This window comes from Epibacterium ulvae, assembly GCF_900102795.1.
Classification (GTDB): domain Bacteria; phylum Pseudomonadota; class Alphaproteobacteria; order Rhodobacterales; family Rhodobacteraceae; genus Epibacterium; species Epibacterium ulvae.
On record NZ_FMWG01000003.1, the window covers coordinates 115,344 to 230,686 of the forward strand.

A 115,343-nucleotide genomic window follows, 5' to 3' on the forward strand; every position below is an offset into this window, starting at 1 on the left:
CTTGCAACACGTGGCGTTTTGTCAAACAGCTCCCAGCGTTTGAAATCTTCTTCGATGTAATCGGCGATTTCGCGCAAAATCTGTTCAATTCCAACGTGATGTACAAGGCGCATCATGTTGTCGACACTTACAAAAGGCACAAGCGCCTTATCAGAGGGTTGGGTCATTGGTCTAACTCTCAAAATGGGATCTTCAACGTGCGCTCAGGTGAACGCCCGCAATCATACAGCGGACAGAACCGCCGGCGGTTTCGATGGTGGGAACGCTCAATGGCAATAGGCTTGCGGATTGCTCAATGATCGCGATTTGCGCAGCTGTAAGTGCTGCAAGCGCGCGCGCCGAAAGTGCTAGAACGCGTGTTTTACCGGTCAATTCAATGGCGTTTCCTGCAAATTCAGTGATCTGATCCATCGTCAGATCAATCACCCTGCGTCCTGTTTCTTCAAGGCGCTGTTTGACCTCAGCGCGACGTGCCGTATCGGTGATCATATCCAGGCAGATCAGTGCGTAATCCGTGCCAATCCCCATCAGAACATTGGTGTGATAGATATCACGCCCGGCACTGTCCTTGGCATCAAAGGCCATCGGTTCAAAATTGAAATGCGTACAGAACCGTTCCAACAGAACCGGATCTGCCCGATTGGATTTCGCCACGTAGGCAATGCGACCAATATGATCAAGCACCATCGCGCCGGTGCCTTCTAGGGAGAGGTTGTCTTGTTCAAGACCGGAGTAATCGATGACGTCCTGAACCCGATAACTGTGTTTTAGTGTTTCGATCACATCCCAGCGGCGTTCCTTGCGGCGGTTGGGCGCATACATGGGATATAGTGCAATATGGCCACCCGCATGCGTGGAAAACCAGTTATTGGGAAAAACACTGTCAGGCGTTTCTGTTCCTGTATCATCAAAGACATGCACCGTCACACCAGCCTCGCGCAATTGCGCAACAGCGGCGTCAAATTCCGCGAGCGCACTTTCGGCGGTCGCGTTTTCACTGCTTCGGCTCAGCGTTTGGAACGCGTTGTCATCTCGGGTTTCGGGGTTGGAATGGAAATGGTGAGGACGGATCATCACCACAGCCCTGGGGGCTTGCATCGTATTCATGAAAAGCTCCGGGTTACACGATCAAAGACCCGGCGCCCCAGCGTAGAGGCGCACAGATCAACCATAAGATGCGCGGTACGTCCGCGTTCATCCAAAAACGGATTTAGTTCAACAAGATCCATAGACGTCACCAAGCCGCTGTCATGCAGGATTTCCCCCACCAGATGCGCCTCACGCACGGTTGCACCACCAGGAACCGTGGTTCCGACCGCCGGAGCCGCCGCTGGATCTAGAAAATCAACGTCCCAGGACACATGCAACATGCCGTTGGCTGCATTGACAGCTTCCAGAAATCGATTGAGCGGCGCACTGATACCGTTTTCATCGATGTCGCGCATATCGTAACGCTGGATTTCGGTATGCTGCATCGCGGTGCGCTCGGCCGTATCCACCGATCGCAATCCCATCATACAGATCTGGTGATAGGGCACCGGATTCTGAACCGTTGGAAAGCCCTCAAAATCGGTGCCGCCTGTAAAGTAATTCACGGGCGTGCCGTGGAGATTGCCGCTGTCCGTTGTCACCGGGGTGTGGAAGTCAGAATGCGCATCAAGCCACAGCACGAATTGTGGGCGACCTTGGGATGCTGCGTAATTTGCCACACCTGTCACAGACCCCATAGCAAGCGCATGATCGCCCCCTAGGAAAATAGGTAAGCCGCGCGCCATTGCTGTTTCTGCGATCTCTGCCAGACTTTTTGTCCAACCGATGGTTTCATTCAATGCATGTAGTTTTGCATCAGGCTGGTCTGGAACAAAGGGGCAGGGGGCCTGATTGCCAAGATCTTCGACGTGATGCCCCAAATCTGCTAAAGCATCGATCAAACCAGCAGTACGATACGCATCTGGTCCCATCAAACATCCGTTGCGACGTTTCCCGCTATCGACCGGGGCCCCAATCAGGATACAGTTCTGTTTATCCATCGCCTTAAAACTCCGGCTTTCATCTTTGAACTCTCTTAGAAATTCATCCATTTCGTGCTGGATACTAGGGATCATTTTGTGCAAAACGGACCCTGTATGATCAATATGGAGATCAGTATGGACAAAATGGACGAAAAATTGATCGCAGCCTTGCGACATGACGCGCGCGCGTCTCTTTCTGATCTTGCATTGCAGCTAAACCTGTCGCGCACAACAGTGCGGACACGTATCGAACGTCTGCAAGCCAAGGGTGAAATTCTTGGCTTTACCGTTGTGATGAAAGAAGATGTCCTAAAAGATCCGGTGCGCGGATTGATGATGGTTGGCATTGAAGGCCGCGGTGCCAATCGGATCGTTCGTCAACTGCAAGGCCTGTCAGAGGTTCGCGCCATCAACACAACCAATGGCCGCTGGGATTTAATCCTGGAACTCGGGACAGAAACTCTGGAAGATCTGGATGCCGCTTTGTCGAAAATACGTCAAATCGAAGGGGTTATGACCAGCGAAACCAATCTGTTGCTGGCCACAAAGAAAAGCGTCTGACCCGCAGACCAAACCAATAGCGCCCGTCGGCGAGGTGCGCATTTAATGCCCGGCACGCGTTCGTTTTAATTGATGTTGCGCGACGCGTGAATGGCGGTTTTTGATCCGCTGGACGGTTCAGCCCCAATGCCATAGCGCTGTCTTCCTTTTGCGCTGACTAAATCTCTGGGCGAACGCGCATCGGCGCAACGGGAGAGAGTTTCTTGTTTATTGGGTTATGCCTGATCTCGGGCAGCGAACCACCATACGACCAACGCTGCGACGACCATCTCACCCCATGCCTTCGGCAAACTAAAGTCAAAACCGTGAAAATCGGTCAGCACATGAATGATCCGGCCCGTCTTGAGCGCCACAAAGCAAATGTAAAGATTTCCAAGATTTCTTTGAAGTTCACCAATACATCGAAAGAACTTTGCAATGATACACTAGCCGTTTTGGGGTGCATCTGGCTGCAAGCCTCCCATGCGCGTGTGGGGGCGGGGCTGTTGAAAGGCAGTCCTCTAGGTGCACCGCCAAATCCGGCGCAAAATTCAGAAATTACCATCAAAAGAACAAAAGGTAGACAGAACATGAAGTGGGAGTGAGGTGTGGGAGTAACTTAACCCCACGGGCGGGCATGAGGCGCGACTATCCTCATAAACCCTTAAAAATATTGGTACCCAAGGCCGGACTCGAACCGGCACGCTGTCACCAGCGGGGGATTTTGAATCCCCTGCGTCTACCATTCCGCCACTTGGGCCGCGTGAGACACCTCTTAGACAAGTCTTTGACAAAGGACAAGAGCTGAACAGCTACTTTTTTCCGATTATTTCCAAGGTTATAGTCAGCGCTGAAATTGAACCGGAATTACACCCATCAGTATATCATTGCGCGACCAGCACCGCTCCATGTGGTTGTGGACTGGGACTGGTCGTCAGCACATAGATTTGCTAGGCGAGGGGCGGGGGAGTGACATTTTGGTGAGCGTAAGGAATTTACACAATGACAGCGACAACATCCCAGGGCCTGGCTATATCCGAGCGCCTCGTCAGGCTGGGTGAAGAGGCTGAGACCGAGCAGGTCTCGTTGAATTGGATCCTGTCGCAATTGCACGAACGCGCCTTTGGTCTGTTCCTTCTGATCTTAGCTTTGCCATGCTGCATTCCATTTCTTTATGGCGTACCTCAAATTGTCTCTTTGCCGTTAATGTTCATATCGGCTCAGATCTTGATAGGACGACGGATGCCATGGCTGCCCGGCTCTCTTGGAGGGCGTACCGTTTCGGCGGAAGGCCTGCGGCGTCTTTCCGATCGTGCCGGGCCTTGGTTGCGGCGCATCGAAGGCCTGAGCAAACCAAGGCTCAGCGCTTTGACAACCTCTCCACTGGATCGTGCGGTCGGCGCTGCACTTGTGCTGTTTAGCGCCTCCATTCTTGTGCCATTGCCTGGTACCAACACAGTGCCTGGTTTTGCGGTCGTGGTTGTTGCAATGGGGTTGTTGCAACGGGACGGCATTATGGTCGTGATTGGGTCGCTTCTTGGCACAGCATGGATCGCATCGTTGATTTTCGCTGGAGCGAGTCTGATTAGTTTGATCAAAACTTGGCTGGGGCTTTGACGCTTTTGTCGCATGGGCATTTTCATGTAGCAGCGCGAATATTCGCGCAAACGCAACACGATATAGGTTGCAAATTTATGAGGACGACATGAGCCGATTTTTAATATTCATCGCAGCGCTGGGTTCTGCTGCGCTTCTTGTGGGCGCCTTCGGGTTTCAGCACCTGGGCGGGTTTGCCCCCTGTAAAATGTGTATTTGGCAACGCTATCCCCATGCAATTGCCATCGGAATTGGTGTGCTTGCGACAGTCATTCCGAGTGCCATCTTACCCTATCTTGGCGCCTTAGCTGCGCTGTCAACTGCTGGCATTGGCGCTTTCCACTTTGGTGTAGAACAAGAATGGTGGGAGGGGCCATCAACCTGTACGTCTGGACCTATTGGCAATTTAACCCCAGAACAGCTGATGGAGCAGATCATGACCGCACCTTTGGTGCGTTGTGATGAAATTGCCTGGTCGTTTATGAACATCTCGATGGCAGGTTGGAACGCAATTGCCTCATTTGCACTGGCCATTCTTTGGATTTCTGCTGCGCGACACATTCAAAAAGCTATTTAAACTCGACACTAAGGAGCGAGCTCATGTCATGGATTGAAACAATCCCATTTGAAAAGGCAACCGGGAAGCTGAAAATGCTCTATGAGCGCGTGACCGGCCCTAATCAAAATGTCGATAATATCATGATGGCGCACTCGCTACGGCCGCATACGATGGAAGGCCATATGGCCATCTATAAATATGTGCTGCACCACAGTGGCAACACCGTGCCTAAATGGTTTCTTGAAGTATTGGGTGTCTGGGTCAGCCAGCTCAACACATGCGCCTATTGTGTTGATCATCACTTTGCTGGAATGAAACGGCTTCTTGGGGATGATGCACGTGCAGAGGCAATTGGCGAAGCCATTGTAAATCTTGATATTGATGCCGTGCCCGTTGATGCGGCCCAACGGCAAGCCATGCGATATGCTCAAAAGCTGACGCAGACCCCTGGCCAGATGGTCGAGGCTGATATACAGGCGTTGCGCGATTGCGGTTTTGACGATGGGCAAATTCTAGAGATCAATCAGGTCACAGCTTATTTTTCCTATGCAAACCGGACCGTTCTGGGGCTTGGGTGTTCCACACAGGGTGATATTCTTGGCCTAAGCCCAAACAACTCTGAGAACCCCGAAGACTGGGGCCACTCCTAAAAGCGCTTTACACAGGAACACTCATGTTTGGCGTCTCTTTGTTCTTCATAAGAGGTGCCACATACGCGCCCGATTTCACGGCGCACATTTTTTCGATCACAACAGAGCCCGTCTTCATTTATCTCTTTCCCTTGCGCGCAGCTTGTGGAACAAAACGAGAATACACAGGGAGACAGAATGATGGCGCGTCTAAAAATAGACAATAAAACAGCACGGGCCTTATGGCTGACCTCACATAGGCTTGCCCAAACTCCGACCGGACCCTTGGACGTATTGGACCTGATCAAGGATCTTGGGTTTGTACAACTGGACACCATCCAAGTGATCTCACGTGCCCATCATCATATCTTGTGGAGCCGCAATCAAAACTACCGCGAGCCGATGCTCAATCAATTGCTGCAGGACAAGCGCGCTGTGTTTGAACATTTCACGCATGATGCTTCCGTCTTGCCTATGCAATTTTTGCCGATGTGGGCACGGCAATTTCAACGCAAGAAAGATCAGGTGGGGCGTTCAAACTGGTTTGGAAAACACTTAGACCCTGATCTCATCGCGGAGGTCTTACACAAAGTGACACAAGACGGACCAGTTTCAACGCAGGATTTCACAACAAAAGTCAACGGTGAAAAGAAAATGTGGCAACGGCCGCCACATAAGATGGTTCTTGATTACTTGTGGTATGCCGGTGAATTAGCGACCTCACACCGGGAGGGGTTCACAAAATTCTATGATCTGGCAGATCGCGTTTTCCCATCGGATCAGGATATCTTATCTGATGAAGAGCAAGTTGATCATCTGTGCCATAGCGCGCTTGATCGTATTGGTTTTGGAACCTTAACAGAAATCCGTAAATTCTGGGACGCCAGCGATGCCGCTGAGGTCAAAGCCTGGGCAGAGCGCGCCCGCTCTAAATTGGTTGACGTAGAGATCCAGAGCGCTGATGGCAGCTGGAGCGAGGCCTGGGCCTGCAGCGACATCACCGCGCGTATCGCAGCCCTTACAAAACCCACTGCACGCCTGCGCATCTTGAACCCATTTGACCCGGCAATCCGAGACCGAAACCGTTTGTCGCGCCTGTTTGGCTTTGATTACACCGTCGAAATGTTTGTCCCAGCCGCCAAACGCAAATGGGGGTATTATGTCTATCCTTTGTTGGAAGGTGATCGCTTTGTTGGCCGTATCGAAGCCAAGGGAGATCGTGGGCGAAAGACCTTGACCCTTACCAACTTTTGGGTCGAACACCCCAGACTGGAAACCCCAGCACGTACAGCAAAGCTTGAGGCGGAACTAAACCGGCTTGCAAAACTTGCTGGCTTAGAACAGGTGGTTTGGAGCGTTTGACTTTTGGTTCTCGCTCAATCGCCACGAAATAAGAAAAATTAATAGTCGCTTCTCTTCATGTCACACTAACCTATGGGAATAATTTTATAGATTTGAGGTCTTGAAATGGGTATATTTGGGCTTGGCCGGGCGGCGAAACAGCAAAACATTGCTCCAAGTAATGTCGAACAACCCAGCAAGAAAAAGTTTAAACTCAAGCTTAAATCACACGCACAACAAGCTGCCCCTGCAGAGCAGAAGACGCGCAAAGCCAAACATTCAAACCCCTTTGCAGAAGCTGGTCGCAATCTCAAAGCTAAAATGCATCGCAGCAGCAAGCCGAAAGAACCCCAAAGTGCCTTTGAAATGGCAGACAATATGTCTGGAAAAAAGAAACGTGTGGCAGAATGGGTTGCAATGAATCCGATTGAAGCCATCGATCTGATTGAGGCCAAAAAGCTTTCAAAAAGTGATGCCAAGGTCGCTGAAAAAATCCTCAGCGCCATGGGCCTTGGACAAGCGGATCGTGCGCAAAGCGCTAAAGACGCGGTCGCGGATACTGCTCGGTCAAATCCACTGCTCGCGATAAAGGTGCTGGAGTCCGGTACGAATGTCTCAGCAGAAGACCGGGAAATCATGGAAACCGCGCTATCTGAGATGGGCCTGGGCAAAAGTGATCGCGAACAAAGCGCAAAAGATGCGGTCGCTGACGCGGCAAAATCAAACCCGTTGCTCGCGATAAATGTGCTGGAATCTGGTGCAAATGTCTCGGCGGAAGATCGGGAAACGATGGAGGCTGCACTATCTGAAATGGGTCTGGGTAAAAATGACCGTGAACAACAGGCGAAAGCCAGTCTGAAAGAGGCCGCTCAATCTAATCCATCCTTGTCTGCGAGCATACTGGACGCCGAGTCCAGTTCATTTTCTGAGGAACAACTCTCCATCATGGAGGAAGGTTTGTCCGAGATGGGCCTCGGAAAAGATGATCGTCAACAAAGCGCGAGAAATGCCCTGAAGGAAGCGGCCCAATCCAATCCACTGTTGGCGCAAAGCATCATCGAGAGCGATACAAGTTCATTTTCAGATGATGAACTTTCACTCATCGATGAAGGGCTGTCAGAGGCAGGTTTCGGGCAAAGCAATCCTTCCCTCGCAGCGGCCAATACTGCGAATACCTCTGCAACCTCTAACCCAGCTGTTTCGACCAGTACGATAGATTCTGATCTGGAATCTTTGTCTGAACTCGAACTTTCAGATGTGCTTTCTGAGCCCACACCAACAAAGCCTGCAATCTCCAATCGCCAATCGCAAATTTTTGGCGAAGCCACCGGGACTGGACCGAAGTTGGCACGACAATTCCCCAACCTGCCAAGCCCGCCAAAAGATCTTCCCACATCGCCTTTTGCCAGCGCCTCCTCGCTTCCTGACCTTGCAGAAGAAGAGCCCGTACCCGCACGCTCAAACCCGATCCCCAGCTAGATCGTATTTCTCTTTTACTCAGTCAGAAGTTTTGGGTCCCGTCTGCGGGCTTCGATGCTCGACACATAGGGCTTAGCTAGGGCAGGATCAGGTGTTTGATCACTAGCTGTTCAAAAAATTGACGGCGTGTCGCAACCGCTGTTCAAAAGTCTTTTTCACAGCGATCGCGTTCATCACAACTTCTCAGCCTAAGCGATGGTACACTGCTCGGCGAGCTGAGACATATAACCCTGTTGCTGGTCAAGTTCTTCAAGATCAGCCTCGGTTTGCATCAGGAAAGTCAGACTTGTCGTATCTAAAACAACACCTGATATTTTCCATTCTTTCTCTGTTATAACAGACATGTCTTGCGCAAAATAGCCGGCTGACTTGCCAAGAGGGGAATCCTTCATAAGTTTGTCTAAAACGCGTTCTGATGCTTCGTCTTCACCATCGAAGCGAATTGTCAGAGGCGCCGCAGGGTTACTTTCATCGCCGTATTCGCTTTTGATCTGTTTAATAACGTCACGCGTTTCTGGGTTCCCGACAACATCAAAAACCAAAGCGTCTAGGCGATCAATGTCTTCTGGTGCCTTTTCCATAAAATGGCTAAGTTGAGCGATGTAGGCATCTGAAGCGTTGAAATGGGGTTCTGCCCTACGGTCTGCAATCTCGACTATGAGCTTGGTGCTTTGCTCATTGGAGTCGATTCTTGAAATGAAAGACGCCCTGCCTTCAGCAGTTTCATGTCCCACAATTGCGCACATTTCTTCAGGATACCCTCTAGGATTGTTGATGGCTTCCTTTGCGGCTGTCACCTTAGTGAGTACCGCATCTTTGGTATTCGTCTTACGGGTTTCTGCTGATGACGTTGCGCCAGGCGCATCATTTCCTGATGGTAAAACACGCGTACTCTGATGGCTTCTGGACGATCCAGCAGCTTCGGATTGCTGCACGCCACCTTTCAGCCCCAGCCGAACAGCTAGCTTGTTTTTGTTATTCAGCAGATATTCGTGATTACTTGCATCTTTGAAATGCGCTCGATCTCCTTCACGATTAACAACCTTATCAACAATGACAGAGCGATTTTTGCCATTGGTCGAAACCGTCACTTCATCACCTGGATATAATTTCCCAGAAATCTCGGAAAATGGATTTTTTGATTGTGCTGTTTCGACTTTGACCGTTGTTTGACTTGAAGCCTCGGCGCGTTTGGCTGCCACCGGTATTTTGCCGGAGGCCTCGGAGAAAATCTGCGCTTGTGTGTTATGCTTTGTTGGCACTTCTTTTGGCGGGGCGGCCAAGGCGGGCGCATGTTTTGTGTTCCGTCTAGAGACCGGGGCACCAATACTGTCATGTGAGGCCAGTTTAGGAGCAGATTGATTTGAATCGATTTTAGACACGAAAACACCTTTTGTTCAGTGTGTTCGAACGTGTTGCCAATGTTGAATATAGAAAAATAGAAAAAACTTATTCATTTATAGTCAATAGAACTTCCGCTTCAAATCAACAGATGTACCTCGGATCAACGCTAAGGCCCCAAGTTCACTAAAAGCTATTGTTTTGTGACGCGTAGCAGAAGCTAAGCAATTCAGCTGACTATTGGGTTATTGTTTTCTATGGCGCACCCATCAGGTTGCAGGCCTCCCATGCGTGCGTGGGGGCGGGGCTGCTGGAAGGCAGTCCTCTAGGTGCACCGCCAAAGCGGCTAGTTCATCATTCAAAAATAACCGAGCAGATACCTTAGAAGATGCCTTAAATCAATGTCGTGGTGCTATCGCGGATCTGCCTGTTCCCCCTCAAACACCAGTCCTATTTTCCGGAGCCACTTCTACCCTGCATGGCGATATAAGAGGACGAGGATGCTGAATTATATTCTGGGTCTTAGGCTCAATTCTATAGTCGCGATTGTCTTACGAAGAATGGTTCGATTTTCGTGCATTTGTCGTGTGCTGTGGGTCTTTGAATCCCCTTTATCGCCCATATGACGCAAGAAACGGGCATAAGCCTCTTTCCCAACGTAGTTTTTCAAGCTTGGGTCATTTTTAAAGTGCGCTAAAAAAGTCTCTCGATCCATTTTCTTTGCGCCCTTGTCCAGTTTTTCCGCCATAGACAATGTGCTTTTTAGCTTATTGATATGGGAGCGACCTGTTTTAGTTTTCTCATCATGTTCTTTGGACACAAAGCCAAAAGTTTCCACAGAGGTATTTTTCTCACCGCGCGATGTTTCGTGTGACTGTCCTGAAGGAGTTACGGGAATAGCTATCATACCAGAAACATTGTTGTTTTCGGTAGTCCGGCGGATCGCAATTTTGGCTTCATCAAAGGAATTTTTGATACGCAAACCGTGCTCAGGATCTAAGTAAAGCCACTTATCTTCATGCGAGATAAGAGTTGTTGAGTGCATAGCCCCAAATTCGTTTTCCAGACTTAAAACAATTGCTTGTCCTTTGTGTGCCTGTGCAAAGTCAGATACTGCTTCAAAGCTTTTTTCATGGTTCAGACCGTTCAGATCTTTGCCCGCGTTGGCCTCTATACCGGCAACCGCTTTTGTCCGGTGCATCGCGTTTTCTAAATTAAAATTTGAATCTCCCTGTTTGTGAGGAACCACTTCTTCATGCATCAAATAGCGGGCATGCAAAAAGTTCGCAGCACTCACAGCTGGGAAATCTTGCGGTGCGGCTGGACGTGCTTCTGAGAAAACTGACGTATTGGTTTCGGTTTTCGGGTATGTCTTAGCAGCATTTTTTGTGACCATAAGTTCAAATGAATTGTCTGGCTGCATTGATGTACGCTCCATGTTGTCCAAAGGATTTGTTTGGGCCAACATATCGAGATCAGAAAGATCAAGATTTTCAATAGATCTTAGGTTCAGAATGAACTGCATAGATTGCCCAAAACAAATCCCATCCCTGAGTGATGCATCAGGATTTGAGGTATCATAAATGCCTATCCGTGTTTGATAGTTGTTTGTCGTTTCGAAAACAAAATCATCAGCCTCAAGCGTATCATATATGTAGTCAACCTCAGTGGCAGAAAGGTCGTCAAACCACATTGAATGGGGCGCATCTTCATCAGAGCTGTGCTGAGAATTACCCTCTCTGACATGAGATCCGCCTATGTTATCTACATAGATATTATCTTCAGAAGATGAGACATCGAGAGAGGAGGAGGCAATAGGTGGTGCGATCGCTGCGCTGGCTGGCGCGTTATAGGATTCACCATTAGCCTCTTGAAATACAAGTCTTTGTCTCTGTCCGGTATCTTGAGCCGCTGGAGCGGTTTGGGTTTGTTTGTTTCGCTGCACCGTTTGGGTTCGAGTTTCAGCCTGTTGAGGCTGCGCTTGTGAAAGTTCACCTGGAGCTCTTATACGCATATCTCAATTCACCCTTTTCGTGTTCCTAAATAGAGAAGAAACCCGGGGTGAATACTGAATTTAAAATAATTGATACTATAAGCGGTTGGCCTTCGAAATTCGGCACAGGGTGCATCTGGCTGCAATCCTCCCATGCGTTCGTGGGGGCGGGGCTGCTGGAAGGCAGTCCTCTAGGTGCACCGCCAAAGCGGCTAGATCGTCATTCCAGAGCGGGCGGCAGGCGCCGGAGTGACGCATATCTACGCAGCGCTGCGTCGGCTGTGGACTTGGCCGCAGAGGTGGAAAGCGTGAAGCAAGGCCAACTGCATCCAAGTCAAAGTATGCGATCAAACGCCAATCGCCTCGGTTTCTGTTCCTAGTAACAGAAATGACCCAAGCTGATAAGTCGTTAAGTGTTTGATTTGTATGGCGCACCCATCAGGATTCGAACCTGAGGCCTCTGCCTTCGGAGGGCAGCGCTCTATCCAGCTGAGCTATGGGTGCCTGTTTTTGGGGTATAACGAGGCGCTCGCGACACTGCAACGACAAAAACAACAGATTTCAAAGTCATAGTGCCTTCTATTCTGTCAAACCCACAAAAATAAAAAACCCTGCACAGAAGGCAGGGCTTAAACAGGACGAAAAGGGTAGGGAGGTTTTATCCACGCCAGCTGCGCACGATCCCGCAGTCCATATGAACGAAGTTTGATCCGTAGTATTTCCCAACACCGCCAGCACGGCAAGAAAGCGCAGCATCCGCCATTTGCGAAACACTGCGTGTTTTCAGCCGTAGATCTGCAGCTTGCCCCTTCATGTGAAGAGATTTCTTTGCCACACCACGTGATCTGCTGCGTAACATCGCATTTGTTTGCGGGCTACGGTAGCCAGACAGCAAAAGATAAGGTTCATCGACATCCATCAAATGATGGGCTGCAGCCATCACATCTACGGTCCGCAGATCAATTGATTTCACCTCGTTAGAACGCCAATCCCGCATGAAATGACTGATTTCGCCAACGGCATCTTTAATATACTGGCCATCAATCCAGTAAATCATATCGATACGTTCGCCTGTGCGGCCTGAATACATACGAAGGCGACGAATATCACCCGCTCCACGTATGAATCCTGCTGCATTTGAAAAAGTGGGGGCTGCTGTCACAGCAGTTGCTGCAAATGCGCCCAACAGTGCACGCCGGGTTAAACCGGTGTTCAAGGTTTCTACCATAGTCACTGCGCCGTCCCGTATACGCTTGTTTCGTTTGTCCTGCCTATGACGCGATGTTACACGTCGGTCGGTTCCCACTTAACCACTGTCATTTCTATCGCACAGCAAGAATCGTCTGCCAAGAATGGAATGAATTTGGTTTCAATTTGGTGGACATTTCGGCAGTTTTTTGCGCAAAGGGGGACCTCAGATACTCTTTTCCCCATAGAACAACGCATTTCCAGACACAAACCGCGACCCAATTACACCACCTGCTTTGGATGCAGGGCAAAATTACCAAACGTGATTGGACACCACCTTGGAATCTTTAAGAAACTCATCTAACGACCGCACTTTCACTAACGTTACAGTTTGCCAAGCAAGGATTGTTGTCCATGACCACTGTTTTACCCCGCAAGACGCGTCACACGATCAAAGCAGGGCTTTTTGCTTTTGCACTGGCCGGGTTTGCATGGGGAATATCAGGCTCCACAGCAACCGCACAGGTCACAGCTTTTAAGCAGGCCGTGGCTGAAGCGGCTTCGGATAATACCGATGTCTCTGCATTTTATCGTGCAAACGGGTATGATGCGATTTGGACAGGATCTGACAAAGCCTCACTCAAACGCCGTCAAGCGCTCTTACAGGCTTTGTTGGATGCACCAGCGCATGGTCTTCCCGATCAAACGTCTATGGTGGCAAAACTTACCGACGCGCTGAAATCCGTTCAGACCACCCGTGACCTAGGTCGTGTCGAAGCCGCCTTAAGCAAGGCCTTCGTCACCTATGCAGAAGACCTGAAAACCGGGATGCTGGTGCCTTCAAAAATTGATGACGGCATGGTGCGCAAAAAAGCGGACCTAGATGCTGAAGCGCTGTTTACAGGGCTTATGGCAGAGCAACCCACCGCATACATGCGCAATCTTGCACCAGATTCACCTCAGTATCGCGCATTGATGCGTGAAAAACAGCGCCTGGAACGGCTTGTGCAAACCGGAGGGTGGGGCCCAACGGTTCCTGCAGGAAAAAAACAGCCTGGTCAAAAAGGCGCGGGCGTTATTGCCTTGCGCAATCGTTTGATCGCCATGGGATATCTGGAGCGCAGCGCCTCTGGAAGTTATGATAGCGCGCTGGAACAAGCTGTTCAGGCCTTTCAGACCGCACATGGACTTGCAGCAGATGGCGTTGCAGGTGACAGCACGTTGAAAGAGATCAATATCTCGCCAAACGCACGCCTGAAATCCGTTATCATCGCAATGGAGCGGGAACGCTGGTTGACCCCTGAACGTGGGGATCGTCATGTTTTGGTGAACCTGACAGATTTCTCTGCGCGGATCATGGATCATGGCGAAATCACATTCCAGACCCGTTCCGTGATTGGCAAAAACACCCATGATCGCCGCACACCTGAATTTTCAGACGTCATGGATCATATGGTGATCAATCCCAGCTGGTATGTGCCGCGTTCTATCGTCACCAAAGAGTATCTGCCAAAGCTGAAAGCCAACCCAAATGCGGTCAGCCATATCCATGTGACAGATAACAAAGGGCGCACTGTCAGCCGTGGTGCCATCGACTTTTCTAAATATACAGCACGCAGCTTCCCGTTCTCGATGCGCCAACCGCCCAGCAAAACAAACGCGCTGGGTTTGGTAAAGTTCATGTTCCCCAACAAATATAACATTTACCTGCATGACTCACCGCAAAAGCATCTTTATCCCCGCGAAGTCCGCGCCTATTCACACGGATGCATTCGCCTAGCAGAACCATTTGAATTTGCTTATGCTTTGCTGGCCAAACAATCAGAAGAGCCCAAGGCATTTTTTGATCGCATCCTGAAATCGGGCAATGAAACACGTGTAAACCTTGAAACACATGTTCCGGTACACCTGATTTACCGCACCGCGTTTGTCCCAAACAAAGGCCCTGTTGAATTCCGCCGCGACGTTTATGGACGAGACGCAAAGGTTTGGGCCGCACTGGAACGGGCAGGGGTGGTCTTGCCCGGCGTTCAAGGGTAAAGATCGGGGCCAGATCATCTATTGAACAAAGGCCCCGCTCATGACTGCTACGCGTTTTACGGTCCGAGACATTGCACAATCGCTAGGGGCTGAGGCTGCTGGCGACCTTGATCTAACGATTGGTCAGGCGGCAGAACCGCAAGATGCCCAAGCCGGTGATCTGGCAATGGCCACCAATCCCAAATACGCAGATAAGCTAAAAGAAGGCGCCGCTGAGGTTGCGCTGGTATGGGAAGGGGCCGATTGGCAAAGTTTCGGCCTTAAGGCCGCAATTTTCACACCGCGCCCGCGTATGGCCATGGCTGGTGTGACCGCGCAGCTTGATCCCGGACAGCATTTCAACAGCGGTATCCACCCCTCAGCAGTGATCGACGAAACCGCTGAGCTTTCTGAAGGTGTCAGTGTTGGCCCGCTTACAGTAATTGGCCCGCGCGCTAAAATCGGAGCAGGCTCTGTCATCGGGCCACAAAGCTTTATCGGTGCCGATGTAGCGATCGGAGAGGATGCCATCATTCGCGAATGCGTATCGATCGGCGCGCGGGTGCAGATCGGCAATCGCTTTCGCGCCCAACCCGGCGCACGTATCGGCGGCGACGGGTTTTCTTATGTAACTCCCGAAGTATCTGGCGTTGAAAATGCCCGCAAATCCTTGGGCGATCAGGGGGAGGCGCGCGCGCAAAGCTGGGAACGTATTCACTCTCTCGGCTCCGTCACAATCGGGGATGATGTTGAACTTGGCATGAACGCAACCGTTGACAATGGCACGATCCGGGACACCGAGATTGGCCATGGCACCAAATTAGACAATCAGGTTCACCTTGGACATAACACCCGTGTCGGAAACGATTGCCTTTTGTGCGGTCAATGCGGGATTTCAGGATCAGTGGATATTGGCAATAACGTTGTGCTGGGCGGCAAGACAGGCGTTGGCGACAATCTCTTTATCGGTGATGGCGTCATTTCCGCCGGAGGCACCAATATCTTGGCGAATGTGCCTGCGGGTCGTGTGGTTATGGGGTATCCCGCAATCAAAATGGATACCCATATGGAGATTTATAAAGCGCAGCGCCGACTGCCGCGTCTGATGCGCGACATCGATGCGTTAAAAAAGGCGGTTTTCAAATAGGCTTGCAGCCATTACATCATCAGCGACACTAAAGAATTGAGGTCTGCCAATGAGCATCCACGATAAAGTCGTCGAGATTATCGCTGAACAAGCGGTGCTTGAACCCTCTGATGTCACACCGGAAAGCACGTTGGACAGCCTGGGCATTGATAGCCTAGGCTTGGTTGAATGTATTTTCGCAATTGAAGAAGAATTCGATATTTCAATCCCCTTTAACGCAAACGAACCCGAACAAAGCGACTTTGATATCACTAATGTCGCGGCGATCATTGCGGGCATCGAAAAGCTTATCAGTGAAAAGTAGCGGTTACATCAAAATATGAAACGCGTTGTCATCACCGGAGCAGGCACCATAAACCCGCTGGGCCACTCCGTTCCCGAAACGCTTGTTGCGATGCAAGAAGGACGATGTGGCATCGGGCCACTAGATTTTCGTGACGTTGACCGCTTGGCGATCAAAATTGGTGGACAAGTTCACAACTTTGAAGCGGAAGGCCGCTTCAACCGTCAGCAAATGGCGCTTTATGATCGCTTTACTCAGTTCACTTTGGTGGCTGCCCGTGAAGCAATCACCCAGTCTGGTCTAACATTTTCTGGTGAGCTGTCAGCCAAGGCGGGCGTCGTGTTGGGCACCTCTGGTGGGGGGATGCAGACGCTGGATGACAACTACCGCTCTGTTTATGAGGATGGGAAAAATCGCGTACATCCGTTTGTTGTCCCCAAGTTGATGAACAATGCGGCTGCAAGCCATGTCTCGATGGAGCACAATCTAAAAGGGCCAAGCTTCACCGTTTCAACGGCCTGTGCCTCATCAAACCATGCCATGGCACAAGCGTTTCAGTTGGTTCGCTCTGGCATAGCACCCGTTATGGTGACCGGCGGATCAGAATCCATGCTGTGCTTTGGCGGCGTAAAGGCCTGGGAAGGGCTGCGCGTGATGTCAAAAGACGCCTGCCGCCCATTCAGTGCCAATCGAAATGGTATGGTCCAAGGCGAGGGAGCCGGTGTTTTCGTCTTTGAAGACTATGATCACGCCAAGGCGCGCGGCGCTGAAATTTTATGTGAAATCAGTGGCTTTGCCATGTCTTCTGATGCTTCTGACATTGTTATGCCCAGCAAACAGGGCGCTGCGCGGGCAATTGCAGGCGCGTTGCAAGATGCTAAAATCAACCCGGATGAGGTTGGCTATATCAACGCACATGGCACCGGCACCGCGGCCAATGACAAAACGGAATGTGCTGCGGTTGCGGATGTCTTTGGCCCACATGCTGATAATCTGATGATATCCTCAACGAAATCGATGCACGGTCACCTGATTGGCGGCACTGGTGCTGTGGAACTGTTGGCCTGCATCATGGCATTGCGCGACGGCATTATCGCCCCCACCATTGGCTATGAAGAGCCAGACCCGGAATGCGCGTTAGATGTGGTTCCAAATGAAGCGCGACAGGCAGAGGTGAATGTCGCCCTTTCCAACGCTTTTGCTTTTGGCGGGCTAAACGCAGTTCTGGCGCTGCGCCGTATCTAATCAAACCATTCAGCCTAATAGAAATCCGCGCAAGAGCTGATCTTACGCGGATTTTTTTCTTTTGAATTACTGCTTTACAACATCAACCACGTTGAAACCGGCCGTGAAGCCTTTCAGCGACAAAGCCATATTGATCACTTGATCCGGCGCAGGCGCAGGGCGCAAAGACAAGGTTGCTTCTGCGCCTTTCTTCATTGCGTCGATATCTCCTTGAACAAGGCCGATCTGCGCGACACAGCCCAATGAGTTACAAAAAGAATACCCGTATCGTTTCGCTGGCGCACCGTCCACCGACAGGGTCAGACCTTCGGACAACAACGTCTCAAGAGGAACAATAACTGTAGCACCCGCGACTGCTGGGCTGCCTTGCTGTTCAATCCGAAACAGTGAAAATTCAGCCATAGGTGCACCTTGGCTGTCCAAAATAATTTGCAGCAAAGAGCAGGGATCAACTTCCTCTTCGGTCTTTACGCACGCCAGATCCCAGTCTCCGTGCTTTTCTTTAGAATAACGCTCTCCAAGGCGCGGTCCTTCTTGAACCGGCTGCCCCAGATCCAAAGACGGATCAGAAACGGGAGCTTCAGTAGCCGCGCTCTCGTCAGGGGTTGCAGTATCTTGCGCGATCACAGGTGCCGTGCAGGCAAGCAATGCCGCAACAGACAGCGACGTAAGGGACTTCAACATGAATGCCTCTTGTTTTTTAAGCTCTATGACGTTGAGGTAGCACACCCTTAACCAAGTGTCAGTCGCATTCTGACACGGATGTGGTTCACATCTGATCGCAATCACCTTTGGAAAAATGGACGGTGCAACACCAGCGCAACCATAGAAAACAAAAAAGGAAACCCTAAGGTTTCCTTTAATGTATTTCTCCCCATCGGACTGGCCGACTTTTTATATCTTATGTGAAGGAAGTTACGTAAGGGGGGCACACGGGTCAACAAAGAATGACAGAAAAAAGGCGATTTTCGACCAATAAAAGTGGTTTTCTGGCGTTTCTCAACTCCACACCGTCGATAAATCGCGGTCTGTGATAGGTTTTTGATAAAAAAAGGCCGTGCGCAAGGCACGGCCAGTCTGACAGGGAGGAAATGACCGGAAAGAACACCCGCATGTGTCTATCTGGTCTATGATCAGATTAGATATAAATAGTTAAATTGGCGTTTACTTACGCAAGCGCGTTACAACAGAAGAGGCGATATGCAGAACGGTATTTTTCTTGGCGGTGGCGGCGAAAATTACGCGCAAAAGCAAAACCTTATGCTGAAGTATGCAAATCGGCACGGATTGATTGCAGGTGCAACAGGCACAGGAAAAACTGTCACATTGCAAATTCTTGCAGAAGGGTTTTCCAACGCGGGCGTGCCGGTGATTCTCTCTGATATAAAAGGCGACCTGTCTGGAATGGCGCTTGCCGGGCGATCTGAGTTCAAGCTTCATGACGCTTTCACCAAACGCGCCACCAAAATTGGGTTTGAGAACTATAGCTATCAAGCCTGTCCCGTCACCTTTTGGGATCTATTCGGCGAACAGGGTCATCCGATCCGCACAACAGTGGCGGAAATGGGACCATTGCTGCTCGCACGTCTTTTGCAGCTCACCGAAGCACAGGAAGGCATTTTAAACATCGCGTTCCGCCTGTCAGATGAAGAAGGTCTGCCATTGCTGGACCTCAAAGATCTGCAGGCTCTCCTTGTCTGGGTTGGCGAAAATCGCAAACAGCTTTCATTGCGATATGGCAATGTTTCTCCTGCCTCAATCGGAGCCATACAAAGACGTTTGTTGGTTCTGGAAAATCAGGGGGGTGCAAAGTTCTTTGGTGAACCCGCTTTGGCGCTGTCTGATTTGATGCGTCACGACGCCGAAGGGCGTGGACGGGTCAATATTCTAGCTGCGGACAAGCTGATGGCCTCACCTGCGCTTTATTCGACATTTTTGCTGTGGTTGCTCAGCGAATTGTTTGAAGAACTGCCAGAGGTGGGCGATCCAGAAAAGCCCCGACTTGTTTTCTTTTTTGACGAAGCCCATCTGTTGTTTGAAGATGCGCCCAAAGCGCTGATTGACAAGGTTGAACAGGTTGCGCGCCTGATCCGGTCAAAAGGCGTAGGTGTTTATTTTATCACGCAAAATCCAGCGGACGTGCCCGAAGATATATTGGGCCAGCTTGGCAATCGGGTTCAACATGCCTTGCGGGCGTTTACGGCACGTGATCGCAAAGCACTAAAACTTGCGGCGGAAACCTACCGCGAAAACCCGCGTTTTGAGACCGAAACCGCCATTCAGGAAGTGGGCGTAGGAGAGGCGTTGACCTCTATGCTGCAAGCAAAAGGGATCCCCGGAGTAGTCGAGCGCACATTGATCCGACCGCCCAGCGCGCAGCTTGGGCCGCTCAGCTTGGAAGAGCGCAGATCCATCATTGAAAACTCTGATTTAAAAGAAAAATATGAAAACGCCATAGATCGAAGATCTGCCTATGAAATTCTGAGTGAGAGGGCAAATCAGGCCGCAAAAGCCGCTGATGAGGCCGAGGCAAAAGCTGAAGAACTCCCTGATCCGGCCCAGCGTGAGTTCAATGCCGCGCGACGTTATTCTGGCAGCCGTATTGGGCGGTCCTCTGCGCGCAGATATCGCCCTAAAGAGACCTTTGCCTCTGCGATGTCCAGCGCTGTCATCAAAGAACTGAAGGGCACAACAGGACGCCGCATTGTGCGCGGCATTCTTGGGGGATTGTTCAAAGGACGTTAGCCAGATCACGAGAGCTTGACCTGTGCAATGTCGACAATAAGCGCGAATACAGGAAAATTGGGACAGCACAGCCCGTACACTTTCTATGCACCATCCATGCACCCCCTTATGCACCGGAGCCATTTCATGTCTTTGTCTCGATCACTTTTCACCGCAGCGATTTTAGGCTTTTCCGCTCTCTCCCCTTTAGCTGCCGATCCGTTCCCAACCTCGCAAGGCGCGCTTGACATAACAGAGGTGGCCAACGGTCTTGATATTCCCTGGGGATTTAATTTCCTGCCCAATGGCGATGTCTTGCTGACGGAACGGGATGGCAAGCTGATTTATATTTCTGAAGACGGCACGCACACTGTGCAAAACCCACCCAAAGTGGCCATCGAAGGGCAGGGTGGGCTGTTGGATGTTCTGGTGCCACGCGATTTCGCACAAACGCGCGAAGTGTTGTTTACAGCCGCGCGCAGAACCAACGGAGGCCATGGTACAGCCGTTCTTTCGGCACGGCTGAGTCCGGATGGCAAACGTTTGAGCGCCCACCGTGTCCTATTTCAGGTGCCCGGTGATGACAGCCCGTTTCATTTCGGATCGCGCCTGCGCGAAGGACACGATGGATCGATTTACGTGTCCCTTGGCGAACGTGGGACGCGACAGCATGCGCAGAACATAGGCCACCCGCCCGGCAGCATCTTACGTCTGCGGCGCAATGGCAAACCCTATCCGGGCAATCCTTTTGTTGATACGCCCGGTGCCGCGCCCGAGATCTGGTCCTTTGGGCATCGCAATCCGCAGGGGATGGCGATTGACGCACAGGGAGAGGTCTGGGTGTCTGAACATGGTGCCAAAGGAGGAGATGAGATAAATCTAATCCAGAAAGGCGCCAACTATGGCTGGCCCATCATTGCTTATGGCCGTCATTATTCCGGCGCAAAGATCGGCGTGGGGACGCATCAAACGGGTCTGCAGCAACCCAAATGGTATTGGGACCCTTCAATCGCGCCCTCAGGTTTGATGATTTATTCTGGCAAGCTGTGGCCGGAATGGGAGGGTGATTTTTTTGTGGGATCCCTCAAGTTTGATTATATTTCACGCTTAGAGGGAACGCCTTTAAAAGAGATTGAGCAGCTGAAATCCCAACACACCGGTCGTATTCGCGATGTGCGCGAGGCCCCAGATGGCAGCATCTGGTTTGCCTCGCAGGACAATGGCGCACTGTATCGGATTACACCAAAGGTACGTTAGATTACCCCGGCAGTCCGGATTTTGTACCGCGCTCGCGATAGGGGGTGGTGTCATAATGTGCGCGATAGCATTTGGAAAAATGCGAAGGTGAGGCAAAGCCACAGGCCAACGCCACGTTAATGACGCTTAGATCTGTCTGCATCAAAAGGTTGCGCGCCTTTTGCAAGCGCAGCTCCATATAATACCGTTTGGGGCTGCGGTTGAGATATCTGCGAAACAAACGCTCTAGCTGGCGCGTGGACATGCCAACATCCTGTGCCAGAATAGAGGGGCTGATGGGCTCTTCGATATTGGCTTCCATCTTTTGTATCACCACCGACAGTTTCGGATGGCGCACGCCAATGCGCGTTGGAACCGACAGGCGTTGGGTGTCTTGTTCGGTTCTGATATTTGAATAGATCAGCTGATCTGCAACGGCATTGGCCAGATCTTCGCCATGATCAACCGCAATGAGTTTCAGCATAAGATCAAGCGACGCGGTGCCGCCCGCCGCTGTCATCCGTTTCCCGTCTAACACATAAACTGATTTTGACAGTTCGATGTCTGCAAAGTCCTCGGAAAAGCCATCAATGTTTTCCCAATGGATCGTCGCGCGTTTGCCATCTAAAAGACCAGCCTTGGCCAGGGTATATGACCCCGTACACAAGCTACCGATACTGACACCTTTGCGCGATTCGCGTCGCAACCAGGCCAGAATACGTGCAGTGCTATTGTCACGGATGTTCATGCCACCGCAGACCAGAACAACATCATCGCGTTTCAACTCAATAAGCGCATGATCCACGCCAAAATTAGAGCCAACAGAACACGGGACCGCTTCCCCGTCCTCGCTGACCAACACATATTCATATAGATTTTGCCCCGACATTCGATTTGCGACCCGCAAGCATTCAACCGCTGATGCAAAAGGCAACAGTGTGAATTGATCAAGCAGAACAAAAACAAAGCGTTTCTGTGTCAGATTTTGCAGAGATGCCGCATCTGATCGGGGCGTTTGGTTCATCGGCGGGTCCTCGTATTAGTATCCAATGAAGAATAATGTGTATTGAAAACCCTGCTCACAGCTGATCGATTTGGTCAAGCCTTCGCAAATCCGAACTGGTCACTGCCAAAAGCCGTTGTTATAGCTAAGCGCTAACAGAGTTTAGGATTGCGATCCCGGAGATAAAGTTATGACGACGTGGCAGAAAACCAATTGGCGCAACAAACCGCGCATCCAGATGCCCGATTATACCGATGCGGATGCCTTGAATGCGGTTGAAGCGCAGCTTTCAAAATACCCTCCTTTGGTCTTTGCCGGGGAAGCGCGCAGATTGAAACAGCAACTGGGCGCGGCCGGTCGCGGTGAAGCGTTCTTGTTGCAAGGTGGCGATTGCGCGGAAAGCTTTGATCAATTCAGCGCGGATGCGATCCGTGATACCTTTAAGGTCATGCTACAGATGGCAATGGTTTTGACCTACGGTGCCAAGGTGCCCGTTGTCAAAGTGGGCCGTATGGCCGGGCAATTTGCAAAACCACGTAGTGCACCAACGGAAACGATCGATGGTTTAGAGCTGCCAAGCTATCGCGGTGATATCATCAATGATCTGGCCTTTACCCCTGAGGCACGTATTCCAAACCCGCAAAAGATGCTGCAGGCCTATACGCAGGCAGCGGCAACGCTGAACCTTCTGCGCGCGTTTTCCACGGGTGGTTATGCGGATATCAATCAAGTTCATGCCTGGACCCTGGGATTTACCGAATCTGAAAAGGTCGATGCATATCGGGATATGGCAAACCGTATCACCGACACGCTGGATTTCATGAATGCAGCAGGTGTGAACAAAGATACCGCACATACACTCCATTCTGTCGATTTCTACACCAGCCACGAAGGGCTGCTGCTGGAATACGAAGAAGCTTTGACCCGCGAAGATTCGACATCAGGCGATTGGTTGGCTGGATCAGGTCACATGATTTGGATCGGGGATCGGACCCGCCAGCCGGATGGGGCGCATGTTGAATTCTGCTCGGGTGTTTTGAACCCAATTGGTTTGAAATGTGGCCCGACGACGACCGCAGAGGACCTTAAGGTTCTGATGAAAAAACTGAACCCTGAAAACGAAGAAGGCCGTTTGACCTTGATCGCCCGTTTTGGTGCTGGCAAAGCCGCAGAGCATCTGCCACGTCTCGTTCAGGCCGTCAAAGAAGAAGGCGCAACCGTGACATGGGTCTGTGATCCGATGCATGGCAATACCATCAAATCTTCGACCGGATATAAGACACGCCCGTTTGAAAACGTCCTGCGCGAAGTTCGTGACTTCTTTGAAGTACACAACGCAGAAGGCACGGTACCCGGTGGGGTTCACTTTGAAATGACCGGTCAGGACGTCACAGAATGCACCGGCGGTATCCGTGCGGTGACGGACGAAGACTTGTCTGCGCGCTACCACACGGCATGTGATCCACGCCTGAATGCCAGCCAATCTTTGGAGCTTGCGTTTCTGGTTGCGGAAGAGTTGTCAAACCAACGTGAAGCCCGCACTGCGCGCGCAGCGAGCTAACGTTTGATACGAAACAGATTGAGAAGCACACTGATATTTCAGTGCGCTTTTTTCATGACATTTCAGAGCATTAAGTAACACCTGAAGTGTTTTGCATCTGTGCCTCGCAGAACGTTTATCTTTGCCAAAGGGAAACGCCCCGGACATTCTGTCACGGGGCGCGCACTTAAAGAACGGTGACCAAACTGTTCTAAAAGAAAGACAAATTTTAGAAATCGGGGTGGTTAATCACGACTTACCACCAAACGCAAATGCGGAGCACGTTCTTTTGCAGTTTTGGCAACGGCTTTAGGTTCCGCAGAATTGGTATCCGATGTGTCCGCAGGGCTTGTTGTGTTCTTGGCGCCTTTGTGACGGTTCAAAAGTGAACGTGCCTCTTCCATGATGCTGGGTTCGCGGCGGAACCGGGCCTGGGTCTCGGCAAAACCGGGGTTTGGTGCATTTACATGCGGCTTATCTGTCGCCTTTTCAGGCATATCTGCAGGTTTGCGGTCTTTTGCTTTGAAAGCGGCCCGATCTTTTGAGCCGGCGGCTGAAACGGCACGGATTTCAATATTGTTGATCGAGAAACGCTGCGACGTGCCCGTTTCATTGCCTGCTGAGACAAACACACCAAGGGCACGGCTGACGTCACCCAGATCACTGCGCAGCGGCATCAGCAAGATATGAGCTTCGCGCGATCCTTTAAGGCGGCTGCCTTCTGTTTTCAGGCTCAGCTGAATGACGGAAGGTGTATCAAACATATGTTCCATCGCCGCGCTCAGTTCTTTACGCGCTTCAGGTGTGAAAAAGGCGCTCAGCGGCATGCCGCGTACTTCCATACCGGCCATTTCGTTTACTTTTTGGCCTGCAAGACGGAACCGTGCGATACCGGGGGCAATACGTTCTACAATGAAAGTCTGGCTCAGAATGTTTTCAAGGCCGCGTGGATCAACCTGTGCACGGCTGGGAATATCATCCCCGCGACGCAGCGCTGTCCAGTATGCCTCTGCCTGTTTCATTGGCGACAATGACAGACGGTTCTGAAAACGCTCCATAGTAATCACCTTGTCCTGCTCCATACCCTGCTTGGACCCTTTGCGACCGCCAAAAAACATATCTGCCTTCCTTCGTGTTCATCGGGCCTGGCACTGTTTGCAGCGGTGTTCGCTGTCTCAGGCTTAGCCTCTAATTGGTTACCTTGAAGTTAACATGCCACAAAGTGAATCAATTTTGGACGACTTCTTTAAGCAATGGTTAACGCTTTAGGATAGGTCTTAACGCGAAGGTGCTTGTTCTTACGCCTTCCTTATGGCTAGCTCAGTCCTATGCCATTCAAAATACCGGGGTTTTTTTGTGACAATTCGATCTATGACAGCCTTTGCCGCAGCTCAAAATGCACTTGGTTCCCATGCATGGAGCTGGGAAATAAGGTCTGTAAACGCCAAAGGGTTAGATTTGCGACTGCGCGTTCCGGATTGGCTGGATGGGCTAGAGCAGCACTTAAGGTCTCAATTAAACAAGAGCTTAGCACGCGGAAACGTCTCGTTGAACCTTAGGATCACCCGCACAGATGACGGGGGCGGGCAGCTCACCTTAAATGAAGATGTGCTGTCTTCTATCCTTTCGGCTATGTCGCGCGCCGAAAGAAAGGCTGATGCGTGCGGTGTTGCCTTAGCACCTTCAACCGCTGTTGATCTCTTGGCGATGCGAGGGGTGCTGGATTATGAACAAACCCAAGATGACCCCACGCCTTTGGTTGCGGCGCTCAAAAAGGAATTCGAAACCCTTGTGGCACAATTCGTACAAATGCGTGAAGCAGAGGGCAAAGCGCTAAAGACAGTGCTGCACGACCAACTGTCCCGTATAGAAGTGTTAAAAGCCCAAGCCGTCGAAAGCGTCGATGCACGCCGGGCGCAAATGGAAACAAACTTCAAAAACAATCTCGCAAAGATTGTCGACAACACTGATCAGGTAGACGCAGACCGGGTGGCGCAAGAGCTTGCCATATTAGCGGTCAAGGCCGACATCACCGAAGAGTTAGACCGTCTGGATGCGCATGTGAGTGCAACCAGAGATCTGCTGGACAAAGGCGGTGCCATCGGGCGCAAGCTGGATTTTTTGATGCAGGAGTTTAACCGCGAAGCCAACACGCTGTGTTCAAAAGCCCAGAACAGCGATTTGACGGCAATCGGACTAGAGCTTAAGGCAGTGATTGACCAAATGCGCGAGCAGGTCCAAAATATCGAATAACAATAAAGGACAATGCAGATGAGCAGCCGTCGCGGCCTCCTGATCATTCTCAGCTCTCCCTCGGGGGCGGGCAAATCAACACTGGCCAAACGTTTGCGCGCCTGGGATCCCACGCTAAGCTTTTCGGTTTCAGCCACCACCCGCAAGCCGCGCCCCGGTGAGGAAGATGGCAAAGACTATCACTTTACCAGTGAAGAGGCTTTCAAATCAGCGGTCACCGAAAGCGAAATGCTGGAGCATGCTTTTGTTTTTGGTAATTTCTACGGCTCTCCCAAAGGTCCGGTAAAAGAGGCTATCGATTCAGGCAAAGATGTTTTGTTTGATATTGATTGGCAGGGGGCGCAACAGATCCGCAACTCCGAGCTGGGCCAGCACACGTTGTCGATTTTCCTGCTGCCCCCTTCGATCACCGAGCTGCGCCGCCGGCTTGAAAGCCGCGGGCAGGATGATGCGGAAACCATTTCGCGCCGGATGCAAAAAAGCTGGGATGAAATCAGCCACTGGGGATCTTATGATCATGTGTTGGTCAACGATGATCTGGATGCGACTGAAGAACAGCTTAAAACCATTATTACCGCAACACGTCTGCGCCGCATTCAACAGCCCCAGTTGTTAGACCACGTGCGCGCCCTGCAATCAGAGTTTGAGAGCCTATCATGACCTTATATGCGCTTGGCGCGCACCGACCAAATATTGCCGAAGACACTTGGGTTGCGCCAGATGCCAATCTGATTGGTCAGGTGGTGGTGGAGCAGGGGGCTTCGGTGTGGTTTGGCTGTACGATCCGCGCTGATCATGAAGAAATTCGGATCGGAACGGGATCGAATGTGCAGGAAAATACGATCATGCATATTGATGCGGGCTTTCCGCTGACCATTGGGCAAAACTGCACCATCGGACACAAAGCCATGCTGCATGGCTGTACCATTGGTGACAATACGCTGATCGGCATGGGTGCAACCATCTTGAATGGGGCCACTATCGGCAAAAACTGTCTGATTGGTGCCGGCGCTTTGGTGACGGAAGGCAAAACCATCCCTGACAATTCCCTTGTGATGGGCGCGCCCGGCAAAGTGGTGCGCACAGTGGATGATGCTCTGGCCCAGAAGCTTACCCAAAGCGCGCTTTTGTATCAGGATAATATGCGTCGCTTTCGCGCAGAGCTAACGCCGCTCTGATTTTAGAGAGGCGCAAAAGCTCCGCAAATCCCATACCACGCGCACATCGTGACATATGGGTTTTACAGTTCTCTCCTAAGTAGCCTGTCCCAATAACAAGGATACGCATGTGATGTCACAAGATCTGATCAACGGCTTTTTAGAAGCAACCCCATTGCCGGCTGTTCTGGTGGATCAAAGTGAGCGTATCATCGGTGCCAATACCGCTGCTGTTACATTATTAGGGCATGCCATTGTTGGGCGTCATTTTGCGACCATCCTAAGACAGCCGAACGTCATAACCGCAATTGAGAGCTGTTTAAGAGAACGGGCTCCCAAAACAGCCCGCCATCTGAGCAATGATGGTGCGCAGGATACGACATTTGAAATCACGCTGCGCTATGTGCCAGGCATAGGTGCTGTAAATGGCGGTGCGACACTTTTATCATTCATTGATGTGACAGAGCGCGAACAGGCCGGACAAATGCGCCGAGACTTTGTTGCCAATGTCAGCCATGAACTGCGCACACCGCTGACGGCGTTGATGGGGTTTATTGAAACCCTGCGCGGCGCGGCGCGGGATGATGCGACAGCGCGCGATCGTTTTTTGAACATCATGGAGGGCGAAGCAAGCCGGATGAACCGCCTTGTTGGTGATCTCTTATCGTTGAACAGGGTGGAAACCGAAGAAAGAGTGCGGCCTCAAGAAACCGTCAACTTAAAAGCACATCTTGCGTCGACTTTAAAGACACTTGCTCCGGTGGCCGAATCCCAGAATGTGGCCTTACATCTATATGCGCCAGAAGAACGCATTGAGGTAAAGGGCGATCCAGATCAATTGCAACAGGTCTTTACGAACCTGATCGAAAACGCGATCAAATATGGTGGCGACAAAGTCGAAGCACGACTGACATTTTCAGAACGCGATGCGGCTGTGCGGGGCGCTGCAGCACGTATTCAGGTGGTGGACAACGGCCCCGGTATTGATGCCGTACATCTGCCACGTCTGACCGAACGTTTTTATCGGGCAGACAGCCACAGATCCCGGGAACTGGGGGGAACTGGTTTAGGACTGGCAATTGTAAAACACATTATCAACCGACACCGCGGGCGGTTGCGAGTGGAGAGTGACCTTGGAAAAGGGTCGGTGTTTACAATCATTTTACCAACGACCAAGGCACCTTAAATACCTGGTAACGTCTGCTAAGATCATTGCACCTAAGCACCTTTTACTCTCATATCAGGTGTTCGTTAAGGCTACGATAGAAGGCCAGAGTTAGTCTCCTCTAAATTCTCTCAAATACATTTTAGCACTTACGACATAAGAAAACGCTTTTTCAGTTTCCACAAACAGGCTCAACGCCTGATAATCTTTGCTTTCAAAAACACCATAGTTTGGATCGTAAAAACCGTATGTACCATCATCCTCTTTATACAAAGCCATCGCGTGATTTGGAGTATGTAAGATATAGCTACTTCCTGTTTTCACCACTTCAGATAAAGCGTCTTGAAAATTATTTACCGGAAATGAGCTCTCGCCCACTTCTAATCCAGATGCGGCAGATGCTCCGGTAATCTGTGCATCCATCGTTCGCTGCACTATTTCATAACGACTTTGTGCGACGCCCGGCCACAATTCTTCAATACCACCTGGTAGCCATGGTGCTTCATTTACTTTTTCTTTATGCTGCGTAAGCTCCGCAGAACCTGCCCAAAGTGACTGAGCTTGTATCATTGCACTAGAAAGAGACGTTTGCGCACCGGCGGCTTCTAATGAGGATTTGTTATTGTGCTTTTTTTCATGCAAAAATGTCATGGATCGACCAAGGCAAATTCCAGGAATTGGTGCATGTGTTTTAACCATTTCCCTTTGCGTATCAAAAAAGCCTGATTTTTTCATCTGTGCCAACTGAAGATGAGGCGTTTCTGCATTCGATGATGCCGCGACAGCTTTCACGGTATTCTTAGGGACGAGCCTGTTTCGATCAATCATCCGTTGCAGTCTGTGCTTGCTTCGCCGGGGGCGATCTAATCTCTCCGCATATTCTTTTGCCAAGGACCCTCGCTCTTCCTCATCCAAAGCGGCTTCGGGTGCAACATTTCTGCTGATTGAGTTTGCTTCTGCGTATATTTGTGTCTCCGCGGTGGGGTGCACCTTAGACGTTGAACTTTTCGCTGAAGGCCCAGCTGCAAGCTTTGTAGGCGTGGGCGTATCTATGCGTTGCTCATGTTGAGCAGGAGCGACCGCTCCGGAAACACGATCAATCATTTGCTGTCCTATTCATCCAATGCACCCAATTTTGTTCATCAAACCTACCCATGCTCCGAAACTATTTCACAATTTAAATATCAAATACACGCGAGACACTTTCTTACCGGTGCCCCTCTCAAAACAAGACAACGCCGTGCGTCGGATTTCTATTAAACTCACATTGTCATATTTCCGTTACAAAACTGTCGCAAAAGACTCATGCACGGTCTTTAGGACCAGCCACAGATCATCGTGGGATGATCAAATGTTTTTTATTCCTCATGGAGACATGGAATGTCCTTTGTGAAACTGACCGCATCTACCCTGGCAATCGCTGCCGTTTCTGCAACAACAGCCGCTGCGCGTGATCAGGTACAAGTTGCCGGTTCATCTACCGTTCTGCCTTACGCTTCAATCGTAGCAGAAGCTTTCGGTGAAAACTTTGACTTCCCAACACCAGTTGTCGAATCCGGTGGCTCTTCTGCTGGTCTGAAGCGCTTTTGTGAAGGCGTTGGTGAGAACACAATCGACGTTGCAAACGCGTCTCGTGCGATCAAAGACAAAGAGATCAAAGCCTGCGCAGAAAACGGCGTGACCGACATCATCGAAGTTCGCATCGGTTATGATGGCATCGTTTTCGCATCTGACATCGGTGGCAATTCTTTCGAATTCACCCCAACTGACTGGTTCCTGGCGCTGTCCGACAACGTACTGGTTGATGGCAAGCTGGCTGCAAACCCCAACAAAACATGGGCAGACGTAAACCCTGCGTTCCCAGCGATCGACATTCAAGCCTTCATCCCAGGTACCAAGCACGGCACCCGTGAAGTTTTCGAAGACAAAGTGATCCTGGCAGGCTGTGAAGCCACCGGCGCAATGGACGCTCTGCTGGCAACTGCAGAAGGCGACAGCGACAAAGCCAAGCACAAAGCGGCTGAAAAAGCCTGTATTTCACTGCGCACTGATGGCGTTTCTGTCGACATCGACGGCGACTACACCGAAACTCTGGCACGTATCGAAAGCAACAAAGACGGTCTGGGGGTCTTTGGTCTGTCTTTCTATGAGAACAACACCGACAAGCTGCAGGTTGCAACCATGTCCGGTATCGTTCCTTCAACTGAATCCATCGCGACCGGCGAGTACCCTGTGTCACGTCCTTTGTTCTTCTACGTGAAGAAAGCACACATCGGCGTGATCCCAGGTCTGAAAGAATATGCTGAATTCTTCATCGCGGATGAGGTTGCAGGTTCTGAAGGTCCTCTCGCAGAATACGGTCTGGTTGCAGACCCAGAGCTGGTCAAAACTCAAGAAGCAGTTTCTGCAGAAGCAGTTCTGGGCGGCAATTCCTAAGCCCTGCGCTCTTGTGAAATGATACTGGGCCGGGGTAGGGAAACTTACCCCGGCCTCTGTCTCGACACTGTTCGAGATACCGCTGGTTTCTAAATGAACTTCCCGAAACGGAGCACAAGATGCCTACCTTATGGCTCGTCGTTTCTCTCCTTGTTTTGTCTGCTGTCGGATACGTCCTTGGCCGGCAACGCGCTGTGGCTTCGGCCGGAGGGAACGTAAAAGACCTGCATTCGTTGCCGTCCTATTATGGGCACAACGTCGCTTTTACCACTTTAACACCTGCACTAGGTCTTTTGGCTGTCTGGCTGCTGGCCCAGCCGATGGTGATCGAAAGCCGCGTTTCCGGTATGATCCCAGAAAGCATCATCCCCGAAAGCTCTTCTCTTAGCCTTGTTATGAGCGATGTTCGCCGCGTGGCGGAGGGGCTTGAGCTGGCGGTGACACAGGGTGCGCTTTCTGAGGGAGAGGCCGGTGCGCTTGACGCAAATACAACAGATGTGCGCGCACTTCTGGGCGATCTGGGTGTTGCACTGGGGTCAGATGTAAAACCAGAAATTCTGGCAGCCGCGCAGGCCTATCGCGGGCTCAATACAACCGCGACCACGGTGATGGCTGTGCTGGTGGGCCTTGTTGCGCTTGTCGGGTTTTCTTGGGCATATATGCGAACTCACAAAGATTTTCGTGCACGCAATGTTGTTGAAAAAGGCGTTATGTCGCTGCTGATCTTTGCAGCTTCGCTGGCGATTTTGACAACGATTGGCATTGTCTTGTCGATGTTCTTTGAGACCATCAACTTTTTTGGCCTGCATTCTTTTGCTGATTTCTTTTTTGGCACCACTTGGGCGCCGAACTTTCGTGGAGACAGTGAGCTGTCGATCCTGCCGCTGTTGTGGGGCACATTGTTCATCTCTGTGATTGCATTGCTTGTTGCGGTTCCGATTGGCCTGTTTGCGGCGATCTACCTGTCAGAATATGCCGGACCTGCAGTCCGCGCCGTTGCAAAACCCCTGCTGGAGATCCTCGCTGGTATCCCGACCATTGTTTATGGTCTGTTTGCGCTGTTGACCGTTGGACCGATGCTGATCAGCCTGTTTGGCAAAGGCGGCGCGTTTGGCGTTGAGTGGATGACAGGTGCGACATCGGTGCTGACCGCCGGCGTTGTGATGGGGATTATGTTGATCCCATTTGTGTCATCCTTATCAGACGACATCATCAACGCGGTGCCACAAGCGATGCGGGATGGCTCGCTTGGCCTTGGGGCAACCAAATCAGAAACCATCCGTCAGGTGGTTCTGCCCGCTGCGTTACCCGGTATTGTGGGTGCGGTTCTACTAGCGGCATCGCGCGCAATTGGCGAAACCATGATCGTTGTTATGGGCGCAGGCGCGATTGCAAAGTTTTCTGCCAACCCCTTAGAAAGCATGACCACAATCACCACACGGATCGTCAGCCAGCTGACCGGTGACACTGATTTTGCGAGCCCTGAAACACTGGTGGCCTTTGCGTTGGGTCTGAGCCTCTTTGTCCTGACCCTCGGGTTGAACGTTCTCGCGCTTTACATCGTGCGCAAATACCGGGAGCAGTACGACTAATGTCTGATACATCAAAACATGGCGGCTCGCTTCTGGAGCTGTCCGATCGCACCAAAAAACGCAATGCAGCCGAGAAACGCTTTCGCGCCTATGGGGTCGGTGCAATCCTGATTGGCCTGGCCATGCTGTTGGTGCTGGTCACCACAATCATCAGCCGGGGCACAGGTGCCTATCAGCAAACCTTCATCACGCTTGATGTTGAATTGCTTGAAAAGAACCTTGATAAAAAGGGCAACCGAAATCTGGATGACATTAAGAAAGTCACCACTTTTGGCTACAACCCTTTGATCCGCTCAGCGATCTCCGACAAGGTTGAAGCTCTGGGAATTGAGCACAGCCTGAAATCCAAAGATCTGGCTGGCATCCTGTCAAAAGGTGCTGTGGGACAATTGCGTGCCTATGTCATCGCAAATCCCGATCAGATCGGCAAAACGGTAGAGTTCCGCTTTCTGGCGCAAAGCCGCGTTGATGGCTACCTGAAAGGGCGCGTCACACGCGAGAGCATTGCAAATGATAAAAACATCTCAGCTGCGCAGCTGGATGTTGTGGATGCATTGGTTGCCGCAGGTGTTATCAAAAAGACCTTTAACCTTGATTTCATCCTTGGTGCAGATGCGTCTGACCAGCGACCCGAAGCAGCCGGCATCGGTGTTTCCATGGTGGGCTCATTGTTCATGATGCTGGTGGTTCTGGCGCTCGCACTTCCCATTGGCGTTGCCGCATCGATCTACCTGGAGGAGTTTGCGCCCAAGAACTGGCTGACCGATATTATCGAGGTCAATATTTCAAACCTCGCGGCGGTCCCGTCGATTGTGTTTGGTATTCTGGGTCTTGCGGTCTTTATCAACTATATGCACCTGCCCACATCCGCACCGTTGGTCGGCGGTCTGGTCCTGACCTTGATGACATTACCCACAATCATCATTTCGACCCGCGCCGCACTGAAGGCGGTTCCGCCCTCTATCCGCGATGCAGCATTGGGAGTAGGGGCCTCCAAAATGCAGGCAGTGTTCCACCATGTTCTGCCTTTGGCGGCACCGGGTATCCTGACGGGTACTATCATTGGTCTGGCACAGGCCTTGGGTGAAACCGCGCCCTTGCTGTTGATCGGAATGGTGGGCTTTATCGCCTCAAACGCGCCTGAAACACTGGCGGATGGCCTGCTGTCGCCAAACTCTGCTATGCCTGCGCAAATCTACGAGTGGGCAAAACGTGCTGACCCTGCGTTTTATGAACGTGCCTGGGGCGGCATTATTATTCTTCTCATCTTTCTGGTCACCATGAACACTGTGGCCGTCATTCTCCGCCGTCGCTTTGAGCGTCGCTGGTAAAAGGCCTAAGGATCAGACCCATGAACGATATGCAATTTACGGAAAGAGCCGTGGACCAAAAAGCAATCAAGATCGCCGCCGAAGGTGTCAATGTTCACTACGGTGAGGCGCATGCAATCAAAGACGTGAATGTCGAGATTGAAGAAAATACGGTAACGGCTTTCATCGGCCCATCAGGCTGCGGCAAATCCACATTCCTGCGCTGCCTGAACCGGATGAATGATACCATCGACATCTGCAATGTCACAGGGCAGATCAATCTGGACGGTGAAGACATCTACGACAAACGCGTGGACCCCGTGCAGCTGCGCGCCAAAGTCGGCATGGTGTTTCAAAAGCCAAACCCGTTTCCAAAATCGATCTACGACAACGTCGCCTATGGTCCACGCATCCACGGATTGGCCAAAAACAAGGCTGAGCTGGACGAGATTGTTGAAAAAGCCCTGCGTCGTGGAGCGATCTGGGACGAGGTGAAAGACCGTTTGGACAAGCCCGGCACCGGTCTGTCTGGTGGCCAGCAACAGCGTTTGTGCATTGCGCGCGCTGTGGCAACCGAACCCGAAGTGCTTTTGATGGATGAGCCCTGTTCAGCGCTGGATCCAATTGCAACTGCGCAGGTGGAAGAGCTGATCGACGAACTGCGCGAGCGTTATTCGGTTGTGATCGTGACCCACTCTATGCAGCAGGCGGCACGTGTGAGCCAGAAAACCGCGTTTTTCCATCTTGGCACATTGGTAGAGTTCGGCCTCACCAGCCAGATCTTCACCAACCCCGAAGATCCGCGCACCGAAAGCTACATCACCGGCCGTATCGGCTGATCGAAGGAAAAAAGTTATGGTAGAACAACATATTACATCGGCTTTTGACCGCGATCTTGAAGCTGTTCAGGCGCAGATTATGAAGATGGGCGGATTGGTTGAGACCGCAATCCGCGATTCAGCTCATGCGCTGGAGACCCGTGACGAAGAACAAGCCTTGTCTGTTCGGGCAAACGACAAAGCGATTGATGCGTTGGAAGAGATCATCAATTCCGAAGCGGCGCGTGTTATCGCGCTGCGGGCGCCAACTGCGGTTGATCTGCGTGTGATCCTGTCAGTGATCAAAATCGCAGCCAACCTGGAGCGGATTGGCGATTACGCAAAAAACATCGGCAAGCGGACTGTGGTCCTGTCGCAGGGCGGTCACCTGACCACCGAAAGCGGCGCTGCGCTGCGTCGGATGGCACGGGAAGTTGAGCGTATGCTCAAAGATGCGCTGGATGCCTATATTCAGCGCGATGTCGAGCTCGCCACGGATGTCATCGAACGGGACACAGATGTTGACCAGATGTACAATGCCATGTTCCGCGAATTTCTGACACATATGATGGAAGATGCGCGCAACATCACTCCCTGCATGCATCTGCATTTCATCGCCAAAAACATCGAACGCATGGGCGATCACGTGACCGCAATCGCGGAGCAAGTTGTTTACGTTGTGTCTGGTGAAAAGCCCGCAGAAGATCGCGTGAAAGCGGACACCACATCCATCAAACCGCAGGAGGCGTAACCATGTCAGCCGATCAGCCCACTGTTCTGGTCGTCGAGGATGAACTGGCGCAACGTGAAGTGTTGGCCTACAATCTGGAAGCGGATGGCTTCCGGGTTGTACGCGCCGAAAACGGCGAAGAAGCCATGCTATTGGTGGACGAGGACGCACCGGACATCATCGTTCTGGACTGGATGATGCCTAATCTATCGGGCATCGAGGTCTGCCGTCGTTTGAAATCCCGTAGTCAAACCCGCTCGATCCCAATTATTATGCTGTCTGCGCGTTCTGAAGAGGTCGACAAAGTGCGCGGCCTTGAAACCGGCGCGGATGACTATGTGGTGAAGCCGTATTCCGTAAACGAGCTGATGGCCCGCGTTCGCACACAGCTGCGTCGTGTACGTCCTTCAACGGTTGGGATACGTCTGGAGTTCGAGGATATTATTCTGGATTCAGAGACGCATAAGGTCAGCCGCAGTGAGCGTGCGTTGAAGCTTGGCCCAACTGAATTCCGCCTGCTTTCAACCTTTATGGAAAAGCCCGGTCGGGTCTGGAGCCGCGAACAATTGCTGGATCGGGTCTGGGGGCGCGATATCTACGTCGATACACGAACCGTAGATGTGCACATTGGTCGTTTGCGCAAAGCGCTGACACAACATGGTGGCGAAGATCCTGTACGAACGGTGCGCGGCGCGGGTTATGCGCTGGGGTAAATCAATCTGACACTCTTCCAACTTATCTTGGAAGAGTGTCCTCGGGTTGCGCAAGCGGTGCGAGCCAGTCTTTAAATTTTTTCAATGCTGGGTTTTTAGAGTTCTCGCGCGGCCAGACAAGGTAATATGCCCCTTCCGCTTCGACGGCGGTGGGGTGCAAGGCAACCACTTTTCCCTGCGCTAAATCCTGTTCGACCAAATAATCTGGCACCAGTGCTGCGCCCAATCCATGTAATACCGCCTGTAAAATCGTCGAAAACTGATCATAATGCGCGCCTTGATCATAGGCAGCTTGGGGCGCGAGCACACCAACTGCTGTGAACCAATCTTGCCATGCGTTTGGTCGCGTTTGAATGTGTAGCAGCGGAAAAGTTAATATCTGGGTCGGGTCGGTAATCTCACGCGTGGCCAGCAATTCGGGCGAACATATGGGAATGAGGCGTTCGCCTTTCAGAAGCATGGCCTCAGCTCCCGGCCAATGTCCGGTGCCATAATGAAGGGCTGCATCAAACGTTTCGCCAGCAAAAGAAAACATCTGCAATCTTGTCCCCATATTCAAGGTCACATCAGGGTGTCGACGTGAAAAACCTGGAAGTCGTGGCACCAGCCAACGCATTCCAAACGTTGGTAAAATAGCCAGATTAAGCTGCCCTCCAACTGGCAGGGACTGCACTTTCAGCGTGGCCTGGGCAATCTGCCCCAGCGCTTGGCGAATTTCACGCGCATAATCGCCTGCTTGCTCCGTCAGCGTAAGTCGTTTGTGACCGCGATCAACCAGCACCAAATCAAGTTGCTTTTCTAACGTTTGAAGCTGCCGGCTTACTGCGCCTTGGGTCAGGCACAATTCTTCAGCCGCGGCTGACGCACTTCCAAGGCGGTCCAGTGCTTCAAGCGCACGCAACGATGAAATTGAAGGTAAAAAACGACGAGGGGCAACCATGTATGATGTATACTCATACATAATGAAAAAGTCTCGCTGTTCTTCGCCCGCCTTGCAAGTTAACCTGATGTTAGGATTTCAAAAAGGAATGCCGCATCATGCAGCTTCGAACCCCAATGCGCGCCACCAAAGATACACCTGAGCTCGGCCGGTTTGAGTGGCAGGATCCATTTCGCTTAAACGATCAATTGCACGAAGACGAGCGTATGATTGCGGCCTCTGCCCATGCTTATGCCCAGGAAAAGCTTGCGTCGCGGGTGCTGGAGGCTTTTCAGAATGAACAGACTGACCCTGAAATTTTTCAGGAAATGGGTGCAATGGGTCTGCTTGGTGTGACAATTCCCGAGGCTTACGGCGGACTTGGGGCAGGGTATGTCGCTTATGGTCTCATCGCGCGTGAAATTGAACGGGTGGATTCAGGTTACAGATCCATGATGTCTGTTCAAAGTTCCCTCGTCATGTATCCTATTTATGCATATGGGTCAGAAGAACAGCGCCAAAAATACCTGCCAAGGCTGGCAAATGGCAGTTGGATTGGCTGTTTTGGCCTCACTGAAGCAGAGGCGGGATCTGACCCTGCCTCTATGAAAACCCGGGCCGAAGCAATCGATGGCGGCTACCGTCTCACGGGTAGCAAGATGTGGATTTCAAACGCACCGATCGCAGATGTTTTTGTCATTTGGGCGAAATCCGATGCTCATGGTGGTAAGATCCGGGGCTTTGTTCTGGACAAGAACACACCTGGCCTCTCGACCCCTAAAATCAGCAATAAAGCTTCGCTAAGAAGTTCAATCACTGGTGAGATTGTTCTTGATGGGGTCGAAGTCGGTGAGGAAGCTCTGCTCCCTCATGTGGAAGGGCTGAAAGGTCCATTCGGCTGCCTGAATCGCGCCCGTTATGGCATCAGTTGGGGCGTCATGGGCGCCGCAGAAGACTGCTGGCATGCCGCCCGACAATATGGTCTGGACCGTGTGCAATTTGGGCGCCCTTTGGCGAACACACAGATTTTCCAGTTGAAACTGGCTGACATGCAAACCGAGATTGCTTTGGGCTTGCAAGCCGCTTTACGTGTGGGGCGCTTAATGGAAGACGGCGCAGCAGCCCCAGAGATGATTTCCCTGATCAAACGGAACAACTGCGGCAAAGCGCTCGACATCTCACGGGCTGCCCGCGACATGCACGGCGGCAATGGCATAAGCCTCGAATATGGTGTGATCCGTCATATGGTTAATCTTGAGACAGTGAACACCTATGAAGGAACGCATGACGTACATGCATTAATATTGGGGCGTGCACAAACGGGGCTGCAAGCGTTCTTTTGATAGCTCTATCTTTGCAATAAAACACGGGCAATTTTACAAAGCTGCACCTGCATATCTGCATGTATTAATAGGCCTTATGAAGAATGACGTCCTACGCTTACTCAGTCAGCTCGAACCGAGTTAACCGCACCTAATTACTTTGAAAAAATGCAAATCAGAATATGTGTTTTTGCAAAACACATAAGGATTGCAAAAACACACCATCAAGTCCGCAAAAAGAGGCTTTACATTTGCAAAAATCACTGCACGAAGCGTAAATGTCCACTTCAGTCACCGACGCGTAAACTGGGATCTTCAGGTCCCGCCCGACTAAGTTAAGCACTTTAGATCTAAACCGACAATTTCACAGGATCCTCACGGTTAACGCATCTGCAAATTTGTTGTTCCATCCACATTCAACGCCCCAATACCTTTGCAATAAATCCCTTATTAACAAGACATTACTGATATATTAAACGATCTTTGACAACTTGTTAAGCCATAGCAGAGCCCCATGTGATCCATCAGACGGGTAAATCAGAGCGGCACACCGTTTCACCGCACGACATCCTTGGATACCCGCATGGCTAGGTAAGCGTCATAAATGAGTTTAGATATCGCTCAGCTGAGCATTGTCGCATGCTCAATAGTTTGAAGAGGCGTTATACAATAACACGTTCATCCTTAGTATCAATAACAGATATTAACGCGCCCCTGAAGGGTCGAATTTTCGGCTGCTCTTATCAGATAATGGCGGAGAGACAGGGATTCGAACCCTGGGTGCCCGTGAAGGCACAACGGTTTTCGAGACCGCCCCGTTCGACCACTCCGGCACCTCTCCACAGGTTGATTTCATTATACATTTCGAAAAACGACCACAATAGTAAATTATGGTTTTAAACTTGGTTTTAGAGGTTCACGAGCCGTTCTGTTGTGTTTCGTTCCCTTTGCCCGCTCTCGGATTCGGACCGTCGCATAGCCTCACCGGCATATTTATCGAACATTACGAGGTTAGAGCTGTCGCGGTTTGATGCCGCTCTTTTGATAGCATTTATTGCACCAAAGGAGACGGACTATGGGACAGAAACGAACGGACGAATTTCGCCAAGATGCAGTGCGGATCACGCTGACCATTGGGCTAACGCGCCAGCAGGTGGCGGGTGATCTTGGCGTCGGCATGTCGACACTGAACAAATGGATCACGGCGCATCGAGACAGGGATGTCGTGTCAAAAGAGAATTGAAGTCTCACCCAAGAGAATGACCAGCTTCGGCGCGAGAACCGCACTCTCAAGGACTTGCAAGGATGAGTAAACAATCCGGGGGATTGTTTACCCGCAGTAAGAGGGAAGTGTTAAAAAAGGCTACGGTGTTCTTTGCGAGCCAAAAGCCGTGAGATTTAAGTTTATCGAAGAACACCGATCTGCATTTTCCATTGAACTGATGTGTCGGGTTATGGCTGTCAGTCCGCGGAGTTTGCGGGCGTATCGCAGCTGACCTGCCAGCCGCAAACAGCGGCCGGATATGGTGACGTTAGCGCACATTAAAAAACAATCGCGCCTGAGCTTGGGCAGCTATGGCCGCCCAAGCATGACAGAAAAGCTGAAAGAGATTGGCTTAGATGTGGGTCACCGCCGTATTGGTAGGCTGGTGCGCCAGAACGGCATATCCGTCGTCAGAATCCACAAATACAAGGCGACGACGGGCAGTGATCACAAGTTCAACAGCGCACCGAACCTGCTGGATCGCGACTTCACGGCGGATCTGCCACACCAGAAGTGGGCGGGCGATATCAGCTATGTTTGACCCCGTGAAGGCGGGCTGTATCTGGCTGTGATCTTAGACTTGCACTCCCGGCGGGTCATCGGCTGAGCTGTGAGCAACCGGATGAAACGCGACCTGGCGATCCGGGCATTGAGGATGGCGATTGCTTTCCGTGCGCCACCAAAGGACTGCATTCACCACACGGATCGCGGGTCGCAACATTGCTCTCACGACGACCAGAAGATCCTGCGACAGTATGGCTTCAAAGTGTCGATTTCAGGAAAGGGGAATTGTTATGACAACGCTGCGGTCGAAACCTTCTTCAAGACGATCAAAGCCGAGCTGATTTGGCGGCGATCATGGGAAACAAAGCCGCAGGCTGAGATGGCGATCTTCTAATACATCAATGGCTTCTAAAATCCGCGACGCCGACACTCAGCACTGGGCTGGGCTGGAAAAGCCCCGCCGTTTTCGAAAGAACGGCCGCTTAAGTGATCAACGGAAGCCGCATCAAACTGCGAGGCGTTTATGTTGCTTACTAATCCTTGCAAGTCCTTGAGAAGACCGGTTCTCGCGTCGAAACCGTCCGGTCTCACGGGCAAGATCGAGGTCCTTGTCTGGGATTAGCTCGGTGTCAGGATGTGCCGTCACCCATTTGTTCAGCGTCAACAATCCGACACCCAAACCTCAAGCAACCTGCTTGCGTATCAGCCCACTGGTCAGCGCGATACGCGCCCCATCCCCCCGGAATTCGTCTGTCCGTTTCGTTCCCATACTTCGTCCTCCTTACTGCAATAAAATGCTATCAAAGGAGCGCAATCAAACCGCCAAAGAGCCACGGAGGGGAGAGGAGGGTATCGCTGTGCCGCCACGAGGGAGTAAGGGCTTATATTGCAATTGATCGCATGTGCTTCTTTCTAAAAGAAAATTATTAGCCTACGGCATGGTTGATCGAACGCTAACCGACAGTGGGCAAGCAGCGCTTTCCGCATACCTCAATGCACTTGGAAGTACTTAAATGTTAAACGTGCTCGTTATTATTCCAGAAACGCTTGCAGATTTGGCTGACCTTTAGGCCACGCAGGCAACCCGGGAAATCTGCTTGACGCAAAACTTGAACATGAGGGTGTGCGCTTATATTATCCTCACTGGAGGTTGGACGGTTGCGGGGCTTTTAGGCGAAGTGATCGTCGCGCTATACGTGAGTGCGTGAGCGTAGAGGAAATGCCGCTGGACGTGGACTATTCAAAATTTGAAAAGGCACAGTCTGTTTTTCTATGGTCGCCGGGGCCAGATCTTCCAAATCCTTCGCCAGATGCGATCCTAGCTATCCCTACAGATGATAGGCGCGCCACGCCTAATGCTATGAGGTTTTCTGAGGTTGTTTAACTTAGTTGAGGCCTTGCCCAGTAATAGCGCCGCATCTTTCGTCAGTATGTAGATCAGATGCAAGATATTAATAAATTTAAATTTAACATTCTTGAAAGTGGACTACGATGTCTGTGACCTGAAGTAAAGTGAGTTGACACATGCGTATCCAAGCTTCGATTGAACTTTCAACGCCGCAATCTCAGCAGGTTGATGGACAACTCAGGCCCGCAAAGAAAAAAGCGGCACCTCAGGGTGCGATGAATACATCAACGCCTAAATCGACTCCTAGGCAAAGTGCTGTGTTTGATGAGGCAAATCAGAAGTCTAAAGGCCCGGCCAGGACCAAGAGAGCACCAGCCGCCAGTCTGTCAACAGTGACAGGTCTTCCACAACGACCTGCGACATTTATCTCAACCAATTTTGAAGGTTCAACGCGTGGTAGCTTTGATCCCGGTGCCGAAGGAGACGGGTATTATACCAAATTTGGTCAGAATATTGAGCGCGGAGAGTGCGCTGGGGCCTGTTTGGTTAAAGCAAAAGACGTATTGGAGGGTAAAAAGCAGGTTTCCGAAACCCCTCCAGATGCTTTTAAAAAAGCATTGGCCCAGGTGAAAGTGCATCAGGTTTGGGCAGGCGTGACCGCCAAAGATCAATCTCTGAACAATGAGGAAACGCCATCATCTGCTGGGTACCCATCGCTGGCAAAGAGTTTCGGGCTAGAAGCCACTAACTATGACGGAATAGCCCCCGGTATGATACGGGACATACAAGCGGAAAACCCGGATAAACCCATGATTCTAACACTCAATGACGGTGTAAACTGGGGGCATTCCGTGATGATATATGAGGAAAATGACCAGCTGTATTTCTTTGATCCAAATACAAAGAACCTACCCATTGATACCATAGAACAATTGGAAGACCTTCTAACTGAAGTCGCATTTGATTTAGACAGAGGCTACGGGGACGAAAACGCAACTGAATTTAATGTTACGCTGTCTGCAACGGTTTTGGAAAACAATGATGAATCTGTCATTGAGACCTCAACCCTGCAGTTTAACCCGCCGGTAGACAAGATCTACAGCGATCAAGAAAACGATTGAACTGTCTAAGACAAGGGTGGCCGGACGACGATATAAGCGTTCATTTACCGGAAGCGAAACAGGTAATTCATCTAAGGAGCAACGAAATACCCGGCGAGGCTGAATTGACCGCTGGGCTAAGATTCGAAAAACGTGAGTGGTGACTCGCTGTTGCTACTAGGCAGGCTTACTGCACTGGAGACAAGTTTAGCTTTTGGGCCTTGGCTAAGGCAGCGCTCCTTTTTCCACGCCTCACGAAATGTGGGTTTGGGCGAAGGCTCGTAGATCCTGGCATAAACGTCGTGGCCTTCCACTCCTTAAGCTTGCCCGCGTTCCAATCAGGGACGAGCCATCAACGCGCGTACGCACCGACATTCCGCTAGATCAAGACCTCATTTGTGGGCTTGATGTTGAACCGGTGCAGGGTCGGACTTATCTTCAACTCGGTATGTTCTGCATCTGGCCCCTTAGATTAGGATCAAATCGTCGGCAAATGCCAACCATCCTCCTCGTAAATTGTCGATGCGGGCATATATATCTTCACACAGATTGTGGCAAAGGTCTCAGCGGAGCCCACAATTCGACCGACACTGGGCATTGCATCTAACGACGGCTATTAGCCATTAACGCGATATTCTAGCGCTTTCGCCCTTTAATTATTGAAAGATAAACGATGTGGTTCAAATTACTAATTGCAGCTTTTGCGGTCTCTGTACTTCTTTGCATATTTGGGTTGGAATTATTGCCAAGCCACAGTGGTGATGTCGGGGCATTGGGAGGTTTGTTTGTCTTCCTATGGATCGTCGGGATAACACTTGCACTCGGCATTCTTGTCATAATTTCGCTGATAAGACGTGTTCTCAGCAAAAGATCCTTAAATGAGCTGGAAGGCGGTAAATTGAAGTTAAAACCGTGAAAGTCTACCAACACATGAGCAATGCTAAATCGTCGTGAGTACCACAAGAACACATGTAAAGATTTCCCGGAATTCTTTGCATGTCGCCAAAACATTGAAAGAACATTGTCACGACACACTGGCTATTTGGGGGTGCATCTGGCTGCGATCCGCCCATGCGTGCGTGGGGCGGGGCTGTTGGCGGCGTTCAATTAGACTGTGCGTAGGCACAAGCAATAAATACACCGGTTAAATAAAATTCGATTTTCCTTGCTCGATGGTCTGTTTCGCCTAGGTTATTGGGTATGCAAAACGTTAACGCACAAAAACCCGCCGTTCGTAAACTTATGCAGTTGCTTTTACTGCCTATTTTAGCCCTGTTCCTTCTGACACCGCAGGCAGACGCAGCCGACAGACAAAGGATAAATACGTTCCTTGAGATCACCGGCTTTGATGTGGCGCTGGACAGTATCGCACTGAACGCCGAAAGCGCGCCACAGATTTTAGGGCTGGAACGTAGCGATTTTGGAGCGCGCTGGACCGATATCACGCAGGATATCTTCGACACGCAGATTATGCGTGACATTGCGTTGGATTTACTGGAGAAATCTCTCAGCGATGAGGCGCTTTTACATGCAGAAGCGTTTTACGGCAGCACGTTAGGACAGCGGCTGGTTGCTGCAGAAAACGCATCCCACCAGATCGAAGACAACACAACCACCCAAATCGCTGGGCAACGGATCATTGCTGATCTAGTGCGCGAGGGGGCTGAACGTGTTGATCTATTCAAGCGCATGGGGCGTGCAGTAGATTCTGCAGAAACCGCGCTTACATCCCTGCAAGAGGTGCAATTTCGCTTTATCATGGCGGCAACAGATGCAGGTGTGATCGCGCTGGAACTGGACGCCGATGGCTTGCGCGCACTTATGACAGAACAGGAAGATGAGATGCGGCTGGCGCTGCAAACCAGCAATCTGAGCGCCTCAGCTTATGCATATCAGGCGTTTAGTGATACAGAGATTGCCGAGTATATAGACGCACTGGAAACACCTTTGATGCAAGAGGTCTACACCCTGCTGAATGCCATCCAGTTTGAAATCACCGCCAACCGGTTTGAAGCACTTGCATATGAGCTGGCAAAGGTGGGGCAGGGTGAGGATATTTGAAGACCCAATAGAGACTGACTTTCAACTCTGTTGGACATTCGTATGAGCCGAGTCTAAGGTCAGAAACGAGCCCAAACCTACCAAGTGCTGCGACTAGATTTGCAGGCTGGCGACTATGCCGCTAAAGACCGTCAAATTGATTTGGAGGATGTAATGGGATTTCGCATTTGCTATCTCGCCAGCGAAGCACCACCAGAAGAACTGGTTGAGAAGTTAGGTCTGAACCAAGGTGATCATATAGACGAGATGCCCGATGGCGATTGGTGGACAGCCAAACTTAAGAGCAGTGGTTGGACTATCCTTTGGTCTGAAGATGAAGGCTTCGGAAAAAGTGCAAAAGAACAGGTCTCCAAACTTTCTCAAAAGCATCGCACGTATATATGCGAGGTGAATGAAACATGCATGTGGAGTTCCTCGGAGCTATGGCAATATGGACAACAGTTGTGGAGAGTTACCCACGCCGGAGATGGTGAAGACAAGTTTGACTTGACCGAAGTTGGCGAACTCCCAAAAGCATTTGCAGAGTTGAAGCAACGTCATTTCCAGACCCAAAAGAATACAGATGAGAACGTAGACTACATCTTCGAAATCCCCTTAGACCTGCCCGCACTTGAGATAGGCTTCAGGCACGAAGATCATTTAGAAACTGAGGATGTCGAGGCGTTTACTATCATCTACCCGAACGAGCCTGAGAAAAGGCCAAGCTTGTTGTCTCGCATTTTCGGCAGGTGACTTGCAACTGCAGCAAAGTCCGCTTTGCTGCAGTTCATTCAGGACTTTGTAAAAATCTCTTCCTGCGCTTTGTGCTCGTCCCAGCACGACAATTGACACAGTTACCAATCCCCTCTAAAAGAGCGCATCCCGGCTCAGATTCTCTCTGCGCCGGGTGTTTTCTGTAATACGGCCCTTTAAGTAGGGCGCGCTGTTCGAGGTGGGTCAGGTGAAAATCTGGGCCAGGAACGCCCGAAAGGGGACCGTAGGACGCGGGTAACACAAAGGAATATGCAATGTTTGCAGTCCTCAAGACTGGCGGCAAGCAGTATAAAGTTCAGGCGGGCGATATTTTGCGCGTTGAAAAACTGGCTGCTGATGCTGGCGAAACCGTACAATTCAACGACATCCTGATGCTGGGCGGCGACGCACCAGTTGTGGGTGCTCCTCTGGTGGATGGCGCAGCGGTTCAAGCTGAAGTTGTTGACCAGATCAAAGGCGAAAAAGTTATCAAATTCGTCAAGCGCCGTCGTAAGCACTCGTCCAAGCGCACCGTTGGCCACCGTCAGAAACTGACCCTGATCAAGGTAACTGATATCTTGACTTCAGGCGCAGCAGACACCGGTGTCAAAGTTGCAACTGGCAAAGGCGATATCAAATCTGATGATCTGACCCAGCTGACCGGTGTTGGCCCTGCAGCAGCTGAAAAGCTGAACGCAGCTGGTCTGCGCAGCTTTGCACAGATCGCAGCCTTGTCTGAAGACGATATTGCTGCTATCGACGCGATCAAAGTGAAGCCCGAATGGGTTGAGCAGGCCAAAGAACTGGCCTAAGGCGAAGGAGAGACACTCATGGCACATAAAAAAGCTGGCGGTTCATCCCGCAACGGTCGCGACTCCGCTGGTCGTCGTCTTGGCGTTAAACTGTATGGCGGCCAAGCTGCTATCGCAGGTAACATCATCGTGCGTCAGCGCGGCACCAAATTCTGGCCTGGTGAAGGCGTAGGCATCGGCAAAGACCACACAATCTTTGCAACAACTGATGGCGCAGTAAGCTTCCAAAAAGGCCTGAAAGGCCGCACCTTTATTTCGGTTCTGCCAGTGGCGGAGGCCGCTGAATAAACCGAACCCACAAAGGTTTACGAAAAATTTAGGGGGATCGGTTATGTAACCGGTCCCTCTTTTTGTGTGTTCGTGGGTAAGATGTTTGTCAACGTAAAAACCGGCGCTGAAACCAGCGTTATCAGGGCAGAATTTTACCATGCGATTGGGTGTTTACGCGTGAGAGGAGAACGCAGCGGCACCCTTGTGGCACATTGCTGTACTTCCTACATCTCTGGAAGAGCAGCACGGGGCAAATCCCCCACAAGGCAAGAAATGTTTGGATGAGGAGCGCAGCTATGAGCCTGGATCAAATTGCAATGCAGCCGACAATAACGGCAGAGCGTTTCGCGTTGCGTCCGTTGCGAAAGTCAGACACGGGTTTGATCTCGCATTACGCCAGTGACAAGCGGGTTGCGCATATGACAAGCGCCATTCCTCATCCGATGCCACCCGGCGCCGTAGAAGCCTTTGTGGATCGAGCGATGACGCCAAATGGCACAGAGTATGTCTGGGCAATCGACGGAACAAACGATGGTGGGCCTGAATTACAAGGGGTTATTTCGCTCAATCGTATGGATCGCAGTCAGTCCGAAGTGGGATATTGGATCGCACCTTTGTTTTGGAACACGGGCCTTGCCACTGAAGCCGTACGCAGCTTGGTAGAAGGGAATCCGTTTGCAGATGCCACCATGTTTGCAAGCGTCTTTCAGGACAATCCAGCCTCGGCACGGGTGCTTATTCATTGTGGATTCGAATATCTGGGAGACGCCGAAACCTTTTCGGTGGCTCGGGATGCGAATGTCACCACATGGACTTACAGTCGCAAGCTATAAAGCCCAAAAACTTTGATTGGCCTGCCTGTCGCTTTGCGGTAAAGCAGGCCAACAGACACGAGAGCGGGAGCAGGGCTTACCGCTCAATTTGACGTATGGTGCGGTCTTTCATTGGACTGGCCAAAGGAGCAGACATGAAATTCCTCGACCTGACAAAAGTCTATATTCGCTCTGGGGGCGGTGGCAACGGCTGTGTCAGTTTTCGCCGCGAGAAATACATTGAATATGGTGGCCCCGACGGCGGCGACGGCGGCAAGGGGGGATCCGTCTGGGTTGAAGCGGTTGAAGGGCTCAACACGCTTATTGATTTTCGCTATCAACAACATTTTTTCGCGAAAAACGGCCAGTCCGGTATGGGAAATCAGCGCACCGGTAAAGACGGTGATGACATTACCCTGCGGGTGCCCGTGGGAACCGAAATCCTTGATGAAGACGAGGAAACCGTGCTGGCGGATCTAACCGAGGTCGGGCAGAAAGTGCTGCTCGCAAAAGGCGGTAATGGTGGTTTTGGCAACCTGCATTTCAAATCTGCAACCAACCAGGCACCCCGGCGCGCAAATCCCGGCCAAGAGGGGATTGAGCGGACACTTTGGCTGCGCCTGAAACTGATTGCGGATGCCGGTCTTTTGGGGCTGCCAAATGCGGGTAAATCAACCTTTTTGTCAGCGACATCCAATGCACGTCCCAAGATCGCTGATTACCCCTTTACCACGCTACACCCGAACTTGGGCGTTGTAGGCATTGATAACACTGAATTTGTTGTCGCTGATATACCGGGACTTATTGAGGGCGCACATGAGGGGCGTGGGATTGGTGACCGTTTCCTAGGGCATGTGGAACGCTGCGCGGTGTTGTTGCATCTGGTGGATGGAACCTCGGAAACTGTTGCCGAAGATTATCGCACCATCATCAATGAGCTTGAAGCTTATGGCGGAGAGCTGGCCACGAAGAACCGGATCACCGTTTTGAACAAAATCGATGCGCTGGACGAAGACGAACGCGCCGAGGCCAAAGCCGCGCTTGAGGCTGAGGTCGGTAGACCTGTGATGATGCTGTCCAGCGTTGCGCGTGAGGGTTTAAACGAGGTATTGCGCACGCTACGCAGCCAAATCGATGATGACCGCCTCCGTCAGAAACCTGTGGAGGAGGCCAAACCTTGGCATCCTTAAGTGACGCAAAACGCATTGTTGTTAAAATTGGCTCAGCGCTGCTGGTAGATCGGGACACCGGCCAGCTGCGTGCGGGCTGGTTGCAGACGCTTGCCAATGATGTCGCTTGGTTAAAATCCATGGGCAAGGATGTCATCCTCGTCTCCTCTGGTTCGATCGCACTGGGACGACGCGCACTTGGATTGCCACAAACAGATCTTGCATTAGAGCAATCACAAGCCGCGGCAGCCGTTGGGCAAATCCGCCTGGCGCGGGCTTATGAACAGGCGCTGGAACCTTATCAGATCACGACCGCACAGGTGCTTGTCACCTTGGAAGACAGCGAAGACCGGCGGCGTTATTTGAATTCACGCGCAACGCTTGCAACGTTGATCGGGCTTGGTGCTGTCCCCATCGTGAACGAAAATGATACGATTGCCACCGATGAAATCCGCTATGGCGACAATGATCGCCTTGCGGCACAGGTCGCGGTGACGGTGGGTGCAGATTGTCTCATTCTGCTGTCAGATGTGGATGGGTTTTACAGCAGTAATCCCGGGCTTGATCCGACTGCCACGCGGTTTGAACAGATTGACGAGATTACGCCTGACATCGAAGCCATGGCGGGCGATGGTATTTCGGGACTGTCAAAAGGTGGTATGATCACCAAATTGCTTGCCGCGAAAATGGCTACGGCAGCAGGCTGCGCGATGGTAATCACCGAAGGTTCGCCCTTGAACCCATTGAAAACATTAGAACATGGTGCAAACTGCACTTGGTTCACTGCAGATGGCGATCCACAGGTGGCGCGAAAGCGCTGGATCGCAACGATGAAAACCCGCGGTGTCGTCACTGTGGATCCGGGCGCTGTTTTGGCGCTGAACTCAGGAAAAAGCCTGCTACCTGCAGGTGTGCGTCATGTGGAGGGTGACTTTGGCCGCGGCGATCCGCTGGCCATCCTCGGCCCGGACGGGCACAAATTGGGGCAGGGGCTGTCATGTTATACAGATTCTGAGGCCCGTATTATACAGGGGCATAAAACCGGTGAAATTGAAGGCCTGTTGGGCTATCCCGGTCGCGCCGCTCTTATCCATCGAGACGATATGGCGCTTTAAACAAGACGCCAACAGACAATAGGTGACAGACCATGACCACCGAAATTAATATTACCGATATGATGCAAGACCTTGGTCGACGCGCCAAAGCTGCCTCACAAGCTCTGGCAAGCGCAAGCGCTGCGCAAAAGAGCCTTGCCTTGAATAAGGCCGCGGATGCCGTTTGGGGCAGCCGTAGCGCAATCATCGACGCCAATGCGCAAGATCTTGAATTTGGAAGACTTAAAGGGCTTTCAGACGCAATGATGGACCGTCTTCTGCTTGATGAAGCACGTGTTCAAGGTATCGTTGATGGATTGCGCGCCATTGCCGGGCAGACAGACCCAATTGGTGAGGTGATGGCCGAGTGGGATCAGCCGTCTGGTTTGAATATTCAACGTGTGCGCACTCCACTTGGCGTGATTGGCGTAATCTATGAAAGCCGCCCAAACGTGACGGCGGACGCGGGCGCGCTTTGCTTGAAATCAGGTAACGCTGTTATCCTGCGAGGTGGGTCTGAAAGCTTTCACTCCAGCCAAGCGATCCACGCTTGTCTTGTTCAGGGCCTAGAATCTGCAGGACTGCCTGCGGACGCTGTACAGCTTGTCCCCACCCGTGATCGCGCTGCCGTACAAGAGTTGCTGACCATGGTTGACTATGTGGACGTCATTGTACCGCGTGGTGGGAAAGGTTTGGTGGGTCTTGTACAACGCGAAGCACGCGTTCCTGTGTTTGCCCATCTGGAAGGCATCGTACATATCTATGTTGATAAATCCGCTGATCCGAAAAAAGCAATGGATGTGGTATTAAACGCAAAAACACGACGCACTGGGATCTGTGGCGCTGCAGAGTGTCTTCTGATTCACAAAGATATCGCTGATACGCTTGGGAAGGATCTTCTCACAGCTCTGCATTCAGCTGGGGTCGAAATCCATGCAGCACAGGGATTGCCGGGCCCTGACGGTATGGTTGGCGCAACAGCTGACGATTGGGGGCGTGAATATCTAGACGCAATCATTGCAGCCCGCAGCGTTGATAATATCGACGAGGCGATCACTTATATTCAGGCACACCATTCACAGCACACCGATTGTATTCTCACCGAAGATGAGACGGCTGTCGAAACCTTCTTTAACCGTCTCGACAGTGCGATCCTGATGCACAATGCATCGACGCAATTCGCGGACGGAGGAGAGTTTGGAATGGGGGCAGAGATCGGGATTGCCACTGGTAAGATGCACGCCCGTGGGCCGGTTGGTGCGGAACAACTGAGCAGCTTTAAATATCTCGTGCGTGGGAACGGTACAACACGATAACAAACAAAAGGCGCAACAAAAGTTGCGCCTTTTCAGTACGTTGACAGACGTTTCAAAATCGTATTTCGATCCGATCTTCGAAGGTTTCAAACGTAACGTTTTTACCAAGCCCCTGCGCCAATTCTGGAAGTAAACCAAACTGAACATGCGCCGGCGTCAGTGTCGCCTCTGACACATTCCCACCAAGACGGTCCCAAAGCGCGTCATCAATTTTCAGCTTGTTGCCTTGGCCCGAAATCACCCAAGATCCATCAACAGTGTTCATCTCAGCAACGCCACCGTAGGGCAGGGCACTTTCAAGGCACAGAGCAGCCAAAAACGCCAACCGAACTTCAGCGCGTGTTGCCGGAGCCTCTGGCAGCCATTGATACTTCATCCGGCCGCCTTTGCTGACATCGTCGAGCACCGAGACAACTTCAGAACGTCCAAGACCTTGTTCACCCGCTTGACCAAAGGCAATGCGGAAGAACCGGATGCGTGCATTGGCGTTATTTACGCTATCTGCAATCAGCTCCAGTTCGGGCCCATCCATAGCACCAGCCATGCCCAACAGTTCTAGACCGTTGCTAATCGCGCCCACCGGGCTAATTAGATCATGGCAGATCCGAGACCCTATCAAAGTCGCGATATTGACGTTATCTACCGTCATAGTATTCCTCCGAAATGGGCCATATCATGAATGACCTCAACGCTATTCTTGCCCCAGGTATGTTTGTCAAACATCCAGACCAGCCTGACTGGGGTGTTGGTCAAGTACAGTCAAATGCTGGTGGCAAGATCACTGTAAACTTTCCAGATCAAGGAAAGCTCGTTTTTGACGGTGCCCGCATCGCCTTAGTTCCGGTCTTTGATCATTGAAAACGGTTTACGAACCGTTAATGAAATCCTGAAAATTTTCCTAACTTCTTGCCCAATCTGTGCCTCATACGGTAAACGCGCGCAAGTCTGAACCCAAGGCAGGATCCCGTATGAGCGCGCCAAATCGTGATTTCATCGTAAAGATTGCAGATACCAAAGAGGAACTGCAAGCTGCGCAAGCATTGCGATATGAAGTGTTTGTAAAAGAGCTTGGCGGCGACGGTGATCTTGTCGATCATGAAGCCGGCCTGGAATGTGACGCCTTCGATCCTTACTTCGACCATATGATCGTGTCCGATGCGGCCACGGAGCAAGTTGTTGGCGTGTATCGATTGCTGCAATCAGAACAGGCAAAAGTGATGGGGCGATATTATTCCGACGGGGAGTACGACCTGTCCGTTCTTCAAAATTCAGGACGAAAAATTCTCGAACTTGGCCGCTCTTGCCTTCACAAGGACTATCGCGGTGGAATGGCGATGTTTCATCTCTGGAACGGACTGTCAGAATATGTACTCAAAAATGACATTGAAGTGCTTTTTGGGACCGCAAGTTTTCATGGAACTGATCTCGAAAAATTGGCAGCACCTCTCTCGCTGTTACATCATAATCATCTTGCTCCAGAAGATTTACGCGTTCGATCAAAGTCATATGAAAGCATGAACTTAGTAGATAAGTCTAACTTAGATCGGCGCACCGCAATGTTACAAGTTCCCGCGCTCATCAAAGCGTATCTTCGGCTTGGCGGTTTTATCGGAGATGGGGCTTTTGTGGATCATGAATTCAACACCACTGATGTGTGTCTTATCCTTGATGTCGACCGTATGAATGAACGTCAACGCAAGATCTACAGCGGGGCACGGTAAATTCATGTCAGTTAGTTGGCAAAGCGAGACCCCACCTGATCAGGTTCATTTACGCCCACTGAACTGGGTCTTTATCATAGCACGTGCACCTGTCTTAGCTGTCCTTGTGTTTAGCGGGCTTCTTGCCACACTTGTGTTGCGGATAATTGAGCGTCCTCTTGCAGGGGAAACGCGCCCAATTACCCCATTTATCACACAACTTGTGTGTCGTAATGCATTGAGAATAATAGGTTTCCAATTCACCATCAAAGGCCAAGGTTTTGTTGGTCCGGGAGCTTATGTGGCCAATCATTCCACATGGCTGGATATCTTTGTCCTGAACGCGACAAAACGTCTGTATTTTGTCTCTAAAAGCGAAGTTTCAAAATGGCCGGGTATTGGCTGGCTTGCCCGTGCAACTGGAACTGTTTTTATTGAACGCAATCGCAGCAAAGCGCGCGAACACAGCGCGCTTTTCGAAGAGCGCTTAAAATCAGGCCATAGGCTTTTGTTTTTTCCAGAGGGAACCTCTACAGATGGATGTCGTGTTTTACCTTTTAAAACAACGCTCTTTGCACCGTTCTTTCGCGAAACATTAAAAGAAACATTGTCCGTTCAACCTGTATCGGTCATATATCATGCGCCCAAAGGCCGTCCCGATCGGTTCTATGGTTGGTGGGCTGACATGGATTTTGGGCCGAACCTTCTTAAAATCCTTGGTGAGCCACATCAAGGCTGTGTTGAAGTGATCTATCATCAACCGCTTCTGGTCCGTGACTACAAAGACCGTAAGGCACTGGCAAAGGCTGCCGAAGACTGTGTGCGGGATGGATTTACATCAGGGCAGGTGCTTTGACACCCACCTCTTAGATATTTTACCAAACGACCTTGCCAATTTTTTGGATCTCGCCTATACGCGCGTCATTCGAACCCGCAGGTGGGGTTTGGTGTGATTTGGGGAGACATCCCAAACATGCCGCCGGTTGGAGCAAACTGCTCTGAACCCCCACTGAGGATAAAACCGGAAAAGGATATAAAGCATGGCTCTTCCCGAGTTCACAATGCGTCAGCTGCTGGAAGCAGGCGTTCACTTTGGTCACCAGACACAGCGCTGGAACCCACGTATGGACCCTTTCATCTACGGTTCACGCAACGGCATCCACATCATGGACCTGACGCAAACTGTTCCTATGCTGGACCAGGCGCTGCAAGCTGTTCGTGACACTGTCGCAAAAGGTGGCCGCGTTCTGTTTGTTGGCACCAAGCGTCAAGCTGCTGGCCCAATCGCAGAAGCTGCTGAGAAATCCGCACAGTATTTCATGAACCACCGCTGGCTTGGTGGTACGCTGACCAACTGGAAAACCGTTTCCCAGTCCATCCAGCGCCTGAAAGACATCGACGAAAAGATGGAAATGGGTGCCGAAGGCCTGACCAAAAAAGAGCGTCTGCACATGGAACGCGACCAGCAAAAGCTGCAAGCGTCTTTGGGCGGTATCCGTGACATGGGCGGCGTTCCTGACCTGCTGTTCGTTGTTGACGTGAAAAAAGAAGCACTGGCAATCGCCGAAGCCAACAAACTGGGCATCCCGGTTGTTGCTGTGGTTGACACCAACTGCTCACCTGATGGCATCGACTACATCATCCCAGGCAACGACGACGCGTCCCGCGCAATCTCGCTGTATTGCGATCTGGCTGCACGTGCTGCGCTGGATGGTATGACTGCTCAGCTGGGTGCTGCAGGCGTTGACCTTGGCGCACTGGAAGAAGCCCCCGAAGAAGAAGCTGTTGCTGAAGAAGCATCTGCTTAATTTTCGATGCTGATAGGTCTGCAACGTAAGATATCAGCAGATCAATCAGTGTCACATGTTTGACATGTGGGGCAGGGTATCACCTGCCCCAAACGCATTCCGAATTTGAGGAGAGCCCGAGATGGCAATCACAGCAGCAATGGTGAAAGAACTGCGCGAATCTACCGGCGCAGGCATGATGGACGCAAAAAAAGCTCTGGTCGAAAACGACGGTGATATGGAAGCCGCTGTTGACTGGCTGCGCACCAAAGGTCTGGCCAAAGCGGCTAAAAAATCTGGCCGTACCGCAGCAGAAGGTCTTGTGGCTGTTGTTGTTGAAGGCGGCAAAGGTGTTGCTGTTGAAATCAACTCCGAGACCGACTTTGTTGCGAAAAACGCTGAATTCCAGGAAATGGTTTCCGGTATCGCAACCGCAGCTCTGGGTGTAGATAGCGTTGAAGCCCTGGCGGATGCAGAAGTTGCAGGCAAACCTGTTGCGACCTTGATCACTGACAAGATCGCCACCATCGGTGAGAACATGAACCTGCGCCGCATGGCTGGCATCGAAGGTGAAACCGTTGTTGCATACGTTCACAACGCGGCGACCGCGGGCATGGGTAAAATCGGTGTTCTGGTTTCGATGAACGGCGGCAACGAAGCAATTGGCAAGCAGATCGCAATGCACATCGCGGCTGTAAACCCAGCAGCGCTGTCTGAGGCTGATCTGGATGCTTCTGTTGTTGAAAAAGAGAAACAGGTTCAGATGGATATCGCACGCGAATCCGGCAAGCCTGAACAAGTCATCGAAAAGATGATCGTTGGTCGCATGAAGAAATTCGTTGCTGAAGCAACCTTGCTGAACCAACAGTTCGTTGTAAATCCTGATCTGACTGTTGAAGCCGCTGCAAAAGAAGCAGGCGCAACCATTACTGGTTTTGTACGCTTGGAAGTTGGCGAAGGTATCGAAGTCGAAAAAGAAGATTTCGCTGCAGAAGTTGCTAAGGCAGCTCAAGGCTAAGCGCTTATAGTTCTGTTCGAACGTTCGTTAAACCGGGGTATTAAATACTCCGGTTTTTCGCTGTTGAGCCCTCATGGCGCAGCATACTGACATCACATATAAATACACCCTGAATTAAACTTCAGCGGTGCACAGGAAACGACTATGTTGTGGATAGTGTGTGAGGAGTCCTGCTGATGGGGATGGACAGGACCCCTCACGAATGCTCTGGGGCGCATGTTGACTAAAAACATACACACACCAGATGGACAGGAGAGCCTAATAATTGTTAGGTTTCTATCCAGACGTTCCCAGGCCAAAGCCACCACTCACGGAACTCTTATAGCATATTACTATACAATACTGCGTTCGAGTAGTGTTTTCCTTACTTAAATCACTTTTTTTCGCGAAAACTTTATGAGCAGACTAAATTTTTAGCTTTAGTTCTCAAGGAAACGAAACTTTTACTCTCAGTTTTCCATTTGGAAAATTTGATTGAGCATCGCTGCTTTCAAAACGGCCTGCGCAGTTGTATCAACCGCCAACGATTCACGAGCGAGTCGCAAATGCTTTTCGATCGTCGCAGGTGTTAATCCCATGATCATCGCGATATCTCGCGTGGTCTTTCCGTCTCCAACCCATTGCAATGTCTCTTTCTGCCGTTCCGTGAGACTACGATGAGGCGATACATAGGGCAGGGTGATAATCTTTAAATGGGCGATATTGTTCATCAACTGAATATCTGCCCCATGAGTCTCCCATATCGCATTCACCTGCGTCTGGGACACTCCAGCCGCAGCGGCCAATGAAATCGCGCCCCGAAAGCGCCCAGACGCCGAGGGAAAGCTTACCGTATAACCTGCTGTCAAATCCATTTTCTGATTGAATTCAAGCACTCTCTCAGCGGCAGGCGCAAGCAAACCTAAGTTCACCTGTTCCTGCACCCAATCCCAACTGCAAGCACCATCATTGTCGATCGCCCATTGCACCATCGGGGCATGAAAATACAAACCACTCCGTATAAAGCCGTCCAGGTAATCCGTACTGTGATTTGACAGCACCAGAAAGTCTTCAGGATCCCCCAAAGAGCGCGCTGTTTTATGGCGGGTATATCCATAGATGATCCGCGTGAACCCATATTCAGCCATCTTATCCTGATGGGATTTCCACAATTGCTCCAGGCTGCGCGTCTCGGTTATCTCATGCAGGTAGTCAAGTATTGCCATTTCGCACCTTAAGTATCGAAATGAGCAAGGAGAGCATCAATCGCAAGAATATATCCATGCGACCCAAACCCGCAGATCTGCCCTAAAACGGCCCGTGAGATATATGATACCTGCCGAAACTCTTCACGGGCATGAATGTTGGAAAGATGGACTTCGATCGAAGGAATTTCGACAGAATATAAAGCATCCATCAAAGCGATAGAGGTATGCGTATAGGCGCCCGCATTCAAAATAATACCTGAATGTGTCTCTTTGGCGGAATGAATCGCGTCAAGCAGTACACCTTCATGATTTGATTGCATAAATTCAACAGAAACACCGCGATCCGCTGCATGATTGACACATTTTTCCTGAATCATCGCCAAGGTTTCACGCCCATATACCTCTGGTTGGCGCGTGCCCAACAAATTTAAGTTCGGCCCATTTAGTATCAAAATACTATGCATGAAATGCCCCCGCGGTCTCAATTTTGATCCGGCCTTAAGACCGAGCTAACGTCTTTTTTGGAATTTGCACCTTTGACCATATCAGACAAGCCTATTTACACAATGCAGCCCGAATAAATATCAAAAACCTCCGATTTGGTAAGGCTTTACACATCTCGAGGCGACATAGTGCAGACAAAACGATTTACTAGAGGAGCATGGACCAATGGGCGCGCAAACTTGGCTCAATCGCCGCGATCATGGGACCGGAATTACGGAACTTCAACTGGGCAAAGGCCCTGACAACGGACTGACCACCGAATTCCTAAAATCCTTTGAAGATGAAATTATATCCTTGGGAGCAGAAGACGCGGTAAATGCAATCATTCTCTCAAGTCCGTTTGCAGCATTTTGCAGCGGGACAGCATCAGATCAAAATCCTGATTGCGCAGAATTTCAAGCGCAGTTGACCAGTACATTTCAGACGCTTGCAAGCTGTGGCAAACCCACAATCGCAGCAGTAAACGGCAATGCGCATGGCGCGGGTTTATTGTTTGTTGTCTGCTGTGACATCGGCATTGGCCGCAGTCGCACAACTTACCGTTTTGATGGCGTAACGGGCGGCACCATGCTGCCACAGCCAATAATCGATATGTTGAAATATCGCCTAGGTTATACGGTATGCCGACGCATTCTACCTACAGGACAAGAACTCGGACCGATCGCAGCGCGCAACTACGGAATTCTTGATATCCTTGCCGAAGATCAAGAAGACCTATGGCTTTACTCGTTACGCGAGGCAAAAGCCCGCGTACATTTTGATGCGTCGCGGTATGCAAGCCTCAAAGAACAGCTTGGGTAGTACATGTCATCACACCTTGTGATATAACGCACGACAGCCATTATTTAACATAATATTGATTACACACTCCAAAACACAGAGATAGGTGCACTCACACTAACCTGAATGCACCTATCTTTCTAAAGCAATTTTAACCGCGTCGCCGACGGCGTCCGCCACGAGCTCCAGCTGGCGCAGCATCTGGGTCTTTATTAAACTTGATCCAATCCGCGCCACCGTCATCATTGTTGGTGAGGAAATTCGCAGCCCGAATGGCTTCCATCTCTTTGCCAGCGCGTGCTTTGGTAGACCCCATACCAAAGAGTTTCACAAAGGCTTCGTCCGTCATATCTTCTGGCAGAATGACACCAGCAGCTGCCACTTCAGCTTTTTTCTCTGCAATTTTCTTCGGACCAATTGGCAATGCAATAGGATTCATGATCGCGGACGTCATCCCTGTGGCCATGGCCATAGGTAAAAATGCATTGTTGATGCCATGCCGGTTTGGCAGGCCAAAAGAAATATTAGATGCGCCACAGGTCGTGTTCACACCCAGTTCATTGCGCAGACGATTGTTCAATTCAAAGACCTGTAAACCAGCGGTAGCCATCGCACCGATTGGCATTACCAACGGGTCCACGACAATATCATGCGCGGGAATACCATAATCCGCAGCACGTTCGACGATTTTCTTTGCCACAGCGAAACGCACTTCAGGATCTTCAGAAATGCCTGTGTCATCGTTTGAAATTGCGACCACTGGAACGTTGTATTTTTTGACCAAAGGCAAAACAACTTCCAAGCGCTCTTCTTCGCCTGTCACAGAGTTCAACAATGGACGACCCTCAGCAACTTCAAGACCTGCCTCAAGCGCGCCTGGTACGGATGAATCGATACACAATGGCGTATCAGTCACCGCTTGTACGGTTTTGACGAGCTGCCGCATCAGGTCTGGTTCAACAAAATTGTTGTCAGCATAGCGTGGATCTTCGGCCATTTTATTTGAAAACACCGCCCCAGAGTTGATGTCTAAAACATTTGCACCTGCTGCTACCTGTGCCAATGCATCGCTTTCAACCCGGCTAAAATCACCCGCTTCCAGTTCAGCATTCAAAATCTTACGACCCGTTGGGTTAATCCGCTCCCCAATCACTGTGAAGGGTTGATCAAATCCGATGATGGTCGTCTTTGATTTAGATTCAATGATAGTACGGGTCATACTTGATCCTTTGCTGGTGCGGTTGACGCACCGCCGTTGTTAATCGCCCAGGCCGCATTGGTCTTAATGCCACCTAAGGGAAAGAAATGCACATTCGTGATGTTAAAGTCAGGGTTCTTGGCCTTATGGGCTGCCAATTCGGAGAGCACGTCGGTTGGTTCATAAGGCAACAAAAGTTTTGAGACGTCCATCGCCCGCTTTTGTAACACTTTAAGCGAGGGTCCAACCCCACAGGCAATTGCGAATTTGATCAAAGTTTGCAGCTTCGCTGGGCCCGCAATACCGATATGAATGGGCAGATCAATCCCCGCCTGTTTCAGACTGTCCGCCCAGGCAATGATTGGCTTTGCTTCAAAGGCGAATTGCGTTGCCAATGCCATTTGAGCGTCTGTGCGCGTTGAAAATTTTTGTTTCCAATCAAGCGCTTCAAAAACATTCTTGGTCGATCCATCCGGATCAATATCTTTATTGCCTTCCGGATGTCCAGCAACATGAAGATGTGTAAAACCCGCGCGATCAAACAAACCCGTTTCAAGCAATTGCATCGAACTGTGAAAATCACCCTGAGGCGTCACAACACCACCTGCAAGCAGCAAAGCCTGTTTTACATCCGCTTCACCCTGATATCGCGCAATCCAATCTGCCAACATATCTTTGTCTTTGATAATACGCGCTGGGAAATGTGGCATAACTGGAAAGCCCTGCGCATTCAGCCGTTTTGCCGTTGAGACCATATCGTCTATCGGCGTGCCATCAATGTGTGCGATATAGACACGTGTGCCCACAGGAAGCAACGCACGGAAATCCTCAATCTTTGACGCCGTACGTGGCATAACTTCGATCGAGTAACCTTCCAGCAGCGCCTGCATCTCGGTGGTCGCACTTTGGGCTGGGCCCGTGTCACGTTTTTTGAAGTTCAACAATGCCATTGCGGCCCCCCATAAAGACCTTGGGCTCATGCCCATCCATCATTTGCAATCAGGGCTTTCAAACGCTCCTGATCAAACTCATGCTCCAAACGTTGGGCTTCGGCTTCGGCAATTTCAGATGCATCGCCTTCAACAGAATAAGGCTCCGCCTTTCGCCATTCCGCCAAATAAGCATCTGCATCCTTTGCATTTACCTTCATTGCAGCACGATCAATCGCCTGTTCAAACCGCTCTTCTAGTTGCCGTTTAGAACCACGACGCCCTTTGCCAACAATGACTTGCGCCGGAATGTCCCGCCAATAAACAATTGTCACGTCTGGCATTGCTGCATCTCCCGTTTCGTTGGGTCTTTTGGTTGTAAGCCGCAATTTCACCGGGCACGCGTCGGATTTCGACCAGACACAGAAGAACAGCGACCTTTTGGCTCACATCGAGATACCCTCTAACCTCCCGGCTGGCCATGCTTTGCCGGTATCAAAATCTTCATTTGGATTATGAACACATTGAGCAAAGCCTTGACCGGGCAAAGATGCCGCGCACCCTTGCGTGCAGCTTGCGTGCGGCCTATTCTATAGGCAACACGATAATCGGAGGGCGTGAATCATGGCGCCCAGGCGTTCAAAGGGCGCAGGTGCGTTTCCCCGTGCGGTTGAAACCCCTGCCCCGGCCCGCCCAGATCCAGATGCGCTCTATGCGGCGCTCGATTTGGGAACAAATAGCTGCCGTATGCTGATTGCCCAACCAAAGGGCAGCGGCATCCATGTGGTGGATAGTTTTTCCAAATCTGTGCAGCTTGGCGCAGGGTTGGAGAAAACAGGGCGTTTATCCCGCTCTTCCATGACGCGCACCATACAGGCGCTGCGAATCTGTCAGCAAAAACTCAAGCGAAATCGCGTAAAACGGATGCGCCTTGTCGCAACCGAAGCCTGCAGACGTGCCAAAAACGCAAATGAATTCATCCGACAAGTGCGTCGTGAAACTGGTCTGACACTTGAAATCATCAAGCCAGAAGAAGAAGCACGGCTTGCTGTTATTTCCTGCGCCCCTTTGGTTTCGACAAAGACTGAACAGCTTTTGGTTGTTGATATTGGAGGCGGCTCCACAGAGCTTGTCTGGATCGATATTTCATCTGTACCGCGACGCGACCGACCTGCAGCAATCATGAGATTGCATTCAGGCTTTCATCCTGCCGAAAGCCCCTTCCCTGCTGCTAAGGTTGTTGACTGGATCAGCGTTCCTCTAGGTGTCGCCACTTTGCGAGATCAGTTTAACGATGTGGAAGATGACTCTGCGCGTTTTGCACTGATGAGCTGGTTCTTTGAAGAAAACCTAGCAGATTTTGCGCCATATAAGGATGAGCAAACGCGGGAAGGTTTTCAGATTGTCGGCACATCCGGCACGGTCACAACAGTTGCTGCATCGCATCTTGGCTTGAAACGGTATGACCGAACCAAAGTTGATGGCTTGCGCATGACCTCGGATCAGATAGATAAGGTCATCCGAGGCTATCTGGAATTAGGTCCAAAAGGTCGGCGTAGTGACCCGCGCATTGGTGATGATCGGCAAGCATTGATCATGTCGGGGTCTGCAATCTTGCAAGCCCTTCTGCGATGCTGGCCGACTGATAGGCTCTCTGTTGCAGATCGTGGCCTGCGGGAAGGGCTGCTTTATGCCCAGATGAGCGCGGATGGCGTGCTGGAAGACGGACCCTATTAAGATCCTCGCAAGACAGCAAGATCGATGAGTAACAGGTTCATTACCTGTTCAACATGGTGAGACAAATGGCAAAGACCCCAACGGGTAAAAACACCTCTGGTCGTGGACAGCGTGACCTGAAAGTAAAAGTAAAATCAGCCCGTGGGCGGACAACCAGCTCTACACGCTGGTTGCAACGCCAATTAAACGATCCTTATGTCAAACGCGCACAGGCCGAGGGGTATCGGGGGCGCGCTGCCTATAAGATTATGGAATTGGACGATAAATTTCGCTTCCTGGTTCCAGGTGCACGCGTAGTTGATTTGGGGTGCGCCCCCGGTGGCTGGGCACAGGTTGCTGTGAAGCGTGTGAATTCACTAGGAGAACGTACCGACAAACGTGTTGGCCGTATCATTGGTGTGGATTTGCAAGAAGTGGAAACACTTGCTGGCGCGGAATTTTATCAGCTGGATTTCATGGACGAAGGGGCTGACGACAAAGTTAAAGATTGGCTTGGCGGTCAGGCCGATGTGGTGATGTCAGACATGGCAGCCGCCAGTTGTGGACACAAGCAGACGGATCACTTGAAAATTATGGCGCTTTGTGAGGCCGCGGCTTATTTCGCTTTTGATGTTTTGGACGAAGGCGGCACCTTTGTCGCAAAAGTGCTTGCCGGCGGCGCAGAGGGCGATTTACAAAAACTGCTCAAGCAAAAGTTCACGAAGGTTATGAATATTAAACCGCCTTCTTCGCGTTCTGACAGTTCAGAAAAATTTGTCATCGCTACCGGATTTCGCGGATAAATAACTATCAGTAGCTATCGTTGCAGCGGAACAACGATAGCTAAAAGCACCGCTTAACGCAAAGAATGCTGTGCGATTTGACGTTGCAAGCGCAAGGTTGCAGTTTCATCCTCGCTCAGACGTGTGATACGTAGATTTTTGCCGCTTTTACGACCCGTAATATGTGCAATCGCGCGCAATGAAGAGAGTGTACGTACAAGGGTCTGCATGACATTCTGTCCCGTTTGAAGCCTTATCTTGTCTTCAAGTTAGGAAAGAAAAATGCGCATGTGATGACGCAAATAAGGCGATCGCGCCTTATTGTTACAGTTTTAGAAACGATAACATCCCTACCCTTATCTATAACGGTAGGGATGTTGCCTAAACTCAGGCAAAAAGATCATGCGCGAGTTCAAGTGCATCGACCAAAACATCGACCTCAGCCTTGGTATTATACAGTCCAAAGGAAGCGCGGCAGGTTGCGCTGACACCAAGATGCTCCATCAATGGTCCCGCACAATGATGGCCAGCGCGCACTGCGACGCCTTTTTTATCAAGGATCGTTGAAATATCATGCGCATGTGCAGCACCGTCTAAGGTAAAGCTAAAAATAGCAGCCTTTCCCGGTGCATTTCCTTGCACATTCAACCAGTTCAAACCAGCAAGTTTGCTTTGTGCATAATCACGTAAAGCGGCTTCATGTGCAGCCACGTTTTCCATTCCAAGGTCCATCAAGTAGTCCAAGGCGACCCCCAATCCAATGGTCTGAACAATTCCTGGTGTTCCTGCCTCAAACTTCATCGGCGCATCGTTGTAGATGACGGTCTCTTTACTGACCTCTTTGATCATGTCGCCGCCACCAATAAAGGGGCGCATTTCAGCCATGCGATCGGGATGGATATAAATCGCTCCGGAACCAGACGGACCATATAGTTTATGACCAGTAATCGCGTAAAAGTCACAGCCAATGTCTTGTAGATCCACAGGCATGTGTACCGATCCTTGTGAACCATCAACCAGAACTGGAACGCCCTGCTCGTGTGCGCCTACAGTGATCGCTTTGACATCCACCATAGTCCCCAACACGTTGGAGCATTGGGTAACGGCGATAAGTTTGGTCTTGGGGGTGATGGCATCTAGAACTGCTTGAGGATCCAGGCTGCCATCGGGTTCTACATCAACCCATTTTAGAACGACACCCTGACGTTCGCGCAGGAAATGCCAAGGAACGATATTTGCATGATGTTCCATGACTGAGAGGATGATTTCATCACCCGCTTCCAAATGCGGCATCGCCCAGCCATAGGCCACCAGATTGATACCCTCGGTCGTACCTGAATTTAATACGATGTGATTTTCATCCGAGACGTTCAAAAACCGTGCAACGGTTCCGCGCACGCTTTCATATTTTTCCGTCGCGAGATTAGAGAGATAATGTAACCCTCTATGAACATTTGCATATTCATGAGCGTAAGCCTGATGGATTGCATCGATCACCACCTGTGGCTTTTGTGCGGATGCCCCATTATCCAGATAGGTCAACGGCTTGCCATTTACCTTTCGCGACAGGATCGGAAAGTCAGCACGGATTTTTTCAATGTCATACATGAGAGATATCCTAGTACACACGAGCCAAGAGCGCGAAAATGAGCGAGATAATTGAAAGTCCGGCCAGCAAGATCACACCAAATGCGCGCCACAGTGAGCCAAGATTGTGCACTGCATTCACAAAATGCAGTGACAAATAGAATGCAAACACTGATACACCCAAGCTCAACAAGTTTGCAAAAGCAGGCGCAATCAGCATCAAGACTGTAAGAATTCCAAAGGCGATCACCTGTAAAAACTGCAGCCAAGCCATGCAGGTCAGAACCTGCAAAAATGTCCCTGAGCCTTGCAGCCAGCGACCACAGAACGTGATCATTGTGGCAAAGGCAAGCTGCAGTAAAATGGACGCACCTAGATGCGCCTGCGGCGAGACAAGCGCCATCATACTGATGTCGGGCATTGGCAGAACCATGTCCTGCACCACAAACACCATTGTAAAGAGCACTTGCACCAAAAGAAAACCGCTCCAAATGGCGGCTTTTGGGAAATCTTGCCCCAGCAACTGCTGCACGGCCTCGATTGGTTCTTTTAATGTCAACGCCACAAGTGGCTTGAATTCAGTCATAGGATTCATGGGCGTGTCCAATAAGCCTGACGCATAGATGCGGCCAGAAACCACAAAACTGCAGCACACCACAAGCCACCAACGAAACTAAGTTCCACACCTGGGCCAATAAAACCAGCAACCAAACCATTGAGCAGCATCAAAGGGCTGGCCGCTAATATCGACCAAAACAAAGCAAGACGGGCCTGATAGCTACCACCCTGCCCTTTAAAAAGACGCGCAATCGCGTGCATGATTAGCGCAAGCGTATAAAGCACCAAAGGCAGCATAAACAGCAAACCCATCAGTGCGCCGCCCATATCAGCATTCAGGTCGGTCCCGTTGAGATGGGCATCACGCGCCAGCGAGGGCATGCGCGCAATAAACATCAACGCACATCCGCCCATTGCAAAGGCCAGCAAGCGACTTTCATGAGCTCCCATCTGAAGAAGCCGCGCCATGACCTGACGCGGCGCCTTGTAGGTGGCAAGGATATCAGTCGTAACCGCCATTAGCGACGACGTGCCAGCCAGCCTTCCAGCCGGTTCACCAAAGCTTCTGCAATTGCATCGTCTTCCACTTCGTCAACCGCCTCAGCTAAAAACGCCAAGGTCAGAAGATCGGTTGCTTCAGATGCAGAGACACCGCGAGAGCGCAGATAAAACAGGGCTTCTTCATCAATCGCACCTGATGTTGACCCATGTGAACAGGCTACATCATCGGCGTAGATCTCAAGCTCTGGTTTCGCGAGGAACTGACTGTCATCGTCCAGCAGTAAGGACTGAGAAATCTGATAACCATCGGTTTTCTGGGCGCCTTCTTTTACAAGGATTTTTCCCTGAAAGACCCCAGTCGCCCCGTTGCGCAATACCTTTTTAAAAACCTGACGGCTCTCACCATTAAGCGCATCATGGGTGATAAAGACCGTGTCGTCGTGATGGAATTCACCATCTCCAACACAGGCGCCTGCAACATGCGCGATTGCATCATCCCCATTTATTTCAATGACTTGTTCGTTGCGGGTCAACACGCCATTTACAGTCAAAGTGAACGATTTATAGACAGATTCCGCTCCCAAACGGGTAAACACATGGGTTGCTGCGCGACGCTCGTGATCACGACCTTGCGCGCGCACGTGATGCAGCTTACCACCATCAGCAACGTCAATTTCCATGACGTTGTTAAACCGCGCGGCCGCTGGACCATTTTCCAAAATCGTAGCTTCGGCACCCGTGTCAACACGGACGATATGATGCAAGATGGAATCAGAGTTCGCATCTAAATGCTTGTAAATAAAGCTAATCGGCTTGGAAGGTTTTCCTGTAACATGGATCGCGATGCCGTCCGCGGCAAAGGCCGTGTTCAGCGCTGCCAAAGGACGTTCTACTGGCGTCTGACCCCGTGCTTCTAATACACCATAAAGATCTGTCGCCCAATGTATGTCTTTGGCTTCCAGATCTATTAGACGTTCAACAGTTATTCCTTCAAGGGACAAGTCGTCCGAAGCGTCAGCATCAAACACACCATCCACAAAGACGATCTTGAGACGATCAAACCCATCAAACATGGGAGCTTCATCTGAGGTGAAGACCTCAGCCGCGACAAGTTCTGCATTCACCAGTGTATCGGGGCGGGTGTATTTCCAATACTCATCCCGACGCGTTGGCAAGCCCATCGTCTGAACGCGTGACAAAGCCGCATGACGTGCCGTCGAAAGGCATCCACCTTCGGGCAATGTCAACGTGCCCAGACGCGCATCTGTTGCTGATTGTTTCATTTCAGGCAAAGCCATTATGCATCCACCTCAGCCAGAATATCCGCATAGCCGTTATTTTCCACTTCCAGTGCAAGCTCGGGACCACCGGTTTTGACAATGCGACCATCCGCCATGATGTGAACAACGTCAGGTTTGATGTGGTCCAGAAGGCGTTGATAATGCGTAATAACCAAGAACCCACGACCCGCATCACGCAGCGCGTTTACACCATCTGCAACCAGTTTCATTGCATCAACGTCAAGACCAGAATCGGTCTCGTCCAAGATGCACATTTTTGGCTCAAGCATAGCCATTTGCAGAATTTCGTTGCGCTTTTTCTCACCGCCAGAAAATCCAACATTAACTGGACGCTTCAGCATGTCGGCATCGATCTTCAGCGATTTTGCTTTTGCGCGAACTTCTTTCAGGAAATCACCTGCGGATAGTTCTTCTTCACCGCGTGCCTTGCGCTGCGCGTTCAACGCGGTGCGCAGAAAGGTCATATTGCCAACACCGGGAATTTCCACGGGATACTGGAACGCAAGGAACAGCCCCGCCGCTGCGCGCTCTTCTGGTTCCGCTTCCAGCAAATCAGTCCCATCGAGCACCGCTTCGCCATCGGTCACTTCATAACCGTCGCGACCCGACAGCACATAAGACAGCGTCGATTTACCAGCGCCATTCGGGCCCATGATTGCGTGAACTTTTCCAGCTTCAACCGTCAGATCCACGCCTTTGAGGATTTGCTTTTCCTCTTCTTCAAGTTTGACGTGCAAGTTTTTGATTTCGAGCATTTTTTCCTCGTATCTTATTCTGCGGGGCTTGGCCCCGGATGTCTTGGTTCCCGCAAAAAGTGAGCGGGTCATTTTATCCCAGCACCACTGCGGTACCGCTGGCCGAGACCATTAACATGGAGTCGGCAATAACTTCGTAATCGAGATCCACTCCCACGACGGCATTGGCACCCATCGCAGTAGCGCGTTCTTCCAGTTCGGCCAAAGCTGTCTCGCGAGCATCCTGTAATTTGCTTTCGTAAGCACCAGAGCGTCCACCCACAATGTCGGTGACTGAGGCAAAGAAATCGCGAACCACATTGGCACCCATGATCGCCTCGCCAACCACGATCCCTTTGTAATCAGCGATCTGATAGCCTTCGACCGAGTTTGTGGTGGTAATGATCATTTTCTGGGGTCCTTTCCCTGAGGTCCACGGTCCGGCCATTAGCCAACGGAACCTTCCAAAGAAATCGCCACAAGCTGTTGTGCTTCCATAGCAAATTCCATTGGCAGCGCTTGCAACACTTCTTTGCAGAAGCCGTTTACGACCAAAGCCACGGCCTCCTCTTCGTCCATGCCACGCTGGCGGCAGTAAAAGAGCTGATCATCATCCACTTTGGATGTGGTCGCTTCATGCTCCACACGAGAGGAGTTATTCTTGACCTCAATATAAGGCACGGTGTGCGCACCACATTCTGAACCGATCAGCAATGAGTCACACTGGGTATAGTTCCGGCTGTCCTTCGCTTTTGGGTGCATAGATACCAATCCACGATAGGTGTTTTGTGCCTTGCCTGCCGAAATCCCTTTGGAAACAATACGCGACTTCGTATTTTTGCCCAAATGCACCATTTTAGTGCCCGTATCAGCCTGCTGGTAGTTGTTGGTGATCGCGATCGAATAAAATTCACCTTGGCTTTCCTCACCACGCAGAATGCAGGAAGGATATTTCCAAGTCACGGCCGAGCCGGTTTCGACTTGCGTCCACATCACTTTAGACCGATCACCGCGACAGTCCGCACGTTTGGTCACAAAGTTATAGATACCGCCTTTGCCCTCTTCATCACCGGGGAACCAGTTCTGAACGGTTGAGTATTTCACCTCAGCATCTTCTTCGACGATGATCTCAACCACAGCGGCGTGCAGCTGCGCTGTATCACGTTGGGGCGCGGTACACCCTTCAAGATAAGACACATATGAGCCCTTATCGGCAATGATCAACGTGCGTTCAAACTGGCCGGTGTTTTCCGCGTTGATGCGGAAATAAGTCGACAGTTCCATTGGACAGCGTGTGTTTGGCGGAATGTAAACAAATGAACCATCCGAGAACACAGCGGAGTTAAGCGTCGCGTAATAGTTGTCAGTCACAGGAACCACGGTACCGAGATATTTTTTGACCAACTCTGGGTGCTCTTTGATCGCTTCTGAGATTGAACAGAAAATCACGCCTGCTTTTTTCAATTCATCCTGAAAGGTGGTGCCAACAGACACAGAGTCAAACACTGCATCAACCGCTACTTTACGGCCTTCTGCTGGCATATCTTCTGCGCCTTCGACGCCAGCCAAAATCATCTGTTCTTTCAAAGGGATGCCAAGCTTTTCGTATGTGGCCAGCAGCTTGGGGTCGACCTCATCCAGCGACTTGGGTTTGACCTCCATCGACTTGGGACGGGCATAATAATACTGATCCTGAAAATCAATTTCAGGGTAATTCACCATCGCCCAATCAGGCTCGTCCATCTTTTCCCAGCGTTCAAAAGCCTGCAGGCGCCATTCGGTCATCCACTCAGGTTCTTCGTTTTTCTCGGAAATTAGGCGAACGATATCAGGGTTCACGCCTTTGGGCGCGTATTCCATTTCAATATCAGTGTCCCAGCCGTATTTATAAGTGCTGATCGCAGCCACCGCATCCACGGTCTCCTGATCAACACCATCCTTGACTTGGGTCTGGTCCAAAGCGGCCATGGTCATCTCCTAACATCATCACGCCATGCGGGCGCGGTGTTTCTTTTCTTTGTGCAGCCACGTTTCCGCAAACCGCAATACATCTTCTTCTGTTGTCTCAGGCCCCAGGGAAATACGAATGGCGCTTTGCGCAACCTCTTCGGAATATCCCATGGCCGTCAAAACGGCACTCGCACGCACTTTACCACTGGAACAAGCGCTGCCTGCACTGATCGCAAATCCAGCAAGATCCATTTGCATCACCTGTGTTTCTCCCTTCCAGCCCGGAGTGGCAAAACACAGCGTGTTTGGCAGGCGCCGCATATCTTTCCCGATAAAAATACTCTTAGATTCACCTTCTACAAGGGCCAATTCTAGAATATTTCTAAATTGTTCAACTTTCTTCCAAACACCAGCTTCTAAATCACGAACTGCTGCTTCCGCTGCGGCACCGAACCCCGCGATTCCAATCACATTTTCAGTTCCGGAGCGCCGCCCCATCTCTTGGCCGCCACCTTTGATTTGAGCGGGTAGATCTGTCCCGCGCTTCATCACCACAGCCCCAACACCCTTTGGACCACCAAGCTTATGTGCTGAAATCAAAGCAGCCGTTGTTCCCATCCAGTTGAAAGCGACCGGCAATTTACCAAAAGCTTGCGTTGCATCTGTCAATGCAAGCCCTTCCGGTAAAACCTGAATGATACCTGTTTCTGAATTCGCCAGCTGCATCGTGGAAATTTCAGGATCAGACACTTGAACCTTTCCAGCAGTATCAACAGACAAATCCTCTATAGACCAAGCACGGATCGCATCATGCTCAACAGCTGCTCCATGCAGCTGCCGTGCCCCCATAACCAATGCGGCCCCTTCGGTTGATCCCGATGTGAAAACAACATCCGCACCGTCCGCACCAAAAGCACTGGCCACCTGCTGACGTGCGCGTTCAATGATGGCTTTTGCCGCACGCCCTTCAGCATGCACAGAAGAGGGGTTACCCACCGCTTCCATTGCCGCAATCATAGCCACCTTCGCTTCAGATCGCAGTGGCGTCGTAGCGTTGTGATCCAGATAAATACGCTTCATTTAAACAGAAACCTTATCACCGTTAGTCGTCAACGACCTTGAACAGGTTCGGCACTGCCGGACAGGGTGCCAGTTCGTTTTCGATCACGTCTGACAATCGTGTCTGATGTAAAAAGACGTAAACATGTGCGCTTAGGCTTTCCCACAGTCGATTGGTCAAAGATTGTGCCCGACTGCCAGACAAACCGCCAGAGGCGCCAGCGCCCTTGTGCATTGCATCAAGCGTCTCTTCGACCGCAGATAAAATATCGATCACCCGAATTTCCGACGCTGGTCGGCCAAGACGATAGCCACCACCAGGACCACGTACTGAGACAACCAGTTCTGCGCGACGCAATTTAACAAACAACTGTTCAAGGTAAGCCAGTGATATATCTTGACGTTTCGAAATATCACCCAAAGCAACCAAGGTGTCCTTGGGCTGCATTGCGATATCCGTCAAGGCGACCATCGCATATCTTCCTTTTGTCGAAAGCTTCATGCCTATCGGCCTCCTCTGAATTGCGGCAAATTAAAAGGACCGAAAAAAATTGACCTTGCGCAGAACTCTGCGTATCTCATCTTGACGGTGTTTCGGGTGTGCTCGCTTCACCAATTTAGAACTGTTCTAAACTGACCGAGGGAATTCGTCAAGTATATCCGTCGTTCCGTTTCTGTAAATCGAGAGTAGGATTCCAACCGCCCATGCCTGAGGTCATTTTTCCCGGACCCGAAGGTCGCCTAGAAGGCCGCTATCACCCGCAAAAAGAAAAAGATGCGCCCATCGCGATCGTGCTGCATCCGCACCCCCAGTTTGGCGGGACGATGAACAATAAGGTTGTCTACAACCTGCATTACGCATTCTACAACATGGGCTTTACCGTTTTGCGGTTCAACTTCCGCGGAGTGGGGCGCAGCCAGGGCGAATATGACCAAGGTGTTGGCGAATTGTCTGATGCAGCCTCAGCGCTGGATTATCTGCAATCGATGAACAACAACTCCAAACACTGTTGGGTCGCTGGTTTCTCCTTTGGTGCTTGGATTGGAATGCAGTTGCTTATGCGCCGTCCAGAAATCACCGGCTTCATTTCGGTCGCTCCCCCTGCAAACATGTACGATTTCTCATTCCTTGCGCCCTGCCCGTCATCAGGTCTGATTATCAATGGAAGCGCAGATCGCGTTGCACCGCCTGCTGATACTGTAGGACTGGTGAACAAACTGCATGAGCAAAAAGGGATCACCATCACCCATGAAGAGGTCGAAGGTGCGGATCATTTCTTCCAAGACCAGCATATGGACACGATGGTTGGCTCCGTCTCTGACTATGTAAAGCGTCGTCTAACGGAAAACTCACGCTGATGAGCTCTTTAGATCGGTTAGCTGAGAAGCTCGCGACGGATACGCTCAAGATCCAGGACGCGACCGGCGAAGACCGTCTTTATATGGAGGTGGCCCAGGTTTTGGCCACCTCCTCGCAAACACTCGAAGAAGCTTTTTTAACAGAAATTCGCGTTCACCTCGCCGAACGCAAGGCACGTTCTTTTTTGGAAAACAAGATCGCAACGCTTCAGGCCGAGATCGAGCGTGCAGAAGCAAAGGGACCTCTGTGAGACCTGATATTGATGATCAGTTCAAATTCTTAAACGACATTGAAAAACTCCGCGGCGTACAACGCAACAACAGATTACTGGACGGTTCGCGGCAAGAAAACTCCGCAGAGCACTCCTGGCATCTTGCACTTTTTGCTCTGACGTTGGCAGATTACGCCCCAAGACCGATCAATCCGACCCGTGTGATGCAAATGCTTTTGCTCCATGACGTGGTTGAAATAGATGTTGGCGACCACCCAATTCACCTTCAAACCGATTGGAAAGCCATCGCAGCGGCTGAACAAAAGGCAGCGATGCGTATTTTTGGACAACTCCCCGAACCGCAAGGCAAGGCGTTTCTGTCCTTATGGCAGGAATTTGAGGCCGCGACTTCTGCCGATGCTGTCTTTGCAAAGGTCTTGGATTTCACACAACCCCTGACACAGGTTGTCTTTGCAGATACACCAAGCCAGGAACACATCAGGATCTGTCGTGAAGCAGTTCTAAATGGGCGTTCAATGCGTCTCAAAGACGATTTTCCAGAGGTTTATCAGCTTGTTCTGAACATGCTAGATGGGAATGCTGCCTCTGGGAACACAACCTTGCTTTCACGTTTGGCTTTCCTGAACGAAGCAGACAAACTAAAATCAATTTATCGCGCCTCTAAACTGTGCGACGGGTCACGCCATGAGAACTCAGCTGAACATTCCTGGCACATTATGCTATATGCTTGGGTTTTGGCCGAACATGCAGAACAGCCCGTCGACCTAAACCGCGTCCTAATGATGCTGCTTTTACATGACTTGGTTGAAATTGACGCGGGTGATACTCCGATCCATGGGAAAATCTCAGCCGAGGATCTCGCTGCTTTAGAAGCAAGTGAGGATGCAGCAGCCACGCGTATATTTGGCTTACTCCCCGCAGAGCAAGGAACTGCTTTCCTACAAATCTGGCGTGAATTTGAAGCAGCTGAAAGCGAGGATGCGCGTTTTGCCAAAGCTATTGATCGCGTACAGCCATTGACGCTCAATCTGGCAAATGGGGGAGGCAGCTGGGTCGAGTATAATGTAAGTATGGCTCAATTAAATGAGCGCGTTGGCCGCAAGGTCGAAAACGGAGCGCCAGCGGTCTGGGCATATATGAAACCGATTGTACAAAAATGGTTCCAAGCAAACGTGCATTGACAGTCAAATGAACAAACCTCACAGAAATCATCGTTCCTCGATGATTTCTTAGTAGGGTGTGGCGCGCTTGCAAACACCAATCATCGCCAGCAGAGTAATCTGCTTCAACTCTACAATCTCGTTATCCTATGGCCGAGTAGAGACGTGCCAATCTTCTCCAAAATACTCTTATTACTAGAAAAAACTTGCACCTTTTCAGCAAAAACGTGCGTGCATAAAATATATTTATTGGTTGAATCCCTAGAAACGCTTCACTGATTGATGTGACGAGTTTAATCGAGGAAAGCGCTGCTCTATGAAGGTTTCTCCAAAAAACGTAATGGGCTTGGCTTTGCTGACTGCTGCAACAGCGCGTACAAATCCACCGACCATGCCACAATTAAGCAAACCAGATCTCAGTGCGCAAAATCATACAAATAGTTTTAATACACAAAAATCTATATTTGCAGAGACCAGCAATAGCCAACAAGCGGAATTTATGAATAAATTTTCGATTCCACTCGATATTGCATCGATAGAAACACCCGTAGACCTAGAGAATCTTACCCAAAAGGTTGTCGATCGGGTCGGAGTGCCAGCCACAACAGATGCAAGCCAATTCGTTTCAAGAGAAGATTTAGGCCTCTCTGAGGGGGCACGGCTTCATATCGACATCGGAGGCGAGGGCTTTCATGAAGCCGGTGGTGTGACCTCCGGTTTCACCACCGCGCTGAATCTTAACGCTCAAGCATATGATTCACAAAATCCAGATATTGCGATCCCGAATCTGGTGCAGGTTTCTTCGTGGAGCGAAGACCCGCCTTATCCATTTAGAGACGAGACAGTTGATCATTTTACGATGCAAGGCGCGCCGTTGACGGATCACAATGTCAACGAAATTGCACGCACACTCAGAGAGGGTGGTACAGTTGAGCTCTGGATCGATCATGGTGATTTTGACGCGAATCTGGAGGCTCTTGCAAAAGAGTTAGGTTCAACACCCAGATGGAGTGACGACCCTGAAAGCGGCGTAGTGAATGAATTTGAGGGCAGTTTCCCAACACCTAAAGTGGTTTTGCAAAAAACAACCCAACCCGAAAATGATGAGCTATAACCAAATCAGAATCTAACCATCTTTTGACAATCAAAACGAAGGCCATACTCCATAGCTTGTGAAAGCGGAAAAAAGGGGCCACCATGATAAGTGACCCCTTTTTATTTTTACATCTAGGAGCGCTAAATTATGCAGCACCGCGCTCGTATGAAACCGCAACCGGATTAACCCGATATACGTTGAGTGTTTTACCAAGCGACACAGCTTTGTTGTTCATCTGCAAACCCATCGCCGCCATTTCTTCCACCATTGCGGCATTTGTCTGCGTAGAGGAATCCAAACTACCAAGTGCGTCTGCCATCTCACGCAGAGCAACGGCCTGATGTTCCGAGGTGCTGGAAATATTATCGATCAATGTGCTGGTTTCCTGAACCTTTGCTTCGATATCCCGCAATGCCTCCCCCGCACGGTTCACAAGGTTTGACCCTTCAGAAACCTGTCGCGCACTTTTCTCAATGAGCTGTTTGACCTCATTCGCCGCAGATGCAGTACGTTGTGCCAACGCACCGACCTCAGAGGCAACGACGGCAAAACCGCGGCCGCTTTCACCCGCACGGGCAGCTTCCACCCCTGCATTGAGAGCCAAAAGATTGGTCTGGAAGGAAATATCTTCGATCACAGTAATAATGGTCGAGATTTCCGAAGAAGACCCCTCGATTTCAACCATCGCTGACACCGCAGTTTTCATTACGTTGGCATTGTCCACCGCGCTATCACGCGCGCTACGTGCATTGTCACGGGCCTTGCCTGCATCGGTCGCGCTGTCTTGCACCGAACTGCTCAACTCCTGAAGGGCAGCAGTGGTTTCTGTAAGCGCCGCAGCTTGAGATTCGGTACGCGTTGCAAGGCTTTGAACCGATCCAGAAAGCTCTTCTGCGTTTTGGCGGAACTCCATAGATGCATCCACCGCCGTTCCAATGCTGCCCGAAATACTATCGCTAAGCGTATTGAAGCTTTGTTTAATCTTCTCGTACTCGCCGGGAAAGCTTTCCTCGATTGGGCACGCCAGATCACCTTGTGACATCTGCGACAAGTGCTGGCCAAAGACTTCTACCACATGATTGGCATCTTGCTGACTTTCCAGCGCCTTAGCTTCTGCAACTTCAGCAGCTTTAGTTTTCGCTTTTGCAAGCTCCTGCTCGCGTTGTAAGGCTTTATCTGCATTTATTTTTTTCAACATGCTGACAAGCAAAACAGCTGCCTCCAGAACGATAATCCCAGCATGTAAAGTTGTTCGCTGTAGATTTTCTACAATGCTCCCGCTTGGGTACACCAACTGAGGCAATAAGACCGAAAAAGACAAATGATGAACCGCGATAAGCGCAGTTGCGAACAAAAGTGCGGCAGGGCTACCGATGGTGGACACAATCGCAAGCACAGCAAAAAACATCATATGCGTATCAAGCTGCCAAGGATGCCCCTGAAAAGCCAATGTCAGCAAAATGCAATGGCTCACTAGACAAAAGCTAATAATAAAATCACGCAAGCGATCGTTGGCAAACTTTGCACCATAAGCCATCAGACCCAATATCGCACTTGCTGGCAACATGGACCACCAAGGCAGCGCCTCATTAAGAAAGGTTACAGCCAAGGTTGGACCAGGTATCAGCAGCCAACTGGCAATTTGCTGGATATTTCGTTCATTTTTGTCCATCCGGTTATCCTCTTCTTAGGATGGTGTACGAGTTAGACCGCACAAAGTTCTAATACACGAGCGCCATTTAGAACTAGCCACGCACCATGCGCGCGTAGATTACGAATATCTTGTGAATTCTCGATTTCGACCAGCACTCCCATGGGCGCGCGGACCGGAGAAATTTCAGCAATCTGTGCTCGCTCTATGATCTCGCTAATATCTCTGCTCCAAGGTGGTGCAATAACAAGCGCAACGCCTCCCGGCTTAGGCGCGGGCTGCATGACAAGAGCGGCAATCGGGCTTGCAGCAACAATCAACGTCGCAATGGAGGGAAACAGTATATTGAGCGATTTGGTCTTCATAAGAAGGACAATAGTCCACAAAAATTTACGGTAGCTTATCGTGACTTGGGATTTCTTCGGTTTTTGGGCGAACCAATACGTTTAATTCCCCGCAATCACGTTCGGCTAAAAGTCAAAAGCACAATGCATCTAAAAGACGCCTTTTTGCTGGCCTTCTGGTGCGGTTCGCGCTATGGGCGGCGCAACTTCCTCTAAAAGGCTAACGTCATGGACCTGCGCAATATTGCGATCATCGCCCACGTTGACCACGGTAAGACAACCCTGGTCGACGAGCTTCTAAAACAATCCGGTGTTTTCCGTGAGAACCAGGCTGTGGCTGAGCGGGCCATGGACAGCAACGATCTGGAACGCGAGCGCGGTATTACCATTCTTGCCAAAGCGACCTCGGTTGAATGGAAAAATACCCGTATCAATATCGTTGACACCCCCGGCCACGCCGATTTCGGCGGCGAAGTAGAACGCATCTTGTCCATGGTTGATGGTGTTGTACTGCTGGTGGACGCGGCTGAAGGCCCGATGCCTCAGACCAAGTTCGTAACCTCCAAAGCACTTGCCTTGGGTCTGCGACCTATTGTGGTTGTAAACAAAGTCGACAAGCCCGATGGCGAACCCGATCGTGCATTGGATCAGTGCTTTGATCTGTTTGCGAACCTCGACGCAACAGATGAGCAGCTGGATTTCCCATCTATGTATGCCTCTGGCCGTTCGGGTTGGGCCGATATGACATTGGATGGACCGCGCGAAGATCTCTCGGCGCTGTTTGATCTGATCGTTGATCACGTACCTGCACCTGCACAGATCGCAAAACGTGAAGAACCCTTCCAGATGTTGGCAACCACGCTGGGATCCGACCCCTTCATGGGACGTATCCTGACAGGTCGCGTTGAAAGCGGTACACTCAAAGCGGGTGATAGCCTCAAGGCCCTGACCCGTGAAGGTGAGCTAATCGAAAACTTCCGCTGCACCAAAGTGCTGGCGTTCCGTGGTTTGCAGCAACAGCCTATTGATGTGGCTGAAGCAGGCGATATCGTCTCAATCGCGGGTATGACGAAAGCCACAGTGGCGGATTCTCTGGTTAATCCAACCGTTGAAACAGCCCTGCCCGCACAGCCGATCGATCCGCCAACCATTACCGTTACATTTGGCATCAACGACAGCCCATTGGCAGGCCGTGATGGTAAAAAGGTTCAATCGCGCGTTATTCGTGATCGCCTGATGAAAGAAGCCGAGCAAAACGTTGCGATCAAAATCACTGATACTCCCGGTGGTGAAGCCTTTGAAGTCGCCGGTCGCGGCGAACTGCAGATGGGTGTTTTGATCGAAAATATGCGCCGTGAAGGTTTTGAACTGTCGATTTCACGCCCGCAGGTTCTCTTCAAGGAAGAAGACGGCGTGCGTATGGAGCCTGTCGAAGAAGCCACGATTGATGTTGACGACGAATATTCCGGCGTTGTCATCGAAAAGCTAACCGGTCACCGCAAAGGTGAATTGGTAGAAATGAAGCCCGCAGGTGCTGGCAAAACCCGCATTATCGCACATGTTCCTTCACGTGGTCTGATTGGCTATCACGGAGAATTCCTAACGGATACCCGCGGCACTGGTGTTTTGAACCGCGTATTCCATGGCTGGACTCCGCACAAAGGCAAAATTCCCGGCCGTCGTGCTGGTGTTCTGATCTCGATGGAAAACGGCACCTCAGTTGCGTTTGCTCTGTGGAATCTGGAAGAACGCGGCAAGATGATGATCGGTGCACAAGCTGATGTGTACACAGGGATGATCATTGGTGAACATAGCCGTGAAAACGATTTGGAAGTGAACCCGCTGAAAGGTAAAAAACTGACCAACGTTCGCGCTTCAGGGACGGATGATGCGGTACGCCTTACCACACCAATGACGCTGAGCCTGGAAGAAGCGATTGCCTACATTGATGACGACGAGTTGGTGGAGGTAACCCCCAACGCAATTCGTTTGCGCAAGCGTTATCTTGACCCGCATGAGCGGAAACGGATGGCAAAAGCCAACGCGTAAAATCTGAATGCAGAACAGGCCATCCTAATTTCTGGGATGGCCTGTTTCTTATTTAAATCACTGGTGAAAAACCTTCAACTTGGCTATCACCGCCTTCAAAGGTCGTAAAACTCTCGGGTGGGAGAGCCTTCCAACAGTCCCCTTTATGAAGCGGTTCTGAAACCACAAGATGCCCCTGCCCGTCCTCGTTTTTCATACTATAAACAGTTGGCGCAAAGGCGTCAGACGCGTATCGTACCACAAACAGCTTTTGCCCACAGGTAAAGGCGGCCCCTATCCGCATATGTGGCAAGTGCCCATGTTCGCGACTTAACGCCTCGAGACACCCCACAGCTCGCTGCATCGCACCTTTCGGATCATCAAATAACCCTTCAGAAATGGCGATCAAAAACAGGGCTTCACTGTCCGTTGTCCCTTTACGCGCTGAATAGAGTTCATCAGGGATCATCATATCTGCACGTCTGCGAAAACTTTCAAATCCGCCAATCTGACCGTTGTGCATAAAGGACCAGCACTCATGCGAAAATGGATGACAATTATTGTGGCTTGTTGCAGTTCCCGTAGACGCTCGGACATGTGCAAAAAATAAAGGCGACTTAACCTGGTGTGTGATAGACCGTAAATTGGGATCAGACCACGCTGGATGTGTATCTCTGTATATGCCAGGTTCTTTTCGGCTTCCGTACCAAGCTATCCCAAACCCGTCTGCATTGGTCGGCGTTTTGGCTTCATAAGACAGCATTGCCTGCTCAATCAATGAGTGCTCTGGCTTGCTGACGACCTCATCCAGATAAACAGGAGACCCAATATAGGCGGCCCAACGGCACATAATAAATTCCTCACTAAGACATATCAGCCACCATATACTCAGGGACGGAGAGACGGAAAAGAATTCAATTATTCTCGCCTCTCTCCACGGTTTTGATCCATCAATGCGCCGTTGAACTCAGCTCCGAAGATCAAGATCGCTGCGTTCAGGTATAGAAATACAAGAGCTGCCATTGCTCCAGCCAGCCCAGCGTAGGTTGTGGAATATTCAGCAAAGCGGCTTACGTATACAGAAAACGCCGCACTTGCGAGCCAGCACAAAAGATAGGTTAAAACCACCCCCGGCAATATCCAAATCCATTTAGGACGCTGGACTGGAAGAACCAAATGACATACGGCGACCGCAATCAGAGGCAGGGTCATGACCAGTATCCCATTCAACCCGTTTTCCCATCCTGCTCCCAACTGCCAATTCACAATCGGGGCGAGATCCTGCAAATAGCCTGACAGCGTTTGCGCGTAAAATGGCAATACAACTTCAAACACCACTGCGCTCAACAATGTGATCCCGCCAGCGATAACCAGAAGAACGCAAATCATACGGCTTAACCAAAACGGTCGAGCTTCCGTCTCATGGTAGGCGGATACTATTGCAAGGCGGATCGCATCCACACCATTTGACGCAAAATACACGGCAAAGACCCCACCAAATGTCGCAAGGCTTAAAGATGAGCCTTGCAAGACAGCTTTGACTTCACGCACGATGGGATCAGCCACAGTTTGTGGCCACGCACCAAAGATCAGTTCAAGCACTTCATCCTTGTTCATGGTTTGCGAAAAGAGATCTGTGAATGCGCTTGCCAAGGCAACGGTAAACAAAACAAACGGAAACAGCGCAAGCATCATCGACATAGCGATATGGCTGCTCAGCACCCAACTGTTCTTAGCGTTAAACCGGCGCGCCGCCTCGACCAATGCGCTTGCTAAATAGAGCATTTGTTTCGCTTATCCTTTACGTCTTTCACTGCCCAACTACTTTGATCAAATGGTCGCACCAACATCAATTTGAATTGTGTTTGGGCTGAGTGACTTTCACAGTGACGTAGATTGAATTGACAGCGAGGCCGTATTGCGATGGCTCTTATCCTGAAAAATGTGACAAAACGATTTGACGGACAAACAGCAGATACGGCTGTATTGCGCGGGATCTCGCTGCAGCTGGAACGCGGCAGCAGCTTAGCGCTGACCGGAGAAAGTGGGTCTGGCAAAAGTACGCTTCTGCATTTGGCGGCGGCGCTTGACAGATGCGATGATGGAGAAATATCGCTTGATGGTCGGCGGTACGATAACCTAACAGATTTTGAACTTTCCAAGTTACGTAGAAAATTTATTTCTGTTGTTTTTCAGCAATTTAATCTCATTCCCTCACTCACTGTACAAGCAAATATAGAGCTACACGCACGCATTGGAGATCAGTTTGATATCGACTGGTGCGGTGCGTTAACTGATCGATTAGGGCTGTCCACGTTACAAAATCGTTATCCTGAGCAGCTTTCTGGTGGGCAGCAGCAACGGGTTGCTATTGCGCGTGCGCTGGCGATTAAACCTGCTCTACTATTGGCAGATGAGCCAACGGGAAACTTGGATGAAAGCATCAGTCTTGAAGTTATCGATCTTATGCAAGAACTGGTGAAAGAGCATTCAACGGCTTTGTTTCTTGTCACGCATTCAACCCAAATAGCAAATCGCCTAGATCGCCAAATTCATCTTAAACAAGGTCTGATAAGTAAATGACTTTGAAAGAAAAACACCGACTTATATGGCAAAGCTTTAGAACCATCATCAGCTATTGGTATCGGTCGCCTATACAGTTCTTTACAGTGATCTTTGGTTTAGCACTTGCAACCGCGCTCTGGTCCGCAGTTCAAGCCATCAACAGTGAAGCACGTGCAAGCTATGACCGCGCCAGTGCACAGCTGTCCTTAAATGACCATAGCACAATCACACATGTTACACGTGCGTTACAGTTGGCGGATTATGTCGTACTACGTCGGAAGGGCTGGGACGTAAGCCCGGTCGCCCAATTCAATCTGCCTCAGACTGCTAATATCTCAGTAATTTTGATTGATATTCTCTCACACCCGTCGCGGCGCACAGAAATGATACCAAGTGGTCAGCCCTCTACAACAGAACCTCTTGTCTGGGCAAACTACATCACGAGAAATAGGCTTGAAGCCCTTGATCTAGATATAAAAACCTCTTTAGATACTGCCCTTCCAGACAATGTAATAATCACAGACTTTAGCCAAGCTGCATCGTTGGGCCTCTCGACCACACCGCTTGATCATTTACTGCTCGCACAAGAGCAATTGCCCAATCTAAAAAGTATCGACACATTGATACCCGGCTTGAAGATCAACCGTCCCGCGTTATCCACGGACACAGGCACCCTGACCGAGAGTTTTCATCTAAACCTTACAGCATTTGGATTCCTCTCGTTTGTTGTAGGGTTATTCATTGTTCACAGTATGATAAACCTTGCACTTGAACAAAGGCGTGGACTGTTTCGCACGCTGCGATGCCTCGGAGTTCCAATATGGGTTCTAATTACTGCCCTAGGCTGTGAGATGCTCCTGTTTGCATTGATCGCTGGAGGCAGTGGGATCGGTATAGGCTATGTTCTCGCAAGCCTGTTGATGCCTGGAGTAAGCGGCACCCTACAGGGGCTTTATGGGGCGGATATTGCAGGTGTTTTGCAACTGCGCTCTGATTGGGTTTTATCTGGATTGGCAATTGCAGTTTTTGGTAGCCTGCTCGCTGGGGCGAGAGGTCTGTATCTGGTTGCGAAATTACCGATCCTTCAAAGTCCGGCGTTGTTCGCACGCAGTCAGCATATTCAACGCATTCGCAACCGTGGTGCCATCATAGGTGGCGTGCTTCTTTTTTTGGGTACCGTCGTCCTGCTCACCACCAACACCCTTATCGGCGGCTTTATTTTCTTGGGCGCGTTAATGCTTGGTACAGCGCTCGCGCTGCCATTGATCCTGTCAAAAGTAATTTCTGCCCTAACTGATCGTGCACAGCCCGGTATTTCCGCTTGGATTTGGTCCGATCTACGTGCGCAACTCCATATGCTATCACTTCCTTTAATGGCACTTCTATTGGCTGTCGCAACAAATATTGGCGTAGAAACAATGACCTCCAGCTTTCGTTTGACCTTAATTTCGTGGCTAGAACAACGGTTCACCGCTGATTTATACGTGAGACTGGAGGGAAAAAGTGCCCCCAACCACATCCAAAGCTGGCTTACCGACCAAGGAACCACAGCACTACCGTTGATGACATCAGAAACTGTAATCAACGGGCATCTGGTGTCTGTCTACGGCTTAATGGATCACCCATTTTACGAAGAAAACTGGCCCCTGATAGCGAAACAAACAGAGGCATGGCCAACATTTCACCTGGGCCAAGGCATCATGATCAACGAACAAATGGCCTATGGATTGGATTTATGGCCCGGCGATCAGTTGGTTACCGGTCATTTTTCGCAGCCTATTTTAGGCGTCTATCCAGATTATGGAAATACGCAATTTCAAATGGTTATGGCGCAGAAGCAATTGCTTCTGTCGGATAAGCCAACGCATATACCAAGTTTTACGATTTTACTAAACAAGATCGAAAAACCAGACATAATCAACGGACTAACTGAAAACTTTGGGATCCACCAAACGCAATTTTTGGATCAAAATAGTTTACGGACGCGATCACTGGCAATTTTTGATCAGACTTTTCTCATAACAAACGCGCTGAACGTGCTGACGCTTTCCGTAGCAGCCTTTGCGCTGCTTACCAGTTTTTTATCCATGTGGAGCCAGCGATTACCGCAGATTGCGCCCATTTGGGCTATGGGCATCCCTTCACAACAACTTGCTCGCTATGAAATTATTCGCAGCCTTGCCTTAGGTGCATTGGTCGCAATTTTGGCAATCCCTCTCGGGCTCGTATTGGCTTGGACGCTTCTGAACGTGATTAACGTTCAGGCTTTCGGATGGAAGCTTCCTTTCCATGCAACGCCTGTATCGTGGGTCAAGGTGACGTGCCTCTCGATACTTGCCGCATTGCTTGCAGCTCTTATTCCAGCGGGCCGTCTGCGGTCATTGGCGCCCAGCACGTTATTGAAGGTTTTCAACAATGAACGCTAAAACACTGATTATAATTGCGAGCTTTCTTTCAACCCCTGCTCACGCGCAAGGATTTGCTGGGCTGGGCACCACAGCAGATGGATTTGCGGTTCCTGATCCGAACACCCAGCTCACATTTCCCAAAGATCATGGCGCACATCCAGATTTCAGAATCGAATGGTGGTATCTCACTGCAACTTTGAAAGATGAACAGCAAAACCCTTATGGCGTGCAGTGGACATTGTTTCGACTGGCCACGTCCACAGACGACGGTAAAGGTTGGAATACGCCACATATCTGGATGGGACATGCCGCGGCCACATCAGAAACAGATCATGTTTTTGCAGAGCGCATCGCGCGCGGCGGCATCGGGCAGGCCGGTGTGGAAAGCGCCCCATTTTCTGCCTGGATTGATCATTGGCAATTGGCAGAGTCAAAAGAGACAGGAACCTATTCGCTTCATGCATCCTCTGCAGGTTTTTCCTACGATCTTAAGCTGTTAGAAACTGGTCCTCTAGTCCTTCAAGGGCAAGACGGATATTCGATCAAATCCGCGGACGGGCAAGCCAGCCATTACTACTCGCAGCCCCATTTTGACGCCAAAGGACATATCCAATTTGGAGACAAGCGGATCCCAGTTCAGGGCAACGCATGGTATGACCGGGAGTGGTCAAGCCAGCCGTTGTCAGCCGATCAAACAGGTTGGGATTGGTTTTCATTAAGGTTTGACACTGGCGCCAAACTTATGGGCTTTGTCTTGCGGGGCGAAAAAGAGAATTTCACCTCAGGCACATGGATCAGTCCGAGTGGAGAACCAACACCCTTAGCGCCCGGTGCATTTATCGCACAACCTCTGCATATCCACGATGTTCAGGGTCGTACAATTCCAACACATTGGCAGGTCGAGCTGCCAGAGAAAGACCTGTCAGTAGAAGTTAAAGCACTGAACCCAAATGCTTGGATGGGAACAAATTTTTCCTATTGGGAAGGCCCCGTAACCGTAACAGGAAGCCACAATGGCGCAGGTTATCTTGAAATGACAGGCTACGAATAGGCTTCTCTACTTGACTTTAACAAGGTTTCACCGTTTCCAAGGACCAAACGGATCTATGCAAATCTGGAGACAGCCGCATGAAGGTCAACGGGACACATTACCGCTCACTTTGGTGGGATAACTCAAAAGACGCGTTGCAGATCATCGACCAACGGTGGTTGCCTCATGATTTCTGTATTCAACAACTTGATACGCTGTCCGACTATGCAAATGCAATCGTCGAGATGCGTGTACGCGGTGCGCCATTGATCGGAGCGACGGCGGCCTATGGCATGGCGCTTGCAGCACGATTGGACGCGAGTGATGCACATTTGAATGCAGTTTGGGACCAGTTAAACGCAACCAGGCCAACTGCGATTAATCTTAAGTGGGCACTGGATCGATGCCGTGCAGCACTGTTGCCACTGCCAGTCGACGCACGTGCCAATGCCGCCTTGTCTCTTGCGCACGCGATTTCTGATGAAGATGTCGAAATCAACCGCCGCATTGGTGAGCACGGCTTGAAACTGATCATGGACATCGCCAAGAACAAACCAGAAGGTGAACCAGTTCGCTTGCTAACCCATTGTAATGCCGGTTGGATAGCGACCGTTGACTGGGGCACAGCAACAAGCCCAATGTATCACGCGCACGACGCCGGGGTACCTATCCATGTCTGGGTCGACGAAACCCGCCCACGCAATCAAGGCGCGCTTACCGCCTGGGAGCTTGGCAGTCACGGGATTAGCCACACCTACATTACAGACAACGCAGGTGGGCACCTCATGCAGCATGGACAGGTTGATCTAGTAATCACAGGAACCGATAGAACCACGCGCCAAGGGGATGTTTGCAATAAAATCGGTACGTACCTCAAAGCTTTAGCAGCAAAAGATAATGACGTTCCATTTTATGTCGCCTTACCATCACCGACCATTGATTGGACTGTCCGCGACGGTGTGAAAGAAATTCCGATAGAGGAACGCGACGCACGCGAAGTCACCCATGTTCAAGGTCGAATGGAAGATGGCACAATTGATGTGACACAAGTGACGCCACTTGAAACTTCTGGTGGCAACCCTGCCTTTGATGTCACGCCAAACCGGCTTGTAACCGGTTTAATAACAGAACGCGGTATTTGTGAAGCATCGGAAGAAGGCCTGTGCGATCTGTTTCCAGATCTGGCATAAACTCTAAATGGTATCATCAACTTACAAAGACACATTCATTTTAAGACGAGCAATCATCGATGCCTGTCTCGAAATGAATAACAGCGGCATCAATCAGGGAACGTCAGGTAATATCTCAGTACGTATAGGGAGCGAGATGCTGATAACCCCCTCAGGTATCCCTTATGAGAAAATGACACCTGAGATGATTGTAACGCTACCGCTTTCGGCTGAAAACGCCCCAAAAACCACAGTGAAGCCCTCCTCCGAGTGGCGATTTCACCGGGATATTTTGCGCGCCAAACCAAATGTGCAAGCGGTTGTTCATGCACATCCCATTTATGCCACAGCGCTTGCTATGAACCGACAAGAGATCCGAGCCTGCCATTACATGATCGCTGCCTTTGGTGGAGACACTGTCCCAGTAGCAGATTACGCGCTCTTTGGCACCGATGCGCTATCCGGCACGGTCACTAAAGCCTTAGCAAACCGCAGTGGCTGTTTAATGGCAAACCATGGTGCAGTGGTCGTTGGCGATACCCTAGACAGTGCGTTGTGGCGAATGGTTGAACTTGAAACACTTGCGAAAGGATATGCGACCAGCCTATCCATCGGAGCACCGCATATCTTGAGCGAGAGCGAAATCAAAGAGACGCTGGCGGCGTTCAAAGATTACGGGCTGCGCACAGCGTTTTAAAAACCCAAAGCAATTTACCTTGCTGAAACTCATTCACGCTAAAGTAGAAAGATCTGATCTTTCGCTGGAGCGTCCGATGAATCTTTACCATTGCTCAATTGATCTGCGCCACGAAGCAAAGGCGCTGGTGTTTGCAAATGCCATCGACCAATGGATGTCTTATCTGCAAGAGCGAGGCACAGTCCTTTCGTGGCGTTTGATGCGGCGTAAATTGCACCTCGCCAGTGACAAAGACCGTGATTTCATTCTGGAAATTGAGTTTGAGAATATGACACAGCTGGATCAGGCATTTCGTGTTCTTGGGGAACAGGACGAAGAGGTTGAACGTCTTTATGCAAACGTCTCCAACCTGATCGCAACCACTGATGTTGGCTTATACCGCCCTTTCCCAGATCCAGAACGGGCCGAACGCATGGCGTTGATCTAGAGATATGGCAGCGCTACATCTTAGCAGCGCTGCTTATTTCGTGTAGTGGCCAAATCTAATTCTGACTAGAGATCATAGAGTTCAGAAAATTTCTGTTCCAGATATGTCATCAACGGAAGATGGTTCGGCTCTTCCCCCGTGGCATGTGCAATCGTGTCAACTGGCATACGCAAACCGCCGTGCTGTTGTAGGTTGTTTTTTAACCATGATGTTGCGCCACTTGTTTTACCATTGGCAAGGTCTTGTTCCAACATAGGCACGTCACGCCGAAGCGCTTGATAAAGGCAACCCGCATAGACATTCCCAAGGCTATAGGTCGGGAAATAACCAAACAAGCCTACAGACCAATGGACATCCTGTAAAACACCGTTGGATGGTTTATCGACCGCATATCCAAAATCAGCTTCAAACCGGTCATTCCATGCTGCTTCAAGGTCTTCGACCTCGAGATCGCTTTGCATCAACGCACGCTCTAAATCAAAGCGGAGCATAACATGCAGGTTATATTGCAATTCATCCGCTTCTGTACGGATATAACCTTTGTGCACCGCATTGACGGCGGCATAAAACGCTTCTGGCGTATCAATTCCAAAATCGCCAAAACGCGCGCGCATCTGTTCAAACAACCATCCGGTATAGGCACGGCTGCGTCCCAACTGGTTTTCGTAGATCCGGCTCTGGCTTTCGTGGACCCCCATGGAAACCCCGCTCCCAAGCGGGGTTAACAGATATGCCTTATCGATATTTTGCTCATAGCACGCGTGTCCGGTCTCATGGATTGTCGAATAAATACAGTTAAACGGATCGTCGTCACTGGTTCGCGTGGTAATTCGTACATCTAATCCACCGCCAGAACAAAATGGATGCACGGCTTTATCAATACGACCGTGGTCCATCTGGTAACCAAAGGATTGCGCAAGCTTTTCTGTCAGTTGCAGCTGTTTTTCCGCATCGAAATGACCACGAACCCCTTTGGCTTGTGGTTTTTCCAAAACGCGTCCGCGCAGATCGACCAAACCGGGTCGCAGCGCATCAAAAAGCTGGGCAATTTCTGCAGCAGTCGTCCCTTTTTCATAATCCTGCACCATCGCATCATAGACATCACCATCCGCGTCAGAGAGCGCCTGCCCCTCCTCACGCTTCAGTGCGACCACTTCTTTTAATACGGGCACGAACGTGGCGACATCTTCGTCGGCACGGGCCTGCGCCCAACGCCCCTGAGCTTCGGATGTGACGCGTGCCAGCGTTTTAGCAAGATCTGCAGGCACCTTACACGTGCGCTCATAAGAACGTCGAATTTCACGCAAATAAGCCTGTTCTACTGCATCCGTTGCTTCAGCGACCTCTAACCATTCCGCGATGCGAGGATCCGAACGGCGCGCGTGCAGCACCGCCTCCATTGCTGACATTTCCTCACCACGCTGTGGCGCCGCCCCCCGTGGCATCATCGTCTCTTGATCCCAACCCAGACGCCCAGCAATCTGTCCCAATGCCTCAGTTTCGCGTTGAAACGCCATAAGCTCTGCAAAGGCTGTCATATCATTGATCCTTAATAGACGTGGTTATCGGGTAAGCTGACAAGAAACGCGCACGTAGGATCAAGACCCAAAACACAACTGCCAAAAGCTGATGCAAGATTGCACTCTGCCAGGGTGCCCCCTGCAGAACTGTGATGATACCCAGTAAAATCTGTAGCGTCATCGCAGCCATCACAGCATTAAACGCAAACCGCGTTGCACCGTGTGCGCTACGCCGACCGCGCAGCCAGACCACAACACCAAAAATGGCAAGCAGATAACCCGAGACACGGTGGATAAATTGAACAAGGCCCGGGTTTTCCAAAAAATTCCGCCAAAGAGGTTCGATTGAAAACGCATCTGGTGGGAAAACTTGCCCGCCCATGAGCGGCCAATCCGTATAAGATCGTCCTGCATCAATACCAGCGACCAGCGCGCCAAGTAGGATCTGAAGCATTGCAAAATGCAAAAGCCCAGTCGACATGCCATAGATCTTTGCTTCTTTTGCGCGACGTGCCTGCATCAGATCACGTTCACTGCGACCAAGTTGGAACATGAACCAAGAAATGTAACCCAAGATCAAAAACGCAATACCAAGGTGCGTGGCCAAGCGATAAGAGGCGACCGATGTCATACCTTCGCCAGAGGTCACGCCTGAAGCAACCATCCACCAGCCAATTGCTCCTTGAACAGCACCTAACGCCCCCGGTAAGAGCAGCTTACCAGTCCAACCTGTTGGAATTTTCCGGGCAATCAGAAAACCAAAGAACCCCAGCGCCCAGATCAATCCCAGAACGCGGCCCAACTGGCGGTGCCCCCATTCCCACCAGTAGATCTCTTTAAAGTCTGACAGGCCCATCCATTGGTTTTCAATCTGCCATTGGTCGATCTGTTGGTATTTTTCAAATTCAGATTGCCACTCCGCCTCTGAAAGAGGAGGGATAGCACCGGTGACGGGACGCCACTCCGTGATCGACAGACCACTGTCGGTCAAACGGGTTAGCCCCCCCACGACAATCATCGCCACCACAAAGGCAAACAGGATGCCAAGCCAAATCCGAATTGCGCCACGCGCGCCATCGCGTCCACGGTCCAATAGCCCGGGGACAATCGCAGATGCCTCAGCTTTGGTGCTATCCACCTCTTCAAAAATGCTACGCTTGCTCATGCTCGCCTCGCTTTGTTTTGCAAAACTGCCGCCACGGGGCGCTCAGTAGAACAGTCTTCGCTTATTTGCTGATATCTTTCCAGCGCACCATCTGTCGCATCACCCCATGCAACATCTGCACATCTGCGCGTGTCAGCCGCATGCGGCTGAAAAGGTTGCGAAAGACCACACGCATTCCCGGTGCTTTCTCTGGCGGATAGAAAAAGCCTGCCTCATCCAAACGGTCTTCATAATGTTCTACCAGCTTCTCAACCTCGATATTGCTGGCCCAGTCAGATTTGCCGATATCCAACGTTTCATGCTCAATCTCCTCTGATTGGCGCCGCCACTCATAAGCCGTGAGCAAAACACACTGCCCCAAATTGAGTGAAGCGTATTCAGGGTTCACAGGGACAGTGATGATCGCATTTGCACGCGCAATGTCATCATTTTCCAATCCTGCACGTTCAGGACCAAACATAACGGCAACTTTCTCACCTGCCGCAATTTTTTCAGCAGCCAGTTTCATAGCACCTTCCGGGCTATAGACCGGTTTGATCAGCTCACGGGGGCGAGCTGTTGTCGCAAACACAAACGTGCAATCGCTTAGCGCGTCGGGCAAAGTATCTGACAACTGTGCCTCATCCAGCAATCGCCCTGCCCCTGACGACATCGCCACCGCTTTGGGATTTGGCCATCCGTCACGCGGAGCGACAATGCGCATCCGATCTAAACCAAAATTCCACATCGCACGGGCCGCAGCGCCGATGTTTTCCCCCATTTGAGGACGGACCAAAACAAAAGATGGTTGAGGGGTGTCAGTTGGCATCTCATTCTCCGAAAAATCGGTTTTGCTGTAATCTGCATTGCGTCTTGGGGCAAGGTCTCGCAGGATGATCCGATTGAAAAGCAATGCTGAACGCCTGCAAATCCTTGCACCTTTGGCAAAATACGCTAAACACCGGAAAATCTAACCGTTATCTTACGCCAAATACAGGAGCGTCTCTTATGTCCAGCCCTGCCGACATCCCTGCCGACACCGCTGAACAGCCGCAGATCTACTTGATCACGCCTCCAAGTTTCGAATTGGGACGGTTCCCAGAACAGTTGGCACGTGTATTGGATACAACAGAAATCGCCTGCGTGCGATTGGATCTGGCAAGCCGGGATGAAGATACGCTTAGCCGCGCAGGAGATGCACTGCGGGAGGTAACGATTTCACGCGACGTCGCTCTGGTCATTTCTGATCATCAAATTCTGGCGGAACGTCTAGGATTAGACGGCGTACATCTTACTGATGCGTCCAAATCAGTTCGCACCGCGCGAAAAGCGCTTGGCGCGGACGCGATTGTTGGCAGTTTTTGCGGCGCATCAAGCCACGATGGAATGACCGCAGGCGAAGCCGGTGCTGACTATGTTTCGTTTGGCCCTGTTGGGACATCAGGTCTAGGTGACGGCGCAACGGCTGAGGTGGATCTTTTTCAATGGTGGTCGCAAATGATCGAGGTTCCGGTTGTCGCTGAAGGCGGCCTCACCGAAGACCTTGTACGAACCCTTGCGCCACACACGGATTTCTTTGGTATCGGTGATGAAATCTGGCGTCACGAAAATCCAATTGATGCGTTAAACACGCTTTGCGCAGCAATGCTCTGAAAAGTGCCTGTTGCCTTTGGAAATTTATACGGCCCATAGTTTGAACAAAGGCTCTGTTAATCTGTGAAATTATGGGTTCTGCTAGCTAGAATGCCACAGGTCACAAGACAGCGTGGGTTGTGAGCATCAATAAAGGCTGCGATAGGAAAACATGACAGAAGTGAATTCCCAAGATACTCCTCAAATCTTGTGCATTGGCTCCGTCCTTTGGGACATTGTGGGTCGCTGCGATTCAGAGATGCGGTTTGGCAATGATATGCCAGGACGCATTCGTCGCCTGCCTGGCGGTGTTGCTATGAATATTGCGATGACTCTGGCCCGGTTTGGAATGAAGCCTGCTCTTTTAAGCGCCATAGGGCGTGACCCCGAAGGTGATGAACTGGTTCAAGCCTCCAAACAACTGGGGCTGAACACAGATTATATCTATCGATCAGATGACCTGCCAACTGACCGGTATATGGCTGTCGAAGGCGCCAATGGGCTGATTGCTGCAATTGCAGACGCTCATTCTTTGGAAGCCGCTGGTAATAAAATTTTGCGCGCCCTCGAAGATGGCACACTAGGTACCCAAGATCAGCCTTTTAAAGGCCTGATGGCTTTAGATGGAAATTTGACGCTGTCTTTGTTGGATCACATTGCCACCAACCCCGCTTTTGCGAAATCCGACCTACGCGTTGCACCAGCCTCTCCTGGCAAAGCAGAGCGCTTGAGGCCCTTCCTGACCCATACACGCGGCACGCTTTATGTAAATCTCGAAGAGGCTGGGCTTTTGTGCCAAGAAAGCTTTGCTGACAGCGAGGCTGCCGCCACCGGTCTTCTGAATCGAGGCGCTGCGCGCGTGCTGGTAACGGATGGCGGACGTAGTGCAACTGAAGCCACAGAATCTGGCAGCGTTACGTTAGAACCTCCCACCGTCACGGTAGCGCGCGTTACCGGTGCCGGAGATACATTTATGGCCGCACATATTGCGGCAGACGCGCGTGGTGAAGATCGCAAAACTGCGCTCAATGCCGCGTTGAATGCAGCAGCAACCTATGTTTCCGGAGAACCTCCGCTGTGATCGAAATCAATTATTCTTCCGAAGTCGATAAGGCCAAAGCCGAAGGCCGTCCCATTGTCGCCCTTGAAAGCACTATCATCACTCACGGCATGCCCTACCCACGCAATGTGGAAACAGCGCAGTTGGTAGAGCAAGACATTCGGGATGCTGGCGCAACGCCAGCAACCATGGCGGTGTTAAATGGCATTTTGCATGTCGGGCTGGAACCAGAGCAGCTGCAAGAGCTTGGACAAGCCAAAAACGTGGCAAAAATCAGCCGTGCAGATATGGCAGCTTGCATCGCCACTGGTGGTACAGGCGCAACCACAGTTGCCGCTACAATGATTGCTGCACGTATGGCTGGAATTTCGGTCTTTGCTACAGGCGGTATCGGCGGCGTACACAAAGGAGGCGCGACCTCTTTTGATATCTCTGCAGATTTGCAAGAGCTGGCACAGACACCAGTCAATGTTATCTGCGCTGGCGCAAAGGCAATTCTAGATCTTGAACTGACGCTTGAATATCTTGAAACCCAAGGCGTGCCCGTCATCACCTACGGGCAAGATACCCTGCCCGCGTTCTGGTCAGCGCAATCTGATCTCACCGCTCCACTGCGCATGGATGATCTAAACGAGATTGCAAAAGCCTACTGTATCCGTCGCGACATGGGATTGCCCGGCGGGCAGCTCATTGCGAATCCGATTCCAGTTAAGGCACAAATCCCAATTGAAGAGCTTACTCCCATTTTAGCACAAGCACAGCAAGAGGCGGATAAACTGGGTGTCACTGGCAAAGCTGTTACGCCTTTCCTTTTGCAACGAATTTTTGAACTAACTGAAGGGCGTTCACTGGAGGCAAATATTGCTCTGGTCCGCAATAATGCGAAACTTGCGGCACATTTGGCAAAAGAATTGCACAAACTTACAAAATGATGATCATTTGCGTGCGACCGCCCATTGCTGTTGCGCGCAACACTTCATAGTTTGCAAGCGTCCAACGGAATATACGAGCAATGACGACGCCATTTGACGAAGAACCACACAAACGCCCTGGCCTGTTTGCCGGTCTGCGCGCCTCCTTTCTGACAGGTATTGTCGTCATCGCTCCAGTTGGTTTGACCATCTGGCTTTTATGGAGCGCAACAGGATGGGTGGACGGCGTCGTCCTCCCCTTGGTACCAGAAACCATTCAGCCCGAGAAATATATCGGTATCAATCTACGGGGTGTTGGCCTCATCATCTTTTTGCTGTTCACCATCATTGTCGGATGGATTGCAAAAGGTCTGATTGGTCGCTCGTTGATTAACTTTGCCGAAGGTCTTGTAGATCGTATGCCCGTGGTGCGTACAATCTATTCCGGTATAAAACAAATCTCAGAAACGGTTTTTGCCCAATCTGAGCGCAGCTTTGAACGCGCTTGTATGATTGAATACCCCCGCAAAGGGATCTGGGCGATCGGATTTATTTCTACGACAGCAAAAGGTGAAGTAGCGGAACAAGTACAGACCACCGGCGATCTTGTCAGTGTGTTTGTCCCAACGACACCCAACCCAACATCAGGGTTTCTCCTTTATTTCCCACAGGAAGACGTAATCGAGTTAGACATGAGTGTCGAAGATGCCGCCAAATTGGTAATTTCCGCGGGGCTTGTGTATCCTAATCGAAAAGAAGCCGATGACGAAGAAAACAATGGTAAACCAAAGAAGTAGAGCACGCTTTTTCAGTTAAACATTGCGTCTAAATCAACTGTCGATCGGTTTCCAATATCCTGTTTATGGTTTGCCAAGAAATGATCCGCTCGTTTGCGGCCTGCCTCTTTTAAGCGATTTAAGATCTGCGGCACCGGCACCATCTTGGTTGTGACCGAGAGTTTTCTCATCATCTCATCGTCAGCAACCATGTGAACGAAAACCTCCTGCATGTCGCCCCTTTTAAGCGTCCCGTTTTCGAGCAAACGTTGTACAAAGGAAATCGCTCGCAACTCTCTCAACAAAGACGAGTTGAAGCTGATCTCGTTCACTCGATTTTGGATTTCCTGTGGGGACTTAGGTATTTTATCTCTTTCAAGAGGGTTGATATTCACCACAAGAACATCTGACGGGAACTGCTTGTTAAACAAAGGAAATAGCGCAGGATTTCCAGAATACCCCCCATCCCAATACGCTTCAACACGCTGCGTTTTAGGATCCTCAATTTCCACGGCTTGAAACAGGCTGGGAAGGCACGCAGACGCCAAAATTGCCTGAGTAGATATTTCATGCTTCTTAAAAATACGCACTTTTCCCGTTCGGACAGATGTTGCACAGACAAAAAGTGCTGGTCCATCATCACAACAGACCTCTTCAAAATTGAACTTTTCAACAACTGCTTGCAGTGGGTTCTTATAAAAAGGTCCTAAATGATAAGGTGATGAAAGTTGGCTCATCATATCCATAGGTGTATAGGGAACAAGACGTTCAAATAGGTCAATCAAGGCCGCGGCATCAACGCCCGCAAACCATTGATGCATACGTTGATCGCGTAGTGCCCCCATCCGCTGCCAAAGCTGATCAAGACAGTGTTTTGCCCCATCACGTCCACCATGTGCGATACCTGCTTTGAATGCCGCGCCATTCAAAGCACCTGCCGATGTCCCAGTAATTGCGGCAATTTCCAGATCTTCTTCCTCAAGGAAACGATCCAACACTCCCCAGGTGAAAGCGCCGTGCGCTCCACCACCCTGCAATGCAAGATTAATACGTTTTTTTACGTTCATACCATCAGCCCTTGAGCGTGGAATACAATATATATATTTTCAAAAGTATCACTCTACTTCAGCATCTTAGCGCACTTAATTAGAGTGCTGTCCAACCACCATCAACGCTCAGCGTTGTACCTGTAATCTGCGCAGCAGCATCTGATGCAAGAAACACGGCTGTTCCTCCCAATTGCTCAACTGTGGCAAATTCTCTGGAAGGTTGGCGTTCCAACATGACTGTTTTTATAACTTCTTCCCGACCCATGTTGTATTTCTCCATTGTATCAGGGATCTGTGCCTCAACCAGTGGCGTAAGCACATAACCTGGGCAAATCGCATTACAGGTGATTGGCTCTTGTGCTGTTTCAAGGGCAACAGCCTTGGTCATCCCAACAACCCCGTGCTTTGCAGCAACATAGGCCGATTTAAAGGGTGAGGCAGTCAGTCCATGAGCCGATGCGATATTGATAATCCTGCCCCAGCCAGCCGCCCGCATTACAGGCAATGCAGCGGCTGTCGTGTGAAAAGCTGACGACATATTGATCGCAATAATTGCATCCCACTTTTCTGCCGGGAATTCATCAATTGGTGCAACATGTTGAATGCCTGCATTGTTGATAAGGATATCGCAGGCCCCCGACTTTTCAATCAAAGCGCGACATTCGTCGCCTTTTGACATGTCTGCTTTGATATAACGCGCATCAACCGAGAACTCGTTTGCAATCTCAGCAGCAATTTTGTGATCTTCGTCGCGGTCGGTAAACGAGTTCAACACAACATGTGCGCCCGCTTTGGCAAGTTCCCGCGCAACACCCAGACCAATGCCTGAATTTGAGCCTGTAATTACCGCTGTTTTACCTTTGACCGTCATATTGCTCATTCCCCTAGGCTGCATTTGATGCTAGTGCAGGTTTCCGCGTGCTGCACCTGCAAAGCAAACGATTTTGCGTGACAGCATGCAAGCCCAATGAGAGATCAGATTAGATTTTCTGAAAGCGCTTCAACAAAAAAAACGCCCGCACGAAGCGGGCGTTGAGTTATTGAGGCAGGTTTCATACAGGCAAGAAACCTATCGAGCAGTGATCTCTTTATAAGCAATTTCCCCGCTTGGTCCAAGCTAAAAGTTTGATTTGTCCTGCACGCCCAGATAGCCTTGGAAGCTAAGAAAATAAGGGCAGTATGGGATTGTATCCAAAGTGACATCAAATTTTTTCCTCCGCAACACCGTCTTTGCCGTCGGAATCGCCTTGGCTTTAGCTCCAAAATTTGTCTTGGCAGAATCAGCTGGAACGGGTGCAGTCCACGGAATTTCAATGTACGGCACCCCAGCTCTGGCTGCTGATTTTAACGCATTGCCCTACGCGAACGCTGATGCGCCGAAGGGGGGTAAAGTTGTCTTTGGCAACACCGGTGGCTTTGACACCCTCAATCCATTCGCACAAAAGGGCAGCGCACCTTGGCAAATGCGGTTTCTGATGGCTGAGAGCCTTATGGGGCGCAGCCAGGATGAACCTTTCTCTCTGTATGGATTACTCGCTGAAACCATAGAGGTGCCCGAAGATCGATCCTGGGTCGAATTTACCCTTCGTGCAGAAGCACGGTTCTCAGATGGAAGCCCCGTGACGGTTGAGGATGTCATTTGGTCGTTTGAGACCCTAGGCACCGAAGGTCATGCGCGTTATCGGAATTTCTGGCAAAACGGCATCGAGAAAATAGAACAAACAGGTGATCGAAGCGTCCGTCTCACATTTGCAGTTGATAACCGTGAATACGCGCTGATTGCGGGACTACGGCCAATTTTGAAGAAATCACAATGGGACGGAAAAGTCTTTGCGGATTCAGGTTTGAGCGAAGCTCCGATTACAAGCGCTGCATACGTGATTTCCGATTTCGAACCGGGCCGCTTTGTCAAATTAAAACGTAATCCAGATTACTGGGGCAACGATCTCCCCTTTAGACGTGGAACGCAAAACTTTGATGAAATGCGCATTGATTTATACGGTGATATCAATGTGATGTTTGAAGGCTTTAAGGCAGGCGCTCTTAGCACCTATCGAGAATTCAATGCTAACACATGGGAAACGGGCTACGATTTCCCACGTTATCTAGATGGTGAAGTTGTGAAATCAGAGATTCCACATGGTCGCCCTTCCGGCATGACGGGGTTTGCTCTCAACACACGCCGCGAAACACTGTCGGACTGGCGGGTGCGCGAGGCATTGCTGTTGGCTTTTAACTTCGAATTTATCAACGAAACCATCACAGGCGGACGTCAAGATAGGATTTCGTCCTATTTCTCAAACTCTGAATTAGGCATGCAAGCTGGCGCAGCTGACGGACTGGTTGCTGAGCTGCTCACGCCTTTTCGATCGCACCTCGTACCCGGCGTTATCGAAGGGTATGAACTGCCAGTAAGCGACGGAACAGAGCGCAACAGGAAAAACCTCAGGAAAGCGACTAAACTGCTAACGGACGCAGGGTGGAGTGTTCAGGATGGTGTCCTCCAAAATAACAAAGGCGACACATTTGAATTAAAAGTCCTTTTACGCCAAGGCGATAACGAAATGCAGTCTGTCATGGACATATACGCGCAGGCCCTTGACCGTTTAGGTATTAGCCTTATTCAGGAAGTCGTTGATAACGCACAATATGTTGAGCGAGAAAGCCTGTATGATTTTGATATGGTTTACATGCGTCGGGATCTTTCCTTAAGCCCCGGAAATGAACAAAGGCTTTACTGGGGTAGCCAAGCGGCTGATCAGACTGGCGGTAGAAATCTTATGGGCATTCAGAGCAAAGCCGCAGATGCAATGATAGAAACCATGCTAAATGCACGCTCTACCGAAGAATTTAATGCAGCAACACGTGCCTTAGATCGGATTCTGACTGCCGGGCGTTATGTATTGCCAATCTGGCAATATGATGTGGCCCGCATTGCCCATGACAAAGACCTAACGTATCCCGATTACCTTCCGCTTTATGGAGACCGAGCGACATATTTCATGCCGCATGTGTGGTGGTCGAAAACAGCAGAATAAGCAGAATTCGAAAGGCTTCTTTTGCCTTTCGAACGCTTTAAGACAAAGACGTAACCCATAAAATGGTTGCGTCTTCTTCACTTGTAGACACCACATTATGACCCATCGTTGCATCGTAATAAGCGCTGTCGCCACGTCTCATTTCGATCGGTTCATAAAATTCAGTATAAAGCTTGATCACGCCCGTCAGAACATAAAGAAACTCTTCACCATCGTGACGCACCCAGCCGTCAAATTCATTCATAGAACGCGCACGCACGCGCGCGCGGTAAGGCAGCATCTGTTTACGAGAAAGCCCGTCAGCCAGAAGCTCATGCTCATACGTGGCTGTCGCATGTGCTGCGCCCTGCCCCGATTTCGTTACCGTGAACCTACCATTTACCTGCTCGCGCTTTGGTGGCGTAAACAGTTGGGGAACCGAAATTTGCAATCCCTCAGCCAGCTTCTTGAGCGCCTCATAAGTTGGAGACATTTGCCCATTTTCGATCTTGGATAAAGTGGACCGTGCAAGACCTGCCTGATTTGCCGCGTGCTCCAGGGTCCAATCTCGCGCTTTTCTCAGCTGGCGCACCCGCGCTCCCAGATCCAAAGGTTCTGGTTCTGCGACGTTGCCGCTCTCTCGCGCTAAGGAAATAAGCGATTTGGGATCTTTTTCTGTCATAGTTTTTCTATAAAACGCAACGGCGAGGCTTGCAACGTGAGCCGACCATTTCCACCGTTAAAGCGAGTATAGATCTTGTCGACAGTGCCGCAGAGGTGAATGGGAACAGGTCTTACATTCTTTGCAAATTCTTACACTGCCAACTAAAAGAGATCTAACCCATCCCATACATTGTGCAGCGCTGTGATCTGCACATCTGCCACGCTTCAAAGGATAACACATTATGGCAACAGTGAAACTTGACATCGTCTCTGACCCAATATGCCCATGGTGTTACATCGGCAAAGCACATTTAGAAAAAGCGCTCGAAGCCCATCCCAACCACCCTTTCACGATAGAATGGCATCCCTTCCAATTAAACCCAGACATGCCTGACGAAGGTATGGACCGTCGCGCGTACCTTGAAGGTAAATTCGGCGGAAAGGAAGGCGCCGTCAGAGCCTATGCTCCTATTGCTGAACATGCTGAAAAAGCAGGGCTTCCTTTGAATCTCGAAGGTATAAAACGCACGCCAAATACAGTGAATGCGCATCGGCTCATTCATTGGGCAGGCATTGAAGGCAAGCAAAACGAAGCCGTTGATGCGCTGTTTCAAGCGAACTTCGTTGACGGAAAGAACATTGGCGATATCAACGTTTTGGTCGAAATCGCTGAAACCATCGGGATGCAGGGAGATGTGACCCGTAAATTACTCTCAGGGGACAGTGATGCGGATAATATCCGTGAACGCGATGCGCATTCGCGTAAGATGGGGGTGAATTCCGTACCCACATTTATCATCGCGAATCAACATGCCGTGCCCGGAGCCCAGCCCCCCGAGCTATGGGAGCAGGTAATTTCAGATATTCTGAAACAGCTTGAACAAGCTCCAGAGTAATCAAAAACCAACAAGAGAACGCACCCTCTGGCTGATCAAACGTCAGAGGGCACAACTGTGATTTCAATTACAGACACTTCAGGATAACTCTGACAGCACTTGGCCACACTTCAACGGGATACCCGTCCATGTCAGAGACATCTCACCCCTCAATGCATAAGGCAGAGTTCATCGCACTCGTTGCTATGATGTTTGCTTCAATCGCGTTTTCTATCGATGCCCTGCTGCCTGCAATGACCGAAATCGGCCAAGCGTTGAGCCCGCAAGACAAAAATAAAGCACAATTGATTCTAACACTCTTTGTGCTCGGTATGGGGGTTGGCACGTTTTTTACCGGTCCACTTTCGGATGCACTAGGACGTAAGCCTGTCATTTTGATTGGCGCTATACTTTATATATTTGGTGCAACTATCGGAATTTTCAGTCAATCCCTAGAAACGCTACTCGCGTCACGGCTTTTGATGGGTTTTGGAGCAGCCGGCCCGCGTGTTGTCGCACTTGCAGTTGTCCGCGATCTGTTTAGCGGTCGTGAAATGGCAAAGATCATGTCAATTGCCATGATGATCTTCACCTTAGTTCCCGCAATCGCTCCCGCGATTGGCGCAGGTATCATTGCTATTGCCGGATGGCGTAGTGTTTTTCTCGCCTTCGTCGTATTTGCATCAATCATTGTTGTGTGGTCAGCTCTACGTCTTCCTGAAACGCTACCTAAAACAGCACGACGCCCGTTTCGCTTCCCCAAACTGATCGAAGCCGCCAAAGAGATCTTTACCCATCCAACTGTTCGTTTGGCAATTGTTGTTCAAGCTCTATGCATGGGAATGCTGTTTAGTACGCTTACAATGGTCCAACAGATCTATGATGAAATTTATGATGCCGCAGACAGTTTCCCCTTCTGGTTTGGGATTGTAGCGCTCATAGCAGGCAGCGCAAATATATTAAACGCTTCACTGGTGGTCCGCATTGGTATGCGCCCTATGGTGACTGCATCACTCGCGGTACAAGCTTTGTGCTGCCTGGGCATCCTGTCACTGGTTCAAAGTGACCTACCAAACGATGTCATGTTCTACGTATTCGTGGCATGGCAGACATCGATATTCTTTATGGTCGGGACAACACTCGGGAATTTAAACGCGCTCGCGATGGAGCCAATCGGCCACATCGCAGGCATGGCCGCATCAGTCATCGGATCAGTATCAACAATCGTTGCCGTCCTCATTGCCGTGCCTGTCGGTCAGCTCTTTGATGGCTCGCTCACTCCACTAGCGGTAGCACTGCTCATCATGTCAGTCTTTGGCTTTTTTATAATGCAGTACCTTGGGCGCTTGGAAGAGCGCCACTCACCTCAGGAAACAACAACCTGAGGTAAGCCTTATTAGGTATTTGATTTTTTACGTTTTTTCTCAGCCACAACTTTTTCTGCCAGATCCCGGGCGATGGCAAAAGCTCCCTTGATCTTATCTGCATCTGACCGCCAATCCCGACGGACAATGATTTTATTGTCTTTCACCTTTGCCAATCCATTCTGCACCTGAATGAATTCTACCAAGCCCTGAGGAGACGCAAATTTATCATTGTGGAACTGCAACGTCGCGCCTTTAGGTCCACCATCCAATTTGGCGATTCCAGCTTTTTTGCACATGGATTTAATACGAACAACAAGCATTAACGTATTGACTTCACGCGGTAACTTACCAAACCGATCGATCAATTCCGCAGCAAACCCTTCCAACTCTACCTTCGTTGATAGGGACGACAGACGTCGATAAAGGCCAAGGCGCACATCCAAATCAGGCACGTAGTCATCTGGTATCAAGACGGGTACGCCCAGATTAATCTGAGGCGCCCATTGATCATTGTCCGTAAGCATCTCGCTTTCGCCCGATTTGATCTTGGAAATCGCCTCCTCCAACATCGATTGATAAAGCTCATAGCCAACATCTCGCATTTGGCCAGATTGTTCCTCGCCCAGTAGATTGCCAGCACCTCGAATATCAAGATCTTGCGACGCCAGCGTAAAGCCAGCGCCAAGACTATCCAATGATCCCAATACACGCAGACGCTTCTCAGCTGTATCTGTCAGTTTCTTCCGAGGTTTCGTTGTTAAGTAAGCGTAAGCCCTTGTTTTTGAACGGCCAACTCGTCCCCGAATTTGATATAGCTGCGATAGGCCAAACATGTCTGCACGGTGAACAACCATCGTATTGGCCGTCGGGATATCCAGGCCACTCTCCACAATTGTAGTCGCGAGCAGAACGTCATATTTACCATCGTAAAAGGCATTCATACGGTCATCCAACTCGCCAGCGGCCATTTGACCATGCGCAATCACATAAGTTAGTTCAGGCAGTTGTTCTTTCAGAAATTCTTCGATTTCAGGTAAGTCTGAGATCCGCGGAACCACATAAAAGCTTTGCCCACCACGATAATGTTCGCGTAGCAAGGCTTCACGAATTGTCACCCCGTCAAATTCACTTACATAGGTGCGAATAGCCAATCGATCGACTGGAGGCGTGCCAATAATGCTAAGATCCCGCACGCCAGTAAGGCTCAGTTGAAGTGTTCGCGGGATAGGTGTCGCGGTCAGTGTCAATACATGGATATCGCTGCGCAGCTGCTTCAGGCGCTCTTTATGCGCAACTCCAAAATGTTGTTCTTCATCAATAATAAGAAGGCCTAGGTTTTGAAATTTAACCGTCTTTGCCAGCACCGCATGGGTGCCAACCACGATATCAACAGTCCCACGTGTAAGCCCTTCGCGTGTTTTACTAGCGTCTTTGGTGGTAACAAACCGGGATAATTGTCTGACTTCTAAAGGAAACCCTCTGAATCGTTCCGCAAAAGATGCTGCATGCTGGCGCGCCAACAGGGTTGTTGGTGCTACAACCGCGACCTGCAGACCTGACATAGCAGCAAGAAATGCTGCGCGCATTGCTACTTCAGTTTTACCAAACCCGACATCCCCACACACCAATCGATCCATCGGGGCACCCGACTGCAAATCATCCACCACGTCAGAGATTGCACGTAACTGGTCATCCGTTTCCTGATAGGGGAACCGCGCCGAAAACTCTTCCCATGCATGCGGAGGGGGATCCATCATAGGCGCTTTGCGCAGTGCGCGTTCCGCAGCAATGCGAATAAGCTTATCCGCCATTTCACGAATACGCTCTTTCAGCTTGGCTTTTTTAGCCTGCCATGCGCCTCCGCCTAAACGGTCCAATAGGCCTTCATCGTGGCCATATTTAGAAAGCAATTCAATGTTTTCTACGGGCAAGTACAACTTGGACTGTTCAGCGTATTCCAGCAAAATACACTCATGCGCCGCTCCGGCAGCGGTCACCACTTCAAGCCCCATATAACGGCCAATACCATGGTCCACGTGCACAACCAGATTACCCGGGCTCAGGGATTGCGTCTCTGTCAGGAAGTTTTCAGCCTTGCGCCGCTTCTTGGGCGACCGGATCAAACGGTCTCCTAATACATCCTGTTCGGAAATCACCGTCATATCTGGCGCTTGGAAGCCATGTTCCAACGCCCAAACTGCGAGGTGGAGACCGGACTTTCCAATACGAGTGCCGTCAGAGACTTGAATTGCCTCAGCAAGGCCTTCATCTTCGATAAGACCAGAAAGCCGCTCACGCGCCCCTTCAGAATAAGAGGCTATCAGCACTGGACCTTCCTGAAGGCGCGCTTTCACATGATTAGCTAACGCACCAAAAAGACTTATGTTTTCTTGTTGGCGTTCCGGTGCAAAGTTCCGGCCGATACGCCCTCCCGCATCCACAACACCCGGACCACTTGCCTGCGGTAAAGGGTGAAGCTGTACCACTCTATGATTGGTGCAAGCAGCATTCCAAGCTCGATCATCAAGGTAGAGCAGCTCAGGCGGGGCCGGTTTATAGACCGTATCCATACGCCCTTTTTGCGACATCGCGTGTTTCCGCGTCTCGTATTGATCCGCAATACTATCCCAGCGCGCCAATCGTGCTGCGGTGCATTGGTCATCCAACGTAATGGATGCCTGAGGCAAATAATCAAACAGGGTCTCTAAGCCATCATGGAAGAAGGGCAACCAGTGCTCCATCCCCTGCTGCTTGCGCCCTGCACTGACGGCCTCGTACAAAGGGTCATCCGTTCCTACTGCGCCAAATTCAATCCGGTAATTCTGTCGGAACCGCGTAATTGCAGCTTCGTCCAAGATCACTTCTGAGACCGGTGCAAGTTCGACCAACGTCAGTTTTTCGGTGGTACGCTGGCTGATCGGATCAAAGCGGCGCGCGCCATCCAAAACATCTCCAAAAAGATCCAAACGTACCGGGCCAGTCTGCCCGGGCGGGTAAATATCAATAATACCACCGCGAACGGCGTAATCGCCTGGCTCCATAACCGTTGGACTTTGCGTAAAACCCATCCGAACCAAAAACTTACGGAGCGCTTCCTCATCTATACGCCGATCAACCTGTGCCCGAAATGCAGCTTCTTTCAGAACCGATCTCGCAGGCACACGTTGGCTCGCCGCATTCAAAGATGTCAGCAAAATAAACTGATCAAGAGGTTGATGAACCAGCCCCGCGAGGGTGGCCATGCGTGCTGCCGAAATATCAGGATTTGGGGAAACCCTATCGTAAGGCAAACAATCCCATCCCGGGAAAACCAAAACAGGGATTTCTGGCGCGAAAAATGAAAGCGCAGCGCGCATTGCTTCCAGCCGTTTATCATCACGGGCAATATGCACCACGGGCTTGCCAGATCTCTCTAGCTCTTTCACAAGCAAACGCGCGTCAAATCCCTCTGGCGCACCGCCCATCGTGATATGCTGCGAACTCTTTACGGTTGCCATGATGATATTCCTCTTCTCAAGAAATCAGACTTAATCCGTCTGTTTCTTACAAAGCACCAATGCTCAAATTTTGATACATGCCCCACATGGCAGTAACAAAAATAGATATTACGCCAACCACTTGCACCAAGAACCTACACAATCCTAATGCACGTAAAAGGGGCTCTCCATGTGCATCAGTCATTTCAATATGATGGGCCGTTTTTAAATTGATGAGAGCCACTATCGACATGGGCAGTGCAATCACGAAGACCGCTTGTGCAAATTCAACAGCAAACCAAAACCCAAGAACGGCTAGCCCTGACAGAAGAAAACATCCGAATCCGACAATCCACATTCCCGAGGTCCGCATGATGTAAAGTCGTCGTCTCATATGGATACGCACGAGCGTTTCTAGTTCTGCCATATAGAGGTCAGGCTGCTTTCGTGCCCGCGCAGTCATATCATTAGGCACTCCCACGATCCAATGGCTGGCCGAAGACCAAGCGACAGCCAACATGATCCAAAACCAGAGGTTGGAAAACGATCGCAAGTCGATCATTTCATCAATCAACTGAAACAATTCCATGCGCCCTGCCCTTTGTTGATCCAAGATGCCAGATGCCGTCGCGGACCTTTGTTTTCGTGCACATCTATATCAACTGTTCATCTACCGGACACAAGGGCATTGACGACGTAACCTGCAAACCCTTGTCCTATCGCAGATTCCATGCCACCCAGTGGTAAAGTTGTATAAGAGGCTCCCATGAAACCCACTGTCGCACCTTTTCCTACCGCGCGCCTTCGTCGAACCCGAGCATCTGCAGCGCTTCGGAATTTGGTACGGGAAAACAACCTCACTGTTGATGACCTCATCTGGCCGGTCTTTGTCCGAGAGGGTGAAAACGTCAGTGAACCCATTGCATCGATGCCCGGAGTTTATCGTCAATCAATTGATAATGTGGTGAAATCTGCAAAGGATGCCCAAGCTTTGGGAATTCCGGTCATCTGCCTGTTTCCTTACACGGATCCCAGCTTAAAGACCGAAGACTGTGCTGAGGCATGGAATCCCAACAATCTCACAAACCGCGCAATTATAGCGATCAAAGAAGCGGCACCAGATATCGCAGTCATGACCGACGTTGCGCTCGACCCATACAACATCAATGGTCATGATGGTTTCGTCGAGAACGGAGAAATCATAAACGACCGCACGGTTGAGGCATTGGTGAAAATGACCTTAGCTCAAGCACACGCTGGTGCTGATATCATCGGCCCATCTGATATGATGGATGGGCGTATTTCAGCCATGCGAACTGGCCTGGAATCTGAAGGATTTCAGAATGTTGCGATCTTATCTTATTCTGCAAAATATGCCTCTGGCTTTTACGGCCCTTTCCGGGATGCGGTTGGCGCATCAGGTGCGCTAAAGGGCGACAAGAAGACCTACCAGATGGATCCCGGCAACACGGACGAAGCCCTAAGATTGGTTGAACGTGATCTGATGGAGGGCGCAGACATGGTGATGATCAAACCAGGGTTGGCTTATCTTGATATTTGCCACCGTATCAAACAAACCTTTGGCTCTCCAACATTTGCCTATCAAGTGTCGGGAGAATACGCGATGATCAAAGCCGCAGGTCAGAATGGCTGGGTTGATGAAGAGAAAGTTATGCTCGAAAGCCTATTGGCCTTTAAACGTGCAGGATGCGATGGAATTCTGTCCTATTTCGCACCAGCTGTCGCTAAAATTTTAAATGGCTAGATCACGCCTAAAATTGATTTTGCAAAAGCTGCAGAGATGACAACAACGCAAAAGCTCCTTAGTATGGGCACTAAGCTGCCAAACAATGGCAATCGCAGGATCAAAAACAGGCAACCGTGATGAGCAGACAATCTTCTTCTTTCCTAACCCGTCGTGGGTTTGCAGTCGGTGCGGTGGCGGGGCTTGGCCTCACAGCGGCATGTGGCAACGGTATTGGTAATAACAATGCAGCCAAAATCGACGCTCGTGTTAGGGCAACACTCGATCAGATGTATCGTGAATACCCCAACACGCGTACTCTAGCGGAAAAAGCGTCGGGTATGTTGGTGATGCCCCTTGTGACAGAAGCGGGTTTTGTTTTCGGCGGTGCGTTTGGACGCGGTGCATTGCTAATCAACGGCGCTACGGTAGATTACTATTCAACTGTAAAAGGCAACGCCGGTTTACAGATCGGCGCGCAACAATATGCGCATGTTCTCTTTTTCATGACACCGGATGCACTATCAGCTTTCCGCCGGTCAGCGGGCTGGGCTGCGGGGGCAGATCTAGAATATGTGATCAAAGATGAAGGTTCATCTGTCGCAGCAGATACAAACACTTTGACATCTCCAGTGTTGGCGGCCGTCTTTGGGCAGGCTGGTTTACGCCTTGGCGCAACCCTTGAAGGTACCAAATACTCCCGTATTATCCCTTAACCAAAGATATATAATATGGTCACAAGGGCGCTTCACGTGGTGAAACGCCCTTATTCTTGTCTCAGATATATAACTAAGAAAGAGCGCGTAAGCGCTTGATCAAACTAGACGTATCCCAGCGCCCACCACCGATGTTCTGGACATCCTTATAGTATTGATCAACCAACGCGGTTAGCGGCAAACTTGCACCAGTTTCGTCTGCAGCATCTAGGCAAATCCCAAGATCTTTGCGCATCCAATCAACCGCAAAACCATGTTCAAATTGGTCGTCCAACATAGTTTGATGGCGATTATCCATCTGCCAGCTTCCGGCAGCGCCTTTTGAAATCACTTCAACCACTGCGCGGCCATCAAGCCCAGCCTTCTCAGCAAAATGCAGCGCCTCAGACAAGCCTTGAACGACACCCGCAATGGCAATCTGATTGCACATCTTCGTCATTTGCCCTGCACCACTTTCGCCAATGAGGCGGCAAATCTTTGCATAAGCGTCGATAATGCGGGCTGCTTTTTCAAATGCATCTGCATCACCACCACACATGACTGATAAAACACCATTCTCGGCGCCCGCCTGCCCACCTGAAATCGGCGCATCTACAAAAGACACGTTTTGTTCAGCCGCAAGGCCGTAAAGCTCACGCGTAACCGTTGCAGAGACGGTCGTGTGATCGACAAAAACCGTGCCCGCACTCATATTCGAAAACGCACCATCGGCGCCGATACACACACCGCGCAAATCGTCATCGTTTCCAACACAAGCCATAACAAATTCCGCATCTTTTACGGCTTCTGCAGGCGTCACAGCGAACGCGTCATCATATTCTTTGGCCCAAGCCTCTGCTTTCGCGGTCGTCCGGTTATAAACAGTGACATCATGTCCGGCTTTTTTGAGGTGCCCAGCCATCGGGTACCCCATCACGCCCAAACCTAAAAACGCAACCTTTGCCATTTGCTTTTCCCTCACGATCACTTGGCCTATGTTAAGCGAGATCCTAGCAACAAAACATTGCGACGCAACTGTAACTTTGATGGCGAAGAGCCTAAAATAAAGGGATATTCTACCATATGGCACGTCTATTTCGCTGGCTCTTGCGATTGACATCAGGATTGATTCTGCTGTGCATATTGGCAATTGTATCAATCTACTTTTTTGCATCCCAATCTCTGCCCGATTACGATAAAGACATCGCATTGCCGGGGGTTTCAGCCCCTCTCGAGATTGTTCGTGACAATGCAAATGTCCCTCATATCTTTGGCAGCTTTGGCGCCAGCGATGAGGACGTGTTTTACGGTCTCGGCTATGTTCACGCACAGGATCGTCTCTGGCAAATGACCGTAATGCGCCGGGCCGCGCAGGGGCGATTGTCAGAAATATTCGGCCAACGGACCATTGAAACAGACAGCCTGCTGCGCAGATTGGATCTTTATCGATTGTCTCAACAATCATGGTCAGTGCAAACACCCGAAGCAAAAGCCGCGCTGCGCGCTTATGCCGATGGTATCAATGCGCGCCTGACAGAAATCAACGAAGACAGTCTGGGCCGCGGGGCACCAGAAATGTTTCTGTTTAATGCTCCAATTGCACCTTGGCAGCCCGCCGATAGTATCGCGATTATGAAATTGATGGCATTGAAACTCTCGTCTCATCTCCATGAAGAAGTCTTGCGCGCCCGAACATCTCTGGCTCTCAACGATGACGGTCGACTGCACGACATCTTGCCCGATGCACCGGGAACAGGCGTTACAGCGCTCCCTGAATATGTGAACCTATTCGATCAAACACATCAATTTGCGCAATTTAGTAGCGGCAAATCCACCGTTTGGCCCGTTGCTCCCCGCGGCTTAGGCGGGGCATCAAATGCCTGGGCGGCATCGTCGTCACGGTCCGCAGCTGGCGGAACACTCCTGGCCAATGATCCCCACCTAGACTTGACCGCACCATCAATTTGGTATCTTGCGCGCTTAGATCTTGCGACAGGTGGCGTCATAGGCGCAACAATCCCCGGTGTACCCGCAGTTATTTCTGGTCGCAGCGATACTATGGGCTGGGGCGTCACAGCGTCATATGCCGATGCCCAGGATCTTTTTATTGAGAAATTAAATCCAAATAATCCAGAAGAATATCAAACACCGAGTGGGTATAAAAAGTTCATTTCCCGCCCTACGATTGTCCAAATCAAAGATGCAGCCCCTTTGACACTCACGCTGCGCTGGACGGAAAACGGCCCTGTTCTTCCCGCAAGCATGTTCAATCTCAGTACAATCACCCCCCCCGGTCACGTTGTTACACTGGGATGGACTGCGCTCAGCCCACGCGACACCTCGATGAGCGCTGCCCTTGAATTGATGCGCAGCAATTCAACCAAAGACGCGATTGATATCGCAGAAGATTTTATCGCTCCAACACTCAATTTAACACTGGCTGATACAAAAAACATCGCGCTCAAGACAATCGGTGCAATCCCACAGCGCAGTGTGCGGCATCAAAGCCAGGGGCGTTTGCCAAGCCCCGGTTGGCGCACAGAAAACCGCTGGCAAGGGCGTGCTCCCTATGCCGCAAACCCTGTCTTCCGCAATCCACGCGGAGGTATTTTAGGTAATACAAACAACAAATTGCTTGATAGACCTTTTCCCAACCATGTGTCCTACAGCTGGGGCGATACACAACGGATCAACCGCTGGCGTCGGCTCATGCAATCTCGGGAAGTGCACACGCGTGACAGCTTTATAGAAGCTCAACAAGATACCGTTTCCTTTTCAGCGCGGGCCTTACTGCCGCTCATCGGTGCAGATCTTTGGTTCACTGGTGAAGCCGCAGCGGAAGGAACACCCGCACGCCAACGACGTATTGCCCTAGATCTTTTGGCGCAATGGAACGGCGAGATGAATGAACATCTCCCCGAGCCACTCCTTTACGCAGCATGGGTTCGCGCTCTGCAGGATCGCCTGATCAAAGATGACCTGGGACCAGTCGCTCCTGAATTTACGCATGTTGATCCTGTATTCATAGAGCGCGTCTATCGCGACATAGACGGTGCGTCTATTTGGTGTGACATACGCCAAAGCGCACCAAGAGAGACTTGCGCTGATATTTCCCGCCTCGCGTTAGATGACGCGATTGTTTGGATCGAAGAAAGATACGGTCCAAATTTACAGTCGCTTAGATGGGGGGATGCACACCAAGCAAGTCATAAGCATGAAACCTTAGGAAGCGTCCCAATATTGCGCTACTTTATGAACATAAGCCAATCCACAAGCGGAGGTGACAACACCCTGCAACGTGGATTAACGCTGGGGACAGGGAATGCACCTTTCACCAACGTGCATTCAGCCGGATATCGTGGGGTCTATGATTTTGCGGATCCAGACAGCTCAGTTTTTGTAATTTCAACGGGTCAGTCTGGGCATTTCCTATCCCGGTATTACGATGATCAATCACAGCTTTGGCGACGAGGGGAATACATTCCAATGTCACTTGACGAGAACCTTGCACGTGCCGGAGCCCTTGGCATTACACGTATCACCCCAAGATAACAAAAAGGGCCGGTGGTATTTTCACCACCGGCCTTAAACATTCAATAAATAAATATCACAGTTTGTGGAATTGCGCGCGCTGCTTATCGGTCCATAATACATTGAGCGCAAACCCTGTTTCGGATTGCTCTTCATTTTGCACAACGTCCTGTGCGAACAGCCAAGCACGTTCTTTGCCTTGAGAGAATGCCAACTCTAAATGCTCTTCACGGCGAACGCCTTGCAGCTTAACCGCAATCGTGCCCAGCAAATCCTCTAGCCCCTCACCTGTAAGGGCCGATATTGCATGCACCCCATCTTCGCGTGCGGCACGGTCGCGTCTTGCCAATGCCTCCTCTTCAGGCATCAAATCAAGCTTGTTCCAAACCTCAAGCATCTCGCGATTTTCATCAACACCAAGAGAGCCCAGAATAGCCTCTACATCTTCGGCTTGGGTCACCGTCTCGTCATGGCTGATATCACGCACATGCAAAATCACATCCGCTGCCAAAACTTCCTCAAGGGTCGCGCGAAACGCCGCAACCAATTCGGTAGGCAGATCAGAAATGAACCCTACCGTATCGGATAAGATCACCTCAGGACCATCGGGCAAAACAACACGGCGCATCGTAGGGTCAAGTGTCGCAAACAGCATGTCTTTTGCCATGACATCAGCGCCTGTTAATCGATTGAAAAGTGTAGATTTTCCCGCGTTGGTATATCCAACCAACGCAACAATCGGATAAGGAACCTTAGCCCGTGCCGCGCGGTGAAGCGAACGTGTCTTTACAACTTTCTCCAACTGACGTCGCAAACGCACCAATTGATCATCAATTGCGCGGCGGTCAGCTTCAATCTGTGTTTCACCAGGTCCACCAACAAAGCCCAATCCGCCCCGTTGCCGTTCCAGATGGGTCCACGCGCGAACAAGTCGCGTGCGTTGGTAGCTAAGCGCAGCCATTTCAACCTGAAGCACACCTTCGCGCGTTCGCGCGCGATCAGAAAAAATCTCAAGGATCAGACCCGTTCGGTCCAGGATCTTAACTTTCCAGGCTTTCTCAAGATTGCGTTGCTGTACAGGCGTGACGGGACCATCGATGAGCACCAGCTCAACATCTTCGCCCTTCAACATCTGCGCCAATTCTTCAATCTTGCCGGACCCAAACAGCATACCCGGTTGTGCTTTAGGCAAACGCACAACTCCACTGCCGACCACATCAAGGTCAGGTAACGCAATCGCCAGAGAAACGGCTTCTTCTAACGCAGCGCTGGGATCACGCCGCGTCGCTTCTGTCTTTATATCCGGATGCAGAACCCAAGCCCGGGTGCGCACCCTATCATGTTCCATCAAGAGGCGTCTTCACCTTCATAAAGGCTGATCGGCTGTGCAGGCATGATCGTTGAGATAGCGTGTTTATAAACCAACTGTGACTGACCATCCCGGCGCAAAAGAACGCAGAAATTGTCAAACCATGTGATGACACCCTGAAGTTTTACACCGTTGATCAGAAAGATTGTGACGGGAACCTTGGTTTTGCGAACGTGATTCAGGAAGGCATCCTGAAGGTTTTGTCTGTCCGAAGCCATTTTTATTATCTCTCTTTTGTTCTTGCCACGCGCTGCGGATCAACGCGTCCGGTCTTAAAATTATGGAACGTCACGCCTGTTTCCAGAGCTACGACCTCCACCACCTTATGGTTAACTGTGAATGATCAACTGCGCCAGAGGTTTGGCGACAGAAGCGCAATAAGAGCCAAAGTTTCCAACCGCCCTAGCACCATTGCCACACATAGAACCATTTTGGCGGGTGCCGCTAGGATATCAAGCTGTATCGGTGCACTCCCTGCCAGGTCAATCAAAGGTCCAGTGGTCGAAAGCGCCGCAATAGATAAGATCAACGCCTGCTCAAAATTCGCACCAAAAATCGACAGGGTCGTACTGATCACTGCTAAAGACAAAGCAAACAGCATGAAAAACACCCATGCAACATAGGCGCCATTTCGTTGCAACCTCTGCCGTCCTCTTGCCTCACCACTTACCGAGGATGGATGCATAAGCCGTTCCATCTCGCGCATACCATTAAGATAAAGCGCATAAACCCGCAGCAATTTCACACCGCCTGCTGTGGTCGCTACACCACCTCCGACCATCGCCATACCAATCAGGATCATCCCGGGGGTCTCTAATCCTGACCATCGTTGTGCGGCATCCCAATCCGAGCTCTCAAATCCAGTGGTCGAAAGAAAAGACAAAACCGTAAACAAAGATCCCCAAAGTGAACGCAGCGCTTGTCCAAAATCACTTGTCGCATCAACTTCAAATGCCGCGAGCCAGTGTCGTAAAAACAGCATCAATGGAACGACCAAAATAAACATCAAACCAAGCCGAAACTCAGGATCCTGATCCAGCCGACGTGCCCCCGTAATCAACGTGTCTGTGGAAAACGTCAGTCGCGACACTGCAAAGAACATGAACAAGAAGATGATCATTTCACCTCCTAACCCACTGTTTCCATTCTCTAAGCCACCGATAGCGGAAATCCCTGAAGTCGACATAACCGACATCGCGTGCACAAGTGCTACAAAACTCGTATCCCCTACAACGATCAACAAAAGCCACAAAACGAAGGTCAGGCCTATATAAATAGGCGCAAGGTTCTTTGTGACGACACCTAGCAATCGCCGCGCGTTACCTTGTTCAACAAAGGGGATCGTCGCTCGCTTGCCCGGTTCGCCACGCGCTGTAACCTCGAACCCACCAAGCGAGAGCGGTGCAAGAACTGCTGACGCAGCAATGAGCATCAGTAGTCCGCCCATCCATCCAACCATGCCCCGCCAGAGATGCAAGCTGGGAGGCAGTCTCATTGGGTCATTGTAGATGTCCGCGCCCGTCGTGGTAATAGCGCTCACCATATCAAAGTAAGCGTTCAAAAACCGTGTGTTACCAAGCGCATCTGAGACAGGCATAGCTAGGAAAACGGGTAGCACTACGAAGGTCGCCAGCAAAGAAAGCAACTGGCCCGGCATGCCATATTGCGGCACTTTGTCACCCAATGACAAGCCAATTACAGCAACCAACATGAGCCCCAAAATACCGGAATAGAAAAAGCTCTGCGAGGTTTGGTGATCATCTATCACCAGAGCATGAACCGCGGGTACCCACATCGCCAGTGCCGCAATACCCCAGATCAACAAGAAAAGAGGAAGAGCCGCTCTTCCCTTCTTTTTCTTATGCTTACGTGGCATTTTAGAAGTATTCGATAGAGACTTGTAACAGGCGCTCTACCTCTGGCACATCACTGGCCATCGCAAACATCGCAATGACATCACCGTCCTCGATCCGCAAATCTCCTGTCGGACGTTTCATTTCTCCGTTTTTCACAACGCCACCGACAAGCACACCTTCAGGAAAATCAATCTCACGAATGGTTTGCCCCGAAATCGGAGATGTTGAAAGAACTTGTGCCTCAATAACCTCTGCTTCTGCGTCCCCAATGGAATACACTTGGCGCACACGGCCATAGCGAATATGGCGCAGGATCGAACTCACGGTGGTCGCACGTGGGTTGATATACGCATCAATCCCAAGGTGCGCTGTCAAAGGCACAAGTGTTGGATCATTAATCAATGCAATAACAAAGGGGCATCCTTGCGCTTTGGCACGTACCGCCGCCAGCAGATTCGTTTTATCATCATCGGTTACAGCAAGCATCGCATCTGCACGCTCAATCCCGGCCTCGCTCATCAATGAACGATCCAAACCATCCCCGTTCAAAACAATCGTGCGCTCTAAACCCTCTGCAGCGCGTTCTGCACACTTACGATCACGTTCGATGACTTTAACACGGGTTCTGACTGTCTGAGCCTCTAGCGCTTTTGCGACCTCAAGCCCAACATTTCCGCCACCAACAAGAACAAGGCGATCTTGACGTTTTTCAGTTTTTCCAAATACTTCAATCGTGCGGCTCACGTCATCAACGTGGCAAAACACATAACAACTATCCCCCGTAAACAGCTGATCTCCAGGTTCTGGCGCAAAAAGATTATTGTCACGGCGCACCCCAACCACCTGCGCACGTAGAGTAGAGAACAGATCCGTTAGTTGCCGCAACGGCGTATTCACAACCGGGCAATCTTCATCCACGTGAATACCAAGCAGTTGCGCCTTACCTTCCATAAAGGTTTCAATGTCAAAGGCCGCTGGTGCAGAAAGGCGCTGCATCGCCGCAACGGCAACCTCCTGCTCTGGGCTGATGACCACATCAATCGGCAGGTGATCACGACGATATAGATCGGAATAGATTGCATCTGTGTAATTCTTTGACCGCAGCCGTGCGATCTTTCGCTGCACAGAGAAAACCGAATGCGCAACCTGGCAAACAACCATATTCACTTCGTCAGAATGGGTCGCTGCAATGATCATATCCGCATCGCGCGCACCAGCACGATCAAGTACGTCAGGGTATGAAGCAAAGCCCGCAATCCCTTGAACATCAAGCGTATCAGTCGCAACACGTACAAGTTCTGGATTGTTATCCACAACCGTTACATCATTGTGTTCACCAGAAAGATGGCGCGCGATTTGCCAGCCAACCTGCCCTGCACCACAAATGATTACCTTCATGATATTGATCCTTGGCTGCCTTGCGTCATTTGAATGACAGATGGCAGCAAAGGGGTCAATTCAATTGTAAACAAAGCGATAGCAGCCTTCCCTTAAACAGCTTCTGCGGCCTCATCATCCTCAACATGTGCAATGCGTGCCCCAGATTTATTGGAGGTCACAACGCCCAACGATTTTAATTTGCGATGCAACGCTGAACGCTCCATTCCGACAAACGAGGCAGTACGGCTGATATTACCGCCAAACCGGTTGATTTGCGTTAGCAAGTATTCACGCTCAAACGCTTCACGAGCTTCACGCAATGGCAAAGTAGCTAAAGCACCAGAAAGGACAACCCGACCATCCTGATTTGGCTTCTCATCTTCTCGCGGCAAGTCGCGTGCCTCAATCAGCTCTGCTGTATCGCCAAGGATCAGCACCCGTTCTATCATGTTCTTTAGCTGCCGCACATTTCCAGGCCAAATCATGGTTTGCAGCAGTGCCTCGGCTTCCTCAGAAAGCTTTCGCAAAGGAAGACCTTGCATTTCATTGAAATGCTTCAAGAAATGAGACGCCAACAACGGAATATCCTCACGACGATCTTCCAAAGATGGCACATGGATCGGCACGACATTCAAGCGATGGTACAACTCTTGGCGGAACCTCTCAGCCGCGATTTCCTGTTCCAAATCTCTATTAGTTGACGAAATCACGCGTAAATCAACACGTACATTCTCGGTTCCACCGACACGCTGAAATTGCTGGTCAACAAGCACCCGAAGGATCTTTGACTGCGTCCCAAGCGGCATATCCGCGACTTCATCGAAAAAGACAACGCCACCGCTTGCCTGCTCCAACAAGCCCGGCTCAATTCCACGTTCCCCACTTTCCTTACCAAACAGAACCTCCTCCATACGGTCAGGTTCGATATTGGCACAATTTACTGTCACAAACGGGGCAGAGGCGCGGTTTGAATGGGCATGAATATAGCGCGCAGCAATCTCTTTCCCGCTGCCTGCAGGTCCAGCAAGCATGACGCGGCCATTGGATT

At 50.5% G+C, this 115,343-nt stretch carries 108 protein-coding genes, 3 tRNA genes and 2 pseudogenes (2 of these 113 cut by a window edge); 64 read left to right on the top strand and 49 right to left on the bottom strand.

Annotated elements, in window-relative coordinates; all coding sequences use genetic code 11:
- The 3 genes in view from BLP79_RS05530 to rocF are tightly spaced (at most 25 nt apart) and all read right to left on the bottom strand, a layout consistent with a single transcriptional unit that may run on beyond the window.
- Positions 1-167: the beginning of an ornithine cyclodeaminase gene (locus tag BLP79_RS05530; protein WP_090217137.1), read on the bottom strand. Its footprint begins 880 nt before the window's first position; only the first 167 of its 1,047 coding nucleotides appear in the window; it begins with the start codon at positions 165-167; the stop codon falls past the left edge of the window.
- Positions 168-192: 25 nt separating this feature from the next.
- On the bottom strand, positions 193-1,107 hold the full coding sequence (gene ctlX / locus BLP79_RS05535) for a citrulline utilization hydrolase CtlX (protein WP_090217139.1): 915 nt from the start codon (positions 1,105-1,107) through the stop codon (positions 193-195).
- On the bottom strand, positions 1,104-2,030 hold the full coding sequence (gene rocF, locus BLP79_RS05540; RefSeq protein ID WP_090217603.1) for an arginase: 927 nt from the start codon (positions 2,028-2,030) through the stop codon (positions 1,104-1,106). Before rocF ends, ctlX begins: the two co-directional genes overlap by 4 nt.
- A gap of 117 nt (positions 2,031-2,147) precedes the next feature.
- Between rocF and BLP79_RS05545 the strand changes: the two genes are divergently transcribed.
- Both BLP79_RS05545 and BLP79_RS05550 read left to right on the top strand, forming a co-directional pair.
- The gene (locus tag BLP79_RS05545; RefSeq protein ID WP_090217605.1) at positions 2,148-2,573 is read left to right on the top strand and encodes an Lrp/AsnC family transcriptional regulator; all 426 of its coding nucleotides are present in this window, start codon (positions 2,148-2,150) and stop codon (positions 2,571-2,573) included.
- A gap of 203 nt (positions 2,574-2,776) precedes the next feature.
- Positions 2,777-3,157 carry a hypothetical protein gene (locus tag BLP79_RS05550; protein WP_139163172.1) on the top strand — a complete coding sequence of 127 codons (381 nt, stop codon included), beginning with the start codon at positions 2,777-2,779 and terminating at the stop codon, positions 3,155-3,157.
- A gap of 69 nt (positions 3,158-3,226) precedes the next feature.
- Here BLP79_RS05550 and BLP79_RS05555 read toward each other — a convergent pair.
- Positions 3,227-3,312, bottom strand: a tRNA-Leu gene (locus BLP79_RS05555).
- Positions 3,313-3,554: 242 nt separating this feature from the next.
- Between BLP79_RS05555 and BLP79_RS05560 the strand changes: the two genes are divergently transcribed.
- The 5 genes from BLP79_RS05560 to BLP79_RS05580 all read left to right on the top strand — a co-directional run bounded on the left by BLP79_RS05560 (position 3,555) and on the right by BLP79_RS05580 (position 8,156).
- The gene (locus tag BLP79_RS05560; RefSeq protein ID WP_090217142.1) at positions 3,555-4,169 is read left to right on the top strand and encodes an exopolysaccharide biosynthesis protein; all 615 of its coding nucleotides are present in this window, start codon (positions 3,555-3,557) and stop codon (positions 4,167-4,169) included.
- Between the two features lie 88 nt (positions 4,170-4,257).
- The gene (locus tag BLP79_RS05565) at positions 4,258-4,725 is read left to right on the top strand and encodes a disulfide bond formation protein B (RefSeq protein WP_090217144.1); all 468 of its coding nucleotides are present in this window, start codon (positions 4,258-4,260) and stop codon (positions 4,723-4,725) included.
- 23 nt (positions 4,726-4,748) lie between these two features.
- A complete protein-coding gene (locus tag BLP79_RS05570; RefSeq protein ID WP_090217146.1) occupies positions 4,749-5,357 on the top strand; it encodes a carboxymuconolactone decarboxylase family protein in 609 nt (202 codons plus the stop codon).
- Between the two features lie 180 nt (positions 5,358-5,537).
- Positions 5,538-6,698 carry a winged helix-turn-helix domain-containing protein gene (locus BLP79_RS05575; RefSeq protein WP_090217606.1) on the top strand — a complete coding sequence of 387 codons (1,161 nt, stop codon included), beginning with the start codon at positions 5,538-5,540 and terminating at the stop codon, positions 6,696-6,698.
- A gap of 105 nt (positions 6,699-6,803) precedes the next feature.
- Positions 6,804-8,156 (top strand): hypothetical protein, encoded by a 1,353-nt coding sequence (locus BLP79_RS05580; RefSeq protein WP_090217148.1) that lies wholly within the window; start codon positions 6,804-6,806, stop codon positions 8,154-8,156.
- Positions 8,157-8,344: 188 nt separating this feature from the next.
- On the opposite strand, the gene BLP79_RS05585 is transcribed toward BLP79_RS05580, so the two are convergent.
- From BLP79_RS05585 to mepK, 4 genes are all read right to left on the bottom strand, one after another.
- Positions 8,345-9,538 carry a hypothetical protein gene (locus BLP79_RS05585; protein ID WP_090217150.1) on the bottom strand — a complete coding sequence of 398 codons (1,194 nt, stop codon included), beginning with the start codon at positions 9,536-9,538 and terminating at the stop codon, positions 8,345-8,347.
- Between the two features lie 467 nt (positions 9,539-10,005).
- On the bottom strand, positions 10,006-11,511 hold the full coding sequence (locus BLP79_RS05590) for a hypothetical protein (protein ID WP_090217152.1): 1,506 nt from the start codon (positions 11,509-11,511) through the stop codon (positions 10,006-10,008).
- A 406-nt stretch (positions 11,512-11,917) separates the two neighbouring features.
- A tRNA-Arg gene (locus tag BLP79_RS05595) sits at positions 11,918-11,994 on the bottom strand.
- Positions 11,995-12,148: 154 nt separating this feature from the next.
- Positions 12,149-12,718 (bottom strand): peptidoglycan L,D-endopeptidase MepK, encoded by a 570-nt coding sequence (mepK, locus tag BLP79_RS05600; protein ID WP_090217154.1) that lies wholly within the window; start codon positions 12,716-12,718, stop codon positions 12,149-12,151.
- Between the two features lie 374 nt (positions 12,719-13,092).
- Here mepK and BLP79_RS05605 point away from each other — a divergent pair, with 374 nt between their 5' ends.
- The 4 genes from BLP79_RS05605 to BLP79_RS05620 are packed head-to-tail and all read left to right on the top strand — an operon-like array spanning position 13,093 to position 17,372.
- Entirely contained in the window at positions 13,093-14,718 is a 1,626-nt protein-coding gene (locus BLP79_RS05605; RefSeq protein WP_090217155.1) for a L,D-transpeptidase family protein, read from the top strand.
- Between the two features lie 40 nt (positions 14,719-14,758).
- On the top strand, positions 14,759-15,844 hold the full coding sequence (lpxD, locus tag BLP79_RS05610) for a UDP-3-O-(3-hydroxymyristoyl)glucosamine N-acyltransferase (protein WP_090217157.1): 1,086 nt from the start codon (positions 14,759-14,761) through the stop codon (positions 15,842-15,844).
- A 49-nt stretch (positions 15,845-15,893) separates the two neighbouring features.
- The gene (locus BLP79_RS05615) at positions 15,894-16,148 is read left to right on the top strand and encodes an acyl carrier protein (protein ID WP_090217158.1); all 255 of its coding nucleotides are present in this window, start codon (positions 15,894-15,896) and stop codon (positions 16,146-16,148) included.
- Positions 16,149-16,163: 15 nt separating this feature from the next.
- Positions 16,164-17,372: a beta-ketoacyl-[acyl-carrier-protein] synthase family protein gene (locus tag BLP79_RS05620; protein WP_090217160.1), complete on the top strand. Its 1,209-nt coding sequence runs from the start codon at positions 16,164-16,166 to the stop codon at positions 17,370-17,372.
- Between the two features lie 66 nt (positions 17,373-17,438).
- Here BLP79_RS05620 and BLP79_RS05625 read toward each other — a convergent pair whose 3' ends face one another.
- Complete coding sequence (locus BLP79_RS05625; protein WP_090217162.1) at positions 17,439-18,056, bottom strand: invasion associated locus B family protein; 618 nt, start codon at positions 18,054-18,056, stop codon at positions 17,439-17,441.
- A gap of 516 nt (positions 18,057-18,572) precedes the next feature.
- On the opposite strand from BLP79_RS05625, the gene BLP79_RS05630 reads away from it, so the two are divergent.
- Entirely contained in the window at positions 18,573-20,117 is a 1,545-nt protein-coding gene (locus tag BLP79_RS05630; protein WP_090217164.1) for a helicase HerA-like domain-containing protein, read from the top strand.
- A 126-nt stretch (positions 20,118-20,243) separates the two neighbouring features.
- Positions 20,244-21,353: a PQQ-dependent sugar dehydrogenase gene (locus BLP79_RS05635; RefSeq protein WP_090217165.1), complete on the top strand. Its 1,110-nt coding sequence runs from the start codon at positions 20,244-20,246 to the stop codon at positions 21,351-21,353.
- Between the two features lies 1 nt (position 21,354).
- Here BLP79_RS05635 and BLP79_RS05640 read toward each other — a convergent pair whose 3' ends face one another.
- Positions 21,355-22,356, bottom strand: coding sequence for a GlxA family transcriptional regulator (locus tag BLP79_RS05640; RefSeq protein ID WP_090217167.1), 1,002 nt, complete (start codon positions 22,354-22,356; stop codon positions 21,355-21,357).
- Positions 22,357-22,525: 169 nt separating this feature from the next.
- On the opposite strand from BLP79_RS05640, the gene BLP79_RS05645 reads away from it, so the two are divergent.
- A complete protein-coding gene (locus tag BLP79_RS05645) occupies positions 22,526-23,896 on the top strand; it encodes a class II 3-deoxy-7-phosphoheptulonate synthase (RefSeq protein WP_090217168.1) in 1,371 nt (456 codons plus the stop codon).
- A gap of 224 nt (positions 23,897-24,120) precedes the next feature.
- Here the strand turns inward: BLP79_RS05645 and BLP79_RS05650 are convergent, their stop codons facing one another.
- Positions 24,121-24,993: a PAS domain-containing protein gene (locus tag BLP79_RS05650; RefSeq protein WP_090217170.1), complete on the bottom strand. Its 873-nt coding sequence runs from the start codon at positions 24,991-24,993 to the stop codon at positions 24,121-24,123.
- 238 nt (positions 24,994-25,231) lie between these two features.
- On the opposite strand from BLP79_RS05650, the gene BLP79_RS05655 reads away from it, so the two are divergent.
- The 4 genes from BLP79_RS05655 (at position 25,232) to BLP79_RS05670 (ending at position 28,471) form a co-directional block, all read left to right on the top strand.
- A complete protein-coding gene (locus BLP79_RS05655) occupies positions 25,232-26,128 on the top strand; it encodes a YicC/YloC family endoribonuclease (protein ID WP_090217172.1) in 897 nt (298 codons plus the stop codon).
- 18 nt (positions 26,129-26,146) lie between these two features.
- Positions 26,147-26,788 (top strand): guanylate kinase, encoded by a 642-nt coding sequence (gene gmk, locus BLP79_RS05660; protein WP_090217174.1) that lies wholly within the window; start codon positions 26,147-26,149, stop codon positions 26,786-26,788.
- Positions 26,785-27,306 (top strand): gamma carbonic anhydrase family protein, encoded by a 522-nt coding sequence (locus BLP79_RS05665; RefSeq protein ID WP_090217176.1) that lies wholly within the window; start codon positions 26,785-26,787, stop codon positions 27,304-27,306. The genes gmk and BLP79_RS05665 overlap by 4 nt, the downstream gene beginning before the upstream one ends.
- A 112-nt stretch (positions 27,307-27,418) precedes the next feature.
- A complete protein-coding gene (locus tag BLP79_RS05670; RefSeq protein ID WP_090217178.1) occupies positions 27,419-28,471 on the top strand; it encodes a sensor histidine kinase in 1,053 nt (350 codons plus the stop codon).
- 90 nt (positions 28,472-28,561) lie between these two features.
- Here BLP79_RS05670 and BLP79_RS05675 read toward each other — a convergent pair whose 3' ends face one another.
- Positions 28,562-29,554, bottom strand: a complete 993-nt coding sequence (locus tag BLP79_RS05675; protein WP_090217180.1) for a YopT-type cysteine protease domain-containing protein — start codon at positions 29,552-29,554, stop codon at positions 28,562-28,564.
- 276 nt (positions 29,555-29,830) lie between these two features.
- On the opposite strand from BLP79_RS05675, the gene BLP79_RS05680 reads away from it, so the two are divergent.
- From BLP79_RS05680 to phoB, 6 genes are all read left to right on the top strand, one after another.
- A complete protein-coding gene (locus tag BLP79_RS05680) occupies positions 29,831-30,886 on the top strand; it encodes a substrate-binding domain-containing protein (RefSeq protein WP_090217183.1) in 1,056 nt (351 codons plus the stop codon).
- A gap of 119 nt (positions 30,887-31,005) precedes the next feature.
- Positions 31,006-32,478: a phosphate ABC transporter permease subunit PstC gene (gene pstC / locus BLP79_RS05685; RefSeq protein ID WP_090217185.1), complete on the top strand. Its 1,473-nt coding sequence runs from the start codon at positions 31,006-31,008 to the stop codon at positions 32,476-32,478.
- Positions 32,478-33,809: a phosphate ABC transporter permease PstA gene (gene pstA / locus BLP79_RS05690; protein WP_090217188.1), complete on the top strand. Its 1,332-nt coding sequence runs from the start codon at positions 32,478-32,480 to the stop codon at positions 33,807-33,809. The genes pstC and pstA overlap by 1 nt, the downstream gene beginning before the upstream one ends.
- A gap of 20 nt (positions 33,810-33,829) precedes the next feature.
- Positions 33,830-34,627: a phosphate ABC transporter ATP-binding protein PstB gene (gene pstB, locus BLP79_RS05695; RefSeq protein ID WP_090217190.1), complete on the top strand. Its 798-nt coding sequence runs from the start codon at positions 33,830-33,832 to the stop codon at positions 34,625-34,627.
- A gap of 16 nt (positions 34,628-34,643) precedes the next feature.
- A complete protein-coding gene (gene phoU, locus BLP79_RS05700; protein WP_090217192.1) occupies positions 34,644-35,357 on the top strand; it encodes a phosphate signaling complex protein PhoU in 714 nt (237 codons plus the stop codon).
- A gap of 2 nt (positions 35,358-35,359) precedes the next feature.
- On the top strand, positions 35,360-36,049 hold the full coding sequence (gene phoB, locus BLP79_RS05705) for a phosphate regulon transcriptional regulator PhoB (protein WP_090217195.1): 690 nt from the start codon (positions 35,360-35,362) through the stop codon (positions 36,047-36,049).
- 22 nt (positions 36,050-36,071) lie between these two features.
- Here phoB and BLP79_RS05710 read toward each other — a convergent pair whose 3' ends face one another.
- Positions 36,072-36,989 carry a LysR family transcriptional regulator gene (locus tag BLP79_RS05710; RefSeq protein ID WP_090217197.1) on the bottom strand — a complete coding sequence of 306 codons (918 nt, stop codon included), beginning with the start codon at positions 36,987-36,989 and terminating at the stop codon, positions 36,072-36,074.
- Positions 36,990-37,087: 98 nt separating this feature from the next.
- On the opposite strand from BLP79_RS05710, the gene BLP79_RS05715 reads away from it, so the two are divergent.
- A complete protein-coding gene (locus tag BLP79_RS05715) occupies positions 37,088-38,311 on the top strand; it encodes an acyl-CoA dehydrogenase (protein WP_090217199.1) in 1,224 nt (407 codons plus the stop codon).
- Between the two features lie 730 nt (positions 38,312-39,041).
- Here the strand turns inward: BLP79_RS05715 and BLP79_RS05720 are convergent.
- A tRNA-Ser gene (locus BLP79_RS05720) sits at positions 39,042-39,131 on the bottom strand.
- Positions 39,132-39,365: 234 nt separating this feature from the next.
- Between BLP79_RS05720 and BLP79_RS05725 the strand changes: the two are divergent.
- Positions 39,366-40,544: pseudogene (locus BLP79_RS05725) on the top strand (IS3 family transposase).
- A gap of 73 nt (positions 40,545-40,617) precedes the next feature.
- Here the strand turns inward: BLP79_RS05725 and BLP79_RS19925 are convergent.
- A pseudogene (locus BLP79_RS19925) lies at positions 40,618-40,827 on the bottom strand (IS3 family transposase); the annotation flags it as partial.
- 755 nt (positions 40,828-41,582) lie between these two features.
- On the opposite strand from BLP79_RS19925, the gene BLP79_RS05730 reads away from it, so the two are divergent.
- The 9 genes from BLP79_RS05730 to BLP79_RS05775 all read left to right on the top strand — a co-directional run bounded on the left by BLP79_RS05730 (position 41,583) and on the right by BLP79_RS05775 (position 50,772).
- Positions 41,583-42,527, top strand: coding sequence for a hypothetical protein (locus tag BLP79_RS05730; protein ID WP_090217201.1), 945 nt, complete (start codon positions 41,583-41,585; stop codon positions 42,525-42,527).
- A gap of 1,179 nt (positions 42,528-43,706) precedes the next feature.
- Positions 43,707-44,567, top strand: coding sequence for a DUF2059 domain-containing protein (locus tag BLP79_RS05740; RefSeq protein ID WP_090217205.1), 861 nt, complete (start codon positions 43,707-43,709; stop codon positions 44,565-44,567).
- Between the two features lie 153 nt (positions 44,568-44,720).
- Complete coding sequence (locus BLP79_RS05745) at positions 44,721-45,299, top strand: hypothetical protein (protein ID WP_139163173.1); 579 nt, start codon at positions 44,721-44,723, stop codon at positions 45,297-45,299.
- 275 nt (positions 45,300-45,574) lie between these two features.
- A complete protein-coding gene (gene rplU, locus BLP79_RS05750; RefSeq protein ID WP_090217208.1) occupies positions 45,575-46,111 on the top strand; it encodes a 50S ribosomal protein L21 in 537 nt (178 codons plus the stop codon).
- 18 nt (positions 46,112-46,129) lie between these two features.
- Entirely contained in the window at positions 46,130-46,399 is a 270-nt protein-coding gene (rpmA, locus tag BLP79_RS05755) for a 50S ribosomal protein L27 (RefSeq protein WP_090217210.1), read from the top strand.
- Between the two features lie 278 nt (positions 46,400-46,677).
- A complete protein-coding gene (locus BLP79_RS05760; RefSeq protein WP_090217212.1) occupies positions 46,678-47,214 on the top strand; it encodes a GNAT family N-acetyltransferase in 537 nt (178 codons plus the stop codon).
- Positions 47,215-47,348: 134 nt separating this feature from the next.
- Positions 47,349-48,383, top strand: a complete 1,035-nt coding sequence (gene obgE / locus BLP79_RS05765) for a GTPase ObgE (protein ID WP_090217608.1) — start codon at positions 47,349-47,351, stop codon at positions 48,381-48,383.
- A complete protein-coding gene (proB, locus tag BLP79_RS05770; protein WP_090217214.1) occupies positions 48,371-49,477 on the top strand; it encodes a glutamate 5-kinase in 1,107 nt (368 codons plus the stop codon). The genes obgE and proB overlap by 13 nt, the downstream gene beginning before the upstream one ends.
- 32 nt (positions 49,478-49,509) lie before the next feature.
- A complete protein-coding gene (locus tag BLP79_RS05775) occupies positions 49,510-50,772 on the top strand; it encodes a glutamate-5-semialdehyde dehydrogenase (RefSeq protein ID WP_090217215.1) in 1,263 nt (420 codons plus the stop codon).
- 52 nt (positions 50,773-50,824) lie between these two features.
- Here BLP79_RS05775 and BLP79_RS05780 read toward each other — a convergent pair whose 3' ends face one another.
- Positions 50,825-51,421: a histidine phosphotransferase family protein gene (locus tag BLP79_RS05780; protein WP_090217217.1), complete on the bottom strand. Its 597-nt coding sequence runs from the start codon at positions 51,419-51,421 to the stop codon at positions 50,825-50,827.
- A gap of 26 nt (positions 51,422-51,447) precedes the next feature.
- Between BLP79_RS05780 and BLP79_RS05785 the strand changes: the two genes are divergently transcribed.
- The 5 genes from BLP79_RS05785 to tsf all read left to right on the top strand — a co-directional run bounded on the left by BLP79_RS05785 (position 51,448) and on the right by tsf (position 55,277).
- Positions 51,448-51,630 carry a DUF3553 domain-containing protein gene (locus BLP79_RS05785; RefSeq protein WP_090217218.1) on the top strand — a complete coding sequence of 61 codons (183 nt, stop codon included), beginning with the start codon at positions 51,448-51,450 and terminating at the stop codon, positions 51,628-51,630.
- Positions 51,631-51,740: 110 nt separating this feature from the next.
- Complete coding sequence (olsB, locus tag BLP79_RS05790) at positions 51,741-52,493, top strand: L-ornithine N(alpha)-acyltransferase (RefSeq protein WP_090217220.1); 753 nt, start codon at positions 51,741-51,743, stop codon at positions 52,491-52,493.
- Positions 52,494-52,497: 4 nt separating this feature from the next.
- The gene (gene olsA / locus BLP79_RS05795) at positions 52,498-53,328 is read left to right on the top strand and encodes a lyso-ornithine lipid O-acyltransferase (protein WP_090217222.1); all 831 of its coding nucleotides are present in this window, start codon (positions 52,498-52,500) and stop codon (positions 53,326-53,328) included.
- Between the two features lie 184 nt (positions 53,329-53,512).
- Positions 53,513-54,280: a 30S ribosomal protein S2 gene (gene rpsB / locus BLP79_RS05800; RefSeq protein ID WP_090217223.1), complete on the top strand. Its 768-nt coding sequence runs from the start codon at positions 53,513-53,515 to the stop codon at positions 54,278-54,280.
- A gap of 121 nt (positions 54,281-54,401) precedes the next feature.
- The gene (gene tsf, locus BLP79_RS05805; protein WP_090217225.1) at positions 54,402-55,277 is read left to right on the top strand and encodes a translation elongation factor Ts; all 876 of its coding nucleotides are present in this window, start codon (positions 54,402-54,404) and stop codon (positions 55,275-55,277) included.
- Between the two features lie 449 nt (positions 55,278-55,726).
- Here tsf and BLP79_RS05810 read toward each other — a convergent pair whose 3' ends face one another.
- The gene (locus BLP79_RS05810) at positions 55,727-56,482 is read right to left on the bottom strand and encodes an autoinducer binding domain-containing protein (RefSeq protein ID WP_090217226.1); all 756 of its coding nucleotides are present in this window, start codon (positions 56,480-56,482) and stop codon (positions 55,727-55,729) included.
- Positions 56,483-56,490: 8 nt separating this feature from the next.
- Positions 56,491-56,928 carry a type II 3-dehydroquinate dehydratase gene (gene aroQ, locus BLP79_RS05815; RefSeq protein ID WP_090217228.1) on the bottom strand — a complete coding sequence of 146 codons (438 nt, stop codon included), beginning with the start codon at positions 56,926-56,928 and terminating at the stop codon, positions 56,491-56,493.
- A gap of 205 nt (positions 56,929-57,133) precedes the next feature.
- Here aroQ and BLP79_RS05820 point away from each other — a divergent pair, with 205 nt between their 5' ends.
- A complete protein-coding gene (locus BLP79_RS05820) occupies positions 57,134-57,769 on the top strand; it encodes an enoyl-CoA hydratase/isomerase family protein (RefSeq protein ID WP_090217230.1) in 636 nt (211 codons plus the stop codon).
- Positions 57,770-57,899: 130 nt separating this feature from the next.
- Here BLP79_RS05820 and BLP79_RS05825 read toward each other — a convergent pair whose 3' ends face one another.
- The 3 genes from BLP79_RS05825 to BLP79_RS05835 are packed head-to-tail and all read right to left on the bottom strand — an operon-like array spanning position 57,900 to position 60,219.
- Positions 57,900-58,967, bottom strand: coding sequence for a methyltetrahydrofolate cobalamin methyltransferase (locus BLP79_RS05825; protein WP_090217231.1), 1,068 nt, complete (start codon positions 58,965-58,967; stop codon positions 57,900-57,902).
- Positions 58,964-59,896, bottom strand: coding sequence for a methylenetetrahydrofolate reductase (locus tag BLP79_RS05830; RefSeq protein ID WP_090217610.1), 933 nt, complete (start codon positions 59,894-59,896; stop codon positions 58,964-58,966). Before BLP79_RS05830 ends, BLP79_RS05825 begins: the two co-directional genes overlap by 4 nt.
- 26 nt (positions 59,897-59,922) lie before the next feature.
- Positions 59,923-60,219 carry a virulence factor gene (locus tag BLP79_RS05835; RefSeq protein ID WP_090217233.1) on the bottom strand — a complete coding sequence of 99 codons (297 nt, stop codon included), beginning with the start codon at positions 60,217-60,219 and terminating at the stop codon, positions 59,923-59,925.
- A gap of 280 nt (positions 60,220-60,499) precedes the next feature.
- On the opposite strand from BLP79_RS05835, the gene BLP79_RS05840 reads away from it, so the two are divergent.
- Complete coding sequence (locus BLP79_RS05840; RefSeq protein WP_090217234.1) at positions 60,500-61,612, top strand: Ppx/GppA phosphatase family protein; 1,113 nt, start codon at positions 60,500-60,502, stop codon at positions 61,610-61,612.
- A 65-nt stretch (positions 61,613-61,677) separates the two neighbouring features.
- On the top strand, positions 61,678-62,394 hold the full coding sequence (locus BLP79_RS05845) for an RlmE family RNA methyltransferase (RefSeq protein WP_090217236.1): 717 nt from the start codon (positions 61,678-61,680) through the stop codon (positions 62,392-62,394).
- Between the two features lie 53 nt (positions 62,395-62,447).
- On the opposite strand, the gene BLP79_RS19620 is transcribed toward BLP79_RS05845, so the two are convergent.
- The 10 genes from BLP79_RS19620 to iscR form a co-directional block, all read right to left on the bottom strand.
- Positions 62,448-62,603: a hypothetical protein gene (locus BLP79_RS19620; protein WP_157843941.1), complete on the bottom strand. Its 156-nt coding sequence runs from the start codon at positions 62,601-62,603 to the stop codon at positions 62,448-62,450.
- A gap of 157 nt (positions 62,604-62,760) precedes the next feature.
- On the bottom strand, positions 62,761-63,981 hold the full coding sequence (locus tag BLP79_RS05850; protein WP_090217238.1) for a cysteine desulfurase: 1,221 nt from the start codon (positions 63,979-63,981) through the stop codon (positions 62,761-62,763).
- A gap of 10 nt (positions 63,982-63,991) precedes the next feature.
- Positions 63,992-64,555, bottom strand: a complete 564-nt coding sequence (locus tag BLP79_RS05855) for a YIP1 family protein (protein ID WP_090217240.1) — start codon at positions 64,553-64,555, stop codon at positions 63,992-63,994.
- A complete protein-coding gene (locus BLP79_RS05860; RefSeq protein ID WP_090217241.1) occupies positions 64,552-65,037 on the bottom strand; it encodes a YIP1 family protein in 486 nt (161 codons plus the stop codon). The genes BLP79_RS05855 and BLP79_RS05860 overlap by 4 nt, the downstream gene beginning before the upstream one ends.
- On the bottom strand, positions 65,037-66,317 hold the full coding sequence (locus tag BLP79_RS05865) for a SufB/SufD family protein (RefSeq protein ID WP_090217243.1): 1,281 nt from the start codon (positions 66,315-66,317) through the stop codon (positions 65,037-65,039). Before BLP79_RS05865 ends, BLP79_RS05860 begins: the two co-directional genes overlap by 1 nt.
- Entirely contained in the window at positions 66,317-67,075 is a 759-nt protein-coding gene (gene sufC, locus BLP79_RS05870; RefSeq protein WP_090217244.1) for a Fe-S cluster assembly ATPase SufC, read from the bottom strand. Before sufC ends, BLP79_RS05865 begins: the two co-directional genes overlap by 1 nt.
- A 73-nt stretch (positions 67,076-67,148) precedes the next feature.
- Positions 67,149-67,463: a YbjQ family protein gene (locus BLP79_RS05875; protein ID WP_090217246.1), complete on the bottom strand. Its 315-nt coding sequence runs from the start codon at positions 67,461-67,463 to the stop codon at positions 67,149-67,151.
- Between the two features lie 38 nt (positions 67,464-67,501).
- Positions 67,502-69,022 (bottom strand): Fe-S cluster assembly protein SufB, encoded by a 1,521-nt coding sequence (sufB, locus tag BLP79_RS05880; RefSeq protein ID WP_090217248.1) that lies wholly within the window; start codon positions 69,020-69,022, stop codon positions 67,502-67,504.
- Between the two features lie 18 nt (positions 69,023-69,040).
- Positions 69,041-70,084: a cysteine desulfurase family protein gene (locus BLP79_RS05885; protein WP_090217249.1), complete on the bottom strand. Its 1,044-nt coding sequence runs from the start codon at positions 70,082-70,084 to the stop codon at positions 69,041-69,043.
- 22 nt (positions 70,085-70,106) lie between these two features.
- On the bottom strand, positions 70,107-70,565 hold the full coding sequence (gene iscR, locus BLP79_RS05890) for a Fe-S cluster assembly transcriptional regulator IscR (RefSeq protein WP_090217251.1): 459 nt from the start codon (positions 70,563-70,565) through the stop codon (positions 70,107-70,109).
- A 203-nt stretch (positions 70,566-70,768) separates the two neighbouring features.
- Here iscR and BLP79_RS05895 point away from each other — a divergent pair, with 203 nt between their 5' ends.
- From BLP79_RS05895 to BLP79_RS05910, 4 genes are all read left to right on the top strand, one after another.
- On the top strand, positions 70,769-71,422 hold the full coding sequence (locus BLP79_RS05895) for an alpha/beta hydrolase (protein ID WP_090217253.1): 654 nt from the start codon (positions 70,769-70,771) through the stop codon (positions 71,420-71,422).
- Positions 71,422-71,673 carry a hypothetical protein gene (locus BLP79_RS05900; protein WP_090217256.1) on the top strand — a complete coding sequence of 84 codons (252 nt, stop codon included), beginning with the start codon at positions 71,422-71,424 and terminating at the stop codon, positions 71,671-71,673. The genes BLP79_RS05895 and BLP79_RS05900 overlap by 1 nt, the downstream gene beginning before the upstream one ends.
- The gene (locus BLP79_RS05905) at positions 71,670-72,836 is read left to right on the top strand and encodes an HD domain-containing protein (RefSeq protein ID WP_090217259.1); all 1,167 of its coding nucleotides are present in this window, start codon (positions 71,670-71,672) and stop codon (positions 72,834-72,836) included. Before BLP79_RS05900 ends, BLP79_RS05905 begins: the two co-directional genes overlap by 4 nt.
- 295 nt (positions 72,837-73,131) lie before the next feature.
- On the top strand, positions 73,132-73,929 hold the full coding sequence (locus BLP79_RS05910) for a hypothetical protein (RefSeq protein ID WP_090217261.1): 798 nt from the start codon (positions 73,132-73,134) through the stop codon (positions 73,927-73,929).
- 127 nt (positions 73,930-74,056) lie between these two features.
- On the opposite strand, the gene BLP79_RS05915 is transcribed toward BLP79_RS05910, so the two are convergent.
- Complete coding sequence (locus BLP79_RS05915) at positions 74,057-75,583, bottom strand: methyl-accepting chemotaxis protein (RefSeq protein ID WP_090217263.1); 1,527 nt, start codon at positions 75,581-75,583, stop codon at positions 74,057-74,059.
- 32 nt (positions 75,584-75,615) lie between these two features.
- The gene (locus BLP79_RS05920; RefSeq protein ID WP_090217265.1) at positions 75,616-75,927 is read right to left on the bottom strand and encodes a hypothetical protein; all 312 of its coding nucleotides are present in this window, start codon (positions 75,925-75,927) and stop codon (positions 75,616-75,618) included.
- Positions 75,928-76,134: 207 nt separating this feature from the next.
- Here BLP79_RS05920 and typA point away from each other — a divergent pair, with 207 nt between their 5' ends.
- On the top strand, positions 76,135-77,955 hold the full coding sequence (typA, locus tag BLP79_RS05925; protein ID WP_090217267.1) for a translational GTPase TypA: 1,821 nt from the start codon (positions 76,135-76,137) through the stop codon (positions 77,953-77,955).
- Between the two features lie 52 nt (positions 77,956-78,007).
- Here typA and BLP79_RS05930 read toward each other — a convergent pair whose 3' ends face one another.
- Together BLP79_RS05930 and BLP79_RS05935 are read right to left on the bottom strand one after the other, a co-directional pair.
- A complete protein-coding gene (locus tag BLP79_RS05930; protein ID WP_090217269.1) occupies positions 78,008-78,784 on the bottom strand; it encodes a class II glutamine amidotransferase in 777 nt (258 codons plus the stop codon).
- 68 nt (positions 78,785-78,852) lie between these two features.
- Positions 78,853-79,719, bottom strand: a complete 867-nt coding sequence (locus BLP79_RS05935) for a YihY/virulence factor BrkB family protein (protein ID WP_090217270.1) — start codon at positions 79,717-79,719, stop codon at positions 78,853-78,855.
- Positions 79,720-79,857: 138 nt separating this feature from the next.
- Between BLP79_RS05935 and BLP79_RS05940 the strand changes: the two genes are divergently transcribed.
- The 6 genes from BLP79_RS05940 (at position 79,858) to BLP79_RS05965 (ending at position 86,230) form a co-directional block, all read left to right on the top strand.
- Positions 79,858-80,517 (top strand): ABC transporter ATP-binding protein, encoded by a 660-nt coding sequence (locus BLP79_RS05940; protein WP_090217272.1) that lies wholly within the window; start codon positions 79,858-79,860, stop codon positions 80,515-80,517.
- A 233-nt stretch (positions 80,518-80,750) separates the two neighbouring features.
- Entirely contained in the window at positions 80,751-82,925 is a 2,175-nt protein-coding gene (locus BLP79_RS05945) for an ABC transporter permease (protein ID WP_170830454.1), read from the top strand.
- The gene (locus BLP79_RS05950; RefSeq protein WP_090217276.1) at positions 82,915-83,958 is read left to right on the top strand and encodes a lipocalin-like domain-containing protein; all 1,044 of its coding nucleotides are present in this window, start codon (positions 82,915-82,917) and stop codon (positions 83,956-83,958) included. The genes BLP79_RS05945 and BLP79_RS05950 overlap by 11 nt, the downstream gene beginning before the upstream one ends.
- 77 nt (positions 83,959-84,035) lie before the next feature.
- Positions 84,036-85,127, top strand: coding sequence for an S-methyl-5-thioribose-1-phosphate isomerase (gene mtnA / locus BLP79_RS05955; protein ID WP_090217278.1), 1,092 nt, complete (start codon positions 84,036-84,038; stop codon positions 85,125-85,127).
- Between the two features lie 7 nt (positions 85,128-85,134).
- Positions 85,135-85,803 (top strand): class II aldolase/adducin family protein, encoded by a 669-nt coding sequence (locus BLP79_RS05960; protein ID WP_090217280.1) that lies wholly within the window; start codon positions 85,135-85,137, stop codon positions 85,801-85,803.
- Between the two features lie 76 nt (positions 85,804-85,879).
- Positions 85,880-86,230, top strand: a complete 351-nt coding sequence (locus tag BLP79_RS05965; protein ID WP_090217282.1) for a DUF6614 family protein — start codon at positions 85,880-85,882, stop codon at positions 86,228-86,230.
- Positions 86,231-86,295: 65 nt separating this feature from the next.
- Here the strand turns inward: BLP79_RS05965 and BLP79_RS05970 are convergent, their stop codons facing one another.
- The 3 genes from BLP79_RS05970 to BLP79_RS05980 all read right to left on the bottom strand — a co-directional run bounded on the left by BLP79_RS05970 (position 86,296) and on the right by BLP79_RS05980 (position 89,723).
- On the bottom strand, positions 86,296-87,768 hold the full coding sequence (locus BLP79_RS05970; protein WP_090217284.1) for a carboxypeptidase M32: 1,473 nt from the start codon (positions 87,766-87,768) through the stop codon (positions 86,296-86,298).
- 1 nt (position 87,769) lies between these two features.
- Positions 87,770-88,915, bottom strand: a complete 1,146-nt coding sequence (ctaA, locus tag BLP79_RS05975) for a heme A synthase (protein ID WP_090217287.1) — start codon at positions 88,913-88,915, stop codon at positions 87,770-87,772.
- Between the two features lie 61 nt (positions 88,916-88,976).
- The gene (locus BLP79_RS05980; protein ID WP_090217611.1) at positions 88,977-89,723 is read right to left on the bottom strand and encodes an RNA methyltransferase; all 747 of its coding nucleotides are present in this window, start codon (positions 89,721-89,723) and stop codon (positions 88,977-88,979) included.
- Positions 89,724-89,902: 179 nt separating this feature from the next.
- Here BLP79_RS05980 and BLP79_RS05985 point away from each other — a divergent pair, with 179 nt between their 5' ends.
- From BLP79_RS05985 to BLP79_RS06000, 4 genes are all read left to right on the top strand, one after another.
- The gene (locus BLP79_RS05985; RefSeq protein WP_090217613.1) at positions 89,903-90,547 is read left to right on the top strand and encodes a thiamine phosphate synthase; all 645 of its coding nucleotides are present in this window, start codon (positions 89,903-89,905) and stop codon (positions 90,545-90,547) included.
- A 151-nt stretch (positions 90,548-90,698) separates the two neighbouring features.
- Entirely contained in the window at positions 90,699-91,607 is a 909-nt protein-coding gene (locus BLP79_RS05990) for a PfkB family carbohydrate kinase (protein WP_090217288.1), read from the top strand.
- The gene (locus BLP79_RS05995) at positions 91,604-92,518 is read left to right on the top strand and encodes a pseudouridine-5'-phosphate glycosidase (RefSeq protein ID WP_090217290.1); all 915 of its coding nucleotides are present in this window, start codon (positions 91,604-91,606) and stop codon (positions 92,516-92,518) included. The genes BLP79_RS05990 and BLP79_RS05995 overlap by 4 nt, the downstream gene beginning before the upstream one ends.
- A gap of 80 nt (positions 92,519-92,598) precedes the next feature.
- The gene (locus BLP79_RS06000; protein WP_090217292.1) at positions 92,599-93,294 is read left to right on the top strand and encodes a DUF502 domain-containing protein; all 696 of its coding nucleotides are present in this window, start codon (positions 92,599-92,601) and stop codon (positions 93,292-93,294) included.
- 11 nt (positions 93,295-93,305) lie between these two features.
- Here the strand turns inward: BLP79_RS06000 and BLP79_RS06005 are convergent, their stop codons facing one another.
- Positions 93,306-94,340, bottom strand: a complete 1,035-nt coding sequence (locus BLP79_RS06005; protein ID WP_090217294.1) for a patatin-like phospholipase family protein — start codon at positions 94,338-94,340, stop codon at positions 93,306-93,308.
- Positions 94,341-94,419: 79 nt separating this feature from the next.
- Entirely contained in the window at positions 94,420-95,193 is a 774-nt protein-coding gene (locus BLP79_RS06010; RefSeq protein WP_090217615.1) for a 3-hydroxybutyrate dehydrogenase, read from the bottom strand.
- 442 nt (positions 95,194-95,635) lie between these two features.
- On the opposite strand from BLP79_RS06010, the gene BLP79_RS06015 reads away from it, so the two are divergent.
- On the top strand, positions 95,636-97,360 hold the full coding sequence (locus BLP79_RS06015) for an extracellular solute-binding protein (protein ID WP_170830455.1): 1,725 nt from the start codon (positions 95,636-95,638) through the stop codon (positions 97,358-97,360).
- 37 nt (positions 97,361-97,397) lie between these two features.
- Here the strand turns inward: BLP79_RS06015 and BLP79_RS06020 are convergent, their stop codons facing one another.
- Positions 97,398-98,021, bottom strand: coding sequence for a helix-turn-helix domain-containing protein (locus BLP79_RS06020; protein ID WP_090217298.1), 624 nt, complete (start codon positions 98,019-98,021; stop codon positions 97,398-97,400).
- Positions 98,022-98,244: 223 nt separating this feature from the next.
- Between BLP79_RS06020 and BLP79_RS06025 the strand changes: the two genes are divergently transcribed.
- Positions 98,245-98,898: a DsbA family oxidoreductase gene (locus BLP79_RS06025; RefSeq protein ID WP_170830456.1), complete on the top strand. Its 654-nt coding sequence runs from the start codon at positions 98,245-98,247 to the stop codon at positions 98,896-98,898.
- A 128-nt stretch (positions 98,899-99,026) separates the two neighbouring features.
- Positions 99,027-100,262 carry a multidrug effflux MFS transporter gene (locus tag BLP79_RS06030; RefSeq protein ID WP_232716208.1) on the top strand — a complete coding sequence of 412 codons (1,236 nt, stop codon included), beginning with the start codon at positions 99,027-99,029 and terminating at the stop codon, positions 100,260-100,262.
- A gap of 11 nt (positions 100,263-100,273) precedes the next feature.
- Here BLP79_RS06030 and mfd read toward each other — a convergent pair whose 3' ends face one another.
- Positions 100,274-103,741, bottom strand: coding sequence for a transcription-repair coupling factor (mfd, locus tag BLP79_RS06035; RefSeq protein WP_090217303.1), 3,468 nt, complete (start codon positions 103,739-103,741; stop codon positions 100,274-100,276).
- Positions 103,742-103,787: 46 nt separating this feature from the next.
- Positions 103,788-104,309, bottom strand: coding sequence for a component of SufBCD complex (locus tag BLP79_RS06040; protein ID WP_090217305.1), 522 nt, complete (start codon positions 104,307-104,309; stop codon positions 103,788-103,790).
- Between the two features lie 177 nt (positions 104,310-104,486).
- Here BLP79_RS06040 and hemB point away from each other — a divergent pair, with 177 nt between their 5' ends.
- Together hemB and BLP79_RS06050 are read left to right on the top strand one after the other, a co-directional pair.
- Positions 104,487-105,485, top strand: coding sequence for a porphobilinogen synthase (gene hemB / locus BLP79_RS06045; protein ID WP_090217307.1), 999 nt, complete (start codon positions 104,487-104,489; stop codon positions 105,483-105,485).
- A gap of 119 nt (positions 105,486-105,604) precedes the next feature.
- Positions 105,605-106,180: a lipid-binding SYLF domain-containing protein gene (locus tag BLP79_RS06050; RefSeq protein WP_090217308.1), complete on the top strand. Its 576-nt coding sequence runs from the start codon at positions 105,605-105,607 to the stop codon at positions 106,178-106,180.
- A 73-nt stretch (positions 106,181-106,253) separates the two neighbouring features.
- On the opposite strand, the gene BLP79_RS06055 is transcribed toward BLP79_RS06050, so the two are convergent.
- Positions 106,254-107,333, bottom strand: coding sequence for an NAD(P)-dependent oxidoreductase (locus BLP79_RS06055; RefSeq protein ID WP_342027604.1), 1,080 nt, complete (start codon positions 107,331-107,333; stop codon positions 106,254-106,256).
- Between BLP79_RS06055 and BLP79_RS06060 the strand changes: the two genes are divergently transcribed.
- A complete protein-coding gene (locus BLP79_RS06060) occupies positions 107,243-109,711 on the top strand; it encodes a penicillin acylase family protein (RefSeq protein WP_090217310.1) in 2,469 nt (822 codons plus the stop codon). The genes BLP79_RS06055 and BLP79_RS06060 overlap by 91 nt on opposite strands.
- Positions 109,712-109,766: 55 nt before the next feature.
- Here BLP79_RS06060 and hflX read toward each other — a convergent pair whose 3' ends face one another.
- The 5 genes from hflX to ntrX form a co-directional block, all read right to left on the bottom strand.
- Complete coding sequence (hflX, locus tag BLP79_RS06065; protein ID WP_090217311.1) at positions 109,767-111,038, bottom strand: GTPase HflX; 1,272 nt, start codon at positions 111,036-111,038, stop codon at positions 109,767-109,769.
- Entirely contained in the window at positions 111,038-111,277 is a 240-nt protein-coding gene (hfq, locus tag BLP79_RS06070; protein ID WP_008204623.1) for an RNA chaperone Hfq, read from the bottom strand. Before hfq ends, hflX begins: the two co-directional genes overlap by 1 nt.
- A 125-nt stretch (positions 111,278-111,402) precedes the next feature.
- Positions 111,403-112,854 carry a TrkH family potassium uptake protein gene (locus tag BLP79_RS06075; protein ID WP_090217618.1) on the bottom strand — a complete coding sequence of 484 codons (1,452 nt, stop codon included), beginning with the start codon at positions 112,852-112,854 and terminating at the stop codon, positions 111,403-111,405.
- Positions 112,855-112,936: 82 nt separating this feature from the next.
- A complete protein-coding gene (gene trkA / locus BLP79_RS06080; protein WP_090217313.1) occupies positions 112,937-114,313 on the bottom strand; it encodes a Trk system potassium transporter TrkA in 1,377 nt (458 codons plus the stop codon).
- A 92-nt stretch (positions 114,314-114,405) separates the two neighbouring features.
- On the bottom strand, positions 114,406-115,343 hold the 3' portion of the coding sequence (gene ntrX / locus BLP79_RS06085; RefSeq protein ID WP_090217315.1) for a nitrogen assimilation response regulator NtrX. It continues 478 nt past the right edge of the window; the window shows 938 of its 1,416 coding nt (coding positions 479-1,416); the start codon falls outside the window, past its right edge — the gene reads right to left on this strand; the stop codon is at positions 114,406-114,408.

Bases quoted from the DNA above. Each gene is read 5' to 3' on its own strand.
- pstB (WP_090217190.1), top strand. From the start codon at position 33,830: ATGAACGATATGCAATTTACGGAAAGAGCCGTGGACCAAAAAGCAATC.
- phoB (WP_090217195.1), top strand. From the start codon at position 35,360: ATGTCAGCCGATCAGCCCACTGTTCTGGTCGTCGAGGATGAACTGGCG.
- BLP79_RS05715 (WP_090217199.1), top strand. From the start codon at position 37,088: ATGCAGCTTCGAACCCCAATGCGCGCCACCAAAGATACACCTGAGCTC.
- BLP79_RS05840 (WP_090217234.1), top strand. From the start codon at position 60,500: ATGGCGCCCAGGCGTTCAAAGGGCGCAGGTGCGTTTCCCCGTGCGGTT.
- BLP79_RS05780 (WP_090217217.1), bottom strand. From the start codon at position 51,421: ATGACGGTAGATAACGTCAATATCGCGACTTTGATAGGGTCTCGGATC.
- BLP79_RS05680 (WP_090217183.1), top strand. From the start codon at position 29,831: ATGTCCTTTGTGAAACTGACCGCATCTACCCTGGCAATCGCTGCCGTT.
- pstA (WP_090217188.1), top strand. From the start codon at position 32,478: ATGTCTGATACATCAAAACATGGCGGCTCGCTTCTGGAGCTGTCCGAT.
- BLP79_RS05860 (WP_090217241.1), bottom strand. From the start codon at position 65,037: ATGGCGGTTACGACTGATATCCTTGCCACCTACAAGGCGCCGCGTCAG.
- BLP79_RS05740 (WP_090217205.1), top strand. From the start codon at position 43,707: ATGCAAAACGTTAACGCACAAAAACCCGCCGTTCGTAAACTTATGCAG.
- tsf (WP_090217225.1), top strand. From the start codon at position 54,402: ATGGCAATCACAGCAGCAATGGTGAAAGAACTGCGCGAATCTACCGGC.
- BLP79_RS05710 (WP_090217197.1), bottom strand. From the start codon at position 36,989: ATGGTTGCCCCTCGTCGTTTTTTACCTTCAATTTCATCGTTGCGTGCG.
- BLP79_RS06020 (WP_090217298.1), bottom strand. From the start codon at position 98,021: ATGACAGAAAAAGATCCCAAATCGCTTATTTCCTTAGCGCGAGAGAGC.
- BLP79_RS05625 (WP_090217162.1), bottom strand. From the start codon at position 18,056: ATGTTGAAGTCCCTTACGTCGCTGTCTGTTGCGGCATTGCTTGCCTGC.
- BLP79_RS06050 (WP_090217308.1), top strand. From the start codon at position 105,605: ATGAGCAGACAATCTTCTTCTTTCCTAACCCGTCGTGGGTTTGCAGTC.
- rplU (WP_090217208.1), top strand. From the start codon at position 45,575: ATGTTTGCAGTCCTCAAGACTGGCGGCAAGCAGTATAAAGTTCAGGCG.
- pstC (WP_090217185.1), top strand. From the start codon at position 31,006: ATGCCTACCTTATGGCTCGTCGTTTCTCTCCTTGTTTTGTCTGCTGTC.
- BLP79_RS05810 (WP_090217226.1), bottom strand. From the start codon at position 56,482: ATGGCAATACTTGACTACCTGCATGAGATAACCGAGACGCGCAGCCTG.
- BLP79_RS05605 (WP_090217155.1), top strand. From the start codon at position 13,093: ATGACCACTGTTTTACCCCGCAAGACGCGTCACACGATCAAAGCAGGG.
- BLP79_RS05760 (WP_090217212.1), top strand. From the start codon at position 46,678: ATGAGCCTGGATCAAATTGCAATGCAGCCGACAATAACGGCAGAGCGT.
- trkA (WP_090217313.1), bottom strand. From the start codon at position 114,313: ATGAAGGTAATCATTTGTGGTGCAGGGCAGGTTGGCTGGCAAATCGCG.
- BLP79_RS05590 (WP_090217152.1), bottom strand. From the start codon at position 11,511: ATGCGTATAAGAGCTCCAGGTGAACTTTCACAAGCGCAGCCTCAACAG.
- obgE (WP_090217608.1), top strand. From the start codon at position 47,349: ATGAAATTCCTCGACCTGACAAAAGTCTATATTCGCTCTGGGGGCGGT.
- BLP79_RS05930 (WP_090217269.1), bottom strand. From the start codon at position 78,784: ATGTGCCGTTGGGCCGCCTATATTGGGTCTCCTGTTTATCTGGATGAG.
- hflX (WP_090217311.1), bottom strand. From the start codon at position 111,038: ATGGAACATGATAGGGTGCGCACCCGGGCTTGGGTTCTGCATCCGGAT.
- BLP79_RS05990 (WP_090217288.1), top strand. From the start codon at position 90,699: ATGACAGAAGTGAATTCCCAAGATACTCCTCAAATCTTGTGCATTGGC.
- BLP79_RS06000 (WP_090217292.1), top strand. From the start codon at position 92,599: ATGACGACGCCATTTGACGAAGAACCACACAAACGCCCTGGCCTGTTT.
- BLP79_RS06030 (WP_232716208.1), top strand. From the start codon at position 99,027: ATGTCAGAGACATCTCACCCCTCAATGCATAAGGCAGAGTTCATCGCA.
- BLP79_RS05570 (WP_090217146.1), top strand. From the start codon at position 4,749: ATGTCATGGATTGAAACAATCCCATTTGAAAAGGCAACCGGGAAGCTG.
- olsA (WP_090217222.1), top strand. From the start codon at position 52,498: ATGTCAGTTAGTTGGCAAAGCGAGACCCCACCTGATCAGGTTCATTTA.
- BLP79_RS05630 (WP_090217164.1), top strand. From the start codon at position 18,573: ATGCAGAACGGTATTTTTCTTGGCGGTGGCGGCGAAAATTACGCGCAA.
- ctlX (WP_090217139.1), bottom strand. From the start codon at position 1,107: ATGAATACGATGCAAGCCCCCAGGGCTGTGGTGATGATCCGTCCTCAC.
- ctaA (WP_090217287.1), bottom strand. From the start codon at position 88,915: ATGAGCAAGCGTAGCATTTTTGAAGAGGTGGATAGCACCAAAGCTGAG.
- BLP79_RS05820 (WP_090217230.1), top strand. From the start codon at position 57,134: ATGGGCGCGCAAACTTGGCTCAATCGCCGCGATCATGGGACCGGAATT.
- BLP79_RS05545 (WP_090217605.1), top strand. From the start codon at position 2,148: ATGGACAAAATGGACGAAAAATTGATCGCAGCCTTGCGACATGACGCG.
- BLP79_RS05640 (WP_090217167.1), bottom strand. From the start codon at position 22,356: ATGAACCAAACGCCCCGATCAGATGCGGCATCTCTGCAAAATCTGACA.
- BLP79_RS05645 (WP_090217168.1), top strand. From the start codon at position 22,526: ATGACGACGTGGCAGAAAACCAATTGGCGCAACAAACCGCGCATCCAG.
- BLP79_RS05985 (WP_090217613.1), top strand. From the start codon at position 89,903: ATGTCCAGCCCTGCCGACATCCCTGCCGACACCGCTGAACAGCCGCAG.
- BLP79_RS05785 (WP_090217218.1), top strand. From the start codon at position 51,448: ATGAATGACCTCAACGCTATTCTTGCCCCAGGTATGTTTGTCAAACAT.
- BLP79_RS06010 (WP_090217615.1), bottom strand. From the start codon at position 95,193: ATGACGGTCAAAGGTAAAACAGCGGTAATTACAGGCTCAAATTCAGGC.
- rpmA (WP_090217210.1), top strand. From the start codon at position 46,130: ATGGCACATAAAAAAGCTGGCGGTTCATCCCGCAACGGTCGCGACTCC.
- rpsB (WP_090217223.1), top strand. From the start codon at position 53,513: ATGGCTCTTCCCGAGTTCACAATGCGTCAGCTGCTGGAAGCAGGCGTT.
- hfq (WP_008204623.1), bottom strand. From the start codon at position 111,277: ATGGCTTCGGACAGACAAAACCTTCAGGATGCCTTCCTGAATCACGTT.
- BLP79_RS05635 (WP_090217165.1), top strand. From the start codon at position 20,244: ATGTCTTTGTCTCGATCACTTTTCACCGCAGCGATTTTAGGCTTTTCC.
- BLP79_RS05560 (WP_090217142.1), top strand. From the start codon at position 3,555: ATGACAGCGACAACATCCCAGGGCCTGGCTATATCCGAGCGCCTCGTC.
- BLP79_RS05745 (WP_139163173.1), top strand. From the start codon at position 44,721: ATGGGATTTCGCATTTGCTATCTCGCCAGCGAAGCACCACCAGAAGAA.
- mepK (WP_090217154.1), bottom strand. From the start codon at position 12,718: ATGGTAGAAACCTTGAACACCGGTTTAACCCGGCGTGCACTGTTGGGC.
- olsB (WP_090217220.1), top strand. From the start codon at position 51,741: ATGAGCGCGCCAAATCGTGATTTCATCGTAAAGATTGCAGATACCAAA.
- BLP79_RS05910 (WP_090217261.1), top strand. From the start codon at position 73,132: ATGAAGGTTTCTCCAAAAAACGTAATGGGCTTGGCTTTGCTGACTGCT.
- BLP79_RS05675 (WP_090217180.1), bottom strand. From the start codon at position 29,554: ATGATTGATCGTGTTTCCGGAGCGGTCGCTCCTGCTCAACATGAGCAA.
- iscR (WP_090217251.1), bottom strand. From the start codon at position 70,565: ATGAAGCTTTCGACAAAAGGAAGATATGCGATGGTCGCCTTGACGGAT.
- BLP79_RS19620 (WP_157843941.1), bottom strand. From the start codon at position 62,603: ATGCAGACCCTTGTACGTACACTCTCTTCATTGCGCGCGATTGCACAT.
- lpxD (WP_090217157.1), top strand. From the start codon at position 14,759: ATGACTGCTACGCGTTTTACGGTCCGAGACATTGCACAATCGCTAGGG.
- BLP79_RS05775 (WP_090217215.1), top strand. From the start codon at position 49,510: ATGACCACCGAAATTAATATTACCGATATGATGCAAGACCTTGGTCGA.
- sufC (WP_090217244.1), bottom strand. From the start codon at position 67,075: ATGCTCGAAATCAAAAACTTGCACGTCAAACTTGAAGAAGAGGAAAAG.
- BLP79_RS05895 (WP_090217253.1), top strand. From the start codon at position 70,769: ATGCCTGAGGTCATTTTTCCCGGACCCGAAGGTCGCCTAGAAGGCCGC.
- BLP79_RS05960 (WP_090217280.1), top strand. From the start codon at position 85,135: ATGGTATCATCAACTTACAAAGACACATTCATTTTAAGACGAGCAATC.
- BLP79_RS05900 (WP_090217256.1), top strand. From the start codon at position 71,422: ATGAGCTCTTTAGATCGGTTAGCTGAGAAGCTCGCGACGGATACGCTC.
- aroQ (WP_090217228.1), bottom strand. From the start codon at position 56,928: ATGCATAGTATTTTGATACTAAATGGGCCGAACTTAAATTTGTTGGGC.
- BLP79_RS05950 (WP_090217276.1), top strand. From the start codon at position 82,915: ATGAACGCTAAAACACTGATTATAATTGCGAGCTTTCTTTCAACCCCT.
- BLP79_RS05845 (WP_090217236.1), top strand. From the start codon at position 61,678: ATGGCAAAGACCCCAACGGGTAAAAACACCTCTGGTCGTGGACAGCGT.
- BLP79_RS05980 (WP_090217611.1), bottom strand. From the start codon at position 89,723: ATGCCAACTGACACCCCTCAACCATCTTTTGTTTTGGTCCGTCCTCAA.
- BLP79_RS05940 (WP_090217272.1), top strand. From the start codon at position 79,858: ATGGCTCTTATCCTGAAAAATGTGACAAAACGATTTGACGGACAAACA.
- BLP79_RS05835 (WP_090217233.1), bottom strand. From the start codon at position 60,219: ATGCCAGACGTGACAATTGTTTATTGGCGGGACATTCCGGCGCAAGTC.
- BLP79_RS05965 (WP_090217282.1), top strand. From the start codon at position 85,880: ATGAATCTTTACCATTGCTCAATTGATCTGCGCCACGAAGCAAAGGCG.
- BLP79_RS06005 (WP_090217294.1), bottom strand. From the start codon at position 94,340: ATGAACGTAAAAAAACGTATTAATCTTGCATTGCAGGGTGGTGGAGCG.
- BLP79_RS05565 (WP_090217144.1), top strand. From the start codon at position 4,258: ATGAGCCGATTTTTAATATTCATCGCAGCGCTGGGTTCTGCTGCGCTT.
- BLP79_RS05885 (WP_090217249.1), bottom strand. From the start codon at position 70,084: ATGAAGCGTATTTATCTGGATCACAACGCTACGACGCCACTGCGATCT.
- BLP79_RS05920 (WP_090217265.1), bottom strand. From the start codon at position 75,927: ATGAAGACCAAATCGCTCAATATACTGTTTCCCTCCATTGCGACGTTG.
- BLP79_RS05915 (WP_090217263.1), bottom strand. From the start codon at position 75,583: ATGGACAAAAATGAACGAAATATCCAGCAAATTGCCAGTTGGCTGCTG.
- BLP79_RS06055 (WP_342027604.1), bottom strand. From the start codon at position 107,333: ATGCAAAAAAGTAGATTGATACAATTGCCAATATGCACAGCAGAATCA.
- BLP79_RS05665 (WP_090217176.1), top strand. From the start codon at position 26,785: ATGACCTTATATGCGCTTGGCGCGCACCGACCAAATATTGCCGAAGAC.
- BLP79_RS06015 (WP_170830455.1), top strand. From the start codon at position 95,636: ATGTACGGCACCCCAGCTCTGGCTGCTGATTTTAACGCATTGCCCTAC.
- typA (WP_090217267.1), top strand. From the start codon at position 76,135: ATGGACCTGCGCAATATTGCGATCATCGCCCACGTTGACCACGGTAAG.
- BLP79_RS05875 (WP_090217246.1), bottom strand. From the start codon at position 67,463: ATGATCATTACCACCACAAACTCGGTCGAAGGCTATCAGATCGCTGAT.
- BLP79_RS05825 (WP_090217231.1), bottom strand. From the start codon at position 58,967: ATGACCCGTACTATCATTGAATCTAAATCAAAGACGACCATCATCGGA.
- BLP79_RS05935 (WP_090217270.1), bottom strand. From the start codon at position 79,719: ATGCTCTATTTAGCAAGCGCATTGGTCGAGGCGGCGCGCCGGTTTAAC.
- BLP79_RS05850 (WP_090217238.1), bottom strand. From the start codon at position 63,981: ATGTATGACATTGAAAAAATCCGTGCTGACTTTCCGATCCTGTCGCGA.
- BLP79_RS05615 (WP_090217158.1), top strand. From the start codon at position 15,894: ATGAGCATCCACGATAAAGTCGTCGAGATTATCGCTGAACAAGCGGTG.
- BLP79_RS05670 (WP_090217178.1), top strand. From the start codon at position 27,419: ATGTCACAAGATCTGATCAACGGCTTTTTAGAAGCAACCCCATTGCCG.
- hemB (WP_090217307.1), top strand. From the start codon at position 104,487: ATGAAACCCACTGTCGCACCTTTTCCTACCGCGCGCCTTCGTCGAACC.
- BLP79_RS05575 (WP_090217606.1), top strand. From the start codon at position 5,538: ATGGCGCGTCTAAAAATAGACAATAAAACAGCACGGGCCTTATGGCTG.
- sufB (WP_090217248.1), bottom strand. From the start codon at position 69,022: ATGGCCGCTTTGGACCAGACCCAAGTCAAGGATGGTGTTGATCAGGAG.
- BLP79_RS05730 (WP_090217201.1), top strand. From the start codon at position 41,583: ATGCGTATCCAAGCTTCGATTGAACTTTCAACGCCGCAATCTCAGCAG.
- mfd (WP_090217303.1), bottom strand. From the start codon at position 103,741: ATGGCAACCGTAAAGAGTTCGCAGCATATCACGATGGGCGGTGCGCCA.
- BLP79_RS06040 (WP_090217305.1), bottom strand. From the start codon at position 104,309: ATGGAATTGTTTCAGTTGATTGATGAAATGATCGACTTGCGATCGTTT.
- rocF (WP_090217603.1), bottom strand. From the start codon at position 2,030: ATGGATAAACAGAACTGTATCCTGATTGGGGCCCCGGTCGATAGCGGG.
- BLP79_RS05580 (WP_090217148.1), top strand. From the start codon at position 6,804: ATGGGTATATTTGGGCTTGGCCGGGCGGCGAAACAGCAAAACATTGCT.
- BLP79_RS05620 (WP_090217160.1), top strand. From the start codon at position 16,164: ATGAAACGCGTTGTCATCACCGGAGCAGGCACCATAAACCCGCTGGGC.
- gmk (WP_090217174.1), top strand. From the start codon at position 26,147: ATGAGCAGCCGTCGCGGCCTCCTGATCATTCTCAGCTCTCCCTCGGGG.
- BLP79_RS05830 (WP_090217610.1), bottom strand. From the start codon at position 59,896: ATGGCATTGTTGAACTTCAAAAAACGTGACACGGGCCCAGCCCAAAGT.
- BLP79_RS05650 (WP_090217170.1), bottom strand. From the start codon at position 24,993: ATGTTTTTTGGCGGTCGCAAAGGGTCCAAGCAGGGTATGGAGCAGGAC.
- BLP79_RS06060 (WP_090217310.1), top strand. From the start codon at position 107,243: ATGGCACGTCTATTTCGCTGGCTCTTGCGATTGACATCAGGATTGATT.
- BLP79_RS06075 (WP_090217618.1), bottom strand. From the start codon at position 112,854: ATGTGGGTACCCGCGGTTCATGCTCTGGTGATAGATGATCACCAAACC.
- BLP79_RS06025 (WP_170830456.1), top strand. From the start codon at position 98,245: ATGGCAACAGTGAAACTTGACATCGTCTCTGACCCAATATGCCCATGG.
- phoU (WP_090217192.1), top strand. From the start codon at position 34,644: ATGGTAGAACAACATATTACATCGGCTTTTGACCGCGATCTTGAAGCT.
- mtnA (WP_090217278.1), top strand. From the start codon at position 84,036: ATGAAGGTCAACGGGACACATTACCGCTCACTTTGGTGGGATAACTCA.
- BLP79_RS05970 (WP_090217284.1), bottom strand. From the start codon at position 87,768: ATGACAGCCTTTGCAGAGCTTATGGCGTTTCAACGCGAAACTGAGGCA.
- BLP79_RS05865 (WP_090217243.1), bottom strand. From the start codon at position 66,317: ATGGCTTTGCCTGAAATGAAACAATCAGCAACAGATGCGCGTCTGGGC.
- BLP79_RS05855 (WP_090217240.1), bottom strand. From the start codon at position 64,555: ATGAATCCTATGACTGAATTCAAGCCACTTGTGGCGTTGACATTAAAA.